The following is a 114395-nucleotide window of genomic DNA, read 5'->3' as shown; positions in this document are numbered from 1 at the left end:
GCATTAGTCGACCTCGTAAAACATGGCCGCAGGTTAGCGTAGGGAGGGGAAAATCGCACTCTTTAGCTGAGACTCATCACGACCTCTGTGGCGAGGGGGCTTGCCCCCGTTGGGCTGCGCAGCGGCCCCAAAACCTGTGGTTTCGGTGTGTCTGAAACATCACAAACTCAGGTTTTACGACTGCTGCGCAGCCGAACGGGGGCAAGCCCCCTCGCCACAAAAAGCAGGTCTAGCGGGCGATACCGTGTTTGCGCAGCTTTCTGTAAAGCGTGTTACGGCTGACACCCAACTGCTCAGCCGTATGGGTCATATGCCAACGCGTATGCTCCAGCGCATTCAGCAACGCCAGCCGCTCGGCATCGTCCAACGGATGGTCGGACGGTTCTTCGACCGCCACTGCAACCGCCGGCCGCGCCTGACGAATCATCGCCGGCAAATCCTCCAGTCCGATCCGCCCGCTGTCACACAACGCCGCCAACGTGCGCAGCACATTGCGCAGCTGCCGCACGTTGCCCGGCCAGGCAAACCCCAACAAGGCTTCCCGCGCCGGCCCGTCGATCAATACCGTTTCCCCGCCCGCCTCTTCCGCCAGCAAGAAATCGAGCAACTGGGATTTATCACTGCGATCACGCAACGCCGGCAACGCGACTTCCAGCCCGTTGAGCCGGTAATACAAATCCTCACGGAAGCTGCCGTCCTGCACCCGATCCAACAGATTACGGTGAGTGGCGCTGATGATCCGTACGTTGACCGCCTCGGGCTCGCCCCCAATCGGCACCACTTGGCGGTCTTCCAGCACCCTTAACAGTCGGGTCTGCAAGGCCAGGGGCATGTCGCCGATTTCGTCGAGAAACAGGGTCCCGCCATCGGCCTGCTGCAACTTGCCCCGCATGCCTTCCTTGCGCGCGCCGGTGAAGCTGCCGCCGCGATAGCCGAACAGTTCACTCTCGATCAGGCTTTCAGGAATGGCCGCGCAGTTCAGGGCAACGAAGGCTTTTTCCGCCCGTTGACTGGCCTGGTGCACGGCTTTGGCGAAGGCTTCTTTGCCGGAACCGGTTTCGCCGTTGATCAGCAGCGGGACGTCGCGCTCGAACACCCGCAGCGACTTGCGAAAATCTTCCTGCAGCGCGGCATCACCGATGCAGATGCCCGACAGCCGTGGCCGGTCGGCAATCGCCAGGCTTTGCACCACCGGCACCGGGATGCTGCGTGGCTGCCCGCGTAAAACGGCAAACAGGCTGCGACCGTCACGGGTGCGCAGGGGCCAACTGGCGCTGGCGTTCACGCTGGCGCGACCGAGCAACTCATCCAGCGAGCAATCGAAAAACGCTTCCACCGGTTTGCCCAGCAGGCCGCCACGAATGTGCCCGAGCAGGTTCAGCGCGCTTTGATTGACCGCGCAGATCCGCCCTTCCCCGTCGAACGCCAGCAGCCCTTCGCTGAACAGTCCGACGGACTCGGCCTGCAAGTGAAAACGCAGCAGCCATTGATTGTCGAAGTAGCGCAGGAAATAGCAGCTCTCGATCATCTTCGCCGACAGATTGACCAGGGCCATGGTGTGAAACTGACTCTGGCGCGAGACATCGTGGCGCGCCGATGACACGTCGAGCACCGCCAGCAATTCGCCATGAGGGTCGAACACCGGGCTCGCCGAGCAAGTCAGGCCGGTGTGGCGACCGCGAAAATGTTCGTCTTGATGGATGGTCAGCGACTGACGTTCCACCAGGCAGGTGCCGATGCCGTTGGTGCCTTCGCAGGCTTCACTCCAGTCGGCGCCAAGCCAGAGGCCGGCGCGCTCGAAAATCTTTCGTTCGGCGGGGGCGGTGACGCAATTGAGGATCACCCCGCGTGCATCCGTCAGCAGCACCGCATGCCCGGCACCGGACAGTTGTTGGTGAAGGCTGGTCATTTCATTGCCGGCGATGTGCAGCACTTGCTGCAAGCGTTCGCGGCTCTCCAGCACACGGCCGTGTTCCAGCACCGTGGGTGCGATGGTCAGGGCCGGGTCGAGGTGATAGTCCTCAAGACAGCGCAGCCAGGAGCGGGCGATGGAAGGATCGCTGCCGGGGCCATGCAGGTGCGATTTGCCCTGGGTGACGGTCAGGACCTGCCGGGCATGGCGACTCAAATGGTTGTCGTGCATTTCTTATTATTCTCTCCACAAGGTCTGGCTCGCCCCCGTGTAGCAGCTGCCGAAGGCTGCGTCCGGCTGCGAAGCAGTCGTAAAACCTGTGTCCCGTATGCATGGCCGAAAACGAGGCGAGCGCTGCGCTCTCGGACGCAGCCTTCGGCAGCTGCTACAGGGAGTGCGTGTCCGAGCATCCTCCAGCCTAGCCCGCATTGCAATGCTGGCAAGACTCACCAGTCACACCCTGTGCCACAAGCGATACAAAGTGTCACGGGAGCTGTACCGAAAGCGTCACAGCGCGCCTCCGTCGGTCCGACAAAAATCACGCAAGGCCTTGATTTGCCTGACCTGCAAGGCAGTGGCCCGACCTTTGCTCTACGCTTATAGCAAGCGCACTTGCGCGTTTCTCTAATAAGTACAAAGCCAAGGAGAACATCACCATGCGTTACGCTCACCCCGGTACTGAAGGCGCTATCGTTTCGTTCAAGAGCAAATACGGTAACTACATCGGCGGCGAGTTCGTCGCGCCTGTCAAAGGTCAGTACTTCACCAATACCTCGCCAGTGAATGGCCAACCGATTGCCGAATTCCCACGCTCCACTGCAGAAGACATCGACAAGGCCCTGGACGCTGCCCACGCCGCCGCCGATGCCTGGGGCGCCACGTCCGCCCAGGCGCGCTCGCTGGTGCTGCTGAAAATCGCCGACCGCATCGAGCAAAACCTCGAACTGCTGGCAATCACCGAATCCTGGGACAACGGCAAAGCCGTTCGCGAAACCCTCAACGCCGACATCCCGCTGGCGGCTGACCACTTCCGCTACTTCGCCGGTTGCATCCGCGCGCAGGAAGGCAGCGCCGCCGAGATCGACGGCAATACCGTGGCTTATCACATCCATGAACCGCTGGGCGTGGTCGGGCAGATCATCCCGTGGAACTTCCCGATCCTGATGGCCGCCTGGAAACTCGCCCCGGCCCTGGCCGCCGGTAACTGCGTGGTGCTCAAGCCTGCCGAGCAGACCCCGCTGGGCATTACCGTACTGGTCGAGCTGATTGGCGACCTGCTGCCACCGGGCGTGCTGAACATCGTGCAAGGCTTCGGCAAAGAAGCCGGCGAAGCGCTGGCCACCAGCAAACGCATCGCCAAAATCGCTTTCACCGGCTCGACCCCGGTCGGCTCGCACATCATGAAATGCGCCGCCGAAAACATCATTCCGTCCACCGTGGAGCTGGGTGGCAAGTCGCCGAACATCTTCTTCGAAGACATCATGCAGGCCGAGCCGACTTTCATTGAAAAAGCCGCCGAAGGCCTGGTGCTGGCGTTCTTCAACCAGGGCGAAGTCTGCACCTGCCCATCCCGTGCCCTGGTGCAAGAGTCGATCTACGACGACTTCATGAAAGTCGTGATGAAGAAAGTCCTGTCGATCAAACGTGGCGACCCACTCGATACCGACACCATGGTCGGCGCCCAGGCGTCCGAGCAGCAATTCGACAAAATCCTTTCGTACCTGGAAATCGCCAAGGGCGAAGGCGCCGAGCTGCTGACCGGCGGCAAGATTGAAAAACTCGAGGGCAACCTGGCGACCGGGTATTACATCCAGCCGACCCTGCTCAAGGGCACCAACAAAATGCGCGTGTTCCAGGAAGAAATCTTTGGCCCGGTGGTGAGCATCACCACCTTCAAGGACGAAGCCGAAGCCCTGGCCATCGCCAACGACACCGAGTTCGGCCTCGGCGCCGGCCTCTGGACCCGCGACATCAACCGCGCCTATCGCATGGGCCGTGCCATCAAGGCCGGTCGTGTGTGGACCAACTGCTACCACCTGTACCCGGCGCACGCCGCGTTTGGCGGTTACAAAAAGTCCGGCGTCGGCCGTGAAACCCACAAGATGATGCTTGATCACTATCAGCAGACCAAAAACCTGCTGGTGAGCTACGACATTAATCCGTTGGGCTTCTTCTAAAAACCGTGGGCGATGCAGGTATTCCTGCGTCGCCCTTTCTATCGCCTTCGCGAGCAGGCTCGCTCCCACATTTGCACCGCGTTCCCCCCCTGTGGGAGCGAGCCTGCTCGCGAAGGCCTCATCAAAGGCACCCTAAAAACATTGCCCTGGCCGCTCTGGCACGGGCTTTGCGTGCCCGCTTCACGCCTGAAACGTCGTACCGCAAGTCCAAAAGATCAAACAATAAAAAAGACAGCGAGGACTTATGACTTCTTCTACACAGCTCAAACCCACACTCGGCACCCTGCACCTATGGGGTATTGCCGTCGGCCTGGTGATTTCCGGCGAGTATTTCGGCTGGAGTTACGGCTGGGGCACCGCAGGCACATTGGGCTTTCTCGTCACCGCCCTGATGGTGGCGACGATGTACACCTGTTTCATTTTCAGCTTCACCGAACTGACGACCGCGATTCCCCACGCTGGAGGGCCGTTCGCCTACAGCCGACGGGCGTTTGGCGAGAAAGGCGGATTGATCGCCGGCATCGCCACCCTGATCGAATTCGTGTTTGCGCCACCGGCCATTGCCATGGCCATCGGCGCCTACCTCAACGTGCAATACCCGGAACTTGATCCCAAGATCGCGGCGGTTGGCGCGTATTTCGTGTTCATGGGCCTGAATATCCTCGGGGTCAGCATCGCGGCCACCTTCGAACTGGTGGTCACCGTGTTGGCGGTCGCCGAGTTGCTGGTGTTCATGGGCGTCGTGGCACCGGGCTTCAGCTTCAGTAACTTCGTGCTCAACGGCTGGTCGGGCTCCAACGAATTCACCATCGCTTCCATCCCCGGGATTTTTGCCGCCATTCCCTTCGCGATCTGGTTTTTTCTGGCGATCGAAGGTGCGGCGATGGCCGCAGAAGAAGCCAAGGACCCGAAACGCACGATTCCCAAGGCCTACGTCAGCGGCATTCTGACCCTGGTGTTCCTGGCCATCGGCGTGATGGTGATGGCCGGCGGCGTCGGCGACTGGCGCCAACTGTCCAACATCAACGACCCGCTGCCCCAAGCGATGAAAGCCGTAGTCGGCAACAATTCGAGCTGGATGCACATGCTGGTCTGGATCGGCCTGTTTGGCCTGGTGGCGAGCTTTCACGGGATCATCCTCGGCTACTCGCGCCAGTTCTTCGCACTGGCGCGGGCCGGTTACCTGCCGAGTGGCCTGGCCAAACTCTCGCGTTTCCAGACCCCGCACCGTGCCATTCTGGCTGGCGGAGTGATCGGCATCGCGGCGATTTACAGCGACGGCCTGGTCAACCTGCAAGGCATGACCCTGACGGCGGCGATGATCACCATGTCGGTATTCGGTGCCATCGTGATGTACATCATCAGTATGCTGAGCCTGTTCAAACTGCGTAAAACCGAACCGAACCTGGAGCGCACCTTCCGTGCACCGGGCTATCCGATTGTTCCGGGGATCGCACTGTTCCTGGCGGTGGTGTGCCTGGTGGCGATGGCCTGGTTCAACACGCTGATCGGCTGTGTGTTCCTCGGTTTCATGGCCGCCGGTTACCTGTATTTCCAGCTGACCGCCAAGCAACGCGCCGACGCGCCGGCCGATGCGATGCTCGAAGGTATTTAAGTTGCACCGGCGCCGGGCTTGCAGCCTGGCGCCTGCCATATAGAAGTGCGCAGAGATCTAATGTGGGAGCGGGCTTGCTCGCGAAAGCGGCGTCACATCCGCCATATGCGCTGGATGACACACCGCTTTCGCGAGCAAGCCCGCTCCCACAGGGAAGCTCAGCGTTATTGAGACTTGTACACATCAGGAGGAATCATCCCATGGCCGCATTTGCCCACTCCGTCGGCGCTCAGACCTACCGCTTCGAGAGCCTCAAGGACGTCATGGCCAAGGCCAGTCCGGCGCGCTCCGGGGATTTCCTGGCGGGCGTCGCCGCGCTCAACGATGGCGAGCGTGTGGCTGCGCAAATGGCCCTGGCCGACATCCCGCTGAGCCACTTCCTGCAGGAAGTACTGATTCCTTATGAGGCCGATGAAGTCACCCGGTTGATCATCGACACTCACGACACCCACGCGTTTGCCGTGGTCAGCCACCTCACCGTCGGCGGGTTCCGCGACTGGCTGCTCAGCGATGCCGCCGATGAACAGAGCCTGCGCGCGCTCGCCCCCGGCCTGACGCCGGAAATGGTCGCTGCCGTGTCGAAGATCATGCGCGTCCAGGACCTGGTGCTGGTGGCGCAGAAAATCCGCGTGGTCACGAAATTTCGCGGCACCATGGGCCTGCGCGGGCGCCTATCCACCCGCCTGCAACCCAATCACCCCACCGACGAACCCGCCGGTATCGCGGCGAGCATCCTCGACGGCCTGCTGTACGGAAACGGCGATGCGATGATCGGCATCAACCCGGCCACCGACAGCATCGCCTCGATCTGTGCCATGCTGGAAATGCTCGACGCGATCATCCAGCGCTACGAAATCCCGACCCAGGCCTGCGTGCTGACCCACGTCACCACGTCGATCGAAGCGATCAATCGCGGGGTGCCGCTGGACCTGGTGTTCCAGTCGATTGCCGGCACCGAAGCGGCCAACGCCAGTTTCGGCATCAACCTGAATGTATTGAAGGAAGGCTATGACGCCGGTTTGAGCCTGAATCGCGGCACACTCGGGCAGAACCTGATGTATTTCGAAACCGGTCAGGGCAGCGCGCTGTCCGCCAACGCCCACCACGGGATCGATCAGCAAACCTGCGAAACCCGCGCCTACGCCGTGGCGCGTCATTTCAAGCCGTTTTTGGTGAACACGGTGGTCGGCTTCATCGGCCCGGAATACCTCTACAACGGTAAACAGATCATTCGCGCCGGCCTCGAAGACCACTTCTGCGGCAAGTTGCTGGGTGTGCCGATGGGCTGCGACATCTGCTACACCAACCACGCCGAAGCCGACCAGGACGACATGGACACCCTGCTGACCTTGCTGGGCGTCGCCGGGATCAACTTCATCATGGGCATCCCCGGTTCCGACGACATCATGCTCAACTACCAGACCACCTCGTTCCACGACGCCCTCTACGCCCGCCAGACGCTGGGCCTGAAACCCGCGCCGGAATTCGAGCAATGGCTGACGAAAATGGGCATCTTTACCCAGGCGGACGGCAAAATTCACTTCGGCGACAGCCTGCCCCCGGCCTTCCGCCAGGCGATGGCGCAATTGGGATGAGTGCTTTCATGGAAAAACCACCCGTTGATCCACAGAACCCGTTGCTGGAGTTGCGGCGCCTGACACCGGCGCGCATTGCCTTGGGGCGCACGGGCACCAGCATGCCGACCAACGCCCAGCTGGATTTCCAGTACGCCCATGCGCAGGCGCGGGATGCGGTGCATTTGCCGTTCGACTCGGCGGGGCTCAGCGCTCAACTGACCGAGATCGGGCGCGACAGTCTGTTGCTGCACAGCGCCGCCACGAACCGGGACAGCTATTTGCAACGCCCCGATCTGGGACGCAAGTTGAGCGACAAATCCGCGCAGACCCTGCGCACCTATTCGGCGGCCAATCCCGGCGGTGTCGATCTGGTGATTGTGGTGGCCGACGGACTGTCGGCACTGGCCGTGCATCGTCACACCCTGCCGTTTCTGGCTCGTCTGGAAGAACAGGTGCAGGCCGAAGGCTGGTCCGTGGCACCGGTGATGCTGGTGGAACAGGGCCGCGTCGCGGTGGCCGACGAGATCGGTGAACTGATGGGGGCGAAGATGACGGTCATCCTGATCGGAGAACGCCCCGGACTCAGCTCCCCTGATAGTCTGGGTTTATATTTCACCTACAATCCAAAGATTGGTCTGACGGATGCTTATCGCAATTGCATCTCCAACGTTCGGCTCGAAGGCCTGAGTTACGGCATGGCCGCGCACCGTTTACTGTATTTGATGCGCGAGGCCTGTCGTAGACAGCTGTCAGGGGTCAATCTCAAGGACGAAGCGCAGCTTCAGACACTGGAATCGGACGCCGGTACGGACATGAAACGAAACTTCCTGTTGGGACAGACAGATGCCTGAACCGATTCCGCATTGCGTTTGCGAATAGGTTTCAGGCAGGATCGACGAACGGCCGCCACGGGTTTCCCATCGCCGTCAACGCACGTAAGACAGCCACTTGAAGACGAGACCTACCATGCGGATTGTTCAAGCGACCCTCGAACACCTGGACCAATTGGCGCCAATGTTCGTCAAATATCGTGAATTTTATGGATCCCTGCCGTACCCGGACTCGTCCCGAGCGTTCCTCGAAAAACGCCTGCGCCGCAAGGAATCGGTGATTTATCTGGCGTTGTCCGATGACGACAGCAACAAACTGATGGGTTTTTGTCAGTTGTACCCGAGCTTTTCGTCTCTTTCGCTGAAACGTGTATGGATTCTCAACGACATTTATGTCGCCGAAGACGCCCGCCGCCAATTGGTGGCCGACAACCTGATCCGTACCGCGAAGAAAATGGCCAAGGAAACCAACGCCGTGCGCATGCGCGTTTCCACCAGCAGCAACAACGAAGTCGCGCGTAAAACCTATGAATCCATCGGGTTCAAGGAAGACACCGAGTTCAAGAACTACGTGTTGCCGATCAGCGACGGGCTCTGAGCCCCCGATCTACTGTGGGAGCGAGCCTGCTCGCGATAGCTGCACCTCGGTTTGACTGATTCACCGAGGCGAGGCTATCGCGAGCAGGCTCACTCCTGCAAAAGCCCTGCATCACCATCGGTCTACTGCGACATCCCCCGCTACAAACTGAACGCTCTTTTCACTTTTCAGTCCGTATAATCCCGATCTTTCCGACTTGTAAGAAAAACTACACCTGCGTGTAGTCTTATGCGAAGTCATCCGCACAGGCCTGCTGAGTCGGGCCGTCACCACAGGTGCCCCCATGGATTTCAACCCGATCGACATTGTTCTGCATCTCGACGTTTACCTCGACATGCTAGTGACCAACTATGGGACCTGGATTTACGCCATCCTGTTTCTGGTGATTTTCTGTGAAACCGGTCTGGTGGTGATGCCATTTCTGCCCGGCGACTCGCTGTTGTTCATTGCCGGTGCCGTTGCGGCCGGTGGCGGCATGGATCCGGTATTGCTGGGCGGCCTGCTGATGCTCGCGGCGATTCTCGGCGACAGCACCAACTACCTGATTGGTCGAACGGCCGGCGAAAAACTGTTCAGTAACCCGGACTCGAAAATCTTCCGCCGCGACTACCTGCAACAAACCCACGATTTCTATGACAAGCACGGCGGCAAAACCGTGACCCTGGCGCGTTTCCTGCCGATCATCCGCACCTTTGCACCGTTCGTCGCCGGCGTCGGCAAGATGCCTTACCCGCGGTTCTTTTTCTTCAGCGTTATCGGCACGATTCTTTGGGTCGGCGGCCTGGTGACCCTTGGTTACTTCTTCGGCAACGTACCGTTCATCAAGCAAAACCTGTCGTTGCTGGTGGTCGGCATCATCCTGCTGTCACTGGTGCCGATGATCATTGGCATGGTCCGCAGCCGCCTCGGCAACGCCGCGTCCAAAGCCCAATCGCGCTGAATGGCGATGTGGTCGCTTAGTGCCTGGCGTCGCCAGCGCACCTTGGCCAAGCACCCGATTGCCGACGACATGTGGCAGCGGGTGCGCCATCACCTGAGCTTCCTCGATGGCATCAGCGCCGCTGAAGACCAGTGGTTGCGCGAAGCCAGCGTGCTGTTCCTCGAAGACAAACACCTGACCGCCCTGCCCGGCGTCGAACTGCACCAGGAGCAACGCCTGCTGCTGGCCGCGCAAGCGCAATTACCGCTGCTGAACCTGGGCGATTTGAACTGGTATCAGGGTTTCCACGAAATCATCCTCTACCCCGACGACTTCCTCAGCCCCCAGCGCCATCGCGATGCCAGCGGTGTCGAACACGAGTGGGATGGCGAGCACAGTGGCGAGGCGTGGCAGCATGGCCCGATCATCCTCGCCTGGCCGGGCGTGATGGCCAGTGGTGGCTGGGAAGGCTACAACCTGGTCATCCACGAGCTCGCGCACAAACTCGACATGCTCAACGGCGTCGCCAACGGCCTGCCGCCGTTGCACCCGGACATGCGGGTCAGCGACTGGGCCAAGGTGATGCAAGAGGCCTACGACGATCTCGACCGGCAGTTGGAACGCAATCCGGACGCCGAAACCGCGATCGATCCCTACGCCGCAGAAAACCCTGCCGAGTTTTTCGCCGTCACCAGCGAATACTTCTTCAGCGCCCCGGATTTGCTGCACGAGGCTTATCCCAAGGTGTATGAACAGCTGAAGTTGTTTTACCGACAGGACCCGCTGGCCCGGTTGCGGCAACTTCTGGCCGAAGACCCGGTCTATCAGGCACGCGACTAAGGTCTACACGACTTCTGGTACATGGCGTCATCGGCGGAATATGCCTATAATCGCCGCCACTTTTTGGTCAATCCGGCCAAGTGTTTTTGGTCAACTAACGGGGGCACCGCCCAATGAGCTACAGCAAGATTCCGGCTGGCAAAGACCTGCCGAACGACATCTACGTCGCGATCGAGATCCCGGCCAACCACGCGCCGATCAAATACGAAATCGACAAAGACAGCGATTGCCTGTTCGTTGACCGTTTCATGGCCACCCCGATGTTCTACCCGGCCAACTACGGTTACATCCCGAACACCCTGGCTGACGACGGTGATCCCCTCGACGTGCTGGTCGTGACCCCTTACCCGGTTGCTCCAGGTTCGGTCATCCGCGCTCGTCCAGTCGGCATCCTGAACATGACCGACGACGGCGGCGGCGATGCCAAAGTCATCGCAGTCCCACACGACAAGCTGTCCCAGCTGTACGTCGATGTGAAGGAATACACCGACCTGCCTCCACTGCTGATCCAGCAGATCGAGCACTTCTTCGCGAACTACAAAGATCTCGAAAAAGGCAAATGGGTCAAGATTGAAGGCTGGGCCGGCGCTGATGCCGCCCGCGAAGCGATCACCAAATCGGTTGCTGCCTACAAAGGCTAAGACGCCAATGGCCTTGCGCCACTGACGACTTGAAAAAACCCCGGTTGATCCGGGGTTTTTTGTGGGCGCTCATAAAGGGTTTTAAACAGCGCGTTTATCTTTTCGCCACTGCGGTTTTTCTCTGTTTAATTTGTTCCAAATACGTCTTACATCCGGTCGTAAATTTCCCTCGAAATTTGAACGGTTCGTTTATTCAAAGCCCCGCCCTGCGCCCGTAGACTCGTGTTTATGAAAAAGAACACTAGCGGCCCACGGTTCAAAGCATTGCTCGAAAAAGCCAAGATCACGACCACAGGATTTGCCGCTTTTTTCGACACGGAAGCTCAAAACATCCACAACTGGTACACCCGCGGTGTGCCCGCTTACCGCATGGAAGAGGTCTCCAGATTACTCTCGGTCAACAGCCACTGGCTCAAAACCGGCGAAGGCCCGGAAGACGCCAAACACCTGCGCCTGCTCGACGAGTCCGGCAACACCTTCGACGCCCAGGCGATTCGTGGCATCTACACGGTCATCGAGCCGACCGACGTCGAACTGCCCCTCTACAAAGAAACCCCCATCGCCCCGGGGTCTCACAGAACCCACATCGTGGAAGACACTGGCCAATTCATCCGCCTCCCCAAAAGCCACCTCGACTCCCTGGAAATCAACCATGCCGATGCGATCGGCATTCACATGCTCGGTAATAGCATGGGCGCGAGGATTGAGGACGGCTCCACCCTCGCCATCGACCGTGGGCTGACCAAAGTGATTGATGGGGAGATTTACGCGATCGACCATGACGGGATGCTGCGCATCAAATACCTGCATCGGATGCCCGGGAATGCGCTGCGGTTGCGTAGTTACAACAAAACCGAGCATCCGGATGAGATTTTCAGTGCTGAGCAGATTGATAAGCAGAACATCAGGGTGTTGGGGTGGGTGTTCTGGTGGTCGACGCTCAACAAACGGCGACCGGCGGTGCCGTTCCTGTAAACACACACCGCCGCTCCCACATGAGAATGCGATCAAATGTGGGAGCGAGCCTGCTCGCGATGGCGGCAGAACATTCACCCTACAAACCCGGACGGGTGACTGAACCCAATGCCCAATGGCTCTACACCACACACCACGCTGGGAATTTCCCCAAAAAATCAGTATGCTGCGCCCCACATTTGCGATCGACCCGCCCCGCGGCTCAGATCGCACCGACAAGGCAGATGATTTTCTCGCCGAGTCCCACAGCCGGACGCAAGATCCGGGTGTACGTTTTGAAGGCTGGCGCGGTTTACCAAAAATGAACCAAGCCAGTCCCCGAGAAGCCGGCCACAAGCCGGCTTTTTAATGCCTGCGGTTTGAGGAACCGTCATACAACATCACGGATAACTAAACGACTTAACCAACGTCAACTCCCCCACCGCCCGCATCGGCACCAGAAACGTCTCCATCTTCTCGCTCGGCGTCCCCTCCTCCGTAATCACCGTCACCTGTGCAGTCGTCAGCGGCTGAACCGCATCCTCCTGCCCTTCCTCATCGCTGCTATACCCACCGCCAAAGTAATTCACATACACCAGATACTGCCCTTTGATCGGCGCCGGCATGGCAAAGATCTCCGGCCCATACCCGGTCGTCACGTCAACATCCAGCGCCGCACCATTGGGCGCAACCCGATCGCCGTACCAGATATGCGCCCCATCCGGCGTAATCAAATGCAGGTCCAGGTCCGTGCCGTCACTGTCCCACGACAACAACACCCGCAACTTGGCCGGCGTGGCACCACCACTGGCATTGAGGAACTGCGTGCGATGCCGCTGTTGTCCATCAGGGCTGCGTACTTCGACGCTGTTGCTGCCATTGGGAAACGAGAACGGGCGATCAAAACGGCCTGCCGGATCGATCTTCAGCGGCATGCTCACGCCGTTGACGATCAAGCGACCCGGCTCCGTCGACTTGGGCGTGGATTTGATCTGGCCGCTGATGCGCGCGGTGTTGGCCTGCCCTGCCGGGGTGTTCACCGATGAAGCGGGATAGTTGACGGTCTGGCGGAAGTTTTCGCCTTCGCCTTCAACCGCACCTGTGCGCCAACCTCCGACGGGGGTGTCGAGTTTGACGGCGGCGTCTGCGGCGAAAATCGTCGGCATCGCGCAAAAAGTACAAAGGAACAGGAAGACCTGTGGATAACGGAGTTTCATGGCCTATTCCAGCAAGAGGTGGCGGGCGAGCCCTTCGATGTAGGTTTCATCCTGGCCGTTGGGGTGTGCTTCGAAGGCCAGGTGCAGGTATTCGTGGGTCAGGTCGAGGCGGTCTTGCAGCGACAGCACGCCGCGCACGTAGATGCGTTGGCGTTCGCGGTCGACATAGGGGCGACCGAAGGCCAGGCGGCAGACGGCGAAGGTGCTGACTTCGTTGTAGCCGACCTCGCCTTCCAGCCGCGCACGCCAGCCGCGGCGCTGGGTTTGCAACCAGTCTTGCGCGGCGGGCAGCGCTTCGCAGGAGGCGACGGGGTTGTCCCAGCGGCTGAGGCTGGCGCGCGGGTAGGCGTGCAGCAGGATGGCGTCGTAGCGCTGGCCGGCATTGGCTTGTTCGACGGCTTGCTGCCAGGAGAGTTTGTCCGGGCCGGGTTGGTCGGAGTGATAGGTGACGGTGCTGCCGGCCAGTACGAGGTCGCTGGTCCAGGCGGAGATGTTGCGTGACTCGAGCGTGGCCGGGCGTGGGGCGACGCGTTGGCGGCTGCTGCTGTCGTCGATGCTCAGGCAATCACCGTGGCGCGTGGCGTTTTGCAGCAGGTAGGTGCGGATGGCGATGGCCAGGGCTTTGGCAGCTTCGGCGGGTTCGGGTTTGGCTTCGCGCTGGAGGACGCGGGCGACGTATTCTTCGCGGTCCAGGCGGGCGACGAGTTGGTCCTTGAGCAAGAAGAGTTCACCGTCGCTGTGGATATCGAGTTGGTTGCCGTTGCTGAATTCGACACGATAGTCGCCCTGCAATGGCCCGGAAGAAACAACACGTTCCCCCGCCAGAACCCGCTCAATCGGATAGCGAGAAAACAGTCCGACTTCGACACAACGCCCTGAATCCGCTGGCCAATCAACCGGCAGCACTGTGGCCAATGCCTCAGCGTAATGACGCAGCACCATCTGACTGGTCCCACGCCCACCCGCCCAGATCGGCGTGCCATCCGCCGTCCAACCGGCAAAACCGCCCTGCCGCGATGACGGATCCTGATCCCCCAACCAGCTCCAGGTTTTCACCCGCAACCGGCCACCGAGTTCACCCACCACATTGCCGTCCGCGGCATTGAGCACCACGTCCAGCAACACCCGCCGCGCCTGATCCTGCGCCGGCATCACGGCCAACACCTTGAGCAACTCAGCGACGGACACTCGCGTGGAAGGTTTTAACGACGGCAAATCCAGCAACCACTCCGGCGCCTGTCGCGCTTGCCAATACGAGCGCCAGTCAGCGGCAGTGATGCCCAAACGTGCCGGCTCAAAATACAAACCGCACGATTTCACCAAGGCCTGATCACGCTCGATCTTGCCGCCAGCGGTGCAGCAATAAACTTCGTCTTTCGACTGCCCGCGACATTCATACGCAGGTTCACGGGCGCCGGTATCCACCAGCCAACCGTACACAAACAACTTCCACAAACTGCCCATTGGCGCCTGCAAGTCAGCAGGCAACGGCTCGCGTGAAATCACCTGAGTCCGGTTCAACGAAATCAGTTCACCCTTGAAGCCCAGCCGCAGCGGTTCGTCCTGCGCTGTTGCCAGCGCAGGAATCAAACACAGCAGCCACCAGACCAGAGGCCGGGTCATGTCAGTTGACCGTGACCTGACCGAGGGCCGGCTTCTGTTCCTGCGCTTGATGTTGTGGCGCATAAACCTGCGTGAAACGTACCGGCGGCAGGTTGAACTGGCCCTTCTGCGAGAAGCGCACCAGATGACGCAAACGCAATTCACCGCTCAAGGCATCCACCGGAATCGCATATGCCATCTGACCCGGCTCAAAACGCGCCTTCTCCAACGCCGTCGGTTCCGTGCCAGCCTTGCCCATCAGCTTGATGCCCCACGTCGTGCGCTCGACATCCGCGCCCGGTGGCAGCGGCACTTCGAGCATGCCGTAGCGCAGCGGTTTCGCGGCTTTGCTGGTGATGATCACTTCGTCCAGATACAGGCTGTCGCTGGACAACGGCTGGGTGCCGACCGCCTCCAGTTTGAAGGTGAAGGCTTCGTCACCCGGCACCAGACGCGACAGGCGACGGGTGATGGTCACGGCCATCGGATCAACCGCCGGTTGCCGGGTCTGGAAGCTCAGCGCGGCGCGCAATGGCCGCTCTTGCGTCCCGGCCAGTGACAACACCGCTGGCACCGACGGAGAACCCTGCCACGTCCAGTACATCTCACCGGTATCGCCGTACTGTTTCTTCCAGCCTTCACCCGGCGCCAGCGCGATGGTTGGCGAAGCTTGTTCGATGCTGCGCTGCAACCAGGTCAGCGCCAAAGCGCGTTCCAGCGTCGATTGCTGTGGGAGCAAGCGTTGCAGCAAGGCTTGAGCGTGGGCCTGATCGAAGGGTTGCAGCGACAGGTTCAGCGCTTCGGCGAACGGCTGCGAGCTGACCGCCAGACGCTGTTGCGCATCCGCCAGTTGACGAGTGAAAGCCTCCGGCAACGCCACCTTGGACTGACGCGCCAGCGATGCGGTCAACACGCGGGCAGCGGCCAGACCGAGCGCCGAATCCGGATCGCTCATGACGATGCTGTCTTCGCCATCCTCCATCAGGTTCGCGGCATTACCCTCGCCTGCTTTCGCCAGGTCGTCCATCAAGCCGCTGAGCAAAGTATTCACTGGCAACTGCATCTGTTTGGCGAACGACAGGATCAGCGCACGCTGCAACAGCGGCGTGTTCTGGGCCTGTTTCGAATACACCTCCAGCACCCGCTGCCAATGCTCCGGCGGCAAGCTCAGCTCCAGCACTTTGCTGGCGTTCCAGTCGGCGTAATAGGCGTAAGCCGTAAGGAAGGCATCCGGCTCGCCCTCCATGCCCCACCAAGTGAAGCTCGCGGACGGCCCGGCCATTTGCACCAGGCGCAGACGGCTGTTTTGCATGATCAGGCGCAAGCGATCGCGGATTTGCGGGTTCGAGGCCAGCGTCGGATAGGCGATGCTCAGCGGCAGCAAACGACTGGCGGTCTGCTCGACGCCGCCGTACGGATAGCTCAGCAGATCATCCAGTGCCGAACGGAACAGCGCTTGCGGACTGTCATCCAGACGCAGGCGGATATCCGTCGCATCTGCCGGCAAGCTCAGCGGCGTATCACCACTGGCCACGTCCAGACTTTGGCTTTGCGTGACCTGCCAACCTTCGCCGGTGGCAGTCAGGCGCACGGCCAGCGCGTCAGCGGTTTTGCCGTCCTGCACCAGTTCGGCGGTCCACTCGCCACTGGCCAACGAGAACTCAGGCAACGCGATGTAGTTGATGCCGTTGTTCAGGGTCACTGGCACACGCTGATCGGCGCCGCCGACATGAATCACCAGCTCCGCCTTGACCGGTTTCTCGGCCTGACTGAAGGCGAACACCCCGAGACTCGGCTTGTCGCCGCTGCGGAATTTGGTCGGGCCGCTCCACTTCAAGTACAGCGGTTTTTCCGACCGCACGAACTGCTTCTTCTGCCCGACCTGCCCGTCATCGGCGATGGCCCGGGCGGTGATGCGCCAGCGGGTCAGCGAGTCCGGCATCTTGAAGGTGAAGCGGGTTTTGCCGTTGGCATCAGTCACCAGTTCCGGTTGCCACGCGGCGGTGTCGACGTCTTCACGACGCGGCCGCTCCAGCACTTTCACTCCGCGTTCGCTGCGGTTGGCTTTGCCCGGCGCGCCAGGACTGCCCGGCAGCGCCACGTCGTAGCTGATGAACGACAGGCTGGCGCTGGTGCGCACGTTGTTGCGCCGTGGGTGGTAGAAGAACTGGTCGATGCTCGGCGCGACTTCCGGTTGCAGCGCATAGACCATTTCGTCGACCACGCTGACGGTCAGGTGCGCCGGAATCGGCTTGCCGGCGAACTGCGTGGTCAGGTCGACCGACACGGTCTCGCCCGGTTGATACGCCTCTTTATCGGTGGCAATGGCCACGTCGATTTGCGGCGCAACAACCTTGATCCCGGCGTTCTGGAAGCTGTATTGACCACCCTTGGTGTAGAGCACGGAGAAGGTCAGGTTCGGCGCGAAATTGTCCTTCACCGGGATGCGCGCGCGGTATTGGGTGTCGCTGAGTTTCTCCATCTTCAGCCAGTCGCCGCCCTTGGACAGCAGCGCGGTGGCCTCGACCTTGTCACGCTCAAGCGACAGCAATGCATCGCTGATCGGCTCCGGGAAAGTGATCAGCGCCAGGGCTTCATCACCGGCCTTGTACTCGGGTTTATCGAGGACGATTTCCACGGTGCCCGGCACGGCTTTGACGCCATCGCCAGTGACCGAATGACCGGTCGCACCGACCACGCGACCATGGTCGTCCTTCAACGTCAGGTTGTAAGTACCCGGACGCTCGAAGGCCACGGTGAAGCCTTTATCTTTGGCGGTCAGTTTGCCGTCGCCAGTGGTCTGATCTTCCAGACGCACCCAGCTGTAGCTGCTCGGCGTCACGGTTTTGCTCTGCTCAAAGGCGCCTTCATTGACGTAGCTGAACGCAACCTTGTCGCCCACTGCACTGAACCGCTGCGGCGCACTCAGGCTGAAACTCGCCGCGCCACGGTCGATGAGGATTTCCTTGGTGGTCTTGACCCGATACGCCGCGCCATCGCTGGCGAAGACGGTGAGCATGTAGCGGCTCGGTTTCTCGGCGGCCGGCAGGTCGAGGGTCGCATTGCCCTTGGCGTCGGTGGTCAGTTCGGTGCTGGTGAGTTCCACCGGGAATTGCCCGAGGTATTGCAGTTCGTTGTCGACCATCGACAGTTGCTGGGCGCGCAGGCTCAGGCTCAACTTGGCATTGGCCACCGGTTTGCCGTCCGGGTACAGCAGCACCAGACTGCCCTTCACCGGTTCGCCGGTGCGGTAATCCTGCTTGGCCAGGTTCAGCGAAATTTCGAAGTGCGGCTTGATGTATTCGGCCACACGGAAGGCGCTGCTGTAGGCCTGATCCTTGTAGCTGAAACGCAGTTCATAACCGCCCGCTACCGCATTGTCCGGCAACTGGAATCGGCCTTGGGTGCCGGCCTTGGAATCCAGTTTCAGCGCAAGCGATTGCAGCGCCGTGCCGGTGGCATCGAGCACGGTCACGTTAACGTCGGCCGCAGTCGGCGCGACGGAATCCCGGGCATTCTTGAACTCGCGCCCGACGATTTTCAGCGACACCCAATCCCCCGGCCGGTACAGCGGCCGGTCGGTGAAGGCGTAAAGTTTGGTGTCGTAGATTTCGCTGTCGTAGTAGAAGTTTTCGGAGACAAACACCCCGCCCTCTTCGTCCTCGCCGATCACGAACGAACGCTCCGGGCTGACGTGTTTCAGACGCAGCAAACCATCGCTATCGGTGGCACCGCTGCTCATCACGCCGAGGCCATCGGTCCACAACACATTCACTTTCGGCACCGAACTGCCTTCGTGTTTGCGCGCCGCCCAGACCACCAGTTCATCACCGGCGATCTTGCTCACGGCCACGGTGTTCGAGACAAACACCATGGTCGTTGCGCGGTATTTACCGATCAGCGCTTCCACCAGGTACAGACCCGGTTTCAGGTTGCCCAACGGGATGTAGACGTTACCCGGCGCGACGCTGACAAACTCGCTGGAAGAGCCAGCCAGATTCACACCCTCAGGCGGCTGGATCGGTTTGGCTTGCCACAGCGGATAGCGGAATTGACTGACCACCGGCAGGCCCGGGATCAGGGCGAATTGCGGCTGAGCGTCGTAAGGCGTTGGCGCAGCAATCGCGGTGCCCATCTTCAGTTCCGGCACTTCCTCGGTGACTTGTTGACGGGACTCGTAGGAAAACGCCCGCTGCATCACGCGACGGGATTTGCGGTACCAGTTGTCCCACAGGTACGCGAGGGTATTCGACAGGCCTTCGCCCTTGAACTGGCCATCGCTGACCACGCGGTGCAGGTTCTTCTGGCGCTTGAGGAAATCCAGCGGCTTGTCGATGCGGTACACGCGAATGTCGGCGCCGCCGTAAGGCTCCATGCGGAAGCGACGATAGTCACGGCCCGGCGCTTCGAGGCGCACCATCGCCTGTTCGTCGCTGGCGAAACTGCTGTCGGCCAGCAGGAAAAAGCTTTCACCGGCCACCGGCGTGTAGCCGCTCGGCTCGACGGTGTCTTCGGCGTTGACCGCCGAAAACGGCAGCAGCAAAACCAACAGCAGAGGCAGAAAACGCACCATGCGGGCACCGATCATTGGGAGAGAAAATTCAGTCGATAGACGCCGATGAAGTTGGGGTTGGCTGCGTCGGGTATCCATCGGGTGTCCTTCCATGTCATGAGTTGCTGCAGGCTCGCGGATCGCATGCCGTTGTCAGTGGGGGTGGTGGTGCCGGTGTGATAGGCGATGTAACGGCCCATCCAGATCATCAGGTGCTGGTCGTCGCCCTGATCGAAAAACATCAGGTCGCCGGGCCGGGCTTGCGCCACGTCTCGACTCACCAGATGGCTGTTGAACTGAATCAGTTTGATCGCGTTGACGTACGGCCCGACCTTGCCGCCGCCCTGTTGCCACTGCTGGGCGAGACCGCGTTGTGCCTCGCTCAATGGCAGTTCCGGCGGCAGGTAGCGATTGGACAGGCCGTTGCTGCGCAGCCACTTATCGTCATGGACTTTCAACGCTTCGTTGGCGGCGAACCGCACCAGACCGGCGCAGTCCTGCTGATACCAGCGCGGGCTCGGGCCTTGGGTCAGTTGCTCCTGGGCGATGCGCACGAACCAGGCGCGAAACACCTGGGACTGCTGCGGATCCAGCGGCGCTGCCTCAGTGGCAAAGGCGCGACTGCCCAGCAACATCGCCAGCAGGCCGAGGCTGCGGATGAGTGCGGTCACAGGGCTTTCCATTCCAGCGGCAGCCATTGCCAATGCCCGTCGGGTTCGCTGCCTTCGGGCAAGGTCAGGGCGTATTTGCCATAACCGCCGAGCTTGCGCAGTTTCGGGATCAGGTAGGTTTGCGCGGCGTTGTAAAACACCGGCTCCATGTCCTGCGGCAGGCTGTCGAGGGTTTCCTGTTGCATCAGTTGCGCCATCGCATCCGGGCCGAAATAGACCGGCATCAGCAGGTCTTTCGGCACCACGTCGGCCATCGGCGGGAAGCGCTTGTCGAGGGTGCCGAGGGCCTTGTCCACGAGTTTGTCGTCAAGGGAAAACAGCAACGTCGAGCCGTGACGGGCCAGGCTGACTTTCATGAAGGCCTTGCCGGAGATCGCGTCCGGATCTTCAGCGTCCTTGGCTTTGTAAGGGCCGAAGTTGGAGCTGACCTGACGCTGCCATTGGTGAGTCGGGCCATCCTGTTTCTCGATCACCGGGAACGCGTGTTCTTCGACATTGGGCTCATAGGCGCCGACCATCGATCCGAACAAGCTGCCGAGGTCGCCATCGAGTTTCGCGCTGTCCTTGTCGTTCAGGCTGGCCACCAGCAACGGTGTGTACAGACGCGAATCGGCGTACCAGCACAGGCCCGCCGCGCCGGCCATGTGTTCGGTCAACGCCTGGGCCACCGGCTCTTCGGCGCCGAGTTTCACCAGTAACGGCTTCTGCTGTTCAGCCGCCAGCGGCAAGGCCACGCAAGCACTGGCGCCCATCGGCATGGCTTGCCAGATCGGTTTGAAATCGAAGTCCGGCTGATCGTCCAGCTCATCCATGGCGAGAAAGCTGTGCCAGCCCTTGTCGTCCATGTCAAAGCGCAGCCCGGCGAAATTCGGGATGAAGCGCTGGTAACCCATGGCCAACACGCTGGAATTGACCGACAGGCGTTGTTTCACTTCCGGCGCGCGCGGTGGCAGGCCGAAGGCTTCAGGAAACAGTTTGTCGCCGTTGAGCAATGCGGCGATGGCCGTGGTCGAGACACTGCCGCGTTCATCGCTCGGGCCGCTGCTCGGGTCGTAGAGTTTGGCGGGATTGGACAGCACCACCAGTTTGTCGCCATGGGAGGCGAACACCAACGCCTTGCTGTTGTTGTAGGTCAGCTGATACAGCGCCACGTCGTCGGCACCGACTTTCACAACACTGAGTTGGGTCAACTGCGAATCGTCCAACGCCACTTTGGCCAGCGGTTCCAGCACCTTGGCCAAACCACCGCGATCCATCACCAACAGGAAATCCTTGAGCCGGCCATCCGCCCCACGCCACAGCGCCACGTCGGCGGGTTGATCGAAAAGTTGCTCGATCAGGCTGTCCTGCAATTTCAGGTCATGTTCGTAGATGATCCGCCGCAGACTGCCGATCAAGCCGAGGCGATCGACGTGCGCTTCGTAATAGAAGACGAAATCTTCGGTCAGGGTTTCCTTGAGGAACGGCACCGCCAGCAGGTCCTTGGGCAATTGGCTCAAGGAATGGGTTTCGAGCAGACCGTCCGGCCGGCTCATGCCCAGTTTGTCGCTGGCCAATTGCGCCGGTGGCGCCTTGGGTTTGTGCATGAACCACCCCAACCCGCCCGCGACGCCGGCCACCAGGGCCAGGCCGACCAGCAGCGCCGGCCAGCGGCGAGGAGTTTTGGCGGCCGGTTTTTCGGCAGCCGGAGATACAGTGTTATCGCTCATGTTCACAACGCCCAATTCATCCGTGGTGCGGGATGCTTAATAGTTGAAAGTCTTGACCAGCAGCAGGTCACCGATGGCCCGCAGGGGCACGATGAAGGTCTCGCGTTTTTCGTCGACGGTGTTTTCGTTGAGCACCAGGTTGATTTGCGAGGTGATGACCTCGTTCTGGTTGCTGGTCTCATCGAAGTTATAGCCTTCGCTGCCGAAGTTGCCCCAATAGTTCACGTAAACCAGATAGGTGCCATGCAGCGGCGCGGTCATGGTGAACATTTCCGGGCCGGGGCCATCGACGCCGTCCGGGTCGAGGCCGCCACCATTGGTCAACGCCGTGTGGGCGAAAAACGCATGCTGGCCGTCGGGGGTGATGATGTGCAGGTCGAGCTCGGCTTTCGGGTCGTCCCAACCGAGCACCACGCGAATCCGTGCCGGCGTGCGCAGGTCGTTGGCTTCATAGAATTGAACGCGCTTGAGCGACTTGCCTTCGGCACTGCGCACTTCGACGCTGTTGGAGCCGGCGCCAAACGCGTACGGCCGGGCGAAACGCCCTTCGTCGTCGGTGTACAGATTCAGTGGATTACCGTTGACCGCGAGGGTGTGCGGCCCGCGTTGCGTGCCGATGGCCTTGAGCTGGCCTTCGATCATCGTGCGATTGCGCTGCACACCGCGGTCGATGGGCGGCGTGGGGTAGGCGACTTGCGGGTTTTCGCTGCGATCGAGCAGGCCGTTATAGCGCCAGCCGCCGACCGGTTCCGACAGCTCAGCCGTCGGCTCGGCCCAGGCAGCGCTCGCGCAGACCAGCCCCATCAACAGCAAAAGAAGTGAACGCATGTGACGCCTCCTGCCATGCATAACGAAACCTTGCGCCCGATCCTCGGCGCGTTACAGATCCAAATACTGCGTTTCGTCAGAAAGACCCGTGACTATTGGGTCGTAGAAGGCGCGAAGGTTAGCGATTCGGCAGTTTTTTAACAATCGGATACCTCTTGATTTGCTGTCGGCATCACGAAGAAGTGGCGGTGTGAGCCGAATAGCGACCTTATTCGGCTCACAAGATGAGCCGAATAAGGCTATTATTCGGCTCATTCACTCTGGAGTTACCCGTGGTCATGGCACCTCACTGGATTTGGCAACAGCCCGACTGGCCGAATTTCACCTGGCAATCCGAACGCCTGACGCCGCTATTGCGTGAGTGCGTACAGGCGCAAGGCCGGTTAATGGGCATGGCCAGTTCCGTGGATAGCTCACTCAGCGCGCAGAGCGAACTGGATGCACTCTTACAAAACATCGTGACGTCTTCAGCCATCGAGGGTGAGCAGCTCAATGTGGGCTCGGTCCGCTCATCGCTGGCGCGGCGCCTGGGTCTGGAGGTCGTCGATGGCGATAAAGTCAGCCAACGCAGCGAAGGGCTGGCGCAGTTGATGCTCGACGTCACGCAACGCTTTGCACAACCGCTGACTCTGCCGCGATTGCTGGAATGGCATACATGGCTGTTTCCAGATCAGGACATGAATTTCGGCGCCCGCTCGATCCATGTCGGCGAGTTGCGTGGCGATGAACCGATGCAGGTGGTGTCCGGGCGGCTGGACAAACCGACCATTCACTTCGAAGCACCGCCACGCCTTGGGCTTGAACAGCAGCTCGATACATTTCTTGCCTGGTTTGCAGCCAGCCAGAAGCAGGACGGGCTCGACCCATTGCTGCGGGCCGGCATCGCGCACTTCTGGTTCGTCACCCTGCACCCTTTTGACGACGGCAATGGTCGCCTCACGCGAACCATCACCGATCTGGCGCTGGCTCAGGGAGAGGCACAGGCCATCCGCTTCTATGCAATGTCGGCGAGCATCCTTGAGGATCGCTCCGGGTATTACCGAGTGCTGGAAACCAGCCAGAAAAGCACCACGGATATCACCGAGTGGCTGCAATGGTTTCTGCAAATCCTGCTGCGCAGCATGCAGCAGGCCATGACACGGATCGAAGCGGTACTGGGCAAGGCGCGCTTCTGGCAGGCGCACCGGGAGGCAAAACTGTCAGCCGAGCAGATCAAGGTACTGAATCGCTTGCTGGACGGTGGGGAGCGAGGCTTCGTGGACGGGATCAGCGCGGCTCAATATCAAGCGGTGGCAAAAGTATCGAAAGCCACCGCGACCCGTCATTTGGCGGAGTTGCTGGAGAAGGGTTGCCTGCAACGCCTGCCCGGCGGTGGGCGTAGTACACGGTATCAAGTCCGCTATCCAGATGACTCAACGCTATAACTGCTTCAACACACACCTGTGGTGAGGGGGCCTGCTCCCGCTCGGCTGCGAAGCAGTCGTAAATCGCTGATGCGGTATGCCTGACGAAACGCAGTGTCTGTGTAAGGGGCCGCTTCGCGCCCCAGCGGGAGCAAGCTCCCTCGCCACAATGTTTGCTGCTGCCCCGGAATTACGGCTCCAGACGTCCCCGCTCATTTGCCCATAACCCCCATGTCTGCTAGTGTCGCGCCGGTTTAACGACAACCGGAAATAGCCGCCATGGCCCGCAAAAAAGCTGCACTGGATTTCGAACAATCTCTCGCTGACCTGCAAACGCTGGTAGAGCGTCTGGAGAACGGCGAACTGTCGCTGGAAGACTCGCTGACGGCTTTCGAGCAAGGCATCGGTCTGACCCGCGATTGCCAGGCGGCGCTGGCCCAGGCCGAGCAAAAGGTTCAAGTGCTGCTCGAGCGTGATGGCGAGTTGGCCGAGGAACCCTTCGACGCGGATCAGCCAGAATGATTGCAGCGTATTCGGCGACCAGCCAGGCCCGTGTCAACGCGGCCCTGGAAACCCTGTTCAACGCACCCAGCCCCGAGCTCGCCCGCCTCTATGAAGCCATGCGCTACAGCGTGATGAATGGCGGCAAGCGCGTACGTCCGCTGCTGGCTTACGCGGCGTGCGAAGCGCTGGGCGGCAAGGCTGAACACGCCAACGGCGCGGCCTGTGCAGTGGAGCTGATTCACGCGTATTCCCTGGTACACGACGATTTGCCGGCCATGGATGACGACGATCTGCGTCGCGGCCAGCCGACCACGCACAAGAAATTCGATGAAGCCTGCGCCATCCTCGCTGGCGACGGTTTGCAGAGCCTGGCGTTCAGCGCCCTGCTCGACCCGCGCCTGAACGGAGCGGACGCCGAGATCCGCCTGCAGATGGTCAGCGCCCTGGCCGTCGCGGCGGGCCCGGCGGGCATGGTCGGCGGTCAAGCCATCGACCTCGGTTCGGTCGGCCTCAAGCTCGATCAAAAAGCCCTTGAGTACATGCACCGGCACAAGACCGGCGCGCTGATTGAAGTCAGCGTCAAACTCGGCGCCCTGGCCAGCGGCCGCGCGGAGAAGGACGAACTGAAAGCCTTGCAGACTTATGCACAGGCCATCGGCCTGGCGTTTCAGGTGCAGGACGACATTCTCGACGTTGAAAGCGATACCGAAACCCTCGGCAAACGCCAGGGTGCCGACATCGCTCGCGACAAACCTACCTACCCGGCCCTGCTCGGCCTCGACGCGGCCAAGGCTTACGCCCTGGAACTGCGCGATCAGGCCCTGCATGCGCTGCGACCGTTTGACGCGGCCGCCGAGCCCTTGCGCGACCTGGCCCGCTACATCGTCGACCGGCGTAGCTGACAGCGTATCGGCCAAGTTAAAAGCAACGCGTGGGCAGGGGGCGATGCATCAGGTAAACTGCCGCATCTTTTATACCTATAACGATTCGCCTGATGCCCACGACGTTTCATGAGATTCCCCGCAAGCGCCCGACCACGCCCCTGCTCGACCGTGCCAACACGCCGGACGGCCTGCGCCGGTTAGGCGAAGCCGAGCTGGAAACCCTGGCCGATGAGTTGCGCCTGGAATTGCTCTACACGGTCGGTCAGACCGGCGGGCATTTCGGTGCCGGCCTGGGCGTCATCGAGCTGACCATCGCGTTGCATTACGTCTTCGACACCCCGGACGACCGGCTGGTGTGGGACGTGGGTCATCAGGCTTATCCGCACAAAATCCTCACCGGCCGTCGCGAGCGCATGGGCACCCTGCGCCAGAAGGACGGCGTCGCCGCCTTCCCGCGTCGTTCCGAGAGCGAGTACGACACCTTTGGCGTCGGCCACTCCAGCACCTCGATCAGCGCTGCGCTGGGCATGGCCATTGCCGCCCGCCTGCAAAACAGTGATCGTAAGGCCATTGCCGTGATCGGCGACGGCGCGTTGACCGCCGGCATGGCCTTCGAAGCGCTGAATCACGCGCCGGAAGTGAACGCCAACATGCTGGTGATCCTCAACGACAACGACATGTCGATCTCGCGCAACGTCGGCGGCCTGTCGAATTACCTGGCGAAGATCCTTTCCAGCCGCACTTACGCCAGCATGCGCGAGGGCAGCAAAAAGGTCTTGTCGCGCCTGCCCGGCGCCTGGGAAATCGCCCGCCGCACTGAAGAATACGCAAAAGGCATGCTGGTTCCCGGCACGCTGTTCGAAGAGCTGGGCTGGAACTACATCGGCCCGATCGACGGCCACGACCTGCCGACCCTGATCGCGACGTTGCGCAACATGCGCGACCTCAAAGGCCCGCAGTTCCTGCACGTCGTCACCAAGAAAGGCAAAGGCTTCGCCCCGGCGGAAGTCGATCCGATCGGCTACCACGCGATCACCAAGCTCGAACCGCTGGACGCACCGGCCGCCGCCCCGAAAAAGGCCAGCGGACCGAAGTATTCCGGTGTGTTCGGCGAATGGCTGTGCGACATGGCCGCGTCCGATCCGCGTCTGGTGGGTATCACCCCGGCGATGAAGGAAGGCTCCGACCTGGTGGCGTTCAGCGAGCGTTTCCCGCTGCGCTACTTCGACGTGGCGATTGCCGAGCAACACGCTGTGACCCTCGCCGCCGGCATGGCCTGCGAAGGCGCAAAACCGGTGGTGGCGATTTATTCGACGTTCCTGCAACGCGGCTACGACCAACTGATTCATGACGTCGCGGTGCAAAACCTCGACGTGCTGTTCGCCATCGACCGCGCCGGCCTGGTGGGCGAAGACGGCCCGACTCACGCGGGCAGCTTCGACCTGTCGTTCCTGCGCTGCATCCCCGGCATGCTGGTGATGACCCCGAGCGACGAAAACGAACTGCGCAAAATGCTCACCACCGGTCACCTCTACAACGGCCCGGCAGCGGTGCGTTATCCGCGCGGTGCGGGTCCGAATGCGACTATCGAGAAAGACCTGCAACCGATCGAAATCGGCAAAGGCATCGTGCGTCGCCAGGGCAGCAAAGTCGCCTTGCTGGTGTTCGGCGTGCAATTGGCCGAGGCGCTGAAAGTCGCCGAGACACTGGACGCGACGGTGGTCGACATGCGTTTCGTCAAACCGCTGGATGAAGCGCTGGTGCGCGACATCGCCGGCAGCCACGAGCTGCTGGTGACCGTCGAAGAAAACGCGATCATGGGCGGTGCCGGCGGCGCGGTCAGCGAATTCCTCGCCCGAGAGAACATCCTCAAGTCGGTGCTGCACCTGGGCTTGCCTGACTTCTACGTCGAACACGCCAAGCCTGCGCAGATGCTGGCCGAGTGTGGGCTGGACGAGGCCGGGATTGAAGCGGCGGTGCGTGAGCGCTTGCAACTGCTGAACCGCTAAACACACTCTCCCTGTGGGAGCGGGCTTGCCCGCGAAGAGGCCGTCACATCCAACATCAATGTTGATTGTGCCGACGCCTTCGCGGGCAAGCCCGCTCCCACAGTGTTTTGTGGACCTATCAAAATTGTGTTCGCAAGAACGATCCAACGGACTACCGATGAAACTCTCCCCCTTCGCCCTGACGCTGACCCTGTTGCCAGCCGGTCAACTGCTGGCCGACACCTTCGAACGCGATCAAGCGTTGAAACTGCCCGACGTGCTGATCACCGCCAACCGTCAGGTCGAAGCGCGCAACGACAGCAGCGCCGCCAACACGGTGTTCACCCGCGAAGACATCGACCGCCTGCAACCAAACAGCGTCACCGACCTGCTCAACCGGGTGCCGGGCGTGCAAGTCGCGCAGACCGGTGGGCGCGGCAGTCTGCCGGGGGTTTACATTCGCGGCACCCAGTCGGCGCAAAGCCTCGTACTGGTTGATGGCCAGCGCATCGGCAATTCGACCTCGGGCGACAGTAACCTGCAGCACATCAACATCGAACAGGTCGAGCGCGTGGAAGTGTTGCGCGGCTCCCGTTCGGTGATTTATGGCAGCGATGCGATTGGCGGGGTGATTCAGATCTTCACCCGCCGTGGCGACGAGCAAGGCCTGCAAGCGCGGATGCATGTGGGATTTGGCAGCAACCAGACCTGGGAGCGCAGTCTTGGGCTGTCCGGCGGCGACGACAAAACCCGCTTCAACCTCGGCGCCAGCCTCAATGAAACTGCCGGGATCAATCGTACGCACGAGTCGTACCCCAGCGACAGCGATCACGATGAATACCGCAACCAATCGGTCAGTTTCAGCGTCAGTCACGCGCTGACCGATGACCTGGAAATCGGCGCAAACGTGCTGGATAACCGGGGCAAAAGCGAGTTCGACAACCCGTTCGGGCGCTTCGACACGACCACCTTCGAGTCCGTGCAGCAGCAGCCTTACAGCGATTTCGAGGTGAGCAGCGTCAGCAGTTACGTCGATGCGCGGGTCAACGATGTCTGGAAGACCCGCGTCGAATTCGGCCACAGCGAAAACCGCGAGAAGACCCTCGACAAGCTCAGCGATGAACGCAGCGTCTTCAACACCTACCGCGACTCGGTGAACTGGCAGAACGACCTGACGCTCAACGACCGCAATAGCCTGCTCCTGGGCGGCGACTGGTACGAAGACCGGATCAACAGCAGCACAGCATTTGATGAAGACAGCCGCTGGAACCGCGCGGCATTTATCCAGCATCGCTATCGGGCGGACAGTTTCTCCACTGAGCTGGGCCTGCGCCACGACGACAACCAGCAGTTTGGCGGCCAGGACAGCTGGAGTGGCACCCTCACCTTGCCGGTGAACCCGGACAACGACGTGCTGCTGACCTACAGCGAAGGCTTCCGTGCACCGACTTTCAATGACCTGTACTACCCAGACTTCAGCAACCCGGATTTGAAACCTGAAACGTCGAAAAGCTATGAACTGCAATGGCGCAGCCAGCTGACTGAAAACAGTCGCCTGGAAGCGTCGCTGTACCGCACCGACCTTGAAGACGCGATTATTTTTGGCAGCAACTCGCGGCCAGAGAACGTGGCGTCGGCGCGGATCAACGGTTTCGAAGCTGCACTGAAGCAGGAACTGTTCGGCTGGCAGAGCAACCTTGGCGTGGCGATCATCGACCCGCGCGACCGCGATACCGGCCATACCCTGGCCCGTCGTGCACGGCGGACATTGAGCCTGGACCTGGATCGACAATTTGATCGCCTGGGCCTTGGTGCCAGTTGGCAAGCGGTCAGCAGCAGCTATGACGACCTGAACAATCAACAGCCGTTGGGGGGTTACGCCTTGTTGGGGTTGCGCAGTAGCTGGGCGCTCGACCGTGAGATCAAGCTGGAGCTGAAGCTCGATAACCTGCTGGATAAAGGCTATAGCCGGGCGCTGTATAGCCATGATGGCAGTGAGTATGGGTATCGCGAGGAAGGTCGGGCGTTGATGTTCGGGGTGACCTGGACACCCGGGATCTGATCTGAAATTTGTGGTGCTTGGGCTGGCCTCTTCGCGAGCAAGCCCGCTCCCACATTGGATCTGCGTTGCACACAAACTGGATGTCTGAACACCATTTAATGTGGGAGCGGGCTTGCTCGCGAAGCAGGCACCTCGGTATCACTGGTCTGGTGCAATAAGCTGGCAAAGCTTGGCCGTCGCCTCGACCATCTGCCCACTCGGCCGCTCCAGCCCCTTGTCCGTAACCAGCAGCAATTGCCCCCGCGCCACCGCCGCCACCTGCGGCCACGCCTTCCACGCCTCGAGCTGGGCCTGATCACTGGCCAGGATCACCTCGGGATTACGCTGCAACACCGCCTCGATACTGATCTGCGGCGCCGGCAATGTCTGGTCGGCAAACACGTTGCGCGCCCCACAGACTTCCAGCGCATCACTGATGATCTGCCCGCCACCCACGGTGTACAGCGGCCGATCCCAGACCTGATAAAACACCCGCAACGGCTCATCCCGTCGATAGCGCTGACGCAGGTTATCCAGTTTTTGCCGCAGGTCGGTCGCCAACGTCACGCCCCGTTCGGGCCGGCCGAGTTGCGTGGCAATGGCTTCGACTTGTGCCGCGAGTTGGTCGAGGGTGTGGGGTTCGGCGACGAAGGTGGGAATGTTCAAGCGCTTGAGCTGCTCACGTTGAGCCGGGCCAACGCTGCCCGGCCAGAGCAGCAGCAAATCGGGTTTGAGACTGAGCAAACGCTCCATGTCCAATTGACCATAGCGGCCAACCGAAGGAAGGTTTTTGAGCTCGGAAGGACGCTCACCGGCGTCCAGCACCCCGACCAGCAGGTCGGCTGAACCCAGTTCAACCACGATTTCAGAGAGGGACGGCGCCAGGCTGACGACCCGTTCGACGGCAGCCGCCGAGCCGCTGGCGGCCAACAGTAAAACCGCCAGCCAGGCCCGACGCATCAGCCGAGTTGACGCGGAATACGGTAGAGGTAGAACAGCACCGCGGTTGACAGCGCCAGCAGCACCAACGGTACGGCTTCGAGGCCGACGAACACCGCCAGCGCACCAATCCAGGCCGGCAAGGCAGCCGCCAGGAACGCGGTACGTCGCTTGGCGGCGAGGACGATCCAGGCAGCGGGTTCTTCAGGTGTATCGAGGGCTTTTTGCGTGGCGATTAGCGCGTGCTTGTAGCCACGGAAAAATTTCAGGCTGACAAACATCGACGCCACACCCGCAATGAACAACGGCATCGCCAGCACCGGCAGGATCGCCTCGCCCTGGCCGAACACACCATTGATCACGAACAGCGGCAACAAGGCCAGCGCCAGGTATTGCCACCAACTGAACGACAACCGCCGCCGTACCTGACCGCGGGTCACGCCCGATCCGCCTCGCCCTGATGCTCGTTGCCCATCATGTGGTCGAGCTTGCTGGCCTTGGTCGCCAGGTAGAGTTTGTTGTGCGGGTTGTGACCGGTGTGCAGCGGCACGCGCTCGGCGACCACGATGCCCATGTCGGTCAAGGCTTTGACCTTGCGCGGGTTGTTGGTCATCAGGCGCAGGGATTTCACGCCCAGGTGCTCCAGCATCGGCAGGCACATGGCGTAGTCGCGCTGGTCGGCAGCAAAGCCCAGGCGCTCGTTGGCTTCAACGGTGTCGGCGCCGCCGTCCTGCAACTCATAGGCGCGGATCTTGTTCAGCAGGCCAATGCCACGGCCTTCCTGACGCAAGTACAGCAACACGCCACGGCCTTCACGGGCGATGGCCTGCAACGCGGCTTCGAGTTGTGAGCCGCAGTCGCAACGCTGGCTGAACAAGGCATCGCCCGTCAGGCATTCGGAGTGCAACCGGCCGAGTACCGGGGCACCGTCGGCGAAGTCACCCAGGCTCAGCACAACGTGCTCGCGCCCGTTTTCTTCATCGAGAAAGCCGTGCATGGTGAATTGCGCAAAAGGCGTTGGCAGCTTGGAAGCGGCGACAAAAACGACAGGCACCGGTGTGCTCCTGATCAATAAGTACTGGAGATTCGCAGACGCGGCATTGTAACAGCAGGTTCCTACAGACGCTTAGGCTGAATTATGGGGCATAACGATCAAAATGTTAGATCTCAGGCCACTGACGCCCGGTGTGCTACAGGGTCCGTGTTCAGTTCGCGTCGAACGGGTAAGGCTGTTTCCAGCGTTCGAAGATGGGTTTCAGTGTGCCGTTTTTTACCAACAGGTCCATGCGCTGATCGAACAACGCCATCAACGTCCGGGCCTTGGGCGTATTGGCGAAACACAGGTACAACGGCAATTCAGCGATAGGCGTTCGACGGAACACGGCAGGATCCTTGGCCCGTTTGACGATGTAATCGATCTCCGTCAGCGCGTCGATGTAAAAATCGGCGCGGTTGTGGGTCAGCATCGACAAAATGCCGGTGCGTCGCACGACCTCGTTATAGCGCTGCACGTTGGGCAGGTATTTCTGGAACTCGTAACCACGGACCCAGGCCAGTCGATAGCTGCCGAGCGTCTTTGGGTTCGGTGCCGGATTACTCGCCAGGCCCAGGGCGTAGATGTGATCGGTATCGTAATTCCAGCGTGGATAAAGCACATCGCTGGCCTCGTCACGGTAAGAACCGACACAGGCATCCACTTCGCCGCGCTGGGCCAGGCCCACGGCGCGGGTGTAAGGTTCGGTGCGGAAGTCGAGCTTGACCCCGGCCGGTTCGAAGATGGCTCGCATCACGTCCCAGCCCAGGCCATGCCCGTCAGCGGCGGTGTAGTCTTCCCATTCTTCGCTGGCCAGATGAATCACGGACGGCGTCGGCGCGGCATCCCCCGCCTGGGCGAGTGAGCAAACCATTGCAAAAACCACCGCCAACCAGCGCCGAACCATCCCAGTCCCCTGCTTCGCCCGTCAGGCGAAAATCCTTACCAGCCCTTGCATTGCCAACCACGCAAATACACCGGCCAGCACGTCGTCGAGCATGATCCCGACGCCGCCATGCACATGCCGGTCGATCCAGCGAATCGGCCAGGGCTTGAGAATGTCGAAGAAGCGGAACATCAGGAAACCCGCCAACAACCAGTACCAACCTTCCGGCACCAGCCACAAGGTGATCCACATCCCGACCATTTCGTCCCAGACGATGCCCTCGTGGTCGTGCACGCGCAAATCGTCGGCCACTTTGCCGCACAGCCAGAAGCCGAACAGCATGGTGATGCCCAGCATCAGCCAGTAGGCCCAATCGGGCATCATTTGCCACAACGGGATAAAGGGTAGCGCAACTAACGAACCCCAGGTGCCCGGTGCCTTTGGCAGGGTCCCCGAGCCGAAGCCGAACGCCAGGAAATGCCAGGGATTGCGCCAGACCGAGGGCGGAACAAACTCCGCCGGGACCTGTTTGGGATGATCTGTCACGGTGTCTCCCGAAAATGTTGATAGCCCCGGGTTTGCGGGGTGATGTCTTGTCCGTCGGCATCCAGCAGCGCCACGCCCTGCCCCGTCACTACACGTCCGACCACATGGATCGGCCAGCCGTCTGCCAGCAATGCCGGCAACTCGACGGACGGTAGGGTGAAGGCGAGGACATAATCGTCGCCGCCGCTGAGGGCTGCGGTTTCGGCTGCGGATTGACCGAGGAAAGCCACTAACGCCGCTGACACAGGCAGCTTACTCCGCTCGAGCTGAATGCCGACCTTCGACGCCAGTGCGATGTGGCCGCAGTCGGCGAGCAGGCCGTCAGAGATGTCCAACGCCGAGGTGGCTTTACCACGCAATGCCTGACCCAACGCCAGTTGCGGCCGCGGTGACCAGTAATGCGCCAGCAGCGGTTCGGCAACAGTTGCGTCAGCCGTTCGCTGCCCCAACACCAGTGGCAAAGCCCCGGCTGCATTGCCCAGTTCACCACCCACGCACAACAAATCGCCGGGCTGCGCGCCGCTACGGGTCAGCGCCTGAGCGGCCGGCACACGACCGAACACGGTCATGGTCAGGCTCAGCGGCCCACGGGTAGTATCGCCGCCCACCAGCGCGACGCCGCAGCGTTGCGCCATGAGGTTCAAACCACGGGAATACGCCGCCAGCCAATCGGCGGTCACCGTCGGCAAGGTCAGGGCAAGGGTAAAGGCAACAGGGGTGGCGCCCATGGCAGCCAGATCACTGACGGCCACAGCCAGCGAGCGCTGACCGAGCAGAAACGGGTCGCAGGGGTCTGCGAAATGCACACCGGCCACCAGGGTGTCGGTGGAAATGGCCAACTGCTCCCCGGGGGGAACAGCCAGCAAGGCGCAGTCATCGCCGATCCCGAGGGCAACGCCTTCGCCGCCTTGCGCACAGGGCGCGGCGGCGAAGAAATTGCGGATCAGCTCAAACTCGCCCATCGCGATATCAAGCGCAAATCAGCGCTTGAACGCCTTGACTTCAGCTTCACGCAGACGCGGGGCCAGCTTGTCGAGTACACCGTTGACGAACTTGTGGCCGTCGGTGGAACCGAAGACTTTCGCCAGCTCGATACCTTCGTTGATCACAACGCGGTAAGGAACGTCGACACGCTCGAGCAGCTCCCAGGTGGACAGGCGCAGAACGGCCAGTTCAACCGGGTCCAGCTCGTCGATGGTGATGTCCAGGCAAGGCGTCAGGGCTGCATCGATCTTGTCCTTCTGCGCCGGAACCCCGTGAAGGATTTCGCGGAAGTAGGCACCGTCGACATCACTGAAATCGTTATCGACCCGGAACTGCGCTTCGATCTCGTTCAAAGACTGCTTGGCCATGTGCCATTGGTACAGCGCCTGGGTCGCGAGCTGACGGGCTTCACGACGCTTGACGCTTTTCGATGGCTTGCCGGCATCCGCAGGCTTTGGATCGCGCGGGTTGAAACGATCGCTATCGTCGCTAATCACTTGGCCTCCAACTGCGCCAGCAGGCTGACCATTTCCAGAGCGGACAGGGCAGCTTCGGCACCTTTGTTACCGGCCTTGGTGCCGGAACGTTCGATGGCTTGCTCGATGGAATCAACGGTCAGCACGCCGAACGCGACGGGAACGCCGAACTCCATGGACACCTGGGCCAGGCCCTTGGTGCATTCGCCTGCCACGTATTCGAAGTGCGGAGTACCGCCACGAATGACCGCGCCCAGGGCGATGATTGCCGCGTATTCGCCTTTCTGAGCGACTTTCTGCGCAACCAGCGGAATTTCGAAGGCGCCAGGTGCGCGGATGATGGTGATGTCGCTTTCGCTTACGCCGTGGCGAACCAGGGCATCCACTGCACCGCTGACCAGACTTTCAACGACGAAGCTGTTGAAACGGCCCACTACCAAAGCGTAGCGGCCTTTAGGGGCGATGAAGGTACCTTCGATGGTCTTCAGGGTCATTCGTTAGATCTCTTAAAGAGCCGGGACGCGCTTTCTACGCGTCCCTCAGTGATTTGTTAGCCGCGAATCAAGGACTGGAAACAACCGGTCATTATTCGGAGGGCACGTATTCTACAACTTCCAGATCGAAACCGGATATCGCATTAAATTTCATTGGCGCACTCATCAGGCGCATTTTGCGTACGCCCAGGTCCCGAAGGATCTGCGAACCGGCACCAACGATGCTGTAGGTGGTCGGTTTTTTCACGGCCGCCTGGTCGGCGGTTTCGCGAATGTGCGCCAGCAACACGTCGCCATCGAGCGGGTGACCGAGCAACAGCACCACACCGCTGCCGGCCTCGGCAACCGCAGCCATGGCGGCGCGCAGGCTCCAGCGGCCCGGTTGCTTGACCATCAGCAGGTCGCGCAGCGGGTCCATGTTGTGCACGCGAACCAGGGTCGGTTCTTCAGCACACACGTTGCCCAGGGTCAGGGCCATGTGCACGTCGCCTTCCACGGAATCACGATAGGTCACCAGGTTGAATTGGCCCAGTTCGCTGTCCAGTGGCTGCTCGGCAATCCGCTGAACGGTACGTTCGTGGATCATCCGGTAGTGAATCAGGTCGGCGATGGTGCCGATCTTGATGTCGTGTTCAGCGGCGAAAGCTTCCAGCTCGGCGCGACGGGACATGGTGCCGTCGTCGTTCATCACTTCGCAGATCACACCGCTCGGCTCGAAACCGGCCATGCGCGCCAGGTCGCAAGCGGCTTCAGTATGGCCGGCGCGGGCCAGGGTGCCACCGGCCTGGGCCATCAGCGGGAAGATGTGGCCGGGGCTGACGATGTCTTCAGCCTTGGCGTCTTTCGCGGCAGCCGCTTGCACGGTGCGTGCGCGGTCGGCGGCGGAGATGCCGGTGGTCACGCCTTCAGCCGCTTCGATCGACACGGTGAACTTGGTGCCGAAGCCTGAACCGTTGCGTGGCGCCATCAATGGCAGCTTCAGCAGTTCGCAGCGCTCGCGGCTCATCGGCATGCAGATCAGGCCACGGGCGTGCTTGGCCATGAAGTTGATGTGCTCGGGCTTGCAGCACTCGGCGGCCATGATCAGGTCGCCTTCGTTCTCGCGGTCTTCGTCATCCATGAGGATGACCATCTTGCCTTGGCGGATGTCTTCAACCAGTTCTTCGATGCTATTGAGCGCCACAAGGCACCCCCTTTCTTTGAAATTTGAGCTTCAGGATTTGAGGTAGCCGTTTTGGACCAGAAAGCTTTCGGTAATGGTGCTGCCGGCCGTTGGCTCGGCGGCCTTGTCGCCCAGCAACAGCCGCTCCAGATAACGTGCCAGCAAGTCGACTTCCAGGTTCACCCGGCGACCTGGCTGGTACGACGCCATGATGGTTTCGCTCAGGGTGTGGGGAATGATCGTCAGCAAGAACTCGGCGCCATCCACTGCGTTCACGGTCAGGCTGGTGCCGTCGACGGTGATCGAGCCTTTATGGGCGATGTACTTGGCCAGTTCTTTCGGCGCGCGGATGCGGAATTCCACGGCACGCGCGTTTTCGGTACGGGCAACCACTTCGCCCACGCCATCGACGTGACCGCTGACCAGATGCCCGCCGAGGCGAGTGGTCGGGGTCAGGGCTTTTTCCAGGTTCACCGGACTGCCGCTCTTGAGGTCGTTCATCGCTGTGCAGTCGAGGGTTTCGCGGCTGACGTCGGCGGCAAAGCCGTTGCCCGGCAGCTCGACCGCGGTCAGGCACACGCCGTTGACCGCGATGCTGTCGCCCAGTTTGACGTCGCTCAGGTCGAGCTTGCCGGTTTCTACGTGGACCCGCACATCACCGCCCTTTGGGGTCAATGCACGAATACTGCCGATGGATTCGATGATGCCGGTAAACATGAGGTTCTCCTCGAGAACAAAGCCAGCGCTGTAGCGATGGCCGGGAATTATACGCTGGCGGCTGGCGAAGGAATGGCAGTGACCCGCCAGTCATCGCCAACCGCGCGAATTTCGGTGATTTTAAGCTCGGGCGCATCCTTCATTTGCGCGAGCGGCCAGTCGAGCAGCGGCCGCGCCGATGAGCCGAGGAACTTGCCGGCGATGAAAATCTGGAATTCATCCACCAGGCCTTGCTGCGCAAAAGCGCCGGCCAGACGCGGACCGGCTTCGACCAGCACCTCGTTGACGTCACGGGCGGCGAGCGCGACCAGCAATTGGCGCAGATCGACCTGACCATCAATGCCGGGCACGATCAGGCATTCCGGGCCATTGGCGTACTGCTCCTCGACCGCCACGCAGGTGGCGACCAAGGCCGGGCCGGCCTTGAAGAACGGCGCATTCAGCGGAACCCGCAGGCGACCGTCGACCAGCACGCGCAGCGGCGGACGGCTCATGGCCAAAGCGGTTTGCTCCGCATCCAGGCCTAATTCGTCAGCGCGCACGGTCAACCGGGCGTTGTCCGCCAACACCGTGTCGGCGCCGGTCAGTACGACGCTGGCCTGGGCGCGCAGGCGTTGCACCGCCGAGCGTGCGGCCGGGCCGGTGATCCATTGGCTTTCGCCACTTTCCATGGCGGTGCGACCGTCCAGGCTCATGGCCAACTTGACCCGCACGAACGGCAAGCCGTGTTCCATGCGCTTGAGGAAGCCTTGGTTGAGCTTGCGCGCCTCGCCTTCCAGCACACCACTTTCGGTGGCAATTCCGGCCTGGGCCAGGCGTTGCAGGCCGCGACCGGCGACTGCCGGGTTCGGGTCCTGCATCGCCGCGACCACCCGGGCGACCCCGGCATTCACCAGCGCATCGGCACAGGGCGGCGTGCGGCCGTGGTGGCTGCACGGTTCAAGGGTCACGTAGGCCGTGGCGCCACGGGCCTTGTCGCCCGCGGCGCGCAGGGCATGGACTTCGGCATGCGGCTCACCGGCGCGCACGTGCCAGCCTTCACCGACAATCTGCCCATCCCGCACAATCACGCAGCCCACCCGAGGGTTGGGGTGCGTCGTGTAATGGCCTTTGCGCGCCAGTTCCAGCGCGCGGGCCATGTAATGGGCGTCGAGGATGGCGAGTTCGGCGGGCGTATTCATTCTTTCACCGGCTCACGGGCCAGGCGATCGATCTCTTCGCGGAACTCGTTGAGGTCCTGGAAGCGGCGATACACGGAGGCGAAGCGGATATAGGCGACTTCGTCGAGCTTCTGCAGCTCAGCCATCACCAGTTCACCGACCACGAGGGATTTGACCTCTCGCTCGCCGGTGGCGCGCAGTTTGTGTTTGATGTGAACCAGCGACGATTCGAGGCGTTCGACACTTACCGGGCGCTTCTCCAGCGCTCGCTGCATGCCGGCACGCAGTTTTTCTTCGTCGAAGGGCTGACGGCTGCCGTCGGTTTTGATCAGGCGCGGCAACACCAGTTCGGCGGTCTCGAACGTCGTGAAACGCTCGCCGCAGGCCAGGCATTCACGCCGGCGGCGCACCTGTTCGCCCTCGGCGACCAGACGCGAGTCGATGACCTTGGTGTCGTTGGCACCGCAGAAGGGACAGTGCATGGTGGCAGGCAACAAAAAAAGGGAGGGCCATGGTAGCGCATCCCGGTGGCAAGACAAGCCATAGGGTTTACGGTATACAGACGCCTATAGTGCTTGATCCATGGATTTCACCTTGCTGGAGCCGTAAATGTCCTTAAGACCGCTCGTTTTGCTCAGTCTTTTAAGCCTGCTGGTGGCCTGCAGCAGCGATGCGCCCAAGCCCCAGCCGCCGACGCCAGGGCCCGCCCCACAGGCTGCGCAGAAAAAAGCCCAGGAGTCGGCCAATCTTGGGCCGCTGCCCGCGTACCAGCGTGAATTGAGCGGCACCTTGCAAGGCGTGCCGGCCGGCGCCGAGGTCGAACTGGCGCTGCTGGTGATCGACGAAAAGGATCGCCCGCAACAATTGCTCGCCAGTTCCACCTTGATCGGCACCAATCAAGCGCTGCCGTTTCACCTGCGCTTCAACCCGGAATCGTTCCCGAACGGTGCCCGCGTTGAACTGCGCGGCCGCGCCAGCCAGTCCGGCCAGCTGATTTTGCATCTGCCGTCGCAGTTCATTTCCCAGCCCACCACGCAGGCCCTGGGTCAGCTGCAATTCGTCAAAGCGCCATGATTGCACCGTTCGACCTGCAACAGGCCTTGGGTGAACTGCTCGGCGATGCGCAGCTGGTGCCTGTCGCATTGCCCGAGACCGACCTGAAACTCTGGCTGATCGACGGCGACAACATGGACCGCGCGTTCAGCCCCGAGGAAACACGACGGATCCTGCATGAACCGCCCTACTGGAGTTTCTGCTGGGCCAGTGGTTTGGCGGTCGCACGTTATCTCGCCGAATTCCCGGAGTGGGTCAAAGGCAAACGGGTGCTGGATTTCGGTGCCGGTTCGGGTGTGGCGGGGATTGCCGCCGTGAAGGCCGGCGCGCTGGAAGTGGTGGCCTGTGACCTCGACCCGCTGGCGATTGCCTCATGCCGGGCGAATGCCGAACTCAATGACGTACAGCTCAACTACTCGACCGACTTTTTCGCCGAGGCGGACCGCTTTGATCTGATCCTGGTCGCCGACGTGCTCTACGACCGGGCGAACCTGCCGTTGCTCGATGAGTTTTTGACTCGGGGCAAAGAGGCGCTGGTGGCGGATTCGCGTGTAAGGGATTTCCGCCACCCGTTGTATCGACGCATCGAGATGCTGGAAGCGATGACCCTGCCGGATCTGGCCGAGCCTGAAGAGTTTCGGCATGTGAGCCTTTACCATGCGCGGCGCGGCTAAAAGCTTCGCGAGCAAGCCCGCTCCCACATTGGCTCTGCGGCGTACCACGCTTTTGTGGTCGGCACAAAACAAGTGTGGGAGCGGGCTCGCTCGCGAAGGCGTCCTGCCAGACAACACATCTCCAACTGCCACCCCGCTTCCGGCCACCCCCCGCCAAGCCGTATAGTTGCCCCATTCACGCTTCCAAGAGATCCCCCATGAGTCAGGAAACGCCGTACATCTTCGACGCCACGACTGCTGATTTCGACCAGTCGGTGATCGAGAACTCTTTCCACAAGCCGGTACTGGTGGATTTCTGGGCCGAATGGTGTGCGCCCTGCAAAGGGCTGATGCCATTGCTGCAGACCATCGCCGAGAGTTATCAGGGCGAGTTGCTGCTGGCCAAGGTCAACTGCGATCTGGAGCAAGACATCGTCGCCCGTTTCGGCATTCGCAGCCTGCCAACCGTGGTGCTGTTCAAGGACGGTCAACCGGTCGACGGCTTTGCCGGTGCGCAACCGGAATCCGCCGTGCGGGCGATGCTTGAGCCGCACGTTCAAATGCCGCCACCGGCCGCGGCTGATCCGTTCGAACAGGCTCAGGCGCTGTTTGACGAAAGCCGCTTCGCCGACGCCGAAGCCGTGCTCACAGTGCTGCTGGGCGAAGACAACACTAACGCCAAGGCACTGATCCTCTACGCCCGTTGCCTCACTGAGCGCGGCGAGTTGGGTGAAGCGCAAACCGTGCTCGACGCAGTCAAGAGCGATGAACACAAAGCGGCCCTGGCCGGCGCCAAGGCGCAGATCCAGTTTCTCGGTCAGGCCAAGGATTTGCCGGATGCGGCAGACCTGAAAGCGCGCCTGGCGAAAGACCCGCAGGACGATGAAGCGGTGTATCAACTGGCGATTCAGCAACTGGCTCGCCAGCAATACGACGCGGCGCTGGATGCGTTGCTCAAGCTGTTCATCCGCAATCGCAGCTACAGCGAAGGCTTGCCGCACAAGACCTTGCTGCAGGTGTTCGAACTGCTGGGCAATGACCACCCGTTGGTGACCACGTACCGCCGCAAGCTGTTTGCTGCGCTGTACTAAACCGACTCGATCCAGCTATAGAGCGGCGTATCCCCGCCGCTCGACACTTTCACATCGGCGCTATGGCGCAAGCGCACCAACAGGCGTTTGCCCGACGCCGCGCTGCCGGTCAGCCCTTCCAGCTGATCGAGCAGATCCGGCCCGCTCAATTGCCCGGCCTTGCGTAGCAAATCCTTGGCGATCTGCCACAGCGCCTCATCCTGAGTCGCCGGTTTGGCCGAGGCAGCACTGGCCTCCGGCTTGCTCACCTGCAACTGCGCGCCGAGTTTCGCCCAGTCGCCGTCATCCATCTCCAGCGTCAAATCCACCGGCCAGTCGCCGATGCTTCCGCGAATTCGCAACATAGGTCTGCTCCTGCACATTTCTGACCTGCATGCTCCCATGGGACTTGTGCAACGCCAAGTAGCCGGTCAAACTCCCCGCACTTACGTTATAAGATTACATAACAAACTCTTCACTTTACTTTCCGGAGCCCCGCCATGCGTCGTCTGCTGCTCGCTTTGCCGTTTGCCTTGTTGCCGTTGGCCGTCGCCCACGCCGCCGATGAACATGATCATGAGCACGGCAGCCTCGGCGCCCACGAACATGGCGTCGGTCGTTTGAACGCAGCGCTGGACGGCCAGACCCTGGAGCTGGAACTGGAAAGCCCGGCGATGAACCTGGTGGGTTTCGAACACGCAGCCACCACGGATGCCGACAAAGCCAAGGTCGCCGCCGTCCGTGCGCAGCTGGAGAAGCCGCTGGCGCTGTTTAATCTGCCGAAAGCCGCCGGTTGCGTGGTCGCCATGCAGGAACTGGAAAGCCCGCTGTTCGGTGACAAGCCGGACGCCGACGATGATCACGATGAAGATGCCAAGGACGAACATCACCACGACCACAGCGAAATCCACGCGCACTATCAATTCACCTGCGCCGCTCCCGGCGCCCTGAAAACCTTGGACCTGGCGACCCTCTTCAACACGTTCCCGGCCACCCAGAAAATTCAGGTACAACTGATCGGCCCGAGCGGGCAGCAAGGTGTTGAAGTGACCGCGAAGGCCGCGGCCCTCAAGTTCTGAGCTCACTGAAAATCTAATGTGGGAGCGGGCTTGCTCGCGAATGCGCTGTGTCATGCAACATTGATGTCGACTGACACACCCCATTCGCGAGCAAGCCCGCTCCCACAGGGTTCACCACCAACCTGACCGGTTTTACATGACCCAAGCACTCATCGAACTGTCCGACCTGGGCTTCAGCTGGCCCGGTCACCCGCCGTTGCTGGACATCCCGGCGTTTCGCCTGGAGCCTGGTGAAACCCTGTTCCTCAAGGGCCCCAGCGGCAGTGGCAAAACCACCCTGCTGGGCCTGCTCGGTGGCGTGCAGAAACCTGATCGCGGCAGCATTCGCCTGCTCGGCCAGGAATTGACCGAACTCGGTGCCGGCGCCCGCGACCGCTTCCGCGTCGACCACACCGGCTACATCTTCCAGCAGTTCAATTTGCTGCCGTTCCTGTCGGTGCGCGAGAACGTCGAACTGCCCTGCCACTTCTCCAAACTGCGCGCCGAACGGGCGAAACAGCGCCACGGCAGCGTCGATCAGGCCGCGGCCACCCTCCTCGCCCACTTGGGTTTGAAGGACGAAGGCATCCTCAGCCGCCGCGCCGATTCGCTGTCCATCGGTCAGCAACAACGCGTGGCCGCAGCACGCGCACTGATCGGCCAGCCGGAACTGGTCATCGCCGATGAACCGACGTCAGCACTGGATTACGACGCCCGGGAAAACTTCATTCGCCTGTTGTTCGCCGAATGCCGTGAAGCCGGGTCGAGCCTGTTGTTTGTCAGCCATGACCAGAGCCTCGCGCCGCTGTTCGATCGCAACCTGTCGCTGGCCGAACTCAATCGCGCCGCCACCCCGTCCGAGGTCTGAGATGTATTTGTTTCGTCTAGCCATGGCCAGTCTGGCTAACCGGCGCTTCACCGCGATTCTCACCGCGTTCGCCATCGCCCTGTCGGTGTGCCTGCTGTTGGCGGTTGAGCGCGTGCGCACCGAAGCCAAAGCCAGTTTTGCCAGCACCATCAGCGGCACCGACCTGATCGTCGGCGCACGTTCGGGTTCGGTGAACCTGTTGCTGTACTCGGTGTTCCGCATCGGCAATGCCACCAACAACATCCGCTGGGACAGCTTCGAACACTTCGCCAACAACCCGAAAGTGAAGTGGGCGATTCCGATGTCCCTCGGCGATTCCCATCGCGGTTACCGGGTGATGGGCACCACAGAGGCCTACTTCGAGCATTACCAGTACGGCCATCAGCAACACCTGGAACTGGCCGACGGCCGCGCCTTCGCCACTGATCCGTTCGAAGTGGTGCTCGGTGCTGAAGTCGCCGACGCGCTGCACTACAAACTCGGCGACAAACTGGTGCTGGCCCACGGCGTCGCGGCGATCAGCCTGGTCAAACACGACGACAAACCGTTCACCGTGGTCGGCATTCTCAAGCGCACCGGCACCCCGGTGGACCGCACGTTGCACATCAGCCTCGGCGGCATGGAAGCGATTCACATCGACTGGCACAACGGCGTGCCGGCCCGGGGCGAAGGCCGGATCAGCGCCGATCAGGCGCGCAACATGGACCTCACGCCGCAAGCGATCACCGCGTTCATGCTCGGCCTCAACAGCAAGATTTCGACGTTTGCGGTGCAACGCGAGATCAACGAATTCCGCGGTGAGCCGATGCTGGCGATCCTCCCCGGCGTGGCGCTGCAAGAGTTGTGGAGCCTGATGAGCACGGCGGAAAAAGCCTTGTTCGTGGTCTCGCTGTTCGTGGTGTTGACCGGGTTGATCGGCATGCTCACGGCGATTCTCACCAGCCTGAATGAACGTCGGCGCGAGATGGCTATTCTGCGTTCGGTGGGCGCCCGACCGTGGCACATCGCGACCTTGCTGGTGCTGGAGGCGTTTGCGTTGGCGTTGGCCGGAGTGATTGCCGGCGTGGCGTTGCTGTATGTGGGCATCGCCGCCGCCCAGGGTTATGTGCAAGCCAATTACGGCTTGTACCTGCCGCTGGCGTGGCCGAGCGAGTATGAATGGACGCTGCTCGGTGGCATCCTGATCGCCGCTTTGCTGATGGGCAGCGTGCCGGCCTGGCGCGCGTATCGCCAATCGTTGGCCGATGGCCTGTCGATCCGACTATGAGGACGTTGAACATGCCCCGCGCCGTACTCGCGCTGCTGATGCTGGTCGCCTTGCCCCTGTGGGCGGCCGAGCCGAAAGACCTGACCTGGTCAGAAATGATCCCGCCGGACGCCGCGCCGGAAGTACCGAACATGACGCCCCTGCACGACCTGTCACAGATGAGCAGCACCCTGGCGGCCGAGTCGGCCCCTGCCGCCAAACAGGACATGCCGAATGCGCCGGTGGTGAACAGCCTGGATGGCCAGAACATTCGTCTGCCGGGCTACATCGTGCCGCTGGAAGTGAGTGAAGACGGGCGGACCACGGATTTCCTGCTGGTGCCGTATTTCGGCGCCTGCATCCACGTGCCACCTCCGCCGTCGAACCAGATCGTGCATGTGAAAAGCGAAGTCGGCGTGAAGCTGGATGAGCTGTATCAGCCGTACTGGATCGAGGGGGCGATGCAGGTCAAGGCGTCGACCAGCGAGCTGGCGGATGCCGGGTATCAGATGGAGGCGGACAAGATTTATGTGTATGAATTGCCGGAGTGAATCCGGAAGTCATGTGGTGTTTGATCTATAGCCTTCGCGAGCAAGCCCGCTCCCACATTCGTTTTGCGTTAATGCACAACTCAAATGTGGGAGCGGGCTTGCTCGCGAAGAGGCCGTCAAAAACATCACAATACCCAGCCCGATTACAGTTTCATTGAGCTGAATCAAAAGACCGTATCAGAGCGCTTTGTACCATTGGACATCGAAAATTTTTAACGTCCTTTGGAGCCCTCCATGCACAAGTCCTTGCTCAGCGCTTCGCTGTTTGCCTTAGCGCTCACAGCCCCGCTCGCCCACGCCTTCGAGGCCGGCGACATCCTCATTCGTGCCGGTGCCATTACCGTCAACCCGAAAGCCGACAGTTCCAGCGTCAAGGTCGACCAAGGCCCGCTGGCCGGCACCAACCTGGGTGGCAAAGCCACTATGGACAGCGACACGCAACTGGGTTTGAACTTCGCGTACATGATTGACCCGCACTGGGGCATCGAACTGCTGGCGGCCACCCCGTTCGAGCATGATGTGAAACTCAAAGGCACGGCCTTGGGTTCTGCGGCCAACGGTAAACTCGGTACCCTGAAACACCTGCCGCCGACCTTGAGCGTGGTGTACTACCCGCTGGACTCGAAGTCGGATTTCCAGCCGTACCTCGGCGCCGGTATCAACTACACCGTGATTTATGACGAACACGTCGGCAGCGAAGCGCAAGCCAAGGGCTGGAGAAATTTCGAGGCTGAAAACTCGTGGGGCCTGGCGTTTCAAGTCGGTGCTGACTACATGATCACCGACAACATCCTGCTCAACGCCCAGGTGCGCTACATCGACATCGACACCCGCGCAACAGTCGAAAACGACTCGCTGGCACCTGGCACACGTGCCAAGGTCAACGTGGACGTGGACCCGTTCATTTACATGGTTGGCCTGGGTTACAAGTTCTAAGCCCCACCACTGTAGGGGTGAAGGACATTCCTGTGGCGAGGGGGCTTGTCGGAACGCCGCATCGCCCCGTTCGGCTGCACAGCAGTCGTAGATCCGACGAACGCGGTGTATCTGAAGATCGGCGCGGATGTTTTTGGGCCGCTTCGCAGCCCAACGGGGCGATGCGGCGTTCCGACAAGCCCCCTCGCCACAAGTACTCTACACAGACCACAAAAAAAGGCGCCTTCCGAGGCGCCTTTTTTATGGCTGTAAAAATCTCAGCGTCCCAGCAGCCGTGCCAGGCCAACACTCATCGGTGTCGGCTCACCGAAGCTAAAGCGCTCCAGCAATCGCTGATTGTTCGCCCGGGAATGGCGGATATCGCCGGAACGCGCCGGGCCGTAGCTGATCGGCGGCAATTCGCCCACCACCGCTTCCAGCGCCTGGAGCATTTGCTTGAGGCTGGTCGCCTGGTTCCAGCCGACATTCACCGCCCCGACTTCAACCTCTGGTTTTTCGATGGCTTGCACCAGCAGGTCGACCAGATCCTCGACATAGACAAAGTCGCGCGTTTGCTCACCATCGCCGAACACGGTGATCGGCAGGCCTTTCTGTGCCCGCTCGCTGAAGATGCTGATCACCCCGGAATACGGCGAGGAGGGATCCTGACGCGGGCCGTAGATGTTGAAGAAACGGAAAATCACCGGTTCCAGTGCATGCTGGCGCCGATAGAAATCGAAGTAGTACTCGCTCGCCAGTTTGTCCGACGCGTACGGCGTCAGCGGCGCTTTAGCGGTGTCTTCATCGATCGACTCACCTTCGCCATTGTTGCCGTAAACCGCCGCACTGGAGGCGAACAGCACGCGTTTGACGCCAGCCTGGCGCATGGCTTCGCAGACATTCAGCGAACTGATGAAATTGCTCTGGTGAGTCTTCACCGGATCATCCACCGAGGCCTGTACCGAGGCCACCGCGGCCAGGTGCGCCACCGCGCTGCAACCGTGCATCGCCTGAGCGACCAGTGCAGCATCGGCGACGTCGCCGACGATCAATTCAAGGTTGGGATTATCCAGCGGCAGGTTGCTGCGTTTGCCGGTGGACAGGTCATCGAGAATGCGCACCGAATGACCCTTGGCGAGCAAGGCATCGGTCAGGTGCGAGCCGATGAAACCGGCGCCGCCGGTGATTAAAACGGGTCCGTCAGCCATGGCGATAAAACCTGTCCAGTAAGCCCGGGAGTGCGGCGCGCCAGGCGCGAGGCTTGATCCCGAACGTGTGCAAAATTTTCTTGCAGGCCAGCACCGCGTGTTGCGGCTCTTCGGCGGCATCCGGACGCGCGGCGTGAGCCTGGGCGGTCGGTGCTTCGATGGCCAGCGGATGCAGGCTGCGTGCTTCGGTCAGGATAGCCTGCCCCAGCGCCAGCGGCGTGGTCGCCTCATGCCCGGCGTAATGATAGGTGCCCCACAGCGGCGCTGCACAATCGAGTTGCTTGAGCACCGAGATGATCACCCGGGCCGCATCGTCGACCGGGGTCGGGTTGCCCCGGCGGTCGTCGGCCAGCAGCAGTTCGTCGGGGGTTTCGGCCCGGGCAAGGAAACGCCCGAGTGTGCCGTCAGGGCTGTCATCGAGCAGCCAGCCGAAACGCAGCAATACGTGCTGTGGGCAGGTCGCGCGAACACTTTGTTCGATGCGCCACAACGCCTGACCGCGCAGGCCCAGCGGCACCGGCTCATCTTTTTCGCTGTAGGCAGTGGCACGGGAGCCATCGAACACGCGATAGCTCGAAGGTTGCAGCAGGACGATGTTGTGATGCTGGCACAGTTCGGCCAGACGCTCGACTGCACGCTCCTGCCCGGCCAGACGTTGCTCGCTGACCGCTTCCGCCTGAAACCAGTCGAAGTAGTAGGCGAGGTTGATCAGCGCGTCCGGGCGGGTGTCGTCGAGCAGTTGCGTCAGGCTCGCGGCATCCCAGCCGTCTTGCGGGGGGCGGGGGGCGAGGAAACCGATGTCTTCCTCCGCACCGAGGCGAATCAGCGCCTGCCCAAGGGCATTTCCGCCGCCCAGTAACATAAGGCGCATTCGCATAGAGTCAGCAGGCCCAGTCTGATTGGAACGATGGCTGTATCGACACGGCCCGGGGGCAATGCCGTTGATAGTTGCCGGAATCGTTGCATTTTGCGGGTTTAGTGCGCAACCGTCATCCGTAAAGTGCAGATCCCCGGGATTTGTGGTGTGGCTACTGGCCCCTTCGCGAGCAAGCCCGCTCCCACACTCGATCTGCAGTGAACTCAATATTTGTGAATGACACAGTTCAAATGTGGGAGCGGGCTTGCTCGCGAAGGGGCCATTGAGGTCGGCAAAGGTCCTAAGCGGTACTTGCATCTTCATCCCCCCACCCGCATAAATCACTTCATGAATCTGCCAATCCCCATGGACAGCGCCCTGGCAGGCTTCCACCCCGCCGTCAGCGCCTGGTTCAGCAGCACCTTCCCGACGGTCACTGCCGCCCAGGCCCGGGCGTGGCCGTTGATTCGTCAGCGCCGCTCGACCCTGATCGCCGCGCCCACTGGCTCCGGTAAAACCCTCACCGCTTTCCTCGCCGTCATCGACGACCTGGTTCACCGGGGCCTGGAAACTGACGCCGGGCTGCCAGACGAAACCCTGGTGGTCTATGTCTCGCCGCTCAAGGCTTTGTCCAACGACATCCAGATCAACCTGCAAAACCCGCTGGCCGGAATCACCGAACAATTACGGACGATGGGCCTGCCCGAATTGCAGATCAACACCGCCGTGCGCAGCGGCGACACCCCGCAGAAAGACCGCTCGGCCATGCGCAAGACCGCGCCGCACATCCTGGTGACCACCCCGGAATCCCTTTACGTGCTGCTCGGCTCTGATTCCGGCCGGCAGATGCTCGGCACTACGCGCACAGTGATCGTCGATGAAATTCACGCCATAGCCGCCAGCAAACGCGGCAGCCATCTGGCCCTGAGCCTTGAACGGTTGCAGGCGCTGTGCGCGGAACCGCTGGTGCGCATCGGCCTGTCCGCCACGCAAAAACCCATCGAAGCGGTGTCGCGCTTTCTGGTCGGCCGCGACCGTCCATGCGAGATCATCGACATCGGCCACGCCCGCCCACGGGACCTGGGCATCGAAGTACCGCCCGTGCCGTTGTCGGCAGTCATGGCCAATGACGTCTGGGAACTGGTCTACGACCGCCTCGCCGCCCTCGCCCGCGAACACCGGACCACGCTGATTTTCGTCAACACCCGCCGCCTCGCCGAACGCTTGAGCCGGCATCTGAGCGAACGCCTCGGCAAAGACTCGGTGGCCGCGCACCACGGCAGCCTGGCCAAAGAGTTTCGCCTGGACGCCGAACAGCGACTCAAGCGCGGCGAGCTGCAAGTGCTGATTGCCACCGCTTCGCTGGAATTGGGCATCGACATTGGCGACGTTGACCTGGTGTGCCAGATCGCCTCGCCGCGTTCGATTTCCGGATTTTTGCAACGGGTCGGCCGCTCCGGACACCAGGTCGGCGGCATGCCCAAGGGCCGCTTGTTCGCCACCACCCGCGACGACCTGATCGAATGCGTCGCGCTGCTCGATTGCGTGCGGCGCGGCGAACTCGACACGTTGCAGATCCCCACCGCGCCGCTGGACGTACTCGCACAGCAAATCATCGCCGAAGTCAGTTGCCAGGAATGGCCGGAGCAAGCGCTGCTGGAGACGTTCCGTAACGCCTCGCCGTATGCCGGACTCGACGAAAAGCATTATCAGGCGCTGCTGCACATGCTCGCCGAGGGTTACAACGGGCGCCAGGGCATCCGCAGCGCTTACCTGCACCGCGACGCCGTGACGCGCACCCTGCGCGGTCGCCGGGGCGCCAAGCTGACCGCCGTGACCAGCGGCGGGACGATTCCGGACAACGCCGACTACAGCGTGTTACTGGAGCCCCAAGGGCTGAACATCGGCAGCGTCAACGAAGACTTCGCGGTGGAAAGCATCGCCGGGGACGTGTTCCAGCTGGGCAATACCTCCTACCGGATCCTGCGGGTCGACACCGGCAAGGTCCGGGTCGAAGACGCTCAGGGACAACCGCCGACCATTCCGTTCTGGCTCGGCGAAGCACCGGGGCGCAGCGCTGAGTTGTCGTTTGCGGTTGCGCGCTTGCAAGCGCATCTGGACGCACTGCTCGGCGCCACACCGGGCAACCTGCAACCGGCCCTCGACTGGCTGACCGACACCCTAGGCCTGAACCTCGCCAGTGCCGAGCAATTGACGGATTACCTCGCACGCGCACGCCTGACCCTCGGCGCCCTGCCGTCACAAGACACGCTGCTGATGGAGCGGTTTTTCGACGAGTCCGGCGGCACGCAACTGATCATCCACACCCCGTTCGGCAGCCGCATCAACCGCGCCTGGGGCCTGGCCCTGCGCAAGCGTTTCTGCCGCACGTTCAACTTCGAATTGCAGGCTGCCGCCAGCGAAGACGCGATCGTGTTGTCGCTGTCCACCAGTCACAGTTTTGAACTCGACGACGTCTGGCGTTACCTGCACAGCAACAGCGCCGAGCACATCCTGATTCAAGCGGTGCTCGACGCGCCGTTGTTCGGCGTGCGCTGGCGCTGGAATACCGGGGTTGCCCTGGCCCTGCCGCGCTACAGCGGCGGTCGCAAAGTGGCGCCGCAGATCCAGCGAATGAAGAGCGAGGACCTGATCGCCAGCGTCTTTCCGGATCAGATTGCCTGCGTGGAAAACCTCGCCGGCGAACGAGAAATTCCCGACCATCCGTTGGTGGAACAGACCCTCGACGATTGTCTGCACGAGGCGATGGACAGCGAAGGCTGGCTGGCGCTCCTGCGGCGCATGGAACGTGGCGACGTGCGGCTGATCAGTCGCGACTTGCCGGCGCCGTCCCCGCTGGCAGCGGAAATCCTCAGCGCCCGGCCCTACACCTTTCTCGACGATGCGCCGCTGGAAGAGCGCCGCACGCAAGCCGTGCTCAACCGGCGCTGGACCGACCCACAGTCGACCGACGACCTCGGCGCGCTGGATGCCGAAGCGATTCAGGCAGTGCGCGATGAGGCCTGGCCGACACCCACCGGCGTCGATGAAATGCACGAGGCGTTGATGAGCCTTGCGTGCATCACCGATGCCGAGGCGCAGGCCAATACGCACTGGCTCGATTGGCTGAACGCTCTGGCCGATAGCGGTCGCGCCAGCCGCTTGCAGATCAATGCCGGGCAATCGTTGTGGCTGGCCCTGGAGCGACTGACGTGCTTGCAGGCGATTTATCCACAGGCGATTTTGTTGCCGGAGCTGCAAGCGTTACCCGGGTTCGATGAAGCCTGGGCGCCCGAAGAAGCCATCGTTGAAGTGATCCGCGCTCGGCTCAGTGCGTTCGGACCATTGCCACTCACCGCGATTGCCGAACCGCTTGGATTGGCGGCCAATCAGGTCCCCCAGGCCTTGGCGCAACTGGAACGCGAAGGTTATGTGTTGCGCGGCCGGTTCACGCCGGGCGCGGGTGATGAGCAATGGTGTGAACGGCATCTGCTGGCGCGTATTCACCGCTACACCGTCAAGCGTTTGCGCCGGGAAATCGAGCCGGTGGCCTTGCAGGACTTCATGCGTTTTCTGTTCGACTGGCAGCACCTGTCGGCAGCGACTCAAGGCCAGGGCAGCGCGGTTTTGCCGGCGATCGTCAGTCAGTTCGAAGGCTATCCCGCCGCGGCCTCGGCCTGGGACAGCGACATCCTGCCGGCGCGGATCAAAGACTATTCGCCAAGCTGGCTGGACGATCTGTGCCGCAGCGGCAAACTGGTCTGGACTCGCCTGACCGCTCACAACAAAAGCGCCAGCACGGCCCTGCGCAGCACGCCGATTCTGCTGCTGCCGCGCAGCCAGGTCGGCTTGTGGAGCAGCTTGACCGAGCAGACAGCGGTCAGCGAACTGTCACCCAAGACTCAAAAGGTCCACGAAGCGCTCAGCCAGCACGGCGCGCTGTTTTTCGATGAGCTGATTCACGAAGCTCATCTGCTGCGCTCGGAACTGGAAATCGCCTTGCAGGAACTGGTCGGCGCCGGGCTGGTGAATGCCGACAGCTTCGCCGGGTTGCGGGCGCTGATCACCCCGGCCAGCAAACGCCAGAATCGCAGCAGCCGACGCGGGCGCGGAGCGTTTGTCGGCGGCATGGACGATGCCGGGCGCTGGGCCTTGTTACGCCGCGGACCGCCCGCGCCGGTTGTTGATAACCAACGTCCGGCGCCCACGCCTGTCGAAACGCTGGAACACATCGCCATGACCTTGCTGCGACGCTACGGCGTGGTGTTCTGGCGTTTGCTGGAACGGGAGGCGGATTGGCTGCCGAGCTGGCGCGAATTGTTGCGCACCTTTCATCGACTGGAGGCGCGGGGCGAGATACGCGGCGGGCGGTTCGTCAGTGGTTTGGCCGGTGAACAATTTGCGTTGCCGGAGGCCATTCCACTGTTGCGCGAAGTACGTCGGCGACCGCATGACGGGAGTTTGATTGCGGTGTGCGGGGTTGATCCGCTGAACCTGGCCGGGACGCTGTTGCCGGGGACAAAGGTGCCGGCGTTGGCGAGTAATCGGCTGGTGTACCGCGATGGGTTGCCGGCAGCGGCGGAGATTGCCGGCAAGCCGTATTTTTGGCTGGAGCTGGATCAGGCATCGAGTGCTGAGTTGCACAACAAACTGATCCGGCATTGAGGGTGTCCGTGCGGGTCTCTTCGCGAGCAAGCCCGCTCCCACATTGGATCTCGGTCGTTCACAAATACTGTGTTCACTGCAGAACAAATGTGGGAGCGGGCTTGCTCGCGAAGAGGCCATCAGCCCCAACACAAATCACTGGGTCCTAGGCTGATCCGTCAGCAACACCGCCGAATGCTCCTGCGCCAACTCGTCATCTCCATCCACCTGCCGCTGCGGCATAAAAACCTGCTGTGGATAAGTCTGCGCGAAATGCACCCACGGGCTGTTATCCACAAGCTTTTTCAAACGCTGGTTAAACGCCCGGCTCACCGCATATTGCCCGCCCGACACGGTACGGAACTGCGCCGTCAGCACCACGCCATTGAGGTCCATTTTGTCGACCCCGAAGACGTCGAGCGGCCCTTGCAGGTTGTACTTGAGAAACGGATCGTCGCTGATCGAATGCCCGGCCTCGCGGATCAGTTCAATCGCCTTGTCGACATCGGTGTCGTAGGTGAACTGCACCGAGAAAAACGCGTAGGCAAACTGCCGGGATTGGTTGGTCACAGCCTTGATCTGGCCGAACGGCACCGAGTGCACAAAGCCCTTGCCATCACGCAGGCGCAGGGTGCGGATGGTCAGGCCTTCGACCGTGCCGGCATGCCCGGAATCGAGCACCACCCAATCACCGATCGACAAGGTGTCTTCGATGATGATGAACAGCCCGGTGATGACGTCCTGCACCAGTTGCTGGGAGCCGAAACCGATGGCCAGCCCCACCACCCCGGCACCGGCCAGGAACGGCGCGACGTTGATCCCAAGGTTGGCCATGGTGGTGATCGCACAGATCACCACCAGCAGGATTTTCATCGCATTGCGCAGCAGCGGCAGGATGGTTTTCACCCGTGTACTCGGCTGGCGTGCGGAGCGTTTGTTGACCGGTGGTTTCAAGGCTTCCTGAATCGCCGTGTCGAGCACCACCCAGACCATCCAGGTCACCAGGAAAATCAGGCCGATGCGGCTCAGCGAATCACTGATCGCGCGTCCGACCGTGTTGCTCATCGCGAATTCCAGGAGTGACACGCCCCAGATTCGTCCCAGGATGTCGATGAACACAATCGCCATGCCGATCCGCAGCAAAGCGTGTGACAGGCTCAGGAAACGCTCTTTATAAGCATTGCTGCGCCGCGCCGCTTGCTCGCTGCGGGTCTTGAACAGGTGATGCAACGTGGTGCTGAGAAACACCGTGGCGATCAACAACACGGTGGTGAACAGCGCGCTGCGCAGCACCTGCTGATTGTCATCGCTGATGCTGATCAGGTTCATGACCGAGACCATCACCATCAACAGAATCGGCCAATACCACAGCCCCGAAAATATCCGCAGCGTCTCGCGCAGTGCCGGCTGTTTGAGGCGCTGGGCCAGCGGCAGAATGCGGATCAGGTGCGCGACCGGGCGGCGCATCTTGATCACCAGCAGACCAAAGGAAATCGAAGCCCCCAAACCGGTAAATACCGCGATGCTGCTGGTCAGGTTATTACCCAATTGGTGGGCGATCTGCGGGCTGGTCAAGGCATCGCTGAGCGCGACCAGAAAGCCGATGCCAAACAGCGGGCGCGGGGTGTAATTGCGAAGGATCTGCACCGCCCGACGCTTGTGCCCGGTGTTGAACAGGACCACCAATGTGAGCACCAGCGAAGCAGCGAATATGCCGCTGCTGGTGGCATAGGCGAAACACAGCGCCAGCGCCCGACCGGCGGACACCGGCAGGTAGTGGCTGACCGCAATCGTCAACGGCAGGCTGATCAGCGCCGGCAGGCTGAATGGCAACAGATAACCGAGCACCGCCCGGCCGCGTTCACGGGTGAGCAGCAAGCGATGTTGGCTCAGCCGAGTGGCGAGCATCCCGCCGAGCAGCCAGAGCATCGCAAAGACGCTCATCCATACACCGGACAAAATCAGGAAATCACCCGCCACACTCCAGCTGGAACGCGCCGAGGGATGATTGACCAGTTGATCCACTTCGTCCGCCGCACGGTCTGCGCGCAGACGCCAGGCGTCGACCAGGTCTTCGTTGAGATCGAGTTTGCTCTCGACCTGATCGATGCTCGAACTGATCGCCCCGAGCAAACCACCCTGGACCAGCGGCTCCGGGTGAGCCGCAGGCGTCGCGGCGGTGCTGGTTGCAGGCAGGCCCGGCAGCGTGGCCGCGTGCAGCCCGAGGCTGCAAGTGAACAGAAATAGCGCCAGCGATATCGCAGTCTTGAACTTGAGCAAAACGGGAAGCTCCGTCAAAAAAGGCTGTAAGAGACTGATCGAAAAATAGCGGGCAAGTTCGGTTTTGGCCGCGGGATAAAAGGACTACGCAACCCCTGTGGGAGCGAGCCTGCTCGCGAAGTGGGAGTGACAGCCAACATTAATATTGCCTGACACACCGCTTTCGCGAGCAGGCTCGCTCCCATCTAGAACTGTATAGCACCGTGGATATTTGACCTTAACGCAAATATCAAATGCTCCTCCCTGTATTTTTCCGCACAACCGCAACCCCGACACTGCGCTCCATTCACTCAAACCCACCGGAGTTGCAGTCATGCCCATTGCCTTGCTCGCGCTGACGCTCAGCGCCTTCGCCATCGGGACGACCGAGTTCGTCATCGTTGGCCTGTTACCCACCATCGGCGCCGACCTTGGCGTCAGCCTGCCGTCCGCCGGCCTGCTGGTCAGCCTCTACGCCCTGGGCGTGGCCATCGGCGCCCCGGTGCTGACGGCCTTGACCGGCAAAGTCCCGCGCAAAATGCTGCTGCTGTCGCTGATGGTGCTGTTTACCCTCGGCAACCTGCTGGCCTGGCAAGCGCCGAGCTACGAGTCGCTGATCATTGCGCGGATCGTCACCGGCCTGGCCCACGGGGTGTTTTTCTCGATTGGCTCGACCATCGCCACCAGCCTGGTGCCCAAGGAAAAAGCCGCCAGTGCGATTGCCATCATGTTCACCGGACTGACCGTGGCGCTGGTCACCGGCGTGCCGTTGGGGACCTTCATCGGTCAGCATTTCGGCTGGCGTGAAACCTTCCTCGCGGTGTCGGCCTTGGGCGTGATCGCCTTCATTGGCAGCCTGATCTACGTCCCCAAAAACATTGCCCACAGCAAACCCGCTTCGCTGTTGCAGCAATTGCAGGTGCTCAAGCAACCACGCCTGCTGCTGGTGTACGCCATGACGGCGGTGGGTTATGGCGGGTCGTTTATCGCGTTCACCTTCCTGGCGCCGATTCTTCAGGACATTTCCGGCTTCAGCGCCGGCACGGTCAGCCTGGTGCTGCTGGTCTACGGCGTTTCGGTGGCCGTGGGGAACATCTGGGGCGGTAAACTGGCGGACAAACGTGGCCCGATCAGCGCGCTGAAAATCATCTTCGCCTTGCTCGCCGCCGTGCTGTTCGTGCTGACGTTTACTGCCGGCAATCCATGGCTGGCGCTAGCCACGGTGCTGGTCTGGGGCGCCGTCGCCTTCGGCAACGTACCGGGCCTGCAAGTGTATGTGGTGCGTCAGGCTGAACATCACACGCCGCAGGCAGTGGACGTGGCGTCCGGGCTGAACATCGCGGCGTTCAACCTCGGTATTGCCGGTGGTGCGTGGGGTGGCGGGTTGATCGTTGCGCACATGGGGTTGATTCATACCGCGTGGATCGGCGGTCTGGTGGTGTTGGTGGCCTTGGCGCTGACGGCGTGGAGCGGTCGGCTTGATCGGTTGGGGCCGGTGTATCAAGGCTCAAGCCGAATTGTCGCCGGGCACTGATTACCCCCCTGCTCGCGAAAGCGGTGGTTCAGTCGCCGAAAATGTTGACTGACACTCCGTCTTCGCGAGCAGGCTCGCTCCCACATTTGATTTCTGTGAGGCCGTACCGTCTGCCGTACCGTCTGCCGTACCGTCTGTAGCCCCGTCGAAACTTTCTCGCCCGCCAGGCAGTCATCCAAAGACAGGGCTGTCCGAGGACCATCAGGCGGGAGGCGACATGGCGGCGATTCATATCGGTATTTCAGGCTGGCGCTATGCGCCGTGGCGGGGGGATTTCTACCCGAAGGGGCTGACCCAGAAACGCGAATTGCAATTCGCCTCGCGGGCGGTCAACAGCATTGAAATCAATGGATCGTTTTACGCCTTGCAACGGCCGGAACGTTACGCCGAGTGGTACGCCGACACCCCGCCGGGCTTCGTCTTCAGCGTCAAAGGCCCGCGCTTCATTACACACATCAAACGCCTGCGGGATGTCCATCATCCATTGGCCAACTTCTTTGCTTCAGGCGTGCTGGAACTCAAGGAAAAGCTCGGCCCGATCCTCTGGCAATTCCCGCCCAACTTCAAATTCGATGCCGATGTGTTCGAAAGCTTCCTTGAACAATTACCCCACAACGCCCAACAAGCGGCCGCCCTCGCCCGCCAGCACGATTCGCACGTCAACGGCCACGCCAGCCTCAAGGCTCACCAGAAACACCCCGTGCGTCATGCCGTGGAAATCAGGAACGAAAGCTTTGTCGACCCGGCGTTCATCCGCTTGCTCAAACGCTACAACGCTGCATTGGTGATCGCCGATACGGCGGGGAAATGGCCGTACCGCGAAGACCTCACCAGCGATTTTGTCTACCTGCGCCTGCACGGTGCCGAAGAGCTCTACGCCAGCGGCTACACCCCGCAGGCGCTGAAGCGCTGGGGCGACCGGATCGACGCTTGGGTGCATGGCCAGCAACCGTCGGACGCACACTTGATCGCACCTCGGCTAAAGCCCAAGGCGCGCAAATCCCGCGAGGTGTTCTGCTATTTCGATAACGACATCAAGGTCCGCGCACCCTTCGATGCGCGGCACCTGCTTGAACGCTTCCATCTCGACAACGAACTCGCCACCGCTCCCGGTGAGCCAGCAGCCGAAGGCGTGCTGCCATGAATATTCCCGAGCCGCTCGACGCAGCGGATGAGCCGTCCCCGACCCTCACCGCCGTACGCCGCTTCACGGTGCTGACGGTCAACACACACAAAGGTTTTACCGCGCTGAACCGGCGTTTCATCCTGCCGGAGTTGCGTGAAGCGGTGCGCAGCGTGTCCGCCGACGTGGTGTTTTTGCAGGAAGTCCACGGCGCCCATGAGCAGCATCCGATGCGCTACAGCAATTGGCCGGCGATGCCGCAGTACGAATTCCTCGCCGACAGTTTGTGGCCGCAGTTCGCCTATGGCCGCAACGCGGTCTACCCGGCGGGCGATCACGGCAATGCGCTGCTGTCGAAATTCCAGATCATTCGCCATGACAACCTGGACGTGTCGATCAGCGGCCATGAAAACCGCGGCCTCCTGCATTGCGTGCTGCGCCTGCCCGGCGACGGCCAGGAAATCCACGCCATCTGCGTGCACCTGGGACTGCGTGAAACCCATCGCACGGAACAACTCAAGTTGTTGAGCCGACGTTTGGCAGAGTTGCCGGATGATGCGCCGGTGATCGTCGCCGGGGACTTCAATGACTGGCGCCAGCGCGCCGATGTGCTGCTCAAGCCGTGTGGCCTGCGCGAAGTATTCGCCGAGCATCACGGCAAACCGGCACGCAGTTTTCCGGCGCGATTGCCGGCGCTGCGACTGGACCGCATCTACGTGCGCAACCTCAAGGCCAGTCGCCCGCAAGTGTTGGCCGCTCGCCCTTGGTCACACCTTTCCGACCACGCACCGCTGTCGGTGGAGATCGAACTATGAGCATCCCGTCGATGGAAGAAACACGCGTGGAACACGTGTCTGCCCAGCCGACCACCGGCGAACCCGGCGTGGTCGATGTCGACTACGGCTGGCAAGGCAACAACCGGGTCGAGTTGCTGGAAAACGGTGAAGCGTATTTCCCGAGGGTGTTCGAGGCCATGCGTCAGGCCACCACGGAAATCCTCCTGGAAACCTTCATCGTGTTCGAGGACAAGGTTGGCAACGAGCTGCAGCAGGTGCTGATCGACGCGGCCCGGCGCGGGGTGCGGGTCACCGCCAGTCTCGACGGCTTTGGCTGCGGCGAATTGAGCACCGGATTCCTCGCCGCGTTGAGCGAGGCCGGCGTGCACATCCAGATATTCGATCCGGCGCCGAAGCATCTGGGCATTCGCACCAACTGGTTCCGCCGCCTGCACCGCAAGATCGTGGTGGTCGACGGCACGATTGCCTTCATCGGCGGGATCAACTTTTCCGCCGACCATTTGGGCGACTTCGGCCCCGAGGCCAAGCAGGATTATTCGGTTGAGGTGCAAGGCCCGGCGGTAGCCGACATTCATCACTTCGCGCTGCTGCAATGCGGGCGCCCGGCCCGCGCCAAATACTGGTGGCAACGACGCCGGCAGAGGCGCTCGGAATTGGCCTTCAACGATCATGACGGTCAGGTTCGGCTGGTGTACCGCGACAACGGCGACCATCGCACCGACATCGAGGAGGTTTACCGGCTGGTGCTGCGCAGCGCCAAGCATCGGGTGGTGATCGCCAACGCCTACTTCTTTCCCGGTTATCGCTTGCTGCGCGAGATCCGCAACGCGGCGCGCCGTGGCGTCGATGTGCGGCTGATTCTGCAAGGGCAGCCGGACATGCTGGTGGCCAAGCTCGCGGCGCGCATGACCTATGACTATCTGCTCAAGTCAGGCGTGCAGATCCACGAGTATTGCGAGCGACCGCTGCACGGCAAAGTCGCGCTGGTCGATGAGGACTGGAGCACCGTCGGCTCCAGCAACCTCGACCCGCTGAGCCTGTCGATGAACCTGGAAGCCAACGTGCTGATCCGCGACCGTGCGTTCAACCGCACGCTGTTCGAACGCCTTGAACACCTGAGCGACAACCACTGCAAAGCGATGTCCGTCGAAAAGGCCCCGCGCGGACGCATCTGGCACATGACGGTCGGCTTCCTGGTGTTTCACTTCCTGCGGCATTTCCCGGCGTGGGCGGGTTGGCTGCCGGCCCACAAGCCGCGCCTGAAACCCTTTAGCCAAGAGAACGGGAGTGATCACCATGTCCCGCGCTGAAGCTCATTCGACCCCACACACCGAGCACCCGGCGAAAACCCGTTGGAGCCGTTGGAAGCGTCCCTTGACGATATTGTTTTTCCTCGCACTGATTGTCTTGTTGACGATGCTCGCCCAGCGCCTCGAATGGAATGAAGTGTTCGACACCCTGGCCGATTTCAAAGTACGCACACTGGTCATCGCCTCGGGGCTGACGCTGGTCAGTTTTCTGGTGTACGCCTGTTTCGACCTGATCGGCCGCACCTACATTCGCCAGGACCTGACGTGGAAACAGATCCTCCCTGTCGGGATCATCAGCTACGCCTTCAACCTCAATCTGAGTGCGTGGGTGGGCGGCATCGCCATGCGCTATCGGCTGTATTCACGGCTGGGCGTGAGCAAGGGCAACATCGCAAAAATCCTCGGTTTGAGCCTCGCGACCAACTGGTTCGGCTACATGGTGATTGCCGGCGCAGTGTTCAGCAGCGGCCTGGTGCGCATGCCGCCCGGCTGGAAACTCAGCAGCGGCGCATTGCAAGGCGTGGGTGTTTTGTTGCTGCTGGTGAGCGCGGGTTACCTGGCCGCTTGCCGGTTTTCCAAGCGTCGGGAGTGGGCGATTCGCGGGGTGGAAATCAACCTGCCATCGCTGCGCATGGCGGTGCTGCAACTGGCCCTGGGGGCGTTGAACTGGTCGTTGATGGCGGCGGTGATTTTTACCTTGCTGCCGAGCAAACTGGACTATCCGTTGGTGCTGGGGGTGTTGCTGATCAGCGCCATCGCCGGGGTCATCACGCATATTCCGGCGGGGCTTGGGGTGCTGGAGGCGGTGTTTGTGGCGCTGCTGCAACATGAAGTTTCGCGGGGGAGCCTGGTGGCGGGGTTGCTGGCGTATCGGGCGATTTATTTCATCCTGCCGTTGTTGATTACGTTGGTGATGTATCTGGTGGTGGAGGCCAAGGCCAAGTCGTTGCGGATCTCGAAGAAACCTTCTTGAGGAATGTGGTGAGTCGAAGGATACCTTCGCGAGCAAGCCCGCTCCCACAGGTTGATCGCGGTCAAAATGTGGGAGCGGGCTTGCTCGCGAATGGTCGAAAGGACACTGCAAATCTCAGCTGGATTGAATAATGCTCAACCGCTCACCCACCACCATCTCGGTAATCCAGTCCACCAGAATCGAGGTGTACGCCTGCTGCGAAACCGGTTCGCTCAAAGCGTGATCGGCGCCGTCGATAATCCGGTGGGTCAGCGAGTGGGTCTGCTGACACGCCGCGCGATAACTCATGATGGCTGCGTGAGGCACGTAATCGTCAGTCTCGGATTCAACCAGCAGCACATCACCGGTGAACTGCGAGCAGGCATGCAGTGCGCGGTTGCTGTCGGCGCGGATCAACGTGCTGCGGTAATCGCGCAGATCAGCCTTGTCCAGCTCACGCTTGGGCGTGTGCCACTGATCGTCGCGATACAGCGCCGGCACCCGCAGCGCCAGCCAGCGCACCGGACGTAATGACGTCAGGATCGCGGCCAGGTAACCGCCATAACTGGTGCCGACCACGGCGACGGCCGACGTGTCGAGCGCCGGGTGCGCGAGCAGCCGGTCGTACGCCGCCAGCAGGTCGCGCAAGTTGTCTTCACGGGTGACCCGCGTCAGCGGGATTCCGGTGCCGCCGGTGTGACCGCGCAAGTCGAACGTCAGGCACACGCACCCAAGACCGGCGATGCCTTTGGCCCGCTCCAGGTCCCGCTCCTGGCTGCCGCCCCAACCGTGCACGAACAGCACGCCGGGGACCTTGGATTTGGGGCTGAGAAAAGTCCCGCTCATCTGTTCATCGTCAATGTCGATCTGAATGGTTTCGCTTCTAGCCGTCATAGGATTTGACCGTTACGTACTTGAGAAGAAAGTCACTGTTTTCCGCCGGTCCGCGATACACCTCGATGGCGTCCGCCGGCAGCGGTTGATCGATGTAGGTTTCGACGGATGACACGCGAATCGCGCGCATCCGTGGATCGTTGACGAAGCTCTGCAATGCGGCCACTTCCGCGCTGCTGGCACCGCCCATGCGCCAGGATTGCTCCAACACACCGCTGCGTTGTTTGCCGTTACTGTCCAGGCCTTGGGCAATGTCGTAGTTGCGCCGGGACGCATAGAAACCGGGATAGGCTTCATCGGCGGCGCTGTCAAACACTTGTGCTTGGCGGATAGCCAATCGCACGTCATCAGGCAACGGCAGCTTGAGCAGGTCCTCGTAATAACCCGGCACCACCAGCAGATTGGAGCCGCCGTACACCAGCTCGCCCTGCCCGTCTTCGATCAAGTATTGATCACCGCAGTAACTCAGCACGGTGTCGCCGATAAAACTCTGGCCGACGCTGTGGGTGATCACGTCACTCAGGTCCTGTTCCAACACTACGCCTTCGGTGAACAGTTTGCTGGCATCCGGTCTGGCGAGGATGGCGTCGAACTGGTCGAGGCTTTCAATGACCTCCTGTCCCCGACCGGCGCAGGCATGCACCGGCTTGAGACGGATCGGGCCGTTATAGAGCAAGTGTTCGGCGGCGGGTCGCGCATCGTCGAGGGAGAACACGCTGAGGCCATCCAGCACCACATTGCGCACGCGCTCGGAAAACAACGGTGACCAGCCTGGCGGGGCGTAGGCATTTTTATTGAGCAAACCATGGCTGATGGCTTTGGTGCAGATGAAATCGTGGTCGACGTAACCGCCCCACAAATCTTCCGGCCCTTTGACGCCCATTTGCCGGGCGGCAGCGGCGCCTATCAGGGTCTGCGTCGGCAGTAGGTAGAGATCGCGGCCGTCATGCAGTTTCTGATCAAAACTGCCGCCGTATTTAAGGCCCAGAATCTGCGCCAGCCACCGGGCCAGGGCGCGATTGGTTTCGACTTCATGCTGTGGCGCATCGGGGTGCACGGAATGAGCAACCACCAGTTTTTTGCGGCTTGTTGGGGTCATGCGTCCCCCTTCAATTGGCGCTTGATGAGTGTTGAGGGAAAGGTGCAGAGATCAGGCCAAGCGGTGGGTGCTGCAAACAACTTTTAAATCAGTTAGTTGCAGAAAGGGTAATGGCATCCGGCCTGTTTTATTCTGCACGACCGTCGATTCATCTCCTGCATTTTGCACGATTCAGCTTCACTCACCGTCCTGTGGGAGCCAGCCTGCTGGCGATAGCAAGCTTTCAGCTACATCAATGTTGAATGTGCTGCCCCCATCGCCAGCAGGCTGGCTCCCACAGGGGTTTGAGATGCTACGGCTAGCGGGTTGCAGCCATCGGCGACACACCAAACCTCGTTCGATAATCACTCGGCGCCAGCCCGGTAATTTTCTTGAACGTCGCCCGAAACGCACTCGGGTCCTGATACCCCACGGTCCAGGCAATGTGATCGATGGTGCCGTTGGTGAACTCAAGCATTTCCCGCGCCTTGCCGACCCGCAGGTGCTGGCAGTATTCGGTCGGCTTGAGCCCGGTCGCCGCGCGGAAGCGACGCAGGAACGTGCGTTCCTCCAGCCCGGCCCGCTCGGCCATGGCGGTCAGCGACACATCGGTCGCACCGGTACTTTGCAGCCAATGCTGGACCTTGAGAATCGACGCATCGCCATGGCTGAGAATCGGTGCAAAGTTGCTGCCGCACTCACTGGCGCTGTCACTGTGCTCCACCACCAGAAAGCGTGCGGTGCCGGTCGCAATGCTCGGCCCGAGCAAACGGTCCACCAGGCGCAACCCCAACTCTGACCAGGCCATCAGGCCGGCCGTGGTGATCAGGTCGCCGTCGTCGACAATCGGCGTATCAGCCTTGAGCTTGATCGCCGGGTAACGCTCGGCGAAGGTTTTGGCCGAGCTCCAGTGCGCGGTGGCGCTGCGGCCATCGAGCAGGCCACTTTCAGCCAAGAGAATCGAGCCCACGCAGACGCCACCGAGGGTCGCGCCATTCGCGTGCTGCTGACGAACCCACTGGAGCAACGCATGCGGCACCTGGCCGGCGTAGAAACTGGCGATCGACGGCGGGATCAACACCGCCACCAAGGCCGAGTCCGGCGCCGGATGACTGTCGTAGACCCGAACCGGGGCCTTATCGCCCTCAACCTGCCAATGACTGACCCGCAGCAACGGCAACCGCGCCGACTGGTGCTCGGCGGCGATCCGGTTAGCCACGTCGAACAAGTCCGTCAGCCCATGCACCGCCGCCATCTGCGCGCCCGGATAAATCAGCACGCCCAGTTCGGCGATTGCCCTTTCTGCGTCCATTGTCAGTTTTCCCCCTTCTATTGTCGGTGCGGCCAATCCTCGGTCGGTCCGCCAGGCCCAATACTTCATTCCACACCCAACCAGCATTTCGAGGAAACAGTCATGGCCAAGCAAGCACTCATCGTAGTTGATATCCAAAACGACTACTTCCCACAAGGCAAGTGGCCGCTGGTCGGCGCTGACGCCGCGGCGGATAACGCCGTTCGTGTGCTCAAGGCCTTTCGTGATGCCGGTGATTCGGTGGTGCACATCCGCCACGAATTCACCTCCGACGAGGCACCGTTCTTTACCCCCGGCTCCGAAGGCGCAAAGCTGCACCCCAAAGTGCTCAACCTCGCCAACGAGCCTGTGGTCCTCAAGCACTTCGTCAACTCGTTCCGCGAAACCGATCTGAAATCGATCCTCGATGAACAAGGGATCAAGGAATTGGTGGTGGTCGGTAGCATGAGCCACATGTGCGTCGATGGCATCACCCGCGCGGCGGCGGATTTTGGCTACAGCGTCACGGTGATTCATGACGCCTGTGCCACCCGCGACCTGGAATTCAACGGCGTTACCGTGCCGGCCGCCCATGTTCACGCGGCGTTCATGTCGGCCTTGGGCTTTGCCTATGCCAACGTGGTGTCCACCGATGAGTTCCTGCGTGATTAAACGCGGTAAATGTGCGCATCCCAACCGTCATTAGCGGCCGGGAAACACTTTGAAATACCACAGGGCCCGCCATGCAGCGGGCCTTTTGGTGCATGGCAGAAAAAACTCACGCGTGAGTCATTGATGGCGCTGAGGATTGGGCGTAGGGTTTCTCACGCGTGAGATTTTCACAACGGAGTCACTGCCATGCAAAGCCGCACGAAACCGTCCGCGAAAAAACCATCGAGCTTCTATATGAAGCAGATGCGCGCAGGCCTGGCAGCCGCCGGTTATGTGAAACACGAATCTTGGGTGCTTCCCGAAAACCGAAGCTTGCTCAAGCAGATGGAGCAACAGCTACGCCAACCGATTCTGGCTGGCTCATTCATGTCGGAGAATTACATGAGCGCAGGCAACAACTGGAACATCGATAGCCTCTACAACGCCCTCAAGGCCCTTGATGAGGTGGCTTCGCAAGAGATCACGCTCTCCCTGATCCAGAGCGCCGAACCCAGCCTGAAGCTGGAGATGAACGAGTTTGGCGGTCTGCCGATTCATATCGCCGTCGCCGGTGAGCAGATCATCGTCGACACCGTTCTGGTCGACGTCGAGTCCATCAGCGACGTACCAGCGTTCAACGATGCGGTGCTGCGCAGTCGGGAAATGTTCCCGCTGTCCTCGATCGGTATCGAGTCCATGCCCAACGGCCAGGTCGTTTACAACATGTTCGGCGCGCTGAGTTCCGACTCCAGCCTGACCAACGTGGTGACCGAGGTGAAAACCCTCGTCGACAACGTCCAGCGTGCCATCGAAGCCTTCGAACGCTTCTTCAAGTAATTATCAGGAAAGGAAGATCCAATGACTCAGTCCATCTGGAGCAAATTGTTCACCGCACTGCGCGGCGGCGCCACTGAAGTGGGCGAATCCATCGTCGACCAGCAGGCCCTGCGCATCCTCGACCAGGAAATTCGCGATGCAGACAGCGCGCTGGCCAACGCCAAGCGTGAGCTGGTCACCATCATGGCCAAGCACAAACTGTCGGCCGACCGCGTCAGCGAGTACAACGCCAAAATCAAGGACCTGGAATCCAAGGCTGTTGCCGCCCTGAACGCCGGCCGTGAAGACCTGGCGATGGAAGTCGCCGAAGCGATTTCGACCCTGACCAACGAACTGGATGTCGAGCAAAAGCAGGCCACCGAATTCGGCGGTTACGCGGAAAACATGCGTAAAGACATCACCAAGGCCGAAAACCGCATCAAGAGCCTGCGCCAGCAAGTGGACATGGCCAAGGCCCGCGAAAGCGTACAGAAAGCCCAGGTCAGTGCCTCCATCGCCAGCGGCGGCGCCAACGGCAAGCTGGAAACTGCCGTCGGCACCCTGAACCGTTTGCAGGCCAAGCAGCAGCAACGCGCCGCTGAACTGCAAGCGCAGGACGAACTGGCCGACGCCTCGACCGGTACCGACCTGGAACGCAAACTGCGTGACGCCGGCATCACGCCGAACGAAGGCAGCGCCAATGCGATCCTGGAACGTCTGAAGCAAAAATCGGCCGAGTAACCGACTCGGTAACCTGTGGGAGCGGGCTTGTTCGCGAAGGCAATCTATCAGTCGGCATTTTTGCTGACTGACACACCGCCTTCGCGAGCAAGCCCGCTCCCACAATGGATTGTGTTTCAGCTTTGTCGAGTAGAGGTCAAGGATGGATGCCCTGAAGGGTTTCAAGCTAATCGCCGGCCTGGCCATCTTCATGGTCGCGCTGCAAGTGATCAACGCGGCGACCGGCTACAGCCTTATGGCCTTCGGCCTGATCCCGCGAACCGTGCAGGGATTGCTCGGCATCGTCACTTCACCGTTTTTACACGCGTCCTTCTCGCACCTGAGTGCCAACCTCGTGGCCTTTTTGGTCTTGGGTACGCTGGTGATGGTGGAAGGGCTCAATCGCTTCATGGCCGTCAGCGCCATCATTATTCTGCTGGGCGGCTCGCTGGTCTGGCTGTTCGGTTTTGCCGGTGTACACATTGGCGCCAGCGGCTGGGTGTTCGGGCTGTGGGCGTACATTCTGGCGCGCGCCTGGTACCAGAAGAGCTGGGGCAATGTGCTCACCGCGGGCGTCGTGGCGCTGTTGTATGGCGGCCTGATCTTTGGCTTCCTGCCTCGCCGGGGCGTTTCCTTCGAAGGCCATCTGTTCGGGGCCTTCGCCGGATTTATCGCAGCCAAAGTACTGTTATCTGCACCGCGCAGCAGGTTTAATGCTGCCCGGTAAGCGCAGTTGAGCACTCAGGCGCCAACGCAATTACCTCGCAGGAATAAGTACCCCACGGAAGCCAGGGACCCCATGTCGATTTTTCTTTTATTGCGGATGTACGCCTCGTCCCTCTTCCACCGATTCGGCTGGGCGGGCCTGCTGATTGCGTTGGGCGTACACCTGAGCACAGCCTGGCTGGGCCTGGCGTTTCTGGGCGAACACCACCTCACCGCCCCCGCCACGTTCACTTACTTCTATCTCACCACCACGCTGACCGTCGGCTATGGCGATCTCGCGCCACAGACATCGGCCGGACGAATTTTTGTGGCGACCTGGATCATGCTCGGCGGCATTGCGCTGCTGACGGCGGCCATCGGCAAAACCACCAGCAGTGTTATCGATGCATGGAGAAAAGGCATGAAGGGTAAAGGCGATTTCACCGGCAAGGTCGGCCATACCGTGCTCATCGGCTGGGAAGGCGCGTCCAGCGAGCGGGTCATTGAACTGTTGCTGGCAGACGAAACCTCGAACGACAACCTGATCGTCATTTGCGATTGCACCCTCGAAGAAAACCCCATGCCGGGCAAGGCAGAATTCATCAAAGGTGAAAGCCTGTCTTCCGCTGCATTGTTGCTGCGTGCAGGCGTTCCCGGCGCCGAGCGCGTGCTGGTGCGCACCCCGTCAGACGATTTGACCCTGGCCACCGTGCTGGCGGTCAATCAACTGAAACCGGTCGGGCATGTGGTCGCACACTTCAATGAAAGTGAAATCGCCGCGCTCGCCAGCGCGTATGCACCCAGCCTGGAATGCACTTCAAGCATGGCCATCGAGATGTTGGTGCGCGCCTCCCAGGACCCCGGTTCGTCAGTGGTCATCAACGAATTGCTGTGCGTAGGTGAAGGCGCCACTCAATACCTGATGAAACTGCCCGACACCTATGAGGCGACTTTTGGCGATCTGTACGCGCAAATGAAACAGCGCCACAACGCCACCCTCATCGGCTATCGCGCCAAAGGCGCGCAGCAACCTTCAATCAACCCGCCCTGCGCCACACGCGTTCAGGGCGGCGAACTCTTTTACATTGCCTCCACTCGCCTGAAGGAGATCTCCAATGGGATGGTTTAAACAGTTGATGGGGCTTGAGGCTCCGAACACGGCAACAAACACCCCGTCGAAATGGACCGCCAACGACACCCCGCCACCCGCCACTGGCCCGCTGGGCCTGGCCTTGGGCAAAGGGGTGATGTTCGACACGACGCTGAAGTTGTTGCTCGACGGCAACTCCACGGTGACGATCCCTGGCTCCCAGCAAATCTGGAGCAATGGCACCATCGATCTCGGGCAGTCGACCTGGCTGTCGCGCTATTACATGAACGACGAAGAGTACTGGCTGCAAGTGCACACCACCGGCGATATCGCCGGCCAGGTCGAGTCGGTGATCCTGTTCAATTACCTCAGTTACATCACCATCAGCAGCGAAGCGGAACTGCGTCGGTTGGCCGGTCCGCAAAGCCTGATCGGATTGCCGACCTACATCCACAACGGTGTCGAATACACCCGCGAATGGGGCACCGAAAATGGCCAGACAGAATTGGTGGGATTGAGCGAACAGCTGAAAAATCCGGATGAGTCCTACAGCATCGAGCACCGTTCCATGTTGTACGCCCGCGAAACCGGCCTGACCGATCGCCGGGAATTCCTGCTGTTCTCCGTCGAAGAAGACGCCGAAGGTACCATCAGCTTGAGTACGTCGCTGGGCGTCTCGCTGTACACCACCGACCTGAATACTTTTTAACAAGGAAGCCGTCCATGCTAGAAGCACTCTCCATCTCCCTGAACCCGGCAGCCGTGCTCGGGTTTTTGTCGTACATCCTCGGCGCCGCCGTGCTGTTCGCGCTGTTCCAGTTCATCTACACCCGCATCACCCCGCACAAGGAATTCGAACTGATCCGTTCGGGCAACGTGGCGGCGGCGATTGCACTGGGTGGCGCGATCATTGGCTTCGCCATTCCCGCCAGCAATGTAATTGCCTATTCGATCAGCCTGCTCGACTTTGTCGTCTGGGCGGTGATTGCCGCGTTCGTGCAACTGCTGGCGTTCCTGATGACCAGCCTGGTGCTCAAAGGCACCTCGGAACGCATCAAGAAAGGTGAAATCGCGGCGGGCATTTATGTAGCGGCAGTGGCCATCAGCGTCGGCATGTTGAACGCCGCGTGCATGACCCCTTCCCAGAACTGATTGCGCAGCGGAGATCCTGATGAAACGAAGCAAGTACGTTCAGCTCTCGCTGGCCGCATCGGTCGCCATGGCGATATCCGGTTGCGGCCCAACGGAAAAAACCTACGCGGTGCAGAAGAAGTACAACTTCCAGTCCGTTCAGCAATGCGCCGATGAAAAGCTCCCGGTGGACGTCTGCTCGGACGCTTACATGACCGCCATGGCCGAACATCGCCGCATTGCGCCGGTGTACGACAACCAGGCCGACTGTGATGCCGACTTCGTCGCCGACTGGTGCCAGCAGGATTCGAACGGCAAGTTCATCCCCCGGCTCGGCGGCTTCGAGCTGAGCGCCGATGGCGAGGTGACGCAGTCCCAGGTCGACGCCGCCAAGGCGCAATTGCCGGCGTCGGAAGCCAACACCGGCGGTTCGGGCTTCTCCACCAGCAGCCTGCTGACCGGACTGTTGATCGGCAACATGCTGAGCAACAACCGCAACAGCTATTACTCGCAGCCGGTGTACCGCTACCGCGACGATCGCGGCAACTACGGCAATTCAACGCTCAGCCAGCGCGTCGCCAACGGTTCAACGTTTGGCCGCTCCAACCAGGCGCGATCCGGCAGCAGCTACAGCTCCACCATCAGCAAGTCGGCCAGCAAGCCGGTTTCTTCCGTTGCCTCGTCGACGTCGCGTGGCGGCTTCGGCAGCAAGGCCAGTGCACGCAGTGGCTGGGGCGGCGGGTCGAGCAGTTAAGGAAACCGGGCCATGAAGAAGATCCATTGCGCAGAGCGTCATGACTGGAAACAGACCGCCGAAGGTCTCGGCTTTCTGTTTCACACCATCGACGACGAACCCTACTGGGACGAGAGCGCGTATTACCAGTTCACGCTCAAGCAGATCGAAAACGATCTGGAAGACCCGACCACCGCGATCCATGAGATGTGCATGGACATGGTCGCCCGGGTGGTGCAGAACGAGGAATTGCTCGAGCGCCTGAGCATTCCCCCGGCGTTCTACGACATGATTCGCACGTCATGGCTCGAAGGCCACCCGCACCTGTATGGGCGCATGGATTTTTCCTACAACGGCACCGGGCCGGCCAAATTGCTGGAACTCAACTACGACACGCCGACCAGCCTGTATGAGGCCGCGGCGTTTCAATGGGGCTGGCTGGAGCAATGCATCGAGCGTGGTCTGCTGCCCAAGCAGGCTGACCAGTTCAACAGCATCGACACCAAACTGCATCAGGCCTTCGCCCAGTTGCAGTTGAAGCAGCCGTTCTATTTCGCCTCGATGAAACACTCGGTCGAAGACAAGGGCACCACCGACTACCTGCGTCTGGTCGCGGAAAAGGTCGGCATCGAATCACGGCACATCGACATCGAAGACATCGGCCTGACCAGTGACGGACGCTTCGTCGACCTTGAGGATCGCTGGATTCCTCACCTGTTCAAGCTGCACGCCTGGGAGTTCATCTTCCACGAGCCCTTCGGCACCGCGATTGCCCAGTGTGATACGCAGTTTTTTGAGCCCGCGTGGAAATCCATTATTTCCAACAAGGGCATCCTGCCGTTGCTGTGGGAATTCAACAAAGGTCACCCGAACCTGCTCGCAGCGCATTTGGACACGGATCCGAACAAAGCCGTGCCCAAGGGCTGGGTGCGCAAACCGTTCTTCTCTCGCGAAGGCGCCAACATCGAGTTGCAAACTGCCGAGGGTCTGATCGTGAAAGAGGACGGCCCCTACACCGATGCGCCGTTTATCCTTCAGGAATTTGCCCCGCTGCCTAAATTTGGCGACAGCTATACGCTGATCGGCTCCTGGGTGATCGGCGATCAGGCGGCCGGGATTGGCGTACGGGAAGACAACAGCTTGATCACCAAGGATTCGAGCCGCTTTTTGCCACACCTGATCCTCGACTGAGGAGCAAATCGCTCATATAACGCCCGATACCGTGTATCGGGCGTGAGGTTGAAACAGGCGTAAACCAGACTCAGGATCCGACAACGACAAGACATACGCCTGAAAAGCCGGATAATGGCGGCCAATTCGTCTAGCCCGTTATTCTGGTAATCCCCCATGGAAATCAAGGTCAACTTTCTCGACAACCTTCGGCTTGAAGCAAAGTTCGATGACTTCACCGTGGTCGCCGATCAACCTATCCGCTACAAGGGCGATGGCTCGGCACCGGGTCCGTTCGACTACTTCCTGGCTTCGTCGGCGTTGTGTGCGGCCTATTTCGTGAAGTTGTACTGCGACACTCGCAGCATTCCCACCGAAAACATCCGCCTGTCGCAGAACAACATTGTTGACCCGGAAAACCGCTACAACCAGATTTTCAAGATCCAGGTCGAGTTGCCGGCGGACATTTCCGACAAGGACCGCCAGGGCATCCTGCGCTCCATCGACCGTTGCACCGTGAAAAAAGTGGTGCAGGCCGGTCCTGAGTTTGTGATCGAAGAAGTCGACAACCTCGACGCCGATGCCCAGGCGTTGTTGATGCCGGCCTCCAGTTCCGAGGCGCACACCTATATCGCGGGCAAGGATCTGCCGCTGGAGCAGACCATCGCCAACATGTCGGCCATTCTGGCGGACCTGGGCATGAAGATTGAAATCGCTTCGTGGCGCAATATCGTGCCCAACGTGTGGTCGCTGCACATCCGCGATGCGCACTCGCCGATGTGTTTCACCAATGGCAAAGGCGCCACCAAAGAAAGCGCGTTGGCGTCGGCGCTGGGCGAGTTTATCGAGCGCCTGAACTGCAACTTCTTCTACAACGACCAGTTCTGGGGCGAAGACATCGCCAACGCGCCGTTTGTGCATTACCCGGACGAGCGCTGGTTCAAGCCTGGCCGTAAAGATGAACTGCCGGCCGAAATCCTCGACGCGTACTGCCTGAAGATTTACAACCGCGACGGCGAACTGCGCGGTTCCCACCTGATCGACACCAACTCGGGCAATGAAGAACGCGGCATCTGCTCGCTGCCGTACGTGCGCCAGTCCGACGGCGAGGTGGTGTATTTCCCGTCCAACCTGATTGAAAACCTGTTCCTGAGCAACGGCATGAGCGCCGGTAACACGCTGGCCGAAGCCCAGGTTCAGTGCCTGTCGGAGATCTTCGAGCGCGCGGTCAAACGCGAAATCATCGAAGGCGAATTTGCCCTGCCGGATGTCCCGGCCGACGTGCTGGCGAAGTACCCCGGCATACTCGCCGGTATTCAGGCACTGGAAGAGCAAGGGTTCCCGGTGCTGGTGAAGGATGCGTCCCTGGGCGGTGAATTCCCGGTGATGTGCGTCACGCTGATGAACCCGCGCACCGGCGGTGTGTTCGCCTCATTCGGCGCACACCCGAGCCTGGAAGTGGCGCTGGAACGCAGCCTCACCGAATTGTTGCAGGGCCGCAGTTTCGAAGGCCTCAACGACCTGCCGCAACCGACGTTTGAAGGGCATGCTGTGACCGAGCCGAATAACTTCGTCGAGCACTTCATCGACTCCAGCGGCGTGGTGTCGTGGCGCTTCTTCAGCTCCAGGTCGGATTACGAATTCGTCGAGTGGGACTTCTCCGGCCAGGGTGAAAACTCGAATGCCGAGGAAGCCGCGACCTTGTTCGGCATCCTCAAAGGCATGGGAAAAGAAGTGTACATGGCGGTCTACGAGCATATCGGCGCCACGGCATGCCGCATCCTCGTACCGGACTATTCGGAAATCTATCCGGCGGACGATCTGATCTGGGATAACACCAACAAGGCGCTGTTCTTCCGCGCAGATATCCTCAACCTGCATCGTCTGGACGAAGAAGAACTGCGATCGCTGGTTGAGCGTCTGGTGGAAAGTGAGCTGGACGACTACACCGACATCACCTCCTTGATCGGCATCGAGTTCGACGACAACACGGCGTGGGGCCAGCTGACGATCCTGGAGCTGAAGCTGCTGATCTATCTCGCCTTGCAGCAATATGAAGAGGCAAAAGAGGCGGTAGAAATGTTCCTGCAGTACAACGACAACACGGTTGAGCGTGGTTTGTTCTACCAGGCGGTCAATGTGGTGCTGGAGATGAAGCTGGACGAAGACCTGGAACTGGAAGACTACGAGGCCAATTTCCGCCGGATGTTTGGCAACGAACGCACCGACGCCGCCATCGGCTCGGTAGACGGCAGCGTGCGCTTCCATGGCTTGACGCCGACCAGCATGAAACTGGAGGGGCTCGACCGGCACCTGCGGTTGATCGACAGCTACAAGAAACTGCACTCGGCACGGGCCAACGTCACCGCTTCATCCCGTTAATAACGCCCACAAAAAAAGCGAAGCCTGATGGCTTCGCTTTTTTTTGTTACTGACTGGATCGCCGCTTTTTAGAACGGGATATCGTCGTCAAAGCTGTCGAAATCCGGAGCTGGCTGAGGCGCGGCCTGCTGCTGTGGAGCCGGACGCGACTGTTGCGGTGCCGACGACTGCTGCGGACGCGGAGCCTGCTGGCGTGGAGCCGGAGCGGACTGCTGGTAGTTGTTGCCCCCGCCTTGTTGGTCGCCCTGTTGTGGACGGCCGCCCAGCAGTTGCATGGTGCCTTGCATGTCGACCACGATTTCAGTGGTGTAACGCTTGATACCGTCTTTTTCCCACTCGCGGGTCTGCAGCTTGCCTTCGATGTACACCTGCGAACCTTTGCGCAGGTATTCGCCGGCGATTTCCGCAACCTTGCCGAACATCGACACACGGTGCCATTCGGTCTTCTCGACCTTCTGACCGGTTTGCTTGTCGGTCCATTGTTCGCTGGTCGCCAGACTCAGGTTGGTCACGGCGTTACCGTTAGGCAAGTAGCGAACTTCGGGATCCTGGCCGCAAGTGCCGACCAATATGACTTTGTTAACCCCACGGGCCATAACGTTCTCCTAGGCTACGCACGCTGCCTCGGGCGGGTTGTTCACCAGGCGCTCGAGGGTGGTGCGATCCAATAGTTCTGTGTCCAATTTGATGTAAATCGCCGCTTCGTCTGCGACGATCACTGCATCTGTTACCCCTACGACGGCCTTCAGGCGCTCAACCAGACCCGCTTCGCGGATCGCCTCGGGCGATAGCGGCAAGCGCAGACTCGTCACGTAGGGAGGTTCGCGCATGGTAACAGCAAAGGCCAGCCAAAGTGCAGCCAGGCCTGCGCATCCCAGGAACACAACCGACAGACCGCCATGCTGGAACATCCAGCCGCCGAGAATACCGCCGAGCGCCGAACCGAGGAACTGGCTGGTGGAATAAACCCCCATTGCCGTGCCCTTGCCGCCTGCTGGTGAAACCTTGCTGATCAGCGAAGGCAACGAGGCTTCCAGCAGATTGAACGCGGTGAAAAACACCACCGTCCCGATCACCAGAGCCCGCAAGCTATCGCCGAACTGCCAGAAGAATAGCTCAGTGAGCATCAGCGTCAGCACCGCGCCCAATAAAACTCGTTTCATTTTGCGTTTCTTCTCGCCGTAGATAATGAACGGGATCATGGCGAAGAAGGAGATCAGCAGCGCGGTGAGGTAGACCCACCAGTGCTGTTCTTTAGGCAGGCCGGCTTTTTCAACCAGCGCCAGGGGCAAGGCGACGAAGCTCGACATCAACATCGCGTGCAACACAAAAATGCCGAGGTCCAGGCGCAGCAGGTCCGGATGCTTGAGCGTCGGGATCAGCGCCTGACGCGCGACACCGGACTCGCGGTGCTGCAACGGCCCGGTGGATTTCGGCACCATGAACATCACGATCACGATACCGAACAGCGCCATGCCGCCGGTGGCAAGGAACAATCCGGACAGGCCGAAGGCACGGGTCAGCAACGGTCCTACGACCATGGCGACAGCGAACGACAGACCGATCGTCATGCCGATCATGGCCATGGCTTTGGTCCGATGCTGCTCGCGGGTCAGGTCTGACAGCAAGGCCATGACGGCGGCGGAAATCGCCCCGGCGCCCTGCAGGATTCGTCCGGCGATAACGCCCCAGATCGAATCGGCATTGGCCGCCAGCACGCTGCCGAGCGCGAAGACGATCAGCCCCAGGTAAATTACCGGACGACGACCGATGCGGTCGGAAATGAAACCGAAAGGAATCTGGAAGATCGCCTGGGTCAGGCCGTAAGCGCCGATCGCCAGCCCGATGAGGGCCGGTGTCGCGCCTGCCAGATCCATCCCATAGGTCGCCAGAACCGGCAACACCATGAACATGCCAAGCATACGGAAGGCGAACACCAGGGCCAGACCGCTTGCTGCGCGGGTCTCGCTGCCACTCATGCGTTCGCTGTGGGGATCGTGCATGGAAAAACCTCATGTGAACCGGCGGCGATTCTACCAGTCCCATCGATTGACAGGGTATATCGCGACGCTTTGACGCGCTCCGCTGACAGACTCTTCATGTAAGACATCAACCCGCTCGTTTGATAGTGTGCATCCATCCAGTATTTGGCCGTATACTCCTACGTTTTCGACGCCCGCCAAGCGAGGCCACTTTGGACAAGATCCTGATTCGTGGGGCCCGGACCCACAACCTGAAGAACATCGACCTGACCCTGCCACGGGACAAGCTGATCGTCATCACCGGCCTGTCCGGGTCGGGCAAATCGTCCCTGGCATTCGACACGCTGTACGCCGAAGGCCAGCGTCGCTACGTCGAATCGCTGTCGGCCTATGCCCGGCAGTTTCTGTCGATGATGGAAAAACCTGACGTCGACACCATCGAAGGTTTGTCGCCAGCCATTTCCATCGAACAGAAGTCGACTTCGCACAACCCGCGTTCGACGGTCGGCACCATCACCGAAATCTACGATTACCTGCGCCTGCTCTATGCACGTGTGGGTATTCCGCGCTGCCCGGATCACGACATTCCGCTGGAAGCACAGACCGTCAGCCAGATGGTCGACCTGGTCCTTGCCCAACCGGAAGGCAGCAAACTGATGCTGCTGGCGCCGGTGATCCGCGAGCGTAAAGGCGAACATCTGTCGGTGTTTGAAGAGTTGCGCGCACAAGGTTTTGTGCGGGCCCGGGTCAATGGCCGGCTCTGCGAGCTGGACGAGTTGCCGAAACTGGATAAACAGAAGAAGCACTCGATCGATGTTGTGGTCGACCGTTTCAAGGTTCGCGCCGATCTGCAACAGCGTCTGGCCGAATCGTTCGAGACCGCGCTGAAGCTGGCGGACGGCATTGCATTAGTTGCGCCGATGGACGACGAGCCGGGAGAAGAGATGATCTTCTCCGCCCGCTTCGCCTGCCCGATCTGCGGCCATGCCATCAGCGAGCTGGAACCCAAGCTGTTCTCCTTCAACAACCCGGCCGGCGCCTGCCCGACCTGCGATGGCCTGGGCGTGAAGCAGTTTTTCGACATCAAGCGCCTGGTCAATGGCGAGCTGACACTGGCCGAAGGCGCGATTCGCGGCTGGGACCGGCGCAACGTCTATTACTTCCAGATGCTCGGGTCGTTGGCGTCTCACTACAAATTCAGCCTGGAAGTGCCGTTCAACGAACTGCCGGCCGATCAGCAGAAGTTCATCCTGCACGGCAGCGGCTCGCAGAACGTCGATTTCAAATACCTGAACGACCGTGGCGACATCGTCAAACGCTCGCACCCGTTCGAAGGCATCGTGCCGAACCTTGAACGCCGCTACCGCGAAACCGAATCCGCTTCGGTGCGTGAAGAGCTGGCCAAGTTCCTCAGCACCCAGCCTTGCCCGGATTGCCGTGGCACCCGCCTGCGTCGTGAGGCGCGGCATGTCTGGGTGGGCGAGAAAACCCTGCCAGCCGTGACCAATCTGCCGATTGGCGACGCCTGTGAATACTTCGGTGTGTTGAAGCTGACGGGCCGTCGTGGCGAGATCGCCGACAAGATTCTCAAGGAAATCCGCGAGCGCCTGCAGTTCCTGGTCAACGTGGGGCTCGATTACCTGTCGCTGGATCGCAGTGCCGACACCCTGTCCGGCGGTGAAGCGCAGCGGATTCGTCTGGCCAGCCAGATTGGCGCCGGTCTTGTGGGCGTACTGTACATCCTCGACGAACCGTCGATTGGTCTGCACCAACGGGACAATGACCGACTGCTGGGCACGCTCAAGCACCTGCGCGACATCGGCAATACGGTGATAGTGGTCGAGCACGACGAAGACGCGATTCGTCTGGCGGACTACGTGGTGGATATCGGCCCGGGTGCCGGCGTACACGGTGGGCATATCGTCGCCGAAGGCACACCGGCCGAGGTCATGGCTCACCCTGACTCGTTGACCGGCAAGTACTTGTCGGGTCGGGTGAAGATCGCCGTTCCGGCCAAGCGCACACCGCGTAACAAGAAGCTGTCGTTGTCCCTCAAGGGCGCTCGCGGCAACAACTTGCGCAACGTCGACCTGGACATCCCGATCGGCCTGCTGACCTGCGTGACCGGTGTGTCCGGTTCCGGCAAGTCGACGCTGATCAACAACACGCTGTTCCCCTTGAGCGCTACGGCTCTCAACGGCGCCACGACGCTTGAAGCTGCGGCACACGACAGCATCAAGGGCCTGGAGCATCTGGACAAGGTCGTCGACATCGACCAAAGCCCGATTGGCCGGACGCCGCGCTCGAACCCTGCCACCTACACGGGGCTGTTCACACCGATTCGCGAACTGTTCGCCGGCGTGCCGGAATCTCGCTCACGGGGTTATGGCCCGGGACGTTTCTCCTTTAACGTAAAGGGCGGACGTTGCGAGGCCTGCCAGGGCGACGGGTTGATCAAGGTGGAAATGCACTTCCTGCCCGACATCTACGTTCCGTGCGACGTCTGCAAGAGCAAGCGCTACAACCGCGAAACTCTTGAGATCAAGTACAAGGGCAAGAGCATCCATGAAACCCTCGAGATGACCATCGAGGAAGCCCGGGTATTCTTCGACGCGGTGCCGGCGCTGGCACGCAAGCTTCAAACGTTGATGGATGTGGGCTTGTCGTACATCAAGCTGGGGCAATCGGCGACCACGCTGTCCGGTGGCGAGGCGCAACGGGTGAAACTGTCCCGCGAACTGTCCAAGCGCGATACCGGCAAGACCCTGTACATCCTCGACGAGCCAACGACTGGCCTGCACTTCGCGGATATTCAGCAACTGCTTGATGTATTGCATCGACTTCGCGACCACGGCAACACGGTGGTGGTAATCGAACACAACCTGGACGTGATCAAGACCGCGGACTGGTTGGTGGACCTTGGACCAGAGGGCGGCTCCAAGGGCGGGCAGATCATTGCCGTCGGCACACCGGAAGAAGTGTCGGAGATGAAGCAGTCTCATACCGGCTTCTACCTCAAGCCACTGTTGGCACGCGACAAGGCCTGAATCACGGCCATGAAAAAGCCCCTGTCACTTTGTCGGTGACAGGGGCTTTTTTGTATCCGGTGCAATCAGGCGTGAGATTGCAGGTAGTTCTCGAGACCGATCAACTTGATCAGACCCATCTGCTTTTCAAGCCAGTAGGTGTGGTCTTCTTCGGTGTCATGCAATTGAACCCGCAACATTTCACGGCTGACATAGTCCTTGTGCTGCTCGCAGAGCTTGATGCCCTTGCAGAGCGCGGCGCGGACTTTGTATTCCAGTCGCAGGTCAGCGGCGAGCATGTCCGGCACGGTGGTGCCGACATCAAGGTCGTCCGGACGCATGCGCGGCGTGCCTTCGAGCATCAGAATTCGGCGCATCAAGGCATCAGCGTGCCCGGCTTCTTCTTCCATCTCGTGGTTGATACGTTCGTAGAGCTTGGTAAAACCCCAGTCCTCATACATCCGCGAATGGACGAAATATTGATCACGCGCGGCCAGTTCGCCGGTCAGCAACGTGTTGAGGTAATCGATTACGTCTGGGTGGCCTTGCATCGCCCTACATCTCCCTGCTTGAAAGTCTGTAGTTTGAACCACGAAGACTGATTGGTCACTCCGCTTGCGCGATAAAAGCGAAGATATTCTGAGAAAAGTGGTTTAAATAACGCAAAAACCGCCCAATCGAGGGCGGTTCTGCTTCTCATTTAGACTTCGTTAAGCTGTACGTTGAGCAGCATTGCGATTGCTTCTCCATACGCCGGATCGGCTTTGTAGAAATGCTGCAATTGACGATCAACCACATCGCTGGAAACCCCGGCCATTGCGCCGGCAATGTTGTTGACCAGCAGCGCTTTCTGCTCGTCGCTCATCAAACGGAACAACGCACCGGCGTGGCTGTAGTAGTCGGTGTCTTCGCGGTGATCGTAACGATCAGCTGCACCGCTCAGTGCCAAGGGCGGCTCCGCATAGCGAGGTGCTTGCTTCGGCGCCTCAACGTAGCTGTTCGGCTCATAGTTGGGGGCCGCACCGCCATTACTGCCAAATGCCATCGAACCATCACGCTGGTAGCTGTTCACCGGGCTGCGAGGCGCATTCACCGGCAATTGCTGGTGATTGGTGCCGATGCGGTAGCGGTGAGCATCCGCGTAAGCGAATACGCGACCTTGCAGCATGCGGTCAGGCGAGAGACCGACACCTGGCACCATGTTGCTCGGACCGAACGCCGCTTGCTCGACTTCAGCAAAGTAATTCAGCGGATTGCGGTTGAGCTCCAGTTCGCCGACTTCGATCAGGGGAAACTCTTTCTGCGACCAGGTTTTGGTCACATCGAACGGATTCTCGTAGTGCGCCGCCGCTTGAGCCTCGGTCATGATTTGTACGCACACGCGCCATTTCGGGAAGTCACCACGCTCGATAGCGCCGAACAGATCACGCTGGGCGTAATCCGGATCGGTACCCGCCAGACGTGCTGCTTCTGCCGGGGCGAGGTTTTTGATTCCTTGCTTGGTTTTGTAGTGCCATTTCACCCAGTGCCGCTCGCCACTGGCGTTAATCAGGCTGTAGGTGTGGCTGCCAAAGCCGTGCATGTGACGGTAGCCGTCAGGAATGCCGCGATCCGAGAACAGGATAGTGACCTGGTGCAGCGCCTCGGGCGAATGCGACCAGAAGTCCCACATCATCTGCGCACTTTTCAGGTTGCTTTGCGGCAGGCGTTTTTGCGTGTGGATGAAGTCCGGGAATTTCAAAGGATCGCGAATGAAGAACACAGGCGTGTTGTTGCCGACGATGTCCCAGTTACCTTCTTCGGTGTAGAACTTCAGGGCAAAACCACGTGGATCGCGCTCGGTATCAGCCGAACCACGCTCACCGCCGACGGTGGAGAACCGTAGGAAAGTCGGGGTTTGCTTGCCGACGGACTCAAACAGCTTGGCACTGGTGTATTCGGTGATGTCACGCGTAACGGTGAACGTACCGTAAGCACCCGAACCTTTGGCGTGTACACGGCGCTCCGGAATGTTTTCGCGGTTAAAGTGGGCAAGCTTCTCGATCAGGTGAAAGTCGTCGAGCAGCAGCGGGCCACGAGGGCCGGCGGAACGGGAATTCTGGTTATCGGCGACAGGAGCGCCACTGGCGGTGGTAAGCGTTTTATTTTGGCTCATGCGATCTTTTCCTTTGTCAGTCTATAACTGCCGGCTAATCGGCTGAGAAGGAGTATTGATCAGCAACGTTACACCTACAAATTCATTAACCTTTCAGCATCGATAGAAAATAACTAACGGTCGCAGCACTTTTCGAGCGCTCACAAAAAACCGGGCACTAGGCCCGGTTTTTCGTTTCAGACTGACGTCTTACTCGGCGGATACAGCTTCGCCGGCAGTAGCACGATCAACCAACTCGACGTACGCCATAGGCGCGTTGTCGCCAGTGCGGAAGCCGCACTTGAGGATGCGCAGGTAGCCACCCTCACGGGTAGCGTAACGCTTGCCCAGGTCGTTGAAGAGCTTACCAACGATAGCTTTCGAACGAGTACGGTCGAAAGCTAGGCGGCGGTTAGCCAGGCTGTCTGTCTTGGCCAAAGTGATCAGCGGCTCAGCAACGCGACGCAGTTCTTTAGCTTTCGGCAGTGTAGTTTTGATCAGCTCGTGCTCGAACAGCGACACTGCCATGTTTTGAAACATGGCCTTGCGGTGCGAGCTAGTGCGGCTCAGGTGACGACCACTTTTACGATGACGCATGGTTCATTCCTTACCAAACACGACGTTCGGTGATTACGACGATCAGGCAGTCGCCTTGTCGTCCTTCTTAAGACTTGCAGGCGGCCAGTTGTCGAGGCGCATGCCGAGGGACAGACCGCGGGAGGCCAGAACGTCCTTGATTTCAGTCAAGGATTTCTTGCCAAGGTTCGGAGTCTTCAACAGCTCTACTTCGGTACGCTGAATCAGGTCACCGATGTAGTAGATGTTTTCCGCCTTAAGGCAGTTAGCCGAACGTACAGTCAGTTCCAGATCGTCAACCGGGCGAAGCAGGATCGGATCGATCTCGTCTTCCTGCTCGACAACCACTGGCTCACTGTCACCTTTGAGATCGACGAACGCAGCCAACTGCTGTTGCAGAATGGTTGCAGCGCGGCGGATAGCCTCTTCAGGATCCAGGGTACCGTTGGTTTCCAGATCAATAACCAGCTTGTCCAGGTTAGTACGCTGCTCGACACGGGCGTTTTCCACCACGTATGCGATACGGCGAACCGGGCTGAACGAAGAGTCAAGCTGCAAGCGACCGATGCTGCGGCTTTCGTCTTCATCGCTCTGACGCGAGTCTGCCGGTTCATAACCACGACCACGAGCTACGGTGAGCTTCATGTTCAGGGCGCCGTTAGACGCCAGGTTAGCGATTACGTGATCGGGGTTAACGATCTCGACATCATGATCCAGCTGAATATCGGCAGCGGTAACCACCCCCGAACCCTTCTTCGACAAGGTCAGCGTAACTTCGTCACGACCGTGCAGCTTGATAGCCAGACCTTTAAGGTTCAACAGGATTTCAATTACGTCTTCCTGTACGCCTTCGATGGCGCTGTACTCATGGAGTACACCGTCAATCTCGGCCTCGACTACTGCACAGCCGGGCATTGAGGACAACAGGATGCGGCGCAGCGCGTTGCCCAGGGTGTGGCCGAAACCACGCTCGAGAGGCTCGAGAGTGATCTTGGCGCGGGTTGGACTGACAACCTGCACATCAATGTGGCGGGGTGTCAGGAACTCATTTACCGAAATCTGCATGGATGCACCTATTTTCTAGCCCTTACTTGGAGTAGAGCTCGACAATCAGGCTTTCGTTGATGTCGGCGGACAGATCACTGCGAGCTGGAACGTTCTTGAAAACGCCCGACTTCTTCTCAGTGTCTACTTCTACCCATTCTACGCGGCCACGTTGGGCACACAGATCGAGAGCTTGGACAATGCGAAGTTGGTTCTTTGCTTTCTCGCGAATCGCGACCACGTCACCAGCACGAACCTGGTAAGACGGTACGTTTACGGTCTGACCGTTAACGCTGACGGATTTGTGCGATACCAGCTGACGGGATTCGGCACGAGTAGAGCCAAAACCCATACGGTATACAACGTTGTCCAGACGGCATTCGAGCAGTTGCAGCAGGTTTTCACCGGTTGCACCTTTCTTGCCAGCAGCTTCTTTGTAGTAGCCGCTGAATTGACGCTCGAGAACGCCGTAGATACGACGGACCTTCTGCTTTTCACGCAGTTGGGTGCCGTAATCGGACTGGCGACCGCGGCGTTGGCCGTGGATACCAGGTGCTGCTTCAATGTTGCACTTCGATTCGATCGCGCGCACGCCGCTCTTCAGAAAGAGATCGGTGCCTTCGCGACGAGCGAGTTTGCATTTTGGACCAATGTAACGAGCCATTCTTTACAATCTCCTGGATTACACGCGGCGCTTCTTCGGCGGACGGCACCCGTTGTGCGGGATTGGCGTCACGTCGGTGATGCTGGCGATCTTGTAGCCACAGCCGTTCAAAGCGCGGACTGCAGATTCACGACCTGGGCCTGGACCTTTGACGTTAACGTCGAGGTTTTTCAGACCGTATTCCAGCGCAGCTTGACCAGCACGTTCAGCAGCTACTTGAGCAGCAAACGGGGTGGACTTGCGGGAACCGCGGAAACCCGAACCACCGGAGGTAGCCCAGGAAAGAGCGTTGCCTTGACGGTCGGTGATGGTCACGATTGTGTTGTTAAAAGATGCATGGATGTGGGCGATGCCATCAACCACTGTCTTTTTAACTTTTTTACGAGGACGAGCAGCAGGTTTTGCCATGATAATTTTCCTGTCGATTCGCGGGGGCGATTACTTGCGGATCGGCTTACGCGGACCTTTACGGGTACGCGCGTTAGTCTTGGTACGCTGACCGCGCACTGGAAGACCACGACGATGACGCAGACCGCGATAGCAACCGAGGTCCATCAAACGCTTGATTTTCATGTTGATTTCGCGACGCAGGTCACCTTCAGTGGTGAACTTCGCCACTTCGCCACGCAGCTGTTCAATCTGCTCGTCGCTCAGATCTTTGATCTTTGCGGCTGGGTTTACCCCAGTCACTGCACAGATCTTCTGTGCAGTAGTGCGACCAACACCATAGATGTAGGTCAGCGAGATAACAGTATGCTTGTTATCTGGAATGTTAACGCCTGCAATACGGGCCATTCAGTGGGACTCCAATTGACAGCTACCTACGCCCCGGAAGCCAAGAAATAGGGCGCGAGATAATATCGCTGTAATAACAAATAATCAACCCGGTAGCGCACTAGCTACCGGGCTTGAAGCACAATCACACTCAGCCTTGGCGCTGTTTGTGACGCGGTTCCGCGCTGCAAATTACTCGAACAACACCTTCGCGGCGAATAATTTTGCAGTTACGGCACAGCTTTTTCACCGATGCACGAACTTTCATCACCAACTCCTCGAACCTTATGGGTACTCAGCGCAACATGCCGCTGCCGTAACCCTTCAGGTTGGCTTTCTTCATCAGGGATTCGTACTGGTGCGAAACGAGGTGCGATTGTACTTGGGACATGAAGTCCATCACAACCACGACGACGATCAGCAACGAGGTCCCGCCAAGGTAGAACGGTACGTTTGCTGCAACCACCAGGAACTGGGGCAACAAGCACACGGCCGTCATGTAAAGAGCACCGAACATGGTCAAGCGGGTCAGAACGCCATCAATGTAGCGCGCAGACTGCTCACCTGGACGGATGCCCGGAATAAAGGCACCGGACTTCTTCAGGTTTTCCGCTACGTCTTTCGGATTGAACATCAACGCCGTATAGAAGAAGCAGAAGAAAATAATCCCTGCACTAAACAGCAGAATATTCAACGGCTGACCAGGAGCGATCGACTGCGAGATGTCCTGCAACCAGCCCATACCTTCAGACTGACCAAACCAGGCACCCAACGAAGCCGGGAACAGCAAAATGCTGCTCGCGAAAATGGCCGGAATAACACCGGCCATGTTCACCTTCAGCGGCAAGTGGCTAGTCTGCGCAGCAAAGACCTTACGGCCCTGCTGACGCTTGGCGTAGTGAACAGCAATACGACGCTGACCACGCTCAATGAACACCACGAAACCGATAATCGCTACTGCCAGCAAACCGATGGCAACCAGGGCGAAGATGTTGATATCACCCTGACGTGCAGACTCGAAAGACTGCCCGATCGCTCTCGGAAGACCGGCGACGATACCCGAAAAAATCAACATCGAGATACCGTTGCCAACACCACGCTCAGTAATCTGCTCACCCAGCCACATCATGAACATCGCACCAGCCACAAAAGTGGATACCGCGACGAAATGGAAGCCAAAGTCACCAGTGAACGCAACGCCCTGCCCTGCCAGACCAATGGACATGCCAATTGCCTGAACGAGAGCGAGGACGACAGTGCCGTAGCGGGTGTACTGGCTGATCTTGCGACGGCCAGCTTCACCTTCCTTCTTCAACTGTTCCAGCTGCGGGCTGACGGCGGTCATCAGTTGCATGATGATCGATGCCGAAATGTACGGCATGATCCCCAGTGCAAAGATGCTCATCCGTTCCAGCGCGCCGCCGGAAAACATGTTGAACAAGCTAAGAATGGTCCCCTCATTCTGTCGAAACAGGTCCGCGAGTCGGTCCGGGTTGATACCTGGAACCGGGATGTGTGCGCCTATTCGGTAGACGATAATCGCCAGGAACAGAAAACGCAGACGAGCCCAGAGTTCAGACATACCGCCTTTGCCGAGCGCAGAGAGAGCACCTTGCTTAGCCATTTATTCCTCGAACTTGCCGCCAGCTGCTTCGATAGCCGCACGCGCACCTTTGGTGGCGCCGATTCCCTTTCCGATGGTGACAGCGCGAGTAACTTCGCCGGACAGCATGATTTTCACACGCTGAACGTTGACGTTGATCACGTTGGCATCTTTCAGGGACTGCACGGTGACGATGTCGCCTTCCACTTTAGCCAGCTCGGACAGACGCACTTCTGCGCGGTCCATGGCTTTCAGGGAAACGAAACCGAACTTCGGCAGGCGACGATGCAGCGGCTGTTGACCGCCTTCAAAGCCTGGAGCAATGGTGCCACCGGAGCGGGAGGACTGACCTTTGTGGCCACGGCCACCGGTCTTGCCCAAACCACTACCGATACCACGGCCCGGACGATGCTTTTCGCGACGGGAACCCGGCGCTGGACTCAGATCATTGAGTTTCATCGATTAACCCTCGACACGCAGCATGTAGTAAGCCTTGTTGATCATCCCGCGATTCTCGGGAGTATCAAGTACTTCTACAGTGTGACCGATGCGACGCAGACCCAGACCCTTAACGCACAGTTTGTGGTTAGGGATGCGGCCGGTCATGCTTTTGATCAGCGTAACTTTAACGGTAGCCATGATCAGAAGATCTCCTTGACGCTTTTGCCACGCTTGGCGGCAATGGATTCAGGAGACTGCATAGCTTTCAAACCTTTGAAAGTGGCGTGAACCACGTTTACCGGGTTAGTCGAGCCGTAGCACTTGGCCAGAACGTTCTGAACGCCAGCAACTTCGAGAACAGCACGCATAGCGCCGCCAGCGATGATACCGGTACCTTCAGAAGCAGGCTGCATGTACACCTTCGAAGCGCCGTGACCGGACTTCATTGCGTACTGCAGAGTGGTGCCGTTCAGATCAACTTGGATCATGTTGCGGCGAGCAGCTTCCATTGCCTTCTGGATCGCAGCAGGCACTTCACGCGACTTGCCACGGCCGAAGCCAACACGCCCTTTACCATCACCAACCACGGTCAACGCGGTGAAAGTGAAGATACGGCCGCCTTTAACGGTTTTGGCTACGCGGTTAACTTGAACCAGCTTCTCGATGTAGCCTTCGTCGCGCTTTTGGTCGTTATTTGACATAACTTAGAACTCCAGCCCAGCTTCACGAGCAGCATCAGCCAGCGCCTTGACGCGGCCGTGGTACTTGAAGCCAGAGCGGTCGAAAGCCACCTGCGAGACGCCAGCGGCTTTAGCACGCGTAGCGACCAGCTGGCCAACCTTAGTGGCCGCGTCGATGTTGCCAGTGGCGCCATCACGCAGTTCTTTATCCAAAGTCGAGGCAGATGCCAGGACTTTGTTGCCGTCGGCCGAAATGACCTGGGCGTAGATGTGCTGCGACGAGCGGAACACGCAGAGACGCACGACTTCGAGTTCGTGCATTTTCAGGCGTGCTTTGCGAGCGCGACGCAGTCGAGTAACTTTTTTGTCGGTCATTTGCTATGCCCTACTTCTTCTTGGCTTCTTTACGACGGACGACTTCGTCCGCGTAGCGCACACCTTTGCCTTTGTACGGCTCTGGTGGACGGAAGTCGCGGATCTCGGCGGCCACTTGACCTACCAGCTGCTTATCGATGCCCTTGATCAGGATATCGGTCTGGCTAGGAGTCTCAGCGGTGATGCCTTCCGGCAGTTCATAATCCACTGGGTGCGAGAAGCCAAGAGCCAGGTTCAGCACTGTGCCTTTTGCTTGCGCTTTGTAACCAACACCGACCAGCTGGAGCTTACGCTCGAAGCCTTGGCTTACGCCTTGGACCATGTTGTTTACCAACGCACGAGTGGTACCAGCCATTGCGCGAGTTTGTTGATCGCCATTGCGAGCAGCGAAACGCAGCTCACCAGCTTCTTCAACGATCTCAACGGACGAATGGATGTTCAGTTCGAGAGTGCCCTTGGCACCCTTCACCGAAAGCTGTTGGCCTGCGAATTTGACTTCGACACCGGCTGGCAGCTTAACGGGGTTCTTAGCGACGCGTGACATGCTTATCCCCCCTTAGAACACAGTGCAAAGAACTTCGCCGCCGACACCGGCAGCGCGCGCAGCACGATCCGTCATCACACCTTTGTTGGTGGAGACGATAGACACACCGAGACCGCCACGAACTTTTGGCAGATCATCGACGGACTTGTACTGACGCAGGCCTGGACGGCTAACGCGCTTCACTTCCTCGATGACCGGACGGCCTTCGAAGTACTTCAGCTCGATGGACAGCAGTGGTTTGATTTCGCTGCTGATCTGATAACCCGCAATGTAACCTTCGTCCTTCAGGACTTTGGCAACAGCTACCTTCAAAGTAGAAGATGGCATGCTTACGACGGACTTTTCAGCCATCTGGGCATTACGGATTCGAGTTAGCATGTCCGCTAACGGGTCCTGCATACTCATGGGCTAGACGCTCCTAATACAAAAAAATTAGCCTTGCGGCTACTACTTGTCGCCGAGCTCTTCCATGCGGAAAAAGCACGGGCTCAGGCGAGCCGGGTATTCTAGACACACCCCACAAATGAATCAAGCCCCAAAAGGGGCTTGATTCAAGTTCAAGGTCACCGGCGGTCAGTATCTTGCGATTCCGAACGCCGAGACTTTGATAGTGCTTACCAGCTGGCTTTAACCAGACCAGGTACGTCACCACGCATTGCAGCTTCACGCAGTTTGTTACGGCCGAGGCCGAACTTGCGGTAAACGCCGTGTGGACGACCGGTCAGGCGGCAGCGGTTACGCATGCGCGAGGCGCTTGCGTCACGTGGCTGCTTCTGCAGAGCTACTGTAGCTTCCCAACGTGCTTCTGGACTTGCGTTCAGATCAACGATGATAGCTTTCAGTGCTGCACGCTTTTTGGCGTACTTGGCAACCGTGAGCTGACGCTTCAGCTCGCGGTTTTTCATGCTCATCTTGGCCATTTTCCTACTCCAATCAGTTGCGGAACGGGAATTTGAAAGCACGCAACAGGGCGCGACCTTCATCATCGTTCTTGGCAGTGGTGGTCAGGGTAATGTCCAGACCGCGGAGAGCATCGATCTTGTCGTAGTCGATTTCCGGGAAGATGATCTGCTCTTTAACGCCCATGCTGTAGTTACCACGACCATCGAAGGACTTGGCATTCAGGCCGCGGAAGTCGCGAACCCGAGGCAGGGAGATCGACAGCAGACGATCCAGGAACTCGTACATACGCTCACGGCGCAGGGTCACTTTGACGCCGATCGGCCAACCTTCACGGACTTTAAAGCCAGCGATGGATTTCCGAGCGTAGGTCACAACGACTTTCTGGCCGGTGATCTTTTCCAGGTCGGCAACAGCGTGCTCGATGACTTTTTTGTCACCGACTGCTTCGCCCAGACCCATGTTCAGGGTGATTTTTGTAACGCGTGGAACTTCCATCACGTTCGAAAGCTTAAGTTCTTCCTTAAGTTTCGGTGCGATTTCCTTCCAGTAAATCTCTTTTAGTCGTGCCATGGTCTTCTACCTAGCAGTGTTCAAGCATCAACCGCTTTTTGGGTCGACTTGAAGACACGAATTTTCTTGCCGTCTTCTACTTTGAAACCAACGCGGTCAGCCTTGTTGGTTTCGCCGTTGAAAATGGCGACGTTAGAAGCGTCCAGTGGAGCTTCTTTTTCGACGATACCGCCTTGTACGCCCGACATCGGGTTAGGCTTGGTATGACGCTTAACCAGGTTCAGACCGCCAATAACCAGACGGTTGTTAGCGAGAACCTTAAGCACCTTACCGCGCTTACCTTTGTCTTTGCCGGCGATCACGATGATCTCGTCGTCACGACGAATCTTTTGCATGTCGGATCTCCTTACAGCACTTCTGGGGCGAGCGAGACGATCTTCATGAACTTCTCAGTACGAAGTTCACGGGTCACTGGCCCAAAGATACGGGTGCCGATCGGCTCTTGCTTGTTGTTCAGAAGAACAGCAGCGTTGCCATCAAAGCGGATAATGGAGCCATCAGCACGACGTACGCCGTGACGAGTGCGGACTACAACAGCAGTCATCACTTGGCCTTTTTTCACTTTACCGCGAGGAATTGCTTCCTTCACGGTAACTTTGATGATGTCACCGATACCAGCGTAACGACGATGGGAGCCACCCAGCACCTTGATGCACATAACACGGCGAGCGCCGCTGTTATCGGCCACATCGAGCATGGATTGAGTCTGAATCATATAATTTCTCCGACCCCTAGTCCTTAGACTTCCACAGCGCGTTCGAGAACATCAACCAGCGCCCAAGACTTGGTCTTGGCCAAAGGACGAGTTTCACGAATAGTGACTTTGTCGCCGATGTGGCACTGATTGGTTTCGTCGTGCGCGTGCAGCTTAGTCGAACGCTTAACGTATTTACCGTAGATCGGGTGCTTTACGCGACGCTCGATCAGTACGGTGATGGTTTTGTCCATCTTGTCGCTGACAACACGGCCAGTCAGCGTACGGACAGTTTTTTCGGCTTCAGCCATGATTACTTACCTGCCTGCTGGTTGAGCACAGTCTTCACGCGAGCGATGTCACGCTTAACTTGCGAGAGCAGATGAGACTGCCCCAACTGGCCAGTTGCTTTCTGCATACGCAGATTGAACTGGTCGCGCAGCAAGCCGAGCAGTTGCTCGTTCAGCTGCTGTGCGGATTTTTCACGAAGTTCATTCGCTTTCATCACATCACCGTCCGTTTAACAAAGGCGGTGGCGAGCGGCAGCTTTGCAGCAGCCAGGGCAAAAGCCTCACGCGCCAGCTCTTCAGAAACACCCTCGATTTCATACAGGACTTTGCCTGGCTGAATCTGGGCAACCCAGTACTCCACACTACCCTTACCTTTACCCATACGAACTTCGAGGGGCTTTTTGGAAATAGGCTTGTCCGGGAATACACGGATCCAGATCTTGCCGCCACGTTTAACGTGACGGGTCAGAGCACGACGCGCTGACTCGATCTGACGAGCGGTGAGACGACCACGAGCTACAGACTTCAGCGCATATTCGCCGAAGCTGACTTTGCTACCGCGCTGTGCCAGACCACGGTTGTGGCCTGTCATCTGCTTGCGGAACTTCGTACGCTTTGGTTGCAACATTTGGCGTACCCCTTACTTAGCAGCTTTTTTACGAGGCGCTGGTGCTTGTGGTTTCAGTTCTTCTTGGCGACCACCAATTACTTCGCCTTTGAAGATCCAAACCTTTACACCGATCACACCGTAAGTGGTGTGAGCTTCGTAGTTGGCATAGTCGATGTCGGCACGCAGGGTGTGCAGTGGCACACGACCTTCGCGATACCATTCAGTACGTGCGATTTCAGCACCGCCGAGACGACCGCTCACTTGGATTTTGATGCCTTTGGCACCAATGCGCATGGCGTTCTGAACAGCGCGCTTCATAGCGCGACGGAACATTACGCGACGCTCCAGCTGCTGAGCTACGCTCTGCGCAACCAGCATACCGTCGAGCTCCGGCTTGCGGATCTCTTCGATATTGATGTGCACAGGCACACCCATTTGCTTGGTCAGGTCCTGACGCAGTTTCTCAACATCTTCACCTTTCTTCCCGATAACGATACCTGGACGAGCGGTGTGGATGGTGATACGTGCAGTCTGAGCCGGACGATGGATATCGATACGGCTTACGGACGCGCTTTTTAGTTTGTCTTGGAGATACTCACGCACCTTCAGATCAGCGAACAAATAGTCCGCATAAGTCCGACCGTCTGCGTACCAGACGGAGGTGTGCTCCTTGACGATTCCCAGGCGAATGCCAATGGGATGTACTTTCTGACCCATCTCTTCGACTCCGTTACTTGTCAGCAACCTTGACAGTGATATGGCAAGACCGCTTGACGATGCGATCAGCACGGCCTTTGGCTCGTGGCATGATGCGCTTCAGCGAACGCCCTTCGTTGACGAAAACGGTGCTGACTTTAAGGTCATCAACGTCTGCGCCTTCGTTATGCTCGGCGTTGGCTACGGCCGACTCCAGCACTTTCTTCATGATCTCGGCGGCTTTCTTACTGCTGAAAGCCAACAAGTTGAGCGCTTCGCCCACCTTCTTCCCGCGGATCTGGTCGGCGACCAAGCGGGCTTTCTGGGCGGAGATTCGAGCGCCCGACAACTTAGCGGCTACTTCCATTTCCTAACCCCTTAACGCTTGGCTTTCTTGTCTGCCACGTGCCCACGATAAGTGCGGGTACCGGCGAACTCGCCCAGTTTGTGGCCGACCATGTCTTCGTTAACGAGAACTGGGACGTGTTGACGACCGTTGTGTACTGCGATGGTCAAACCGACCATTTGTGGCAGGATCATCGAACGACGCGACCAGGTTTTCACCGGTTTGCGATCATTCTTTTCCGCCGCCACTTCGATCTTCTTCAGTAGGTGAAGATCGATAAAAGGACCTTTTTTCAGAGAACGTGGCACTGTCGTATCCCTCTATTTACTTGCGACGACGGACGATCATTTTGTCGGTACGCTTATTACCACGAGTCTTCGCGCCCTTAGTCGGGAAGCCCCATGGCGATACCGGATGACGACCACCAGAGGTACGACCTTCACCACCACCATGTGGGTGGTCAACCGGGTTCATGGCAACACCACGAACGGTTGGGCGAACGCCACGCCAGCGTTTGGCACCAGCTTTACCCAGCGAACGCAGGCTGTGCTCGGAGTTCGAGACTTCGCCCAGGGTCGCGCGGCATTCAGCCAGCACTTTACGCATCTCACCAGAACGCAGACGCAGGGTCACGTAGACACCTTCACGAGCGATCAGCTGAGCCGAAGCACCAGCGGAACGAGCGATCTGTGCGCCTTTACCTGGCTTCAATTCGATGCCGTGTACGGTGCTACCAACTGGAATGTTACGCAGTTGCAGAGCGTTGCCCGGCTTGATCGGTGCCAGAGCACCTGCGATCAGCTGGTCACCAGCACTCACGCCTTTAGGGGCGATGATGTAGCGACGCTCGCCATCTGCGTACAGCAGCAGAGCGATGTGAGCAGTACGGTTTGGATCGTATTCAATACGCTCGACAGTGGCAGAGATGCCATCTTTGTCGTTGCGACGGAAATCGACCAGACGATAATGCTGCTTATGGCCACCACCGATGTGACGAGTGGTAATGCGACCATTGTTGTTACGACCACCAGTCTTCGATTTTTTCTCGAGCAGCGGTGCGTGAGGAGCGCCTTTATGCAGCTCCTGGTTGACCACCTTGACCACAAAACGGCGGCCAGGGGAAGTCGGTTTGCATTTAACGATTGCCATGATGCACCCCTTCCTTACTCAGCACTGCTGCTGAAATCGAGATCTTGGCCTGGCTGAAGGGAGATAACTGCCTTCTTCCAGTCATTACGCTTGCCCAGACCGCGAGCAGTGCGCTTGCTCTTACCCAGAACATTCAGGGTAGTAACACGCTCTACTTTCACGCTGAACAGGCTTTCGACGGCCTTCTTGATTTCCAGCTTGGTTGCGTCAGTTGCAACCTTGAAAACGAACTGGCCTTTCTTGTCAGCCAGAACCGTAGCCTTCTCGGAAACGTGCGGGCCAAGCAGAACTTTAAATACGCGTTCCTGGTTCATCCCAGCAGCTCCTCGAATTTCTTCACGGCCGACACGGTGATCAACACCTTGTCGTATGCGATCAGACTAACTGGATCGGAACCTTGCACGTCACGTACATCAACGTGTGGCAGGTTACGAGCAGCCAGGTACAGGTTCTGATCAACGACTTCAGACACGATCAAGACGTCAGTCAAGCCCATGCCGGTCAGTTTGTTCAGCAGATCTTTGGTCTTCGGTGCATCAACAGCGAAGTCCTGAACCACTACCAGACGATCAGTACGCACCAGCTCAGCAAGGATGGAACGCATTGCTGCGCGATACATCTTCTTGTTCAGCTTCTGGGTGTGATCCTGAGGACGAGCTGCGAAAGTGGTACCGCCGCCACGCCAGATTGGGCTACGGATAGTACCGGCACGAGCACGGCCAGTACCTTTCTGACGCCATGGGCGCTTACCGCCACCACGAACGTCGGAACGGGTCTTTTGCTGCTTGGAACCCTGACGGCCGCCGGCCATGTAGGCCACGACTGCTTGGTGAACCAGCGTCTCGTTGAATTCGCCGCCAAATGTCAGTTCGGAAACTTCGATCGCTTGAGCGTCATTTACATTTAATTGCATGTCAGCTTCCCCTTAACCGCGAGCCTTGGCTGCTGGACGTACAACCAAGTTGCCGCCAGTAGCGCCAGGAACAGCGCCCTTGACCAACAACAGATTGCGTTCAGCGTCCACGCGCACTACTTCGAGGGACTGCACGGTCACGCGCTCAGCGCCCATATGACCGGACATTTTTTTGCCCTTGAATACACGACCAGGAGTCTGGCACTGGCCGATAGAGCCTGGAACGCGGTGGGACACGGAGTTACCGTGGGTATTATCTTGCCCGCGGAAGTTCCAACGCTTGATCGTACCCTGGAAGCCTTTACCCTTGGACTGACCGGTTACATCAACCAGTTGACCAGCGGCGAAGATTTCAGCGTTGATCAGATCGCCGGCCTGGTACTCGCCTTCTTCAAGGCGGAATTCCATTACGGTGCGACCAGCGGCAACGTTCGCTTTAGCGAAGTGGCCAGCTTGAGCAGCTGTAACACGCGAAGCACGACGCTCGCCTACAGTGACTTGCACTGCACGATAGCCATCGGTCTCTTCAGTTTTGAACTGGGTGACGCGATTCGGTTCGATCTCAATGACCGTGACCGGAATGGAGACACCTTCTTCGGTGAAAATACGGGTCATACCGCATTTACGACCGACTACACCAATAGTCATGTTGTAAACCTCATGAGTGTACGGGGCTTTCACCCGCTATGGCCGCCCATTTCAGAGCGTTACACGACTAAGACCGAGTCTTAGCCGAGGCTGATCTGCACTTCCACACCGGCCGCAAGATCAAGCTTCATAAGAGCATCAACGGTTTTATCCGTTGGCTGGACGATGTCCAGAACGCGCTTATGAGTACGGATCTCGTACTGGTCACGCGCGTCTTTGTTGACGTGCGGGGAGACCAGAACGGTGAACCGCTCTTTACGGGTAGGCAGTGGAATTGGACCACGCACTTGAGCACCAGTACGTTTCGCGGTTTCCACGATTTCCTGGGTGGATTGGTCGATCAGGCGATGGTCAAAAGCCTTCAACCTGATACGGATTTGCTGATTTTGCATTGGATTTCAGACTCCGGCTGCTATTCCCACCGAGCGCAATACGCCCGTTAAAAGGAGGCGCAATTCTATAGACGCCCCAGATAGGTGTCAACCCAATAAAAAAGGCCCCCGCTAAGCGGGGGCCTTCTCAAAAAAATCGAGCTATCTCAGAAGAGATAATTACTCGATGATTTTAGCTACAACGCCAGCACCAACGGTACGGCCGCCTTCACGGATAGCGAAGCGCAGACCGTCTTCCATTGCGATGGTTTTGATCAGGGTAACAGTCATCTGAATGTTATCGCCTGGCATTACCATTTCAACGCCTTCTGGCAATTCGCAGTTACCGGTCACGTCAGTAGTACGGAAGTAGAACTGTGGACGGTAGCCTTTGAAGAACGGAGTATGACGGCCGCCTTCTTCCTTGCTCAGAACGTAAACTTCTGCGGTGAACTTGGTGTGCGGCTTAACCGAACCCGGCTTAACCAGAACCTGGCCACGCTCAACGTCGTCACGCTTGGTGCCGCGCAGCAGCACGCCGCAGTTCTCGCCAGCACGACCTTCGTCGAGCAGCTTGCGGAACATTTCAACACCGGTGCAGGTGGTGACGGTAGTGTCACGCAGACCAACGATTTCCAGTGGATCCTGAACGCGAACGATACCGCGCTCGATACGACCAGTCACAACAGTACCGCGACCGGAGATCGAGAATACGTCTTCGATTGGCATCAGGAACGGCTTGTCGGTCAGACGAACTGGTTCTGGGATGTAGCTGTCCAGGGTTTCAACCAGTTTACGAACGGCAGTGGTGCCCATTTCGTTGTCGTCTTTACCTTCCAGAGCCATACGCGCCGAACCGATGATGATCGGAGTGTCGTCGCCTGGGAAGTCGTAAGTGCTCAGCAGATCGCGCACTTCCATCTCAACCAGTTCCAGCAGCTCAGCGTCGTCTACCAGGTCAGCCTTGTTCAGGAAAACCACGATGTACGGAACGCCTACCTGACGGGACAGCAGGATGTGCTCACGGGTTTGTGGCATCGGACCATCAGCGGCCGAGCAAACCAGGATAGCGCCGTCCATCTGGGCAGCACCGGTGATCATGTTCTTCACATAGTCAGCGTGACCTGGGCAGTCAACGTGAGCGTAGTGACGGATCTTCGAGTTGTACTCGACGTGTGCGGTGTTGATGGTGATACCACGAGCTTTTTCTTCTGGCGCGCTGTCGATTTTATCGAAATCAACGATGGCCGAACCGAATACTTCGGAGCAGACGCGAGTCAGAGCTGCAGTCAGAGTGGTTTTACCGTGGTCAACGTGACCGATGGTGCCAACGTTGACGTGCGGTAGGGAACGATCAAATTTTTCTTTAGCCACGACAATTAACTCCTTGCCTAAAGGGCTGAATCAGCCTTGTTTTTTGGTAACAGTTTCGACGATGTGCGACGGAGCTGTATTGTATTTTTTGAATTCCATAGAGTAGCTTGCGCGACCCTGGGACATGGAACGAACGTCGGTCGCATAACCGAACATCTCGCCCAGCGGAACTTCGGCGCGAATTACTTTGCCGGAGACCGTGTCTTCCATACCCAAAATCATGCCGCGACGACGGTTAAGGTCGCCCATCACGTCACCCATATAGTCTTCAGGCGTAACAACCTCTACCGCCATGATCGGCTCAAGCAACTCACCACCGCCCTTCTGGGCCAGTTGCTTGGTCGCCATGGAAGCAGCCACCTTAAACGCCATCTCGTTGGAGTCGACGTCGTGGTAAGAACCATCAAACACGGTAGCCTTCAGGCCGATCAGCGGATAGCCGGCAACAACGCCGTTCTTCATCTGCTCTTCGATACCTTTCTGGATCGCCGGGATGTATTCCTTAGGAACCACACCACCCACGACTTCGTTCACGAATTGCAGACCTTCCTGACCTTCGTCAGCAGGAGCAAAACGAATCCAGCAATGGCCGAATTGACCACGACCGCCGGATTGACGAACGAATTTGCCTTCGATTTCACAGTTCTTCGTGATGCGCTCACGATAGGAAACCTGAGGCTTACCGATGTTGGCTTCGACGTTGAACTCACGGCGCATCCGGTCAACCAGGATGTCCAGGTGCAGCTCGCCCATGCCGGAGATGATCGTTTGACCAGTCTCTTCATCGGTTTTGACGCGGAAAGATGGATCTTCCTGAGCAAGTTTGCCCAGAGCGATACCCATTTTTTCCTGGTCATCCTTGGTCTTAGGCTCTACGGCAACCGAAATAACCGGCTCCGGGAAGTCCATGCGAACCAGGATGATTGGCTTGTCAGCGTTGCACAAAGTTTCACCAGTGGTGACGTCCTTCATGCCGATCAAGGCCGCGATGTCACCAGCGCGCACTTCCTTGATTTCTTCACGGGCGTTTGCGTGCATTTGCACCATACGACCCACGCGCTCTTTCTTGCCTTTAACCGAGTTGATCACGCCGTCGCCGGAGGCCAACACGCCCGAGTAAACTCGAACAAAGGTCAAGGTACCCACGAATGGGTCGGTAGCGATCTTGAACGCCAGAGCCGAGAACGGCTCGTTGTCGTCTGCATGACGCTCCAGTTCGATAGTCTCGTCATCCGGGTCAGTACCCTTGATGGCAGGAATTTCGGAAGGAGCAGGCAGGTAGTCGATAACGGCGTCGAGAACCAGGGGAACACCCTTGTTCTTGAAGGAAGAACCGCAAACAGCCAGAACGATCTCACCAGCGATAGTACGCTGACGCAGAGCGGCCTTGATTTCCGCGTTGGTGAGTTCTTCACCTTCAAGGTACTTGTTCATCAGCTCTTCGCTGGCTTCTGCCGCGGCTTCAATCATGTTGCCGCGCCACTCGTCAGCCAGTTCCTGCAGTTCAGCAGGGATAGGCTTACGAACTGGAACCATACCTTTGTCAGCATCGTTCCAGTAAACAGCTTCCATGGACATCAGATCGATCTGACCCTGGAAGTTGTCTTCGGAACCGATAGCCAACTGGATAGGCACCGGAGTGTGACCCAGACGCTGCTTGATCTGACCGATCACGCGCAGGAAGTTCGCACCAGCACGGTCCATCTTGTTTACGTAAACAAGACGTGGAACGCCGTATTTGTTGGCTTGACGCCATACGGTTTCCGACTGAGGCTCAACACCCGAGGTGCCGCAGAACACAACGACCGCGCCGTCGAGAACACGCAGGGAACGCTCAACTTCAATAGTGAAGTCAACGTGGCCCGGGGTGTCGATGACGTTGAAACGGTATTGGTCCTTGTGCTGCTTCTCGGAACCCTGCCAGAAGGCGGTAATAGCAGCAGAAGTAATGGTAATACCACGCTCCTGCTCCTGCACCATCCAGTCTGTGGTCGCGGCGCCGTCATGCACCTCGCCCATCTTGTGGCTTTTGCCAGTGTAAAAAAGGACGCGCTCGGTGGTGGTGGTTTTACCAGCATCCACGTGAGCAACGATACCAATGTTACGGTAGCGGTTAATCGGTGTAGTACGAGCCATAAAGCCCTCGCAAAATTAGTGACGCTAAAATTAGAAGCGGTAGTGCGAGAAAGCCTTGTTGGCTTCAGCCATACGGTGCACGTCTTCACGCTTCTTAACTGCAGCACCTTTACCTTCAGCGGCGTCCAACAGTTCGCCAGCCAAACGCAGAGCCATAGACTTCTCGCCGCGCTTGCGGGCGAAGTCTACCAACCAGCGCATTGCCAGAGCGTTACGACGGGACGGACGAACTTCGACCGGAACCTGGTAAGTAGCACCGCCTACACGGCGCGACTTTACTTCGACCAGCGGAGCGATGGCGTCGAGAGCTTTCTCGAAGATTTCCAGGGGATCGCTGTTCTTGCGTTCTTTAACTTTTTCCAGCGCGCCATAAACGATACGCTCGGCAACGGCTTTCTTGCCGCTTTCCATAACGTGGTTCATGAACTTGGCCAGGATCTGGCTGCCGTACTTTGGATCGTCAAGCACTTCGCGCTTGGCTGCTACGCGTCTTCTTGGCATGGATAAGCCCTCAAACGGTCTTCAGGTTCGCTCGGAATCGGTGCCCTTGCGGGACGCCTCCGACCTTACTCTTATCGACTCAGAAAAATAGAAAATCAGTTTTTACAAAAAGCCGCTACTACTTAGGCTTCTTGGTACCGTACTTCGAACGACCCTGGTTACGACCTTTAACGCCGGAAGTATCCAAAGAACCGCGTACGGTGTGGTAACGAACACCTGGCAAGTCTTTTACACGACCGCCGCGGATCAGTACCACGCTGTGCTCTTGCAGGTTGTGGCCTTCACCGCCGATGTACGAGGAAACCTCGAAACCGTTGGTCAGACGCACACGGCATACTTTACGCAGTGCCGAGTTAGGTTTTTTCGGCGTGGTGGTATACACACGGGTGCATACGCCACGACGTTGCGGGCAGTTCTGCAGCGCAGGTACGTCGGATTTCTCGACGATACGCTTACGCGGCTGACGTACCAGCTGGTTGATAGTTGCCATCTACTAGCTCCACTGTTGTCTTGCGACGCTATTGTCTTGCAAGAAAAGCAAAATGGCAGGAACGAATTCCCGCCAAATTTAGGGGTACAAGAGTCTAAAGAGGATCTTGTCCCCAGTCAAGGCAAGGCCCCGACCTCCCCACCCATCCAACCTCGACAAATTGTCTCGATTCGATGAACGGAGCAGCCAGGGCCTTACGCTCATTTATCGCAGAACTCAGTTACCGCTAGAGTTCAGCGCTTCGGTCAGTGCAGCTTCCACTTCACTGGCGCTTACGCGCAACGGTTTGTCAGCATCACGGCGACGCTTGCGCTCGCTGTGATAAGCCAGACCGGTACCAGCCGGGATCAGACGACCCACGACCACGTTTTCTTTCAGGCCGCGCAGGTAATCGCGCTTGCCGGTTACCGCCGCTTCGGTCAGTACGCGAGTGGTTTCCTGGAAGGAAGCCGCCGAGATGAACGATTCGGTGGACAACGACGCCTTGGTGATACCCAACAGCACGCGAGTGAACTTGGAAACGAATTTCTCGTCGCCAGCCAGACGCTCGTTCTCTACCAGAACGTGAGTCAATTCCATCTGGTCGCCCTTGATGAAACTGGAATCGCCGGATTCAGCGATTTCAACTTTACGCAGCATCTGACGCAGGATGGTCTCGATGTGCTTGTCGTTGATCTTCACGCCTTGCAGACGATAAACGTCCTGGATCTCGTTCACGATGTACTTGGCCAGCGCACTCACACCCAGCAGACGCAAGATGTCGTGTGGATCGCTTGGACCGTCGGAGATAACTTCGCCGCGGTTTACCTGTTCGCCTTCGAAGACGTTCAGGTGACGCCACTTCGGAATCAGCTCTTCGTACGGATCGCTACCGTCGTTCGGGGTAATAACCAGACGGCGCTTGCCTTTGGTCTCTTTACCGAACGCGATGGTGCCGCTGACTTCAGCCAGAATCGAGGCTTCTTTCGGACGACGGGCTTCGAACAAGTCGGCAACACGCGGCAGACCACCGGTGATGTCACGGGTCTTCGAAGTCTCTTGCGGAATACGAGCGATAACATCACCGATCGCGATTTTCGCACCGTCCGCTACACCGACCAGGGCGTTAGCAGGCAGGAAGTACTGAGCAATTACGTCGGTACCCGGCAGCAAGAGATCCTTGCCGTTGTCATCAACCATCTTCACAGCAGGACGGATATCTTTACCGGCAGCTGGACGGTCTTTGGCGTCGAGTACTTCAATGTTGGTCATACCGGTCAATTCGTCAGTCTGACGCTTGATCGTGATGCCTTCTTCCATGCCCACGTAGGTCACGGTACCTTTCATTTCGGTAACGATTGGGTGAGTGTGCGGATCCCACTTGGCCACGATTGCGCCAGCGTCGACCTTGTCACCTTCTTTAACCGAAATCACAGCACCGTACGGCAGCTTGTAACGCTCGCGCTCACGACCGAAGTCATCAGCGATCGCCAGCTCACCAGAACGGGACACAGCAACCAGGCAACCATCCACTCGCTCAACGTGTTTCAGGTTATGCAGACGGACGGTACCGCCATTCTTCACCTGAACGCTATCAGCTGCAGAGGTCCGGCTTGCCGCACCACCGATGTGGAACGTACGCATGGTCAGCTGGGTACCCGGCTCACCGATGGACTGGGCAGCGATAACGCCGACCGCTTCACCGATGTTCACCTGGTGACCACGGGCCAGATCACGGCCGTAGCACTTGGCGCAAATGCCGTAGCGGGTTTCGCAGCTGATCGGCGAACGCACGATCACTTCGTCGATGCTGTTCAGCTCGATGAACTCGACCCACTTCTCGTCTACCAGCGTACCGGCAGGAACGATGATTTCTTCGGTACCTGGCTTGAACACGTCACGGGCAATAACACGACCCAATACGCGCTCACCCAACGGCTCAACAACGTCACCGCCTTCAATGTGCGGAGTCATTACCAGGCCATGTTCGGTGCCGCAATCGATCTCGGTTACTACCAGATCCTGCGCCACGTCTACCAGACGACGAGTCAGGTAACCGGAGTTCGCAGTTTTCAACGCGGTATCCGCCAAACCTTTACGAGCACCGTGAGTGGAGATGAAGTACTGAAGTACGCTCAAACCTTCACGGAAGTTCGCAGTAATCGGCGTTTCAATGATGGAACCGTCCGGCTTGGCCATCAAGCCACGCATACCGGCGAGCTGACGGATCTGCGCAGCAGAACCCCGTGCGCCCGAGTCGGCCATCATGTACATCGAGTTGAAAGATTCCTGGTCGACTTCGACGCCATGACGGTCGATGACTTTCTCTTTCGAGAGGTTGGCCATCATCGCCTTGGAAACTTCGTCGTTCGCCTTGGACCAAAGGTCGATCACTTTGTTGTACTTCTCGCCCTGGGTTACCAGGCCGGAGGCGTACTGACTTTCGATCTCTTTCACTTCGTCGGTAGCAGCACCGATGATGCGGGCTTTTTCATCGGGGATAACGAAGTCGTTAACACCGATGGAAACGCCGGAGATGGTCGAATAAGCAAAACCGGTGTACATCAACTGGTCAGCGAAGATCACGGTCTCTTTCAAACCAACCACGCGGTAGCACTGGTTGATCAGCTTGGAGATCGCCTTTTTCTTCATCGGCTGGTTGACGACGTCGTACGACAGGCCAGGTGGAACAACCTGGAACAGCAGCGCACGGCCGACGGTAGTGTCGACGATACGGGTGTTCTTGACGCTGCCACCATCACGATCGTTGACGGTTTCGTTGATCCGCACTTTGACTTTAGCGTGCAGTGCGGCTTCGCCGGCACGGAACACACGGTCAACTTCTTGCAGATCCGCGAACACACGACCTTCGCCCTTGGCGTTGATCGCTTCACGAGTCATGTAGTACAGACCCAATACAACGTCCTGCGAAGGAACGATGATTGGCTCACCGTTGGCTGGCGACAGAATGTTGTTGGTCGACATCATCAACGCACGCGCTTCCAACTGGGCTTCCAGTGTCAGCGGTACGTGCACGGCCATTTGGTCGCCGTCGAAGTCGGCGTTGTACGCAGCACAGACCAGAGGGTGCAGCTGGATAGCCTTACCTTCGATCAGTACCGGTTCAAACGCCTGGATACCCAGACGGTGAAGGGTCGGTGCACGGTTGAGGAGAACCGGGTGTTCGCGAATCACTTCAGCGAGAACGTCCCAAACTTCCGGCAGCTCGCGCTCGACCATCTTCTTGGCAGCTTTGATGGTGGTCGCGAGACCACGCATTTCCAGCTTGCCGAAAATGAACGGCTTGAACAGCTCGAGAGCCATCTTCTTCGGCAGACCGCACTGGTGCAGACGCAGGGTCGGACCTACGGTAATTACCGAACGACCGGAGTAGTCAACACGCTTACCGAGCAAGTTCTGACGGAAACGACCTTGCTTACCCTTGATCATGTCAGCCAGGGATTTCAGAGGACGCTTGTTGGAACCGGTGATAGCGCGGCCACGACGACCGTTGTCGAGCAGTGCGTCGACGGCTTCCTGCAACATACGCTTTTCGTTGCGCACGATGATGTCCGGAGCGGACAGATCAAGCAGGCGCTTCAAGCGGTTGTTACGGTTGATCACTCGACGATACAGATCGTTGAGGTCGGAAGTCGCGAAGCGACCGCCATCCAGCGGGACCAGTGGACGCAGATCTGGCGGCAGAACCGGCAGAACGGTCAGCACCATCCATTCTGGAAGGTTGCCGGAACCCTGGAAGGCTTCCATCAGCTTCAGACGCTTGGACAGCTTCTTGATTTTGGTTTCGGAGTTGGTTTGCGGAATTTCTTCACGCAGACGGCCAATCTCGTGTTCCAGGTCGATAGCGTGCAGCAGTTCGCGGACAGCTTCGGCACCCATGCGGGCATCGAAATCGTCGCCGAACTCTTCCAGCGCTTCGAAGTACTGCTCGTCGTTGAGCAGCTGACCTTTTTCAAGGGTGGTCATGCCTGGATCGATAACGACATAGCTCTCGAAGTAGAGAACTCGTTCGATATCACGCAGGGTCATGTCCATCAGCAAGCCGATACGCGACGGCAGCGATTTCAGGAACCAGATGTGGGCAACTGGCGAGGCCAGTTCGATGTGCGCCATGCGCTCACGACGAACTTTAGCCAGCGCGACTTCAACGCCGCACTTCTCGCAGATCACACCACGGTGCTTCAAGCGCTTGTACTTACCGCACAGGCACTCGTAATCCTTTACCGGGCCAAAGATCTTGGCGCAGAACAGGCCGTCACGTTCAGGTTTGAACGTACGGTAGTTGATGGTTTCCGGCTTTTTAACTTCACCGAACGACCACGAACGGATCATCTCAGGCGATGCCAATCCAATACGGATGGCGTCGAACTCTTCGACTTGACCCTGGTTTTTCAGCAAATTCAGTAGGTCTTTCAAGGCCTTTCCTCCTGGCGGAGCAGAGAGCGGGCAATCCTGCCCCGCTCTCGATTCGCGTCACGTGTTATTCGGTTTCCAGATCGATATCGATGCCGAGGGAACGAATTTCCTTGATCAACACGTTGAAAGACTCGGGCATGCCCGGCTCCATACGGTGATCGCCATCCACGATGTTTTTGTACATCTTGGTACGGCCGTTCACATCGTCCGACTTCACTGTGAGCATTTCTTGCAGAGTGTAAGCGGCACCGTAAGCTTCCAGTGCCCAGACCTCCATCTCCCCGAAACGCTGACCACCGAACTGCGCCTTACCACCCAGCGGCTGCTGGGTAACCAGGCTGTACGAACCGGTAGAACGAGCGTGCATCTTGTCGTCTACCAAGTGGTTCAGCTTCAGCATGTACATGTAGCCAACAGTAACCGGGCGCTCGAACTTGTTGCCGGTACGGCCGTCGGTCAGCTGCATCTGGCCGCTTTCTGGCAGGTCTGCCAGTTTCAGCATGGCCTTGATTTCGCTTTCCTTGGCGCCGTCGAACACTGGAGTGGCCATTGGAACACCGCCACGCAGGTTCTTCGCCAGATCCAGGATTTCCTGGTCGGAGAAGCTATCCAGATCTTCGTTACGACCGCCGATCTGGTTGTAGATCTCGTCCAGGAAGGTACGAAGCTCAGCCACTTTGCGCTGCTCTTCGATCATCCGGTTGATCTTCTCGCCCAGACCTTTGGCCGCGAGGCCGAGGTGGGTTTCAAGGATCTGACCAACGTTCATACGCGAAGGTACGCCCAACGGGTTGAGGACAACATCGACCGGGGTGCCATTGGCATCGTGCGGCATGTCTTCAACCGGCATGATCACGGAGACCACACCTTTGTTACCGTGACGACCGGCCATCTTGTCGCCCGGCTGGATGCGGCGACGGATTGCCAGGTAAACCTTGACGATTTTCAGCACGCCTGGAGCCAGGTCATCGCCCTGCTGCAGTTTGCGCTTCTTGTCTTCGAACTTGTCGTCCAGCAGACGGCGGCGATCAACGATGTAGGCCTGAGCCTTCTCGAGCTGCTCGTTCAGAGCATCTTCAGCCATGCGCAGTTTGAACCACTGACCATGCTCAAGACCGTCGAGAACTTCGTCGGTGATGTCCTGACCTTTCTTCAGACCGGCGCCGCCTTCGGCTTTGTGGCCGACCAGAGCGGAACGCAGACGTTCGAAAGTTGCGCCTTCAACGATACGGAACTCTTCGTTCAGATCCTTGCGGATCTCGTCGAGTTGAGTCTTCTCGATCGACAGTGCACGAGCATCACGCTCAACGCCGTCACGGGTGAAGACCTGTACGTCGATGACGGTACCCTTGGTGCCGGTAGGCACGCGCAGGGAGGTGTCTTTAACGTCGCTGGCTTTTTCACCGAAGATGGCACGCAACAGCTTCTCTTCCGGAGTCAGTTGGGTCTCGCCTTTCGGAGTGACCTTACCGACCAGAATGTCGCCTGCGCCAACTTCAGCACCCACGTAAACGATACCCGCTTCGTCCAGTTTGTTCAGTGCAGCTTCACCCACGTTCGGGATGTCTGCAGTGATTTCCTCTGGCCCAAGCTTGGTGTCACGTGCCACACAGGTCAGTTCCTGAATGTGGATCGTGGTGAAGCGATCTTCCTGAACCACACGCTCGGACAGGCAGATGGAGTCTTCGAAGTTGAAGCCGTTCCATGCCATGAACGCGATGCGCATGTTCTGACCCAGAGCCAGTTCACCCATGTCGGTGGACGGACCGTCAGCCATGATGTCGCTGCGCTGAACCCGATCACCTTTACGTACCAGCGGACGCTGGTTGATGCAGGTGTTCTGGTTGGAGCGGGTGTACTTGGTCAGGTTGTAGATGTCGACACCAGCTTCACCGGTTTCAACTTCATCATCAGCAACTCGAACCACGATACGGCTGGCGTCGACGGAATCGATAACGCCGCCACGACGAGCCACGACGCAAACGCCGGAGTCACGGGCTACGTTACGCTCCATGCCGGTACCGACCAGCGGCTTGTCAGCGCGCAGGGTTGGTACAGCTTGACGCTGCATGTTCGAACCCATCAACGCACGGTTGGCGTCGTCGTGCTCGAGGAACGGGATCAGCGACGCAGCAACCGAAACTACCTGCTTCGGCGATACGTCCATCAAGGTGACGTCTTCCGGCGCCTTGACGGTGAACTCGTTCAAGTGACGAACAGCTACCAGTTCGTCGATCAGGACTTTCTTGTCGTTCATCGTGGCCGAAGCCTGAGCGATCACGTGATCAGCTTCTTCGATGGCGGACAGGAACACGATCTCGTCGGTGACCAGAGCGTCTTTCACCACACGGTACGGGCTCTCGAGGAAGCCGTACTGGTTAGTGCGAGCATAAGCGGCCAGGGAGTTGATCAGACCGATGTTCGGCCCTTCCGGCGTTTCAATCGGGCATACACGACCGTAGTGAGTCGGGTGTACGTCACGCACTTCAAAGCCAGCACGCTCACGAGTCAAACCGCCAGGGCCGAGTGCAGAAACACGGCGCTTGTGGGTGATCTCGGACAGCGGGTTGTTCTGGTCCATGAACTGGGACAGCTGGCTGGAACCGAAGAACTCTTTCACCGCCGCAGCCACTGGCTTGGCGTTGATCAGGTCTTGCGGCATCAGGCCTTCGCTTTCAGCCATCGACAGACGCTCTTTGACCGCACGCTCAACACGTACCAGGCCAACGCGGAACTGGTTCTCGGCCATTTCGCCTACGCAGCGAACACGACGGTTACCCAAGTGGTCGATGTCATCGACGATGCCTTTGCCGTTACGGATGTCGACCAGAGTCTTCAGTACCGCGACGATGTCTTCTTTGCACAGCACACCCGAACCTTCGATCTCGGTACGACCGATACGACGGTTGAACTTCATCCGGCCGACCGCAGACAGGTCATAGCGCTCAGGGCTGAAGAACAGGTTGTTGAACAGAGTCTCGGCGGCGTCTTTGGTTGGCGGCTCGCCTGGACGCATCATGCGATAGATCTCGACCAGCGCTTCCAATTGGTTGCTGGTGGAGTCGATCTTCAGTGTGTCGGAGACGAACGGACCGCAGTCGATATCGTTGGTGTACAGAGTTTCGATGCGAACAACCTGAGCCTTGGCGATTTTGGCCAGGATCTCGGTGTTCAGCTCGGTGTTGCACTCTGCCAGGATCTCGCCGGTTGCCGGATGCACGATGGCCTTGGCGGTAGTGCGGCCCAGGACGTAGTCCAGAGGCACTTCCAGGGTCTTGAGACCGGCTTTTTCGATCTGGTTGATGTGGCGCGCAGTAATACGGCGACCAGCCTCAACAATGACCTTGCCCTTCTCGTCCTGAATATCAAGAACAGCGATTTCACCACGCAGACGCGAAGCAATCAGTTCCAGACTGAGGGTTTCGCCGCTCAGGTGGAAAACGTTGGTGGTGTAGAACGCGTCCAGCACTTCTTCAGTGGTATAGCCCAGCGCGCGCAGCAATACCGATGCAGGCAGCTTGCGACGACGGTCGATACGCACAAACACGCAGTCTTTCGGATCGAACTCGAAGTCCAACCACGAACCACGGTAAGGAATGATGCGCGCGGAGTACAGCAGTTTGCCGGAGCTGTGCGTCTTGCCACGGTCGTGGTCGAAGAACACGCCCGGGGAACGGTGCAGCTGGGAAACGATTACACGCTCGGTACCGTTGATTACGAAGGTACCGTTCTCAGTCATCAGGGGGATTTCACCCATGTAGACTTCTTGCTCTTTAATGTCCTTGATCGCTTTGTTCGACGATTCTTTGTCGAAAATGATCAGGCGCACTTTTACCCGCAAAGGTACGGCGTAAGTTACACCGCGCAATACGCATTCTTTGACATCAAATGCCGGTTCGCCCAGGCGATAACCGACGTACTCCAGCGCAGCATTGCCGGAGTAGCTGATGATCGGGAAAACGGATTTGAAGGCCGCATGCAGGCCCACGTCGCGGAACTGATCTTTAGTCGCTCCCGCTTGCAAGAATTCACGATACGAATCCAGCTGGATGGCCAGGAGGTACGGCACATCCATGACGTCCGGCAACTTGCTAAAGTCCTTGCGGATACGTTTTTTCTCAGTATATGAGTAAGCCATCAGCGTTCCCCAGCTTGGTCACCTGCTTGTTTGGCCCCTCCCGACGGGAGCAGCCAGAAAATCGTGCAAACCCCATGGTTTGCGCCACCACATCGGGTGGTTACAGCTCGTTATCAGCACCGACCCAGTCGGCTGCCAATAACGGAAAAAGGCCGGTGGCAAGAGCCACCAGCCATCAGCCTTTCGCTTTACGCTCGGGCTGGAGGAGCAAAGTCGATGCTTACTTCAGCTCGACTTTAGCGCCTGCTTCTTCCAGAGTAGCTTTGGCTTTGTCACCGGCATCTTTCGAAACGGCTTCCAGAACCATGGCAGGAGCGCCGTCAACTACAGCCTTGGCTTCTTTCAGGCCCAGACCGGTCAGTTCACGTACTGCCTTGATCACGTTAACTTTCTTCTCGCCAGCTTCCAGCAGCATGACGTTGAATTCGGTTTGCTCTTCAACAACAGCGGCAGCAGCAGCTGGACCAGCCGATGCAGCAGCAGCGGAAACGCCGAATTTTTCTTCGAAAGCTTTGATCAGCTCAACAACCTGCAGAACCGACATTTCAGCTACGGCGTTGAGGATATCTTCTTGGGAGATAGACATTACTGTATTTCCTGAATTGGGGGACGGCCTACGCGGCCATCGAAATAAACAAAAATACGCGAGAGGAGATGCTCAGCCTTAGGCTGCAGCAGCTTCTTTTTGCTCGCGAACTGCAGCCAGAATACGAGCCAACTTGCTGGTAGCGCCTTGAATCACGCTCATCAGCTGAGAAATTGCTTCGTCACGGGTCGGCAGTGTTGCCAGTACGTCGATTTGGTTAGCTGCGAGGAACTTGCCCTCGAACGCAGCTGCCTTGATCTCGAACTTATCCTGACTCTTGGCGAATTCCTTGAACAAACGGGCAGCAGCGCCTGGATGATCCTTGGAGAACGCGATCAGAGTCGGGCCGGTGAACACGTCGTTGAGGACACTGTATTCAGTGTCAGCAACAGCGCGCTTGAGCAGGGTGTTACGTACAACACGTACATAAACGCCAGCTTCACGAGCCTCTTTACGGAGTCCGGTCATCGCGCCTACTGTTACGCCACGGGCATCAGCCACGACAGCGGACAGAGCGACTTTGGCAGCCTCGTTGACTTCAGCGACGATGGCCTTCTTGTCTTCGAGATTAATTGCCACGGGTTTAACTCCTGCTTGTTACCGTTTCATCTGGCCGAAGCCGGATGTCGTTTTGGTGTCTGATTCGGTAAGGAACCGGGAGCACCATCTGCGTAGGCTTGAGGTTTAAGACTTGCGTCGCCTACGGTCTTGGATAGCCCCCGCCAGGCAGGGACCCCAATCTTTCAATTGGCGCGATCGCTCGCGCCAACCTTTGTCTTACGCGTCGAGCGAGCTTTGGTCGATGACCAGACCTGGGCCCATAGTGGTGCTCAGGGTAACGCGCTTGACGTAAATGCCTTTCGAGGAAGCTGGCTTGATACGCTTCAGATCAGCGATCAGGGCTTCAACGTTTTCCTTCAGCTTGACGGCTTCGAAGCCGATCTTGCCAACGGAAGTGTGGATGATGCCGTTTTTGTCGGTGCGATAACGAACCTGACCAGCCTTGGCGTTTTTAACCGCGGTAGCTACGTCTGGAGTTACGGTGCCGACTTTAGGGTTAGGCATCAGGCCGCGTGGACCAAGGATCTGACCCAACTGACCAACAACGCGCATTGCATCCGGGGATGCGATAACTACGTCATAGTTCAGGTCGCCGCCTTTCATTTCGGCAGCCAGGTCGTCCATACCTACACGGTCAGCGCCGGCAGCCAGAGCGGCCTCAGCAGCTGGACCCTGGGTGAACACAGCAACGCGAACGGTCTTGCCAGTGCCGTGTGGCAGCACAGTAGCGCTACGAACAACCTGGTCAGATTTACGCGGGTCAACACCCAGGTTAACAGCAACGTCGAACGACTCGCTGAACTTGACAGTCGACAGCTCAGCCAGCAGAGCAGCAGCGTCTACAAAGTTGTAGGACTTGCCTGCTTCGATTTTGCCGGCGATAGCCTTTTGACGCTTGGTCAACTTAGCCATTACACACCCTCCACGTTAAGGCCCATGCTACGAGCAGAACCGGCGATAGTACGCACGGCTGCATCCATATCAGCTGCAGTCAGATCCGCGTTTTTGGTTTTCGCGATTTCTTCCAGCTGAGCACGGGTCACGGTGCCAACCTTAACGGTGTTCGGACGAGCGGAGCCGCTAGTCAGACCAGCAGCCTTCTTCAGCAGAACCGAAGCAGGGGTGGACTTGGTTTCAAAAGTGAAGCTACGGTCGCTGTAGACAGTGATGATCACTGGAGTCGGCAGACCTGGCTCAAGACCCTGAGTACGGGCGTTGAAGGCCTTGCAGAATTCCATGATGTTCACGCCGTGCTGACCCAGAGCAGGACCAACAGGTGGGCTTGGGTTAGCCTGAGCGGCCTTCACTTGCAGCTTGATGTAAGCGGTAATTTTCTTGGCCATGAGGCACTCCAATTACGGGTTCAAACGCCTCGAAAGGCTCCCCGGTTACTTGCGCGTTTATCCCAGTGACGACAAAACCCCACAGCCTAGGGCTGCGGGGTTGGGATGCTTGCCCAGCTAGACTTTTTCGACCTGGCTGAACTCTAGCTCTACCGGGGTAGAGCGACCGAAAATGAGCACTGCCACTTGGATCCGGCTCTTCTCGTAGTTAACTTCTTCGACCGTGCCAGTAAAATCAGCAAACGGCCCGTCATTGACGCGTACCGACTCACCTGGCTCGAACAATGTCTTCGGCTTCGGCTTGTCGCTACCATCAGCAACGCGACGCAGAATTGCTTCTGCCTCTTTATCTGTGATTGGCGCAGGCTTGTCGGCAGTACCGCCAATGAAGCCCATCACCCGAGGTGTATCCTTGACCAAGTGCCAAGTACCCTCGTTCATATCCATCTGTACCAGCACGTAACCTGGGAAGAACTTGCGTTCGCTTTTGCGCTTCTGGCCATTACGCATTTCAACCACTTCTTCAGTGGGAACCAGAATTTCGCCGAAGCCATCTTCCATGCCAGCCAGCTTTACGCGCTCTACCAACGAGCGCATGACATGCTTCTCGTAACCGGAGTAAGCATGCACAACGTACCAACGCTTAGCCACGGGACACCCTTAGCCGACAATCAAGGAAACAAGCCAGCCGAGGAGGGAATCAAGCCCCCACAACAGCAACGCCATAACCAGGACAACAGCCACAACAATCAACGTGGTCTGCGTGGTTTCTTGGCGAGTTGGCCATACGACTTTACGAATCTCGGTGCGAGCTTCCTTAACCAGTACAAAGAAAGACTTGCCCTTGACTGTCTGCAGGCCTACAAAGGCAGCTACAGCAGCAATGACGAGCAGTGCAAGTACGCGGTACAGGATCGGCGAAGCAGAGTAATACTGATTGCCAACAACGCCAACAACCACCAAAGCGACTACTACTAGCCACTTGAGCAGATCGAAGCGAGAGCCTTGAGCTTCAGCTTTAGGAGTCATCTATGAAGATCCTGTGAAAAGAAAGCCAGACACACCAAGTGAATCTGGCAGGTCAGGAGGGAATCGAACCCCCAACCTACGGTTTTGGAGACCGTCGCTCTGCCAATTGAGCTACTGACCTAAAACAAAATCAGGCCGACCATTATGCCGGCCCGAAAAAGACATTACAACAATTTACTCGATGATTTTGGCTACGACACCAGCGCCGACGGTACGACCGCCTTCACGGATAGCGAAACGCAGGCCATCTTCCATCGCGATGGTTTTGATCAGGGTAACAGTCATCTGAATGTTATCGCCTGGCATTACCATTTCAACGCCTTCTGGCAATTCGCAGTTACCGGTCACGTCAGTAGTACGGAAGTAGAACTGTGGACGGTAGCCTTTGAAGAACGGAGTATGACGGCCGCCTTCTTCCTTGCTCAGAACGTAAACTTCTGCGGTGAACTTGGTGTGCGGCTTAACCGAACCCGGCTTAACCAGAACCTGGCCACGCTCAACGTCGTCACGCTTGGTGCCGCGCAGCAGCACGCCGCAGTTCTCGCCAGCACGACCTTCGTCGAGCAGCTTGCGGAACATTTCAACACCGGTGCAGGTGGTGACGGTAGTGTCACGCAGACCAACGATTTCTAGTGGATCCTGAACGCGAACGATACCGCGCTCGATACGACCAGTCACAACAGTACCGCGACCGGAGATCGAGAATACGTCTTCGATTGGCATCAGGAACGGCTTGTCGGTCAGACGAACTGGTTCTGGGATGTAGCTGTCCAGGGTTTCAACCAGTTTACGAACGGCAGTGGTGCCCATTTCGTTGTCGTCTTTACCTTCCAGAGCCATACGCGCCGAACCGATGATGATCGGAGTGTCGTCGCCTGGGAAGTCGTAAGTGCTCAGAAGATCGCGCACTTCCATCTCAACCAGCTCCAGCAGCTCAGCGTCGTCTACCAGGTCAGCCTTGTTCAGGAAAACCACGATGTACGGAACGCCAACCTGACGGGACAGCAGGATGTGCTCACGGGTTTGCGGCATCGGACCATCAGCGGCCGAGCAAACCAGGATAGCGCCGTCCATCTGGGCAGCACCGGTGATCATGTTCTTCACATAGTCAGCGTGACCTGGGCAGTCAACGTGAGCGTAGTGACGGATCTTCGAGTTGTACTCGACGTGTGCGGTGTTGATGGTGATACCACGAGCTTTTTCTTCTGGCGCGCTGTCGATTTTATCGAAATCAACGATGGCCGAACCGAAAACCTCGGAGCAAACACGAGTCAGAGCTGCAGTCAGCGTAGTCTTACCATGGTCAACGTGACCGATAGTACCAACGTTAACGTGCGGCAGCGAACGATCGAACTTTTCCTTAGCCATCGAAACAACCCCCAACAAAAGAATTGAGCAAGCAATATCAACCATTAAAACAAAGGCAGATATTTTCATATCTGCCTTGTTATATGGAGCTCTTGAGCGGATTTGAACCGCTGACCTCACCCTTACCAAGGGTGTGCTCTACCAACTGAGCTACAAGAGCGTAACACTTTGCAGGATCTGCAAACTTGGAGCGGGTAGCGGGAATCGAACCCGCATCATCAGCTTGGAAGGCTGAGGTTCTACCACTAAACTATACCCGCGGAGCTTGCAGCTCTCGCTAAAAATGGTGGAGGGGGAAGGATTCGAACCTTCGAAGTCGTAGACGTCAGATTTACAGTCTGATCCCTTTGGCCGCTCGGGAACCCCTCCTAAGCGAGCCGGCATTCTACATCATGCCAGCCTTCTGTCAAGCATTTTTCTCATTAAAAACCTGAGGTTAGCTGCGTTGACACCGCTTTCGCACTGCAGACCGCTAAAGGTCTTCACTGCGAAGCGGGCGCCATTCTATGCAAACTATTCAGCCGGTGCAACCCCCTCACACGGCATTATTTTATGTTTTAACTCATTGAATTCTTTAGAAAGGTTTAACAGCTGCAAATCATCCAACAAACGCTGGCTTTCGGGGGCGACGCGCACCCAATAACCAGACGACTCGACGGCATCTTTCGGCAAGGACTGATACTTGACGCCTATCTCTCCCAGTCGGCGCCCAGCCACCAGGACTGTCTCCTGACGAGCAAAGCCCCCCAAATAGAGACAACCATTACCCGCCTCTGCGGGTTTTCCTTTATCTCGAGTCGTATCAGCCGCCTCGCTTAACAAGCGAATATCCTGTTGCGCCCCCCGGTACAAGCTCAAAGGCGTTACATCTTTCGCCCGCAGCGGGGCCTCTTGTTGATGCCAAATGTAATAAAAGACGTTGAGTACGAGCAGCAAGAGGAACAACCAGCGCATAAAAACCTCAGGACAATGGACACGCCATCGCTAAACCTACAAAAATCAGGTCTGGAACCAGCCTGGCTTCGGGCACGATTCCGGAAACCAGCGGCGCATCGCCCCCGGTAAGGAACACAACAAACTCATCCCCCCAGTAACTACGCGCCAACTCCAACTGAGTCAGGACAAACCCCCTCAGCATAAGAGAGCACCCTCGCTCCACCGCTTCGACGGTTGTACGACCAGGAGCGAGACTTTCGAGCGCTCGCTCGGCAGCCAAGTCACCGTATCGAATTTTGCGAGTATGGGTTCGCAACTGGTTGCGCATTAAGGGCATCCCGGGGCAGATAAAGCCACCGAGGTGCTCCCCGTCCGCAGCAATGAAGTCGGCCGTCACAGCGGTACCGAAATCAAGCACCAAGCACGCGCCGGAAGCCAAATGAAACCCTCCGAGCATTGCGAGCCAGCGATCGAGACCCAGCCGCTCAAACTCGTCATACCCGTTGCGCACCCCGGCCATTTCGCGAGCTGGTGTCGCGCATACCACCGACACACCAAAAGCTTGCATCAATATAGAAGCTAAAGCGGCGGTTTCTTCAGTCGTTCTAACACTGACCAACCGACAATGCTTAAGTGCGAGCCCATCTAGCTTGCTCAAACCCTCCAACAAAGCATCATCTGAATCAACCACACCCTCACGGAACACCCGCCTGACATCTGCACATAGCACACGCCATTTGATAAAACTGTTTCCACAGTCGAGCTCAAGAATCATCGCGCAACCTCAGACTGAGCTCACCACCACTAAAGACTTTTTCAACGCCATTTACTTTCAAGCGCAAAGCCCCCTGACTGTCGATACCCAACACCTCACCATCTATCTGGCTTACGCCGGCAATCAAAGACACTGCCCGCCCCTGCCAAATATGGTTTTGCTCCCACTCCGACTGAATAGAGGAAAATCCGTCAAGCTGGTGACGAGCCAGGTATTCCTGGAGCACCAAGCCTAGTTTCGAAACCAAGTGATTGCGATCAAACGCCCTGCCCGACTCAAGACGCATTGACGTCCATAACTGATCAACCTCTTCAGTCATCTGCATATTGACGTTAATTCCAACACCCAACACCACGTGGCAGACATCCGCAGGATCACCCACCAATTCGAGCAATATCCCGGCGATCTTTTTCTGCCCCACCAAAACATCGTTGGGCCATTTTAACCCCACCCCCGGAACTCCGAGCGCTCGCAATGTCTGCATGACCGCAAGACCGACGACGAGACTCAACCCCTCGAGCTGCCGCATCCCACCGTCAATGCGCAACACCAGGCTGTAATAGACGTTTTCTGCGAAAGGGCTGACCCATTTGCGCCCCCGCCGCCCGCGACCGGCCGTCTGGCGCTCGGCAAGCACCAAAAATGGTGCGGCCTGACCGCGCTCGATAGCGCGCAAGGCTTCAGCGTTGGTAGAGTCTATTGAGTCGAAGAGCAAAATTGGCCAGCCACAAGCAGGCGCCTCGTCCGTTATGGCGACAGCATCCAGTAGCGTCAACGGTGCAGCCAGCTGATATCCGCGGCCGCGCACCTTATGAACTGACAAGCCAAGCTCAGCCTCTAGATGCTGAAGCTGCTTCCACACCGCACTACGACTGATCCCCAGTGCAGCGCCCAGGGTCTGGCCCGAATGGAACCGGCCATCTTTAAGAAGCTTTAACAACGTCAGCATGCAAGTCTCGCCTCACAATGAGGCCCGCATGATAGCCATGCCCCGAGCCGTTGCATAGAAACCCGACAAGACGGATTTCCCGCGGACAAAACAAAACCCCTACCTGCATACGCAGATAGGGGTTTCGGAATTTAATCTTGACG

114 protein-coding genes and 4 tRNA genes (1 of these 118 running past the window's edge) are annotated in these 114395 nt (G+C 59.0%); 39 read left to right on the top strand and 79 right to left on the bottom strand.

All coding sequences use genetic code 11. The features are described from left to right. Together mpl and BK660_RS11595 are read right to left on the bottom strand one after the other, a co-directional pair. Positions 1-4, bottom strand: the 5' portion of a protein-coding gene (gene mpl / locus BK660_RS11605) for a UDP-N-acetylmuramate:L-alanyl-gamma-D-glutamyl-meso-diaminopimelate ligase (protein WP_123433408.1). Its footprint begins 1346 nt before the window's first position; only the first 4 of its 1350 coding nucleotides appear in the window; its start codon is at positions 2-4; the stop codon falls past the left edge of the window. Between the two features lie 225 nt (positions 5-229). After that, positions 230-2143, bottom strand: coding sequence for a sigma-54-dependent Fis family transcriptional regulator (locus BK660_RS11595; protein WP_123433407.1), 1914 nt, complete (start codon positions 2141-2143; stop codon positions 230-232). 425 nt (positions 2144-2568) lie between these two features. On the opposite strand from BK660_RS11595, the gene exaC reads away from it, so the two are divergent. From exaC to BK660_RS11550, 9 genes are all read left to right on the top strand, one after another. Then, complete coding sequence (gene exaC, locus BK660_RS11590; RefSeq protein WP_123433406.1) at positions 2569-4089, top strand: acetaldehyde dehydrogenase ExaC; 1521 nt, start codon at positions 2569-2571, stop codon at positions 4087-4089. 244 nt (positions 4090-4333) lie between these two features. Beyond that, positions 4334-5704: an ethanolamine permease gene (gene eat / locus BK660_RS11585; protein ID WP_027924316.1), complete on the top strand. Its 1371-nt coding sequence runs from the start codon at positions 4334-4336 to the stop codon at positions 5702-5704. A gap of 200 nt (positions 5705-5904) precedes the next feature. After that, positions 5905-7299 carry an ethanolamine ammonia-lyase subunit EutB gene (locus BK660_RS11580; RefSeq protein ID WP_123433405.1) on the top strand — a complete coding sequence of 465 codons (1395 nt, stop codon included), beginning with the start codon at positions 5905-5907 and terminating at the stop codon, positions 7297-7299. Between the two features lie 8 nt (positions 7300-7307). Further along, positions 7308-8132, top strand: coding sequence for an ethanolamine ammonia-lyase subunit EutC (gene eutC / locus BK660_RS11575; protein ID WP_185045063.1), 825 nt, complete (start codon positions 7308-7310; stop codon positions 8130-8132). A 115-nt stretch (positions 8133-8247) separates the two neighbouring features. Then, positions 8248-8709, top strand: coding sequence for a GNAT family N-acetyltransferase (locus BK660_RS11570; protein WP_123433403.1), 462 nt, complete (start codon positions 8248-8250; stop codon positions 8707-8709). 283 nt (positions 8710-8992) lie between these two features. Beyond that, a complete protein-coding gene (locus BK660_RS11565; RefSeq protein ID WP_123433402.1) occupies positions 8993-9649 on the top strand; it encodes a DedA family protein in 657 nt (218 codons plus the stop codon). Between the two features lie 6 nt (positions 9650-9655). Beyond that, a complete protein-coding gene (locus tag BK660_RS11560; RefSeq protein ID WP_123433566.1) occupies positions 9656-10468 on the top strand; it encodes a M90 family metallopeptidase in 813 nt (270 codons plus the stop codon). Positions 10469-10581: 113 nt separating this feature from the next. Further along, positions 10582-11109, top strand: a complete 528-nt coding sequence (gene ppa / locus BK660_RS11555; protein WP_003205933.1) for an inorganic diphosphatase — start codon at positions 10582-10584, stop codon at positions 11107-11109. A gap of 228 nt (positions 11110-11337) precedes the next feature. Further along, on the top strand, positions 11338-12084 hold the full coding sequence (locus BK660_RS11550; protein WP_123433401.1) for a S24 family peptidase: 747 nt from the start codon (positions 11338-11340) through the stop codon (positions 12082-12084). A gap of 380 nt (positions 12085-12464) precedes the next feature. Here BK660_RS11550 and BK660_RS11540 read toward each other — a convergent pair whose 3' ends face one another. Genes BK660_RS11540 through BK660_RS11515 form a run of 6 tightly spaced genes read right to left on the bottom strand, consistent with a single transcriptional unit; the run spans position 12465 to position 22642 of the window. After that, on the bottom strand, positions 12465-13280 hold the full coding sequence (locus BK660_RS11540) for a YfaP family protein (RefSeq protein ID WP_123433399.1): 816 nt from the start codon (positions 13278-13280) through the stop codon (positions 12465-12467). Between the two features lie 3 nt (positions 13281-13283). After that, positions 13284-14903, bottom strand: a complete 1620-nt coding sequence (locus tag BK660_RS11535) for a DUF2300 domain-containing protein (RefSeq protein ID WP_123433398.1) — start codon at positions 14901-14903, stop codon at positions 13284-13286. A gap of 1 nt (position 14904) precedes the next feature. Next, entirely contained in the window at positions 14905-19470 is a 4566-nt protein-coding gene (locus tag BK660_RS11530; RefSeq protein ID WP_123433397.1) for an alpha-2-macroglobulin family protein, read from the bottom strand. Then, complete coding sequence (locus BK660_RS11525; protein ID WP_123433396.1) at positions 19467-20117, bottom strand: DUF1175 domain-containing protein; 651 nt, start codon at positions 20115-20117, stop codon at positions 19467-19469. The genes BK660_RS11530 and BK660_RS11525 overlap by 4 nt, the downstream gene beginning before the upstream one ends. Further along, positions 20102-21814: a DUF2138 domain-containing protein gene (locus BK660_RS11520; protein ID WP_123433395.1), complete on the bottom strand. Its 1713-nt coding sequence runs from the start codon at positions 21812-21814 to the stop codon at positions 20102-20104. The genes BK660_RS11525 and BK660_RS11520 overlap by 16 nt, the downstream gene beginning before the upstream one ends. Positions 21815-21850: 36 nt before the next feature. After that, positions 21851-22642, bottom strand: coding sequence for a YfaP family protein (locus tag BK660_RS11515; RefSeq protein ID WP_123433394.1), 792 nt, complete (start codon positions 22640-22642; stop codon positions 21851-21853). A 278-nt stretch (positions 22643-22920) separates the two neighbouring features. Here BK660_RS11515 and BK660_RS11510 point away from each other — a divergent pair, with 278 nt between their 5' ends. From BK660_RS11510 to BK660_RS11485, 5 genes are all read left to right on the top strand, one after another. Next, entirely contained in the window at positions 22921-24066 is a 1146-nt protein-coding gene (locus tag BK660_RS11510) for a Fic family protein (protein ID WP_123433393.1), read from the top strand. 258 nt (positions 24067-24324) lie between these two features. Then, positions 24325-24567 carry an exodeoxyribonuclease VII small subunit gene (locus BK660_RS11505; protein ID WP_007894317.1) on the top strand — a complete coding sequence of 81 codons (243 nt, stop codon included), beginning with the start codon at positions 24325-24327 and terminating at the stop codon, positions 24565-24567. After that, the gene (gene ispA / locus BK660_RS11500) at positions 24564-25451 is read left to right on the top strand and encodes a (2E,6E)-farnesyl diphosphate synthase (RefSeq protein WP_123433392.1); all 888 of its coding nucleotides are present in this window, start codon (positions 24564-24566) and stop codon (positions 25449-25451) included. The genes BK660_RS11505 and ispA overlap by 4 nt, the downstream gene beginning before the upstream one ends. Positions 25452-25543: 92 nt before the next feature. Next, the gene (gene dxs / locus BK660_RS11495; protein WP_123433391.1) at positions 25544-27442 is read left to right on the top strand and encodes a 1-deoxy-D-xylulose-5-phosphate synthase; all 1899 of its coding nucleotides are present in this window, start codon (positions 25544-25546) and stop codon (positions 27440-27442) included. A 157-nt stretch (positions 27443-27599) separates the two neighbouring features. Beyond that, positions 27600-29483 carry a TonB-dependent receptor domain-containing protein gene (locus BK660_RS11485; RefSeq protein ID WP_123433390.1) on the top strand — a complete coding sequence of 628 codons (1884 nt, stop codon included), beginning with the start codon at positions 27600-27602 and terminating at the stop codon, positions 29481-29483. A gap of 138 nt (positions 29484-29621) precedes the next feature. Here the strand turns inward: BK660_RS11485 and BK660_RS11480 are convergent, their stop codons facing one another. The 12 genes from BK660_RS11480 to nrdR all read right to left on the bottom strand — a co-directional run bounded on the left by BK660_RS11480 (position 29622) and on the right by nrdR (position 38341). Continuing rightward, entirely contained in the window at positions 29622-30422 is an 801-nt protein-coding gene (locus BK660_RS11480; protein ID WP_123433389.1) for a cobalamin-binding protein, read from the bottom strand. Continuing rightward, on the bottom strand, positions 30422-30841 hold the full coding sequence (locus BK660_RS11475) for an MFS transporter (protein ID WP_123433388.1): 420 nt from the start codon (positions 30839-30841) through the stop codon (positions 30422-30424). Before BK660_RS11475 ends, BK660_RS11480 begins: the two co-directional genes overlap by 1 nt. Further along, on the bottom strand, positions 30838-31455 hold the full coding sequence (gene ribA, locus BK660_RS11470) for a GTP cyclohydrolase II (protein WP_123433387.1): 618 nt from the start codon (positions 31453-31455) through the stop codon (positions 30838-30840). The genes BK660_RS11475 and ribA overlap by 4 nt, the downstream gene beginning before the upstream one ends. Before the next feature lie 151 nt (positions 31456-31606). Next, positions 31607-32341 carry a substrate-binding periplasmic protein gene (locus tag BK660_RS11465; RefSeq protein WP_123433386.1) on the bottom strand — a complete coding sequence of 245 codons (735 nt, stop codon included), beginning with the start codon at positions 32339-32341 and terminating at the stop codon, positions 31607-31609. A 21-nt stretch (positions 32342-32362) separates the two neighbouring features. Further along, positions 32363-32866 (bottom strand): phosphatidylglycerophosphatase A family protein, encoded by a 504-nt coding sequence (locus tag BK660_RS11460; protein ID WP_123433385.1) that lies wholly within the window; start codon positions 32864-32866, stop codon positions 32363-32365. Then, positions 32863-33828 carry a thiamine-phosphate kinase gene (gene thiL, locus BK660_RS11455; protein ID WP_123433384.1) on the bottom strand — a complete coding sequence of 322 codons (966 nt, stop codon included), beginning with the start codon at positions 33826-33828 and terminating at the stop codon, positions 32863-32865. Before thiL ends, BK660_RS11460 begins: the two co-directional genes overlap by 4 nt. A gap of 18 nt (positions 33829-33846) precedes the next feature. Then, the gene (gene nusB, locus BK660_RS11450; protein ID WP_123433383.1) at positions 33847-34347 is read right to left on the bottom strand and encodes a transcription antitermination factor NusB; all 501 of its coding nucleotides are present in this window, start codon (positions 34345-34347) and stop codon (positions 33847-33849) included. Beyond that, positions 34344-34820, bottom strand: a complete 477-nt coding sequence (ribH, locus tag BK660_RS11445; RefSeq protein ID WP_003185938.1) for a 6,7-dimethyl-8-ribityllumazine synthase — start codon at positions 34818-34820, stop codon at positions 34344-34346. Before ribH ends, nusB begins: the two co-directional genes overlap by 4 nt. A 91-nt stretch (positions 34821-34911) precedes the next feature. Then, positions 34912-36003: a bifunctional 3,4-dihydroxy-2-butanone-4-phosphate synthase/GTP cyclohydrolase II gene (ribBA, locus tag BK660_RS11440; RefSeq protein ID WP_123433382.1), complete on the bottom strand. Its 1092-nt coding sequence runs from the start codon at positions 36001-36003 to the stop codon at positions 34912-34914. 30 nt (positions 36004-36033) lie between these two features. Next, positions 36034-36699: a riboflavin synthase gene (locus BK660_RS11435; protein WP_123433381.1), complete on the bottom strand. Its 666-nt coding sequence runs from the start codon at positions 36697-36699 to the stop codon at positions 36034-36036. A 47-nt stretch (positions 36700-36746) separates the two neighbouring features. Next, positions 36747-37880, bottom strand: a complete 1134-nt coding sequence (gene ribD, locus BK660_RS11430; RefSeq protein ID WP_123433380.1) for a bifunctional diaminohydroxyphosphoribosylaminopyrimidine deaminase/5-amino-6-(5-phosphoribosylamino)uracil reductase RibD — start codon at positions 37878-37880, stop codon at positions 36747-36749. Next, the gene (gene nrdR / locus BK660_RS11425) at positions 37877-38341 is read right to left on the bottom strand and encodes a transcriptional regulator NrdR (protein WP_003228656.1); all 465 of its coding nucleotides are present in this window, start codon (positions 38339-38341) and stop codon (positions 37877-37879) included. Before nrdR ends, ribD begins: the two co-directional genes overlap by 4 nt. A 127-nt stretch (positions 38342-38468) precedes the next feature. Here nrdR and BK660_RS11420 point away from each other — a divergent pair, with 127 nt between their 5' ends. The 3 genes from BK660_RS11420 (at position 38469) to trxA (ending at position 40656) form a co-directional block, all read left to right on the top strand. Continuing rightward, positions 38469-38933 carry a YbaY family lipoprotein gene (locus BK660_RS11420; protein WP_123433379.1) on the top strand — a complete coding sequence of 155 codons (465 nt, stop codon included), beginning with the start codon at positions 38469-38471 and terminating at the stop codon, positions 38931-38933. After that, positions 38930-39586, top strand: coding sequence for a class I SAM-dependent methyltransferase (locus tag BK660_RS11415; RefSeq protein WP_123433378.1), 657 nt, complete (start codon positions 38930-38932; stop codon positions 39584-39586). Before BK660_RS11420 ends, BK660_RS11415 begins: the two co-directional genes overlap by 4 nt. Positions 39587-39783: 197 nt before the next feature. Beyond that, a complete protein-coding gene (gene trxA / locus BK660_RS11410; protein WP_123433377.1) occupies positions 39784-40656 on the top strand; it encodes a thioredoxin in 873 nt (290 codons plus the stop codon). Here trxA and BK660_RS11405 read toward each other — a convergent pair. Continuing rightward, positions 40653-41000 (bottom strand): hypothetical protein, encoded by a 348-nt coding sequence (locus tag BK660_RS11405; RefSeq protein ID WP_123433376.1) that lies wholly within the window; start codon positions 40998-41000, stop codon positions 40653-40655. The genes trxA and BK660_RS11405 overlap by 4 nt on opposite strands. 135 nt (positions 41001-41135) lie before the next feature. Between BK660_RS11405 and BK660_RS11400 the strand changes: the two genes are divergently transcribed. The 5 genes from BK660_RS11400 to BK660_RS11380 all read left to right on the top strand — a co-directional run bounded on the left by BK660_RS11400 (position 41136) and on the right by BK660_RS11380 (position 45294). After that, a complete protein-coding gene (locus tag BK660_RS11400) occupies positions 41136-41714 on the top strand; it encodes a DUF2796 domain-containing protein (protein WP_123433375.1) in 579 nt (192 codons plus the stop codon). 136 nt (positions 41715-41850) lie between these two features. Then, the gene (locus BK660_RS11395; protein ID WP_123433374.1) at positions 41851-42561 is read left to right on the top strand and encodes an ABC transporter ATP-binding protein; all 711 of its coding nucleotides are present in this window, start codon (positions 41851-41853) and stop codon (positions 42559-42561) included. Position 42562: 1 nt separating this feature from the next. Beyond that, positions 42563-43828, top strand: coding sequence for an ABC transporter permease (locus BK660_RS11390; protein ID WP_123433373.1), 1266 nt, complete (start codon positions 42563-42565; stop codon positions 43826-43828). 11 nt (positions 43829-43839) lie between these two features. After that, complete coding sequence (locus tag BK660_RS11385) at positions 43840-44358, top strand: DUF3299 domain-containing protein (protein WP_123433372.1); 519 nt, start codon at positions 43840-43842, stop codon at positions 44356-44358. Between the two features lie 234 nt (positions 44359-44592). Then, positions 44593-45294, top strand: a complete 702-nt coding sequence (locus tag BK660_RS11380; protein ID WP_123433371.1) for an OmpW/AlkL family protein — start codon at positions 44593-44595, stop codon at positions 45292-45294. Between the two features lie 257 nt (positions 45295-45551). Here BK660_RS11380 and BK660_RS11375 read toward each other — a convergent pair whose 3' ends face one another. Then, the gene (locus BK660_RS11375) at positions 45552-46481 is read right to left on the bottom strand and encodes an NAD-dependent epimerase/dehydratase family protein (RefSeq protein ID WP_123433370.1); all 930 of its coding nucleotides are present in this window, start codon (positions 46479-46481) and stop codon (positions 45552-45554) included. Then, positions 46474-47358 (bottom strand): sugar nucleotide-binding protein, encoded by an 885-nt coding sequence (locus BK660_RS11370; RefSeq protein WP_123433369.1) that lies wholly within the window; start codon positions 47356-47358, stop codon positions 46474-46476. Before BK660_RS11370 ends, BK660_RS11375 begins: the two co-directional genes overlap by 8 nt. 327 nt (positions 47359-47685) lie before the next feature. Between BK660_RS11370 and BK660_RS11365 the strand changes: the two genes are divergently transcribed. Continuing rightward, positions 47686-52002 carry a DEAD/DEAH box helicase gene (locus tag BK660_RS11365; RefSeq protein WP_123433368.1) on the top strand — a complete coding sequence of 1439 codons (4317 nt, stop codon included), beginning with the start codon at positions 47686-47688 and terminating at the stop codon, positions 52000-52002. Between the two features lie 135 nt (positions 52003-52137). Here BK660_RS11365 and BK660_RS11360 read toward each other — a convergent pair whose 3' ends face one another. Then, positions 52138-54261 carry a mechanosensitive ion channel family protein gene (locus BK660_RS11360; protein ID WP_123433367.1) on the bottom strand — a complete coding sequence of 708 codons (2124 nt, stop codon included), beginning with the start codon at positions 54259-54261 and terminating at the stop codon, positions 52138-52140. A 313-nt stretch (positions 54262-54574) separates the two neighbouring features. On the opposite strand from BK660_RS11360, the gene BK660_RS11355 reads away from it, so the two are divergent. From BK660_RS11355 to BK660_RS11335, 5 genes are all read left to right on the top strand, one after another. Next, entirely contained in the window at positions 54575-55774 is a 1200-nt protein-coding gene (locus BK660_RS11355) for an MFS transporter (protein WP_123433366.1), read from the top strand. 217 nt (positions 55775-55991) lie between these two features. Then, a complete protein-coding gene (locus BK660_RS11350; RefSeq protein ID WP_123433365.1) occupies positions 55992-56918 on the top strand; it encodes a DUF72 domain-containing protein in 927 nt (308 codons plus the stop codon). Beyond that, positions 56915-57712, top strand: a complete 798-nt coding sequence (locus BK660_RS11345) for an endonuclease/exonuclease/phosphatase family protein (protein ID WP_123433364.1) — start codon at positions 56915-56917, stop codon at positions 57710-57712. The genes BK660_RS11350 and BK660_RS11345 overlap by 4 nt, the downstream gene beginning before the upstream one ends. Then, positions 57709-59004, top strand: coding sequence for a cardiolipin synthase ClsB (gene clsB, locus BK660_RS11340; RefSeq protein ID WP_123433363.1), 1296 nt, complete (start codon positions 57709-57711; stop codon positions 59002-59004). Before BK660_RS11345 ends, clsB begins: the two co-directional genes overlap by 4 nt. Continuing rightward, a complete protein-coding gene (locus BK660_RS11335) occupies positions 58991-59977 on the top strand; it encodes a lysylphosphatidylglycerol synthase domain-containing protein (RefSeq protein ID WP_123433362.1) in 987 nt (328 codons plus the stop codon). The genes clsB and BK660_RS11335 overlap by 14 nt, the downstream gene beginning before the upstream one ends. 114 nt (positions 59978-60091) lie before the next feature. Here BK660_RS11335 and BK660_RS11330 read toward each other — a convergent pair whose 3' ends face one another. The 3 genes from BK660_RS11330 to BK660_RS11320 form a co-directional block, all read right to left on the bottom strand. Beyond that, positions 60092-60850 carry an alpha/beta hydrolase family protein gene (locus BK660_RS11330; RefSeq protein WP_123433361.1) on the bottom strand — a complete coding sequence of 253 codons (759 nt, stop codon included), beginning with the start codon at positions 60848-60850 and terminating at the stop codon, positions 60092-60094. After that, positions 60840-61949, bottom strand: a complete 1110-nt coding sequence (locus BK660_RS11325; protein WP_123433360.1) for a DUF3182 family protein — start codon at positions 61947-61949, stop codon at positions 60840-60842. Before BK660_RS11325 ends, BK660_RS11330 begins: the two co-directional genes overlap by 11 nt. A gap of 298 nt (positions 61950-62247) precedes the next feature. Further along, a complete protein-coding gene (locus tag BK660_RS11320) occupies positions 62248-63240 on the bottom strand; it encodes a GlxA family transcriptional regulator (RefSeq protein WP_123433359.1) in 993 nt (330 codons plus the stop codon). A gap of 102 nt (positions 63241-63342) precedes the next feature. Between BK660_RS11320 and BK660_RS11315 the strand changes: the two genes are divergently transcribed. From BK660_RS11315 to BK660_RS11270, 10 genes are all read left to right on the top strand, one after another. After that, positions 63343-63891, top strand: a complete 549-nt coding sequence (locus tag BK660_RS11315; protein WP_123433358.1) for a cysteine hydrolase family protein — start codon at positions 63343-63345, stop codon at positions 63889-63891. Between the two features lie 234 nt (positions 63892-64125). Then, a complete protein-coding gene (locus BK660_RS11310) occupies positions 64126-64707 on the top strand; it encodes a YjfI family protein (protein WP_185045071.1) in 582 nt (193 codons plus the stop codon). A 21-nt stretch (positions 64708-64728) separates the two neighbouring features. Beyond that, positions 64729-65427, top strand: coding sequence for a PspA/IM30 family protein (locus BK660_RS11305; protein ID WP_123433356.1), 699 nt, complete (start codon positions 64729-64731; stop codon positions 65425-65427). Positions 65428-65569: 142 nt separating this feature from the next. Further along, positions 65570-66133: a rhomboid family intramembrane serine protease gene (locus BK660_RS11300; RefSeq protein WP_123433355.1), complete on the top strand. Its 564-nt coding sequence runs from the start codon at positions 65570-65572 to the stop codon at positions 66131-66133. Between the two features lie 72 nt (positions 66134-66205). Continuing rightward, positions 66206-67240 (top strand): ion channel, encoded by a 1035-nt coding sequence (locus BK660_RS11295; RefSeq protein WP_123433354.1) that lies wholly within the window; start codon positions 66206-66208, stop codon positions 67238-67240. After that, entirely contained in the window at positions 67227-67910 is a 684-nt protein-coding gene (locus BK660_RS11290; protein ID WP_123433353.1) for a DUF2491 family protein, read from the top strand. Before BK660_RS11295 ends, BK660_RS11290 begins: the two co-directional genes overlap by 14 nt. Positions 67911-67924: 14 nt before the next feature. Then, a complete protein-coding gene (locus BK660_RS11285; RefSeq protein WP_123433352.1) occupies positions 67925-68353 on the top strand; it encodes a DUF350 domain-containing protein in 429 nt (142 codons plus the stop codon). A 19-nt stretch (positions 68354-68372) separates the two neighbouring features. Beyond that, complete coding sequence (locus BK660_RS11280; RefSeq protein WP_123433351.1) at positions 68373-69086, top strand: DUF1190 domain-containing protein; 714 nt, start codon at positions 68373-68375, stop codon at positions 69084-69086. A 12-nt stretch (positions 69087-69098) separates the two neighbouring features. Beyond that, positions 69099-70256, top strand: a complete 1158-nt coding sequence (locus tag BK660_RS11275; RefSeq protein WP_123433350.1) for a glutathionylspermidine synthase family protein — start codon at positions 69099-69101, stop codon at positions 70254-70256. Positions 70257-70412: 156 nt separating this feature from the next. Then, positions 70413-72617, top strand: a complete 2205-nt coding sequence (locus tag BK660_RS11270; protein ID WP_123433349.1) for an OsmC domain/YcaO domain-containing protein — start codon at positions 70413-70415, stop codon at positions 72615-72617. Between the two features lie 68 nt (positions 72618-72685). Here the strand turns inward: BK660_RS11270 and BK660_RS11265 are convergent, their stop codons facing one another. Further along, the gene (locus BK660_RS11265; RefSeq protein WP_017341065.1) at positions 72686-73213 is read right to left on the bottom strand and encodes a single-stranded DNA-binding protein; all 528 of its coding nucleotides are present in this window, start codon (positions 73211-73213) and stop codon (positions 72686-72688) included. A 9-nt stretch (positions 73214-73222) separates the two neighbouring features. Beyond that, a complete protein-coding gene (locus BK660_RS11260) occupies positions 73223-74620 on the bottom strand; it encodes an MFS transporter (protein ID WP_059182082.1) in 1398 nt (465 codons plus the stop codon). 191 nt (positions 74621-74811) lie between these two features. On the opposite strand from BK660_RS11260, the gene uvrA reads away from it, so the two are divergent. Beyond that, positions 74812-77646 carry an excinuclease ABC subunit UvrA gene (gene uvrA / locus BK660_RS11255; protein ID WP_123433348.1) on the top strand — a complete coding sequence of 945 codons (2835 nt, stop codon included), beginning with the start codon at positions 74812-74814 and terminating at the stop codon, positions 77644-77646. A 65-nt stretch (positions 77647-77711) separates the two neighbouring features. Here the strand turns inward: uvrA and bfr are convergent, their stop codons facing one another. The 50 genes from bfr to birA all read right to left on the bottom strand — a co-directional run bounded on the left by bfr (position 77712) and on the right by birA (position 114252). Beyond that, a complete protein-coding gene (bfr, locus tag BK660_RS11250; protein WP_007943775.1) occupies positions 77712-78176 on the bottom strand; it encodes a bacterioferritin in 465 nt (154 codons plus the stop codon). A gap of 149 nt (positions 78177-78325) precedes the next feature. Continuing rightward, a complete protein-coding gene (locus BK660_RS11245) occupies positions 78326-79780 on the bottom strand; it encodes a catalase (RefSeq protein WP_123433347.1) in 1455 nt (484 codons plus the stop codon). 189 nt (positions 79781-79969) lie between these two features. Continuing rightward, the gene (gene rplQ, locus BK660_RS11240) at positions 79970-80356 is read right to left on the bottom strand and encodes a 50S ribosomal protein L17 (protein WP_007918448.1); all 387 of its coding nucleotides are present in this window, start codon (positions 80354-80356) and stop codon (positions 79970-79972) included. 42 nt (positions 80357-80398) lie between these two features. Continuing rightward, on the bottom strand, positions 80399-81400 hold the full coding sequence (locus tag BK660_RS11235; RefSeq protein WP_003186012.1) for a DNA-directed RNA polymerase subunit alpha: 1002 nt from the start codon (positions 81398-81400) through the stop codon (positions 80399-80401). Between the two features lie 22 nt (positions 81401-81422). Further along, entirely contained in the window at positions 81423-82043 is a 621-nt protein-coding gene (gene rpsD / locus BK660_RS11230; protein ID WP_003210056.1) for a 30S ribosomal protein S4, read from the bottom strand. Positions 82044-82061: 18 nt separating this feature from the next. Continuing rightward, positions 82062-82451, bottom strand: a complete 390-nt coding sequence (gene rpsK, locus BK660_RS11225; RefSeq protein WP_002555466.1) for a 30S ribosomal protein S11 — start codon at positions 82449-82451, stop codon at positions 82062-82064. Between the two features lie 30 nt (positions 82452-82481). After that, on the bottom strand, positions 82482-82838 hold the full coding sequence (rpsM, locus tag BK660_RS11220) for a 30S ribosomal protein S13 (protein WP_003186020.1): 357 nt from the start codon (positions 82836-82838) through the stop codon (positions 82482-82484). A 130-nt stretch (positions 82839-82968) separates the two neighbouring features. After that, positions 82969-83085 (bottom strand): 50S ribosomal protein L36, encoded by a 117-nt coding sequence (gene rpmJ, locus BK660_RS11215; RefSeq protein ID WP_002555468.1) that lies wholly within the window; start codon positions 83083-83085, stop codon positions 82969-82971. A 27-nt stretch (positions 83086-83112) separates the two neighbouring features. Next, entirely contained in the window at positions 83113-84441 is a 1329-nt protein-coding gene (gene secY, locus BK660_RS11210; protein ID WP_003228718.1) for a preprotein translocase subunit SecY, read from the bottom strand. Beyond that, the gene (rplO, locus tag BK660_RS11205) at positions 84442-84879 is read right to left on the bottom strand and encodes a 50S ribosomal protein L15 (protein WP_007896782.1); all 438 of its coding nucleotides are present in this window, start codon (positions 84877-84879) and stop codon (positions 84442-84444) included. Between the two features lie 3 nt (positions 84880-84882). Continuing rightward, positions 84883-85059, bottom strand: a complete 177-nt coding sequence (gene rpmD / locus BK660_RS11200) for a 50S ribosomal protein L30 (protein WP_003186033.1) — start codon at positions 85057-85059, stop codon at positions 84883-84885. Between the two features lie 2 nt (positions 85060-85061). Further along, entirely contained in the window at positions 85062-85562 is a 501-nt protein-coding gene (gene rpsE / locus BK660_RS11195; protein ID WP_007943782.1) for a 30S ribosomal protein S5, read from the bottom strand. A 3-nt stretch (positions 85563-85565) separates the two neighbouring features. After that, complete coding sequence (rplR, locus tag BK660_RS11190) at positions 85566-85916, bottom strand: 50S ribosomal protein L18 (protein WP_003186037.1); 351 nt, start codon at positions 85914-85916, stop codon at positions 85566-85568. Between the two features lie 10 nt (positions 85917-85926). Then, positions 85927-86460, bottom strand: coding sequence for a 50S ribosomal protein L6 (gene rplF / locus BK660_RS11185; protein WP_003176412.1), 534 nt, complete (start codon positions 86458-86460; stop codon positions 85927-85929). A 12-nt stretch (positions 86461-86472) separates the two neighbouring features. Beyond that, on the bottom strand, positions 86473-86865 hold the full coding sequence (gene rpsH, locus BK660_RS11180) for a 30S ribosomal protein S8 (RefSeq protein ID WP_003186040.1): 393 nt from the start codon (positions 86863-86865) through the stop codon (positions 86473-86475). A 209-nt stretch (positions 86866-87074) separates the two neighbouring features. After that, the gene (gene rpsN, locus BK660_RS11175; protein WP_003176414.1) at positions 87075-87380 is read right to left on the bottom strand and encodes a 30S ribosomal protein S14; all 306 of its coding nucleotides are present in this window, start codon (positions 87378-87380) and stop codon (positions 87075-87077) included. Positions 87381-87393: 13 nt separating this feature from the next. After that, positions 87394-87933: a 50S ribosomal protein L5 gene (rplE, locus tag BK660_RS11170; protein WP_003176415.1), complete on the bottom strand. Its 540-nt coding sequence runs from the start codon at positions 87931-87933 to the stop codon at positions 87394-87396. Between the two features lie 20 nt (positions 87934-87953). Next, positions 87954-88268, bottom strand: coding sequence for a 50S ribosomal protein L24 (gene rplX, locus BK660_RS11165; protein WP_003176416.1), 315 nt, complete (start codon positions 88266-88268; stop codon positions 87954-87956). An 11-nt stretch (positions 88269-88279) separates the two neighbouring features. Next, the gene (gene rplN / locus BK660_RS11160; protein WP_002555479.1) at positions 88280-88648 is read right to left on the bottom strand and encodes a 50S ribosomal protein L14; all 369 of its coding nucleotides are present in this window, start codon (positions 88646-88648) and stop codon (positions 88280-88282) included. Positions 88649-88671: 23 nt separating this feature from the next. Further along, entirely contained in the window at positions 88672-88938 is a 267-nt protein-coding gene (gene rpsQ / locus BK660_RS11155) for a 30S ribosomal protein S17 (protein ID WP_003176419.1), read from the bottom strand. A gap of 2 nt (positions 88939-88940) precedes the next feature. Then, complete coding sequence (gene rpmC, locus BK660_RS11150) at positions 88941-89132, bottom strand: 50S ribosomal protein L29 (RefSeq protein WP_002555481.1); 192 nt, start codon at positions 89130-89132, stop codon at positions 88941-88943. Further along, positions 89132-89545, bottom strand: a complete 414-nt coding sequence (gene rplP, locus BK660_RS11145) for a 50S ribosomal protein L16 (RefSeq protein ID WP_007943783.1) — start codon at positions 89543-89545, stop codon at positions 89132-89134. Before rplP ends, rpmC begins: the two co-directional genes overlap by 1 nt. Before the next feature lie 12 nt (positions 89546-89557). Beyond that, positions 89558-90244, bottom strand: coding sequence for a 30S ribosomal protein S3 (rpsC, locus tag BK660_RS11140; RefSeq protein WP_003176422.1), 687 nt, complete (start codon positions 90242-90244; stop codon positions 89558-89560). 13 nt (positions 90245-90257) lie between these two features. Beyond that, positions 90258-90590: a 50S ribosomal protein L22 gene (gene rplV / locus BK660_RS11135; protein WP_003103908.1), complete on the bottom strand. Its 333-nt coding sequence runs from the start codon at positions 90588-90590 to the stop codon at positions 90258-90260. A gap of 11 nt (positions 90591-90601) precedes the next feature. Then, positions 90602-90877: a 30S ribosomal protein S19 gene (gene rpsS, locus BK660_RS11130; protein WP_002555486.1), complete on the bottom strand. Its 276-nt coding sequence runs from the start codon at positions 90875-90877 to the stop codon at positions 90602-90604. 16 nt (positions 90878-90893) lie between these two features. Further along, positions 90894-91718 carry a 50S ribosomal protein L2 gene (rplB, locus tag BK660_RS11125; protein ID WP_003176423.1) on the bottom strand — a complete coding sequence of 275 codons (825 nt, stop codon included), beginning with the start codon at positions 91716-91718 and terminating at the stop codon, positions 90894-90896. A 14-nt stretch (positions 91719-91732) separates the two neighbouring features. After that, positions 91733-92032: a 50S ribosomal protein L23 gene (rplW, locus tag BK660_RS11120; RefSeq protein ID WP_002555488.1), complete on the bottom strand. Its 300-nt coding sequence runs from the start codon at positions 92030-92032 to the stop codon at positions 91733-91735. Then, positions 92029-92631, bottom strand: a complete 603-nt coding sequence (gene rplD, locus BK660_RS11115) for a 50S ribosomal protein L4 (RefSeq protein ID WP_007896707.1) — start codon at positions 92629-92631, stop codon at positions 92029-92031. Before rplD ends, rplW begins: the two co-directional genes overlap by 4 nt. A 12-nt stretch (positions 92632-92643) precedes the next feature. Further along, positions 92644-93279 carry a 50S ribosomal protein L3 gene (gene rplC, locus BK660_RS11110; protein WP_003186059.1) on the bottom strand — a complete coding sequence of 212 codons (636 nt, stop codon included), beginning with the start codon at positions 93277-93279 and terminating at the stop codon, positions 92644-92646. Between the two features lie 80 nt (positions 93280-93359). Beyond that, complete coding sequence (gene rpsJ / locus BK660_RS11105; RefSeq protein WP_003186070.1) at positions 93360-93671, bottom strand: 30S ribosomal protein S10; 312 nt, start codon at positions 93669-93671, stop codon at positions 93360-93362. Between the two features lie 159 nt (positions 93672-93830). Further along, complete coding sequence (gene tuf, locus BK660_RS11100) at positions 93831-95024, bottom strand: elongation factor Tu (protein WP_027924378.1); 1194 nt, start codon at positions 95022-95024, stop codon at positions 93831-93833. Positions 95025-95054: 30 nt separating this feature from the next. Then, entirely contained in the window at positions 95055-97160 is a 2106-nt protein-coding gene (gene fusA, locus BK660_RS11095; protein WP_123433346.1) for an elongation factor G, read from the bottom strand. A 30-nt stretch (positions 97161-97190) separates the two neighbouring features. Then, positions 97191-97661, bottom strand: coding sequence for a 30S ribosomal protein S7 (gene rpsG / locus BK660_RS11090; RefSeq protein WP_002555493.1), 471 nt, complete (start codon positions 97659-97661; stop codon positions 97191-97193). 118 nt (positions 97662-97779) lie between these two features. After that, entirely contained in the window at positions 97780-98151 is a 372-nt protein-coding gene (gene rpsL / locus BK660_RS11085; protein WP_002555494.1) for a 30S ribosomal protein S12, read from the bottom strand. 216 nt (positions 98152-98367) lie between these two features. Then, the gene (gene rpoC / locus BK660_RS11080) at positions 98368-102567 is read right to left on the bottom strand and encodes a DNA-directed RNA polymerase subunit beta' (RefSeq protein ID WP_007896632.1); all 4200 of its coding nucleotides are present in this window, start codon (positions 102565-102567) and stop codon (positions 98368-98370) included. Positions 102568-102631: 64 nt separating this feature from the next. Continuing rightward, on the bottom strand, positions 102632-106705 hold the full coding sequence (gene rpoB / locus BK660_RS11075) for a DNA-directed RNA polymerase subunit beta (RefSeq protein ID WP_007946139.1): 4074 nt from the start codon (positions 106703-106705) through the stop codon (positions 102632-102634). A 220-nt stretch (positions 106706-106925) separates the two neighbouring features. Next, on the bottom strand, positions 106926-107291 hold the full coding sequence (gene rplL, locus BK660_RS11070; protein WP_007946140.1) for a 50S ribosomal protein L7/L12: 366 nt from the start codon (positions 107289-107291) through the stop codon (positions 106926-106928). Between the two features lie 78 nt (positions 107292-107369). Further along, complete coding sequence (gene rplJ / locus BK660_RS11065) at positions 107370-107870, bottom strand: 50S ribosomal protein L10 (RefSeq protein ID WP_007946141.1); 501 nt, start codon at positions 107868-107870, stop codon at positions 107370-107372. A gap of 198 nt (positions 107871-108068) precedes the next feature. Next, a complete protein-coding gene (gene rplA, locus BK660_RS11060; RefSeq protein WP_123433345.1) occupies positions 108069-108764 on the bottom strand; it encodes a 50S ribosomal protein L1 in 696 nt (231 codons plus the stop codon). Further along, positions 108764-109195, bottom strand: coding sequence for a 50S ribosomal protein L11 (rplK, locus tag BK660_RS11055; protein WP_003176435.1), 432 nt, complete (start codon positions 109193-109195; stop codon positions 108764-108766). Before rplK ends, rplA begins: the two co-directional genes overlap by 1 nt. A gap of 117 nt (positions 109196-109312) precedes the next feature. Then, on the bottom strand, positions 109313-109846 hold the full coding sequence (nusG, locus tag BK660_RS11050; protein ID WP_007896622.1) for a transcription termination/antitermination protein NusG: 534 nt from the start codon (positions 109844-109846) through the stop codon (positions 109313-109315). Positions 109847-109855: 9 nt separating this feature from the next. Then, positions 109856-110224: a preprotein translocase subunit SecE gene (secE, locus tag BK660_RS11045; RefSeq protein ID WP_007896620.1), complete on the bottom strand. Its 369-nt coding sequence runs from the start codon at positions 110222-110224 to the stop codon at positions 109856-109858. Between the two features lie 45 nt (positions 110225-110269). Continuing rightward, positions 110270-110345: transfer RNA gene (locus tag BK660_RS11040), tRNA-Trp, on the bottom strand. Positions 110346-110398: 53 nt separating this feature from the next. After that, complete coding sequence (tuf, locus tag BK660_RS11035) at positions 110399-111592, bottom strand: elongation factor Tu (RefSeq protein WP_027924378.1); 1194 nt, start codon at positions 111590-111592, stop codon at positions 110399-110401. Between the two features lie 84 nt (positions 111593-111676). Further along, positions 111677-111752, bottom strand: a tRNA-Thr gene (locus BK660_RS11030). A gap of 26 nt (positions 111753-111778) precedes the next feature. After that, a tRNA-Gly gene (locus BK660_RS11025) sits at positions 111779-111852 on the bottom strand. A gap of 24 nt (positions 111853-111876) precedes the next feature. Then, positions 111877-111961: transfer RNA gene (locus BK660_RS11020), tRNA-Tyr, on the bottom strand. A 144-nt stretch (positions 111962-112105) separates the two neighbouring features. Continuing rightward, on the bottom strand, positions 112106-112546 hold the full coding sequence (locus BK660_RS11015) for a hypothetical protein (protein WP_123433344.1): 441 nt from the start codon (positions 112544-112546) through the stop codon (positions 112106-112108). Between the two features lie 7 nt (positions 112547-112553). Next, positions 112554-113303, bottom strand: a complete 750-nt coding sequence (locus tag BK660_RS11010) for a pantothenate kinase (protein WP_123433343.1) — start codon at positions 113301-113303, stop codon at positions 112554-112556. After that, on the bottom strand, positions 113293-114252 hold the full coding sequence (birA, locus tag BK660_RS11005) for a bifunctional biotin--[acetyl-CoA-carboxylase] ligase/biotin operon repressor BirA (protein ID WP_123433342.1): 960 nt from the start codon (positions 114250-114252) through the stop codon (positions 113293-113295). Before birA ends, BK660_RS11010 begins: the two co-directional genes overlap by 11 nt. Between the last annotated feature and the right edge of the window lie 143 nt (positions 114253-114395).

The sequence above is a fragment of the Pseudomonas brassicacearum genome, assembly GCF_003732265.1.
GTDB classification, from domain to species: Bacteria; Pseudomonadota; Gammaproteobacteria; order Pseudomonadales; family Pseudomonadaceae; genus Aquipseudomonas; species Aquipseudomonas brassicacearum_D.
Note: the sequence above shows the minus strand (reverse complement) of the source record. Positions and strands in the feature narration are given on the sequence as shown.

Excerpts from the sequence above, each read along its gene's own strand:
- BK660_RS11300 (WP_123433355.1), top strand. The coding sequence starts at position 65,570 with ATGGATGCCCTGAAGGGTTTCAAGCTAATCGCCGGCCTGGCCATCTTC.
- BK660_RS11520 (WP_123433395.1), bottom strand. The coding sequence starts at position 21,814 with ATGAGCGATAACACTGTATCTCCGGCTGCCGAAAAACCGGCCGCCAAA.
- rpsD (WP_003210056.1), bottom strand. The coding sequence starts at position 82,043 with ATGGCTCGTTACATTGGTCCAAAATGCAAACTCGCTCGTCGCGAAGGC.
- BK660_RS11265 (WP_017341065.1), bottom strand. The coding sequence starts at position 73,213 with ATGGCCCGTGGGGTTAACAAAGTCATATTGGTCGGCACTTGCGGCCAG.
- clsB (WP_123433363.1), top strand. The coding sequence starts at position 57,709 with ATGAGCATCCCGTCGATGGAAGAAACACGCGTGGAACACGTGTCTGCC.
- rpsQ (WP_003176419.1), bottom strand. The coding sequence starts at position 88,938 with ATGGCTGAAGCCGAAAAAACTGTCCGTACGCTGACTGGCCGTGTTGTC.
- BK660_RS11505 (WP_007894317.1), top strand. The coding sequence starts at position 24,325 with ATGGCCCGCAAAAAAGCTGCACTGGATTTCGAACAATCTCTCGCTGAC.
- eutC (WP_185045063.1), top strand. The coding sequence starts at position 7,308 with ATGGAAAAACCACCCGTTGATCCACAGAACCCGTTGCTGGAGTTGCGG.
- tuf (WP_027924378.1), bottom strand. The coding sequence starts at position 111,592 with ATGGCTAAGGAAAAGTTCGATCGTTCGCTGCCGCACGTTAACGTTGGT.
- ispA (WP_123433392.1), top strand. The coding sequence starts at position 24,564 with ATGATTGCAGCGTATTCGGCGACCAGCCAGGCCCGTGTCAACGCGGCC.
- BK660_RS11260 (WP_059182082.1), bottom strand. The coding sequence starts at position 74,620 with ATGCACGATCCCCACAGCGAACGCATGAGTGGCAGCGAGACCCGCGCA.
- rpsM (WP_003186020.1), bottom strand. The coding sequence starts at position 82,838 with ATGGCCCGTATTGCAGGCGTTAACATTCCAGATAACAAGCATACTGTT.
- BK660_RS11525 (WP_123433396.1), bottom strand. The coding sequence starts at position 20,117 with ATGGAAAGCCCTGTGACCGCACTCATCCGCAGCCTCGGCCTGCTGGCG.
- rplP (WP_007943783.1), bottom strand. The coding sequence starts at position 89,545 with ATGTTGCAACCAAAGCGTACGAAGTTCCGCAAGCAGATGACAGGCCAC.
- rplD (WP_007896707.1), bottom strand. The coding sequence starts at position 92,631 with ATGCAATTAAATGTAAATGACGCTCAAGCGATCGAAGTTTCCGAACTG.
- BK660_RS11405 (WP_123433376.1), bottom strand. The coding sequence starts at position 41,000 with ATGTTGCGAATTCGCGGAAGCATCGGCGACTGGCCGGTGGATTTGACG.
- BK660_RS11435 (WP_123433381.1), bottom strand. The coding sequence starts at position 36,699 with ATGTTTACCGGCATCATCGAATCCATCGGCAGTATTCGTGCATTGACC.
- BK660_RS11275 (WP_123433350.1), top strand. The coding sequence starts at position 69,099 with ATGAAGAAGATCCATTGCGCAGAGCGTCATGACTGGAAACAGACCGCC.
- rpsJ (WP_003186070.1), bottom strand. The coding sequence starts at position 93,671 with ATGCAAAATCAGCAAATCCGTATCAGGTTGAAGGCTTTTGACCATCGC.
- BK660_RS11280 (WP_123433351.1), top strand. The coding sequence starts at position 68,373 with ATGAAACGAAGCAAGTACGTTCAGCTCTCGCTGGCCGCATCGGTCGCC.
- rplX (WP_003176416.1), bottom strand. The coding sequence starts at position 88,268 with ATGCAAAAGATTCGTCGTGACGACGAGATCATCGTGATCGCCGGCAAA.
- ppa (WP_003205933.1), top strand. The coding sequence starts at position 10,582 with ATGAGCTACAGCAAGATTCCGGCTGGCAAAGACCTGCCGAACGACATC.
- BK660_RS11310 (WP_185045071.1), top strand. The coding sequence starts at position 64,126 with ATGAAGCAGATGCGCGCAGGCCTGGCAGCCGCCGGTTATGTGAAACAC.
- rpsC (WP_003176422.1), bottom strand. The coding sequence starts at position 90,244 with ATGGGTCAGAAAGTACATCCCATTGGCATTCGCCTGGGAATCGTCAAG.
- BK660_RS11330 (WP_123433361.1), bottom strand. The coding sequence starts at position 60,850 with ATGACGGCTAGAAGCGAAACCATTCAGATCGACATTGACGATGAACAG.
- rplK (WP_003176435.1), bottom strand. The coding sequence starts at position 109,195 with ATGGCCAAGAAAATTACCGCTTACATCAAGCTGCAAGTGAAGGCCGCT.
- rpoB (WP_007946139.1), bottom strand. The coding sequence starts at position 106,705 with ATGGCTTACTCATATACTGAGAAAAAACGTATCCGCAAGGACTTTAGC.
- BK660_RS11010 (WP_123433343.1), bottom strand. The coding sequence starts at position 113,303 with ATGATTCTTGAGCTCGACTGTGGAAACAGTTTTATCAAATGGCGTGTG.
- rpsN (WP_003176414.1), bottom strand. The coding sequence starts at position 87,380 with ATGGCCAAGATGAGCATGAAAAACCGCGAGCTGAAGCGTCAGCTCACG.
- BK660_RS11370 (WP_123433369.1), bottom strand. The coding sequence starts at position 47,358 with ATGCGAATGCGCCTTATGTTACTGGGCGGCGGAAATGCCCTTGGGCAG.
- BK660_RS11415 (WP_123433378.1), top strand. The coding sequence starts at position 38,930 with ATGATTGCACCGTTCGACCTGCAACAGGCCTTGGGTGAACTGCTCGGC.
- BK660_RS11565 (WP_123433402.1), top strand. The coding sequence starts at position 8,993 with ATGGATTTCAACCCGATCGACATTGTTCTGCATCTCGACGTTTACCTC.
- rplR (WP_003186037.1), bottom strand. The coding sequence starts at position 85,916 with ATGACCGACAAAAAAGTTACTCGACTGCGTCGCGCTCGCAAAGCACGC.
- BK660_RS11295 (WP_123433354.1), top strand. The coding sequence starts at position 66,206 with ATGTCGATTTTTCTTTTATTGCGGATGTACGCCTCGTCCCTCTTCCAC.
- rplF (WP_003176412.1), bottom strand. The coding sequence starts at position 86,460 with ATGTCACGCGTCGCTAAGAACCCCGTTAAGCTGCCAGCCGGTGTCGAA.
- BK660_RS11245 (WP_123433347.1), bottom strand. The coding sequence starts at position 79,780 with ATGAGCCAAAATAAAACGCTTACCACCGCCAGTGGCGCTCCTGTCGCC.
- BK660_RS11580 (WP_123433405.1), top strand. The coding sequence starts at position 5,905 with ATGGCCGCATTTGCCCACTCCGTCGGCGCTCAGACCTACCGCTTCGAG.
- nrdR (WP_003228656.1), bottom strand. The coding sequence starts at position 38,341 with ATGCACTGTCCCTTCTGCGGTGCCAACGACACCAAGGTCATCGACTCG.
- BK660_RS11290 (WP_123433353.1), top strand. The coding sequence starts at position 67,227 with ATGGGATGGTTTAAACAGTTGATGGGGCTTGAGGCTCCGAACACGGCA.
- eat (WP_027924316.1), top strand. The coding sequence starts at position 4,334 with ATGACTTCTTCTACACAGCTCAAACCCACACTCGGCACCCTGCACCTA.
- rplE (WP_003176415.1), bottom strand. The coding sequence starts at position 87,933 with ATGGCACGACTAAAAGAGATTTACTGGAAGGAAATCGCACCGAAACTT.
- BK660_RS11320 (WP_123433359.1), bottom strand. The coding sequence starts at position 63,240 with ATGGACGCAGAAAGGGCAATCGCCGAACTGGGCGTGCTGATTTATCCG.
- rplQ (WP_007918448.1), bottom strand. The coding sequence starts at position 80,356 with ATGCGTCATCGTAAAAGTGGTCGTCACCTGAGCCGCACTAGCTCGCAC.
- BK660_RS11540 (WP_123433399.1), bottom strand. The coding sequence starts at position 13,280 with ATGAAACTCCGTTATCCACAGGTCTTCCTGTTCCTTTGTACTTTTTGC.
- rplV (WP_003103908.1), bottom strand. The coding sequence starts at position 90,590 with ATGGAAGTAGCCGCTAAGTTGTCGGGCGCTCGAATCTCCGCCCAGAAA.
- rplW (WP_002555488.1), bottom strand. The coding sequence starts at position 92,032 with ATGAACCAGGAACGCGTATTTAAAGTTCTGCTTGGCCCGCACGTTTCC.
- BK660_RS11400 (WP_123433375.1), top strand. The coding sequence starts at position 41,136 with ATGCGTCGTCTGCTGCTCGCTTTGCCGTTTGCCTTGTTGCCGTTGGCC.
- BK660_RS11345 (WP_123433364.1), top strand. The coding sequence starts at position 56,915 with ATGAATATTCCCGAGCCGCTCGACGCAGCGGATGAGCCGTCCCCGACC.
- BK660_RS11480 (WP_123433389.1), bottom strand. The coding sequence starts at position 30,422 with ATGCGTCGGGCCTGGCTGGCGGTTTTACTGTTGGCCGCCAGCGGCTCG.
- dxs (WP_123433391.1), top strand. The coding sequence starts at position 25,544 with ATGCCCACGACGTTTCATGAGATTCCCCGCAAGCGCCCGACCACGCCC.
- BK660_RS11390 (WP_123433373.1), top strand. The coding sequence starts at position 42,563 with ATGTATTTGTTTCGTCTAGCCATGGCCAGTCTGGCTAACCGGCGCTTC.
- BK660_RS11535 (WP_123433398.1), bottom strand. The coding sequence starts at position 14,903 with ATGACCCGGCCTCTGGTCTGGTGGCTGCTGTGTTTGATTCCTGCGCTG.
- BK660_RS11595 (WP_123433407.1), bottom strand. The coding sequence starts at position 2,143 with ATGCACGACAACCATTTGAGTCGCCATGCCCGGCAGGTCCTGACCGTC.
- rplC (WP_003186059.1), bottom strand. The coding sequence starts at position 93,279 with ATGACTATTGGTGTAGTCGGTCGTAAATGCGGTATGACCCGTATTTTC.
- secY (WP_003228718.1), bottom strand. The coding sequence starts at position 84,441 with ATGGCTAAGCAAGGTGCTCTCTCTGCGCTCGGCAAAGGCGGTATGTCT.
- rpmJ (WP_002555468.1), bottom strand. The coding sequence starts at position 83,085 with ATGAAAGTTCGTGCATCGGTGAAAAAGCTGTGCCGTAACTGCAAAATT.
- BK660_RS11395 (WP_123433374.1), top strand. The coding sequence starts at position 41,851 with ATGACCCAAGCACTCATCGAACTGTCCGACCTGGGCTTCAGCTGGCCC.
- BK660_RS11385 (WP_123433372.1), top strand. The coding sequence starts at position 43,840 with ATGCCCCGCGCCGTACTCGCGCTGCTGATGCTGGTCGCCTTGCCCCTG.
- BK660_RS11550 (WP_123433401.1), top strand. The coding sequence starts at position 11,338 with ATGAAAAAGAACACTAGCGGCCCACGGTTCAAAGCATTGCTCGAAAAA.
- BK660_RS11335 (WP_123433362.1), top strand. The coding sequence starts at position 58,991 with ATGTCCCGCGCTGAAGCTCATTCGACCCCACACACCGAGCACCCGGCG.
- rpmD (WP_003186033.1), bottom strand. The coding sequence starts at position 85,059 with ATGGCTACCGTTAAAGTTACGCTGATCAAAAGCATGACCGGCCGCATC.
- rpsE (WP_007943782.1), bottom strand. The coding sequence starts at position 85,562 with ATGTCAAATAACGACCAAAAGCGCGACGAAGGCTACATCGAGAAGCTG.
- BK660_RS11285 (WP_123433352.1), top strand. The coding sequence starts at position 67,925 with ATGCTAGAAGCACTCTCCATCTCCCTGAACCCGGCAGCCGTGCTCGGG.
- BK660_RS11365 (WP_123433368.1), top strand. The coding sequence starts at position 47,686 with ATGAATCTGCCAATCCCCATGGACAGCGCCCTGGCAGGCTTCCACCCC.
- BK660_RS11015 (WP_123433344.1), bottom strand. The coding sequence starts at position 112,546 with ATGCGCTGGTTGTTCCTCTTGCTGCTCGTACTCAACGTCTTTTATTAC.
- BK660_RS11325 (WP_123433360.1), bottom strand. The coding sequence starts at position 61,949 with ATGACCCCAACAAGCCGCAAAAAACTGGTGGTTGCTCATTCCGTGCAC.
- rplO (WP_007896782.1), bottom strand. The coding sequence starts at position 84,879 with ATGAAACTCAATGATCTGAGTCCAGCGCCGGGTTCCCGTCGCGAAAAG.
- rplB (WP_003176423.1), bottom strand. The coding sequence starts at position 91,718 with ATGGCAATCGTTAAATGCAAACCGACTTCCCCTGGCCGCCGTTTTGTG.
- BK660_RS11315 (WP_123433358.1), top strand. The coding sequence starts at position 63,343 with ATGGCCAAGCAAGCACTCATCGTAGTTGATATCCAAAACGACTACTTC.
- secE (WP_007896620.1), bottom strand. The coding sequence starts at position 110,224 with ATGACTCCTAAAGCTGAAGCTCAAGGCTCTCGCTTCGATCTGCTCAAG.
- rplL (WP_007946140.1), bottom strand. The coding sequence starts at position 107,291 with ATGTCTATCTCCCAAGAAGATATCCTCAACGCCGTAGCTGAAATGTCG.
- BK660_RS11420 (WP_123433379.1), top strand. The coding sequence starts at position 38,469 with ATGTCCTTAAGACCGCTCGTTTTGCTCAGTCTTTTAAGCCTGCTGGTG.
- BK660_RS11375 (WP_123433370.1), bottom strand. The coding sequence starts at position 46,481 with ATGGCTGACGGACCCGTTTTAATCACCGGCGGCGCCGGTTTCATCGGC.
- BK660_RS11355 (WP_123433366.1), top strand. The coding sequence starts at position 54,575 with ATGCCCATTGCCTTGCTCGCGCTGACGCTCAGCGCCTTCGCCATCGGG.
- rpsK (WP_002555466.1), bottom strand. The coding sequence starts at position 82,451 with ATGGCAAAACCTGCTGCTCGTCCTCGTAAAAAAGTTAAAAAGACAGTG.
- BK660_RS11305 (WP_123433356.1), top strand. The coding sequence starts at position 64,729 with ATGACTCAGTCCATCTGGAGCAAATTGTTCACCGCACTGCGCGGCGGC.
- rpmC (WP_002555481.1), bottom strand. The coding sequence starts at position 89,132 with ATGAAAGCGAATGAACTTCGTGAAAAATCCGCACAGCAGCTGAACGAG.
- trxA (WP_123433377.1), top strand. The coding sequence starts at position 39,784 with ATGAGTCAGGAAACGCCGTACATCTTCGACGCCACGACTGCTGATTTC.
- rpsG (WP_002555493.1), bottom strand. The coding sequence starts at position 97,661 with ATGCCAAGAAGACGCGTAGCAGCCAAGCGCGAAGTGCTTGACGATCCA.
- BK660_RS11465 (WP_123433386.1), bottom strand. The coding sequence starts at position 32,341 with ATGGTTCGGCGCTGGTTGGCGGTGGTTTTTGCAATGGTTTGCTCACTC.
- thiL (WP_123433384.1), bottom strand. The coding sequence starts at position 33,828 with ATGGGCGAGTTTGAGCTGATCCGCAATTTCTTCGCCGCCGCGCCCTGT.
- BK660_RS11530 (WP_123433397.1), bottom strand. The coding sequence starts at position 19,470 with ATGATCGGTGCCCGCATGGTGCGTTTTCTGCCTCTGCTGTTGGTTTTG.
- BK660_RS11270 (WP_123433349.1), top strand. The coding sequence starts at position 70,413 with ATGGAAATCAAGGTCAACTTTCTCGACAACCTTCGGCTTGAAGCAAAG.
- rplA (WP_123433345.1), bottom strand. The coding sequence starts at position 108,764 with ATGGCTAAGTTGACCAAGCGTCAAAAGGCTATCGCCGGCAAAATCGAA.
- birA (WP_123433342.1), bottom strand. The coding sequence starts at position 114,252 with ATGCTGACGTTGTTAAAGCTTCTTAAAGATGGCCGGTTCCATTCGGGC.
- BK660_RS11235 (WP_003186012.1), bottom strand. The coding sequence starts at position 81,400 with ATGCAGATTTCGGTAAATGAGTTCCTGACACCCCGCCACATTGATGTG.
- BK660_RS11350 (WP_123433365.1), top strand. The coding sequence starts at position 55,992 with ATGGCGGCGATTCATATCGGTATTTCAGGCTGGCGCTATGCGCCGTGG.
- rplN (WP_002555479.1), bottom strand. The coding sequence starts at position 88,648 with ATGATTCAGACTCAATCCATGCTCGATGTGGCCGATAACAGCGGCGCT.
- BK660_RS11560 (WP_123433566.1), top strand. The coding sequence starts at position 9,656 with ATGTGGTCGCTTAGTGCCTGGCGTCGCCAGCGCACCTTGGCCAAGCAC.
- fusA (WP_123433346.1), bottom strand. The coding sequence starts at position 97,160 with ATGGCTCGTACTACACCGATTAACCGCTACCGTAACATTGGTATCGTT.
- BK660_RS11380 (WP_123433371.1), top strand. The coding sequence starts at position 44,593 with ATGCACAAGTCCTTGCTCAGCGCTTCGCTGTTTGCCTTAGCGCTCACA.
- bfr (WP_007943775.1), bottom strand. The coding sequence starts at position 78,176 with ATGCAAGGCCACCCAGACGTAATCGATTACCTCAACACGTTGCTGACC.
- BK660_RS11510 (WP_123433393.1), top strand. The coding sequence starts at position 22,921 with ATGGCACCTCACTGGATTTGGCAACAGCCCGACTGGCCGAATTTCACC.
- BK660_RS11485 (WP_123433390.1), top strand. The coding sequence starts at position 27,600 with ATGAAACTCTCCCCCTTCGCCCTGACGCTGACCCTGTTGCCAGCCGGT.
- BK660_RS11570 (WP_123433403.1), top strand. The coding sequence starts at position 8,248 with ATGCGGATTGTTCAAGCGACCCTCGAACACCTGGACCAATTGGCGCCA.
- BK660_RS11515 (WP_123433394.1), bottom strand. The coding sequence starts at position 22,642 with ATGCGTTCACTTCTTTTGCTGTTGATGGGGCTGGTCTGCGCGAGCGCT.
- ribD (WP_123433380.1), bottom strand. The coding sequence starts at position 37,880 with ATGAATACGCCCGCCGAACTCGCCATCCTCGACGCCCATTACATGGCC.
- rpsH (WP_003186040.1), bottom strand. The coding sequence starts at position 86,865 with ATGAGTATGCAGGACCCGTTAGCGGACATGCTAACTCGAATCCGTAAT.
- rpsL (WP_002555494.1), bottom strand. The coding sequence starts at position 98,151 with ATGGCAACTATCAACCAGCTGGTACGTCAGCCGCGTAAGCGTATCGTC.
- exaC (WP_123433406.1), top strand. The coding sequence starts at position 2,569 with ATGCGTTACGCTCACCCCGGTACTGAAGGCGCTATCGTTTCGTTCAAG.
- ribH (WP_003185938.1), bottom strand. The coding sequence starts at position 34,820 with ATGACCCTGAAGACCATCGAAGGTACCTTCATCGCCCCTAAAGGCCGC.